Genomic DNA, 105,467 nt, shown 5'->3' with positions numbered 1-105,467 from the left:
CGGTCACTGAAGTCCTGCGGGGGATCGAGGAAGTCGCGCCGCTGAACCTCACGCTCCGGCTGCTCTACCCCGCGGCCCAGTTACTCGTCGGCGTCGTCGGCGCGTTCGTCGTCGGCGACATCGCCTTCGTCGCCGGCGGCGTGCTGGCGGTGATGGGGCTCACCGGCGTCGGCGCCGCAGTCTGGATCGTCCGAGCGCGCGGGTTCCGCCCCCGACTCAGGGGCCCCGGCCTCGCCGCACTGCGCCGTCGCTATCTCGACTACACGATCCCGCTCTTTTTCGGGGGAATCGCCACCACGACCCAGCGACTGGGGTTCTACCCCCTGATCGCCGTGCTCCTCACGGGCGTCGCGGGCGGCGTGTTCTCCGTCGGCGTACTGGTTTCACAGCTCGTCCGGCTCCCCCTCATGGCGATCAATCAGTTCATCCCCCCGGTCGCGGCCGCGCTCAACGAGCAGGGCCACGAGGCGGCGCTCTCGCGGCTCTACCACGTCACCAGCCGCCTCGTGCTCGTCGGCGTCGTCGCCGCCGCGGTCCCGGTGGTGATCTACCGTCAGACGGTGATGGCGGCGTTCGGCCCGACGTTCACCGCGTACGCGCCGCTGCTGGTGCTGTTCGTGTTCGCCCAGATCGCTGCCTGCGCGGCCGGGAGCGTGGGGATCCTGCTGCGCATGACCGACCACCAGCAGGCGCTGCTGGTCACGAACGTCGCGATTACGGCCGTGTTGGCGGTGGTCGCCATCCCGCTCACCATCGAGTTCGGCCTCGTGGGCGTCGTCTGGAGCTACCTGCTGATGCTCACGCTGAACAACGGCGTCGAGGTGGCAGTACTCTACCACCTGGAGGGCCTCCAGCCGTTCACGAAACGGCACAGCTTCCCGGTCATCGCGGCGGTGCCGTTCGCAGCCGTCGCGCTCATGGCCCGCGCGCTTGCGCCGGGTGTCGTCGGCGCCGTCGTCGGGACGGTGCTGGGGCTGGCGGCGTTCGCGGCGACGCTCCGAGTGCTGGGGTTCACGCCGGTGGAGCGCCGGCTGGCGTCGACGCTGGCCGAGCGCTACGGGGAGCTGGTTCCGGGTTGGTAGGATATCGGCCAGCCTCTCGTCTCGATACGTTGAACCCTCTCAGACTGTCGCCCGACCGATTTATCCACCCGACAACCGAGAGGCGTATATGGGCGGGATCGAGCTTCGAGGGGGCACGCTACTCGTTGACCGCGAGCCGAACCACCTCGACGAACTGGCGATGGAGTTCTCCGAGATCCTGTACGAGTTCGATATCGAACACGTGTACGTCGCTGGATACGTCTCGATTCTTGCAGGACGTGCTCGCTCGACCGAGGACGTCGTTGTCCTCATCGAGAAAACCGACGAGACGAGAATCGAGCGACTCGCTACCAGACTCGACGAGGAGAGGTTCTGGGGTGCAGCTATGCCGCTTTCGTCGATGTACGAAATGCTCTCACACGGCGATAATCTCTGGGTGGCGCCACAGGATCAGGTCACGCCGCATCTCGAAGTGAAGTTCGTGGGCGACGAGTTCGACCGTGCGTCCCTCGCAAACGCGATTACCGCGAAGATTGGCGGTCACAGCATCCCCATCGGCCCGTTGGAACTCCAGATTGCCTACAAGCTCTACTTGGGAGCCCAGAAAGACCTCGAAGACGCGGTCCATCTGTACACCCTTTTCGAGCAAAGCCTTAGTGTCGCACGGCTCGAAGAGTGGGTACGCCGACTCGGCGTCGAGAGCGAGTATGACCGACTCAAACGAGCCTGACGACCTGCGCGAGAAACACGAGCGGAACCGAGAGCAGCGCATTGGGGCGGTTAAGCGATGGGTGGCGTACATCAAGTCCGAACCACCGGAGAAATGGGGGCCCCAGCAGAACGCCGTCGTTAACGACCAACTCGAATCCGCACAGAACGTCCAGACCTCGGCAGCACACAAGCAGTACGTCCAAGACGTGGCAGCAGAGATCGCGGAGGGAGCCGACGACGGTTCCGAAAACTAGCTAACGGTCGGCTCAGTCCGCGGCGCCGGTCGAGATGTACTTCTCGTTGATCTCGTACTCGCCGCGGTCGTTCTCCACGAGATACTCGCCGTAGTAGGGGACCCGTTCGGCGACGACCTGCTCGAACGCCTCGCGGATCTCCTCGCGGCTCATCTCGCCCATCGACTGCAGGTCGTCGTTGCGGTTGAGACAGCCCTTGAGGTAGCCCTCGTGGGTCACCCGGACCCGGCCGCAGTTGGCACAGAAGTTCGCGTTCTCGACTGGGTCGACGATTTCGACCATCCCGCCCTGAAAGCCGTCGAGGTCGGACGGCTCGGGCGCGGCCGCCACGGAGTCGGCGGTCTCGGGGTTGACGAAGTAGCGCTTGCGGTCGTGCATCTCGCGGTGTTCGACGTGCTCGGCGATGTCCGCGAGCCAGTCGTGGACGCGCTGGATGTCGATGTTCCACTCCGGCCGGCCCGTGAGTTCGGGCATGTACTCGATGAGCTGGAGCTGGAGCCCCTCGTTCTCGGCGACGTGTTCGACCATCCCCTCGACGAAGCCCGCGGTGTGTTCGAACACGACCATGTTCAGCTTCACGGGTGCGAGGTCGGCGTCGACGGCGGCCTGGACGCCCTCCATCACCTTGTCGTAGGCGCCGGACTTCGTGATCTCGGCGAACTCGTCGGGGTCGAGCGCGTCCTGGGAGACGTTCACGCGGTCGAGGCCCGCCTCTTTCAGGTCCTCGGCGCGCCCGGGGAGGAACGTGCCGTTGGTGGTCATGGAGACCTCCATCGAGTCTGGCGTGCGCCGGATGATCTCCTCTAAGTCCTGTCGGAGCATCGGTTCGCCGCCGGTGAGTTTCACCGAGTCGACGCCGTACTCCGCGACGACTTCGAGAAAGCGAACCACGTCGTCGGTGTCCATCTCGTCGTCGCCCGGCTCCATCGGTCCGCGCGTGTCGCCCAGCCCCTCGTTGTGACAGTAGACACAGTCGAAGTTACACCGGTCGGTGAGTGACACACGGACCCCCGTGACCTCACGACCGAACTCGTCCGAGAGCGGCATTGCTAGAGGAAGCGCCCGGATGGGCTTAAGCCTCCGGGTGCTGGCATCGAAAATGTGACTGCTTATGGTTACATCTCGCTCGCGGTGGCGGCGTCGATGGGTACGAAATCGTTCCAGACGCGGTTCGGTTCGGGGAGCCGGCTTCAAAACCCTCATTAGCGGACCGCACCTCCCTCAGCTATGGACGAAGCCGCCGTACGCGACCTGCTCGCGGAGGTCGAGGACCCGGCGCTGGGCGACGACCTCGTCTCGCTGGGACTCGTCAACGCCATCGAGGTCGAAGAGGGAACCGCGAAGATATCGCTCGCGCTGGGTGCGCCGTACGCCCCCCACGAGTCGGCCATCGCCGCCGAGGTCCGGGAGACGCTTCAGGACGCCGGCCTCGAGGTCGAACTCTCGGCGAACATCCCGGACGACACTGCCGAGGAGGATCAGGTGCTCCCGGGCGTGAAGAACATCATCGCCGTCGCCTCCGGGAAAGGTGGGGTCGGCAAGTCGACGATGGCGGTCAACATCGCCGCCGGCCTCTCGAAACTCGGCGCCAACGTGGGCCTGTTCGACGCCGACGTCTACGGCCCGAACGTCCCCCGGATGCTCGACGCCGACGAGGCGCCCCGTGCCACGGACTCGGACACCATCATCCCGCCCGAGAAGTTCGGTGTGAAGCTGATGTCGATGGCGTTCCTCTCCGGCGAGGACGACCCCGTCATCTGGCGTGGCCCGATGGTGCATAAGCTCCTGACCCAACTGGTCGAGGACGTGGAGTGGGGCGAACTGGACTACATGGTGCTCGACCTGCCGCCGGGCACGGGTGACACGCAGCTGACCATCCTCCAGACGCTGCCGCTGACTGGCTCCGTCGTCGTCACGACGCCGCAGGGCGTCGCCGTCGACGACGCGCGGAAGGGGCTGCGGATGTTCGGCAAGCACGAGACGCCGGTGCTCGGCATCGCCGAGAACATGTCCTCGTTCCACTGCCCGGACTGTGGCAGCCAGCACCAGATCTTCGGCGAGGGTGGCGGCCGCGAACTCGCCGAGGAGAACGACCTGCCGTTCCTCGGCGGCATCCCGCTGGACCCGTCGATCCGCCAGGGCGGCGACGAGGGGAAGCCGGTCGTGCTGCGGGAGGGCGAGACCGCCGACGCGTTCCGCGTGCTGACCGAGAACGTCGCCAACAACGTCGGCGTGATCCGCCGGCAGAGCGTGCAGCAGCATGGCTGGTGAGAACGGCGAAACGGACGGCGACGAGCCAGACTGGCAGATGGCGCCCGACTCCGAGTCGACGTTCCCGGAGGACACCGAAAAGCGGGAGGTGCTCCGGGAGGTCGCCGACGAGATCCGCGCCCGCGACGACTCCTCGGAGGCGTCGCAGGTGTCGGCGTTCCTGTACCGGGTGTCGGATCTGTACAAGGAGGGCGAGGAGACGTCGCCGGCCGAGATCTACCTGAACATGCGCCACATCATGGACATCAAGGCGCAGGGTGGGCTGGATCGCGGTCGTGATGACGAGTAGAGCGGTTTTGAGGGGTGTTTTGGTGGGTGCGTCTGGCAACACTACCAGCAACAGCAGGACTATCGTTGACCACTTGTGACCGCACTGCCCCGCACAGGCCACAGCCTCCCCAGCCGACTCGCTCGGGCTTACCCCTCGCTCACCCTCCGAGGGAGCAAGCTCCCTCGTGGCCCCACTCGCTACCGCTCGCGGGACCCTCGCGCTTGGTTCGCGCCCGTTGACGCGAACGCTTCGCGCGCCACCGCCGGCAGCGGTTGCGGCGCGGTCCAATTTGCCAAGGGAACTCCGCGGTGATGTTCGCGGTCGCTGAATCGGCGTCCTCCGTAGCCTCAAACGCGATATTACACCCACCGAGCAATCAGCCACCGAATTAGCGAACCGTTTTTCGGTCGCCACACCTCACATCGAATCGTGGACGCCCACCAGGACACCCTCGCAAACCCGTTCAGCATGGACGAGGACTGCCGGAACTGCCCGGCGCTGGCTGACTGCCGCGAGCACGTGGTCCACGGCTACGGCGACGCCGGCGGGGAGTTCGTCTTCCTCGGCGAGGCTCCCTCGGCGGGCGCCGAAGCCACGGGCGTCCCCTTCACCGGCGACGCGGCGGGCGAGCGCATCCAACGAATTCTCGGCGAACTCGGCTTCTCGCGCTCGGCGCCCGATGTCGCAGAGCGAAGCTCTGCGGGCAACCAGAACTCTCCGAGTTCTGGTGACGTCTCCGAACCGGATATTCAGAACGCCTACCTGACCTATCTCTCGCGCTGTCGCCACCCAGAGCGGACGGCCAGCGACGACGAGGTCCGGAACTGCGAGCCGTTCCTGAACGCGGAACTCCGGATGATCAACCCCGAGATCATCGTCCCCATCGGCGACCGAGTGCTGCGGGAGTTGGCCGTCGAGTACACCACCCGCGCGCCCGACAGCTTCGACGCCGCCGCGGAACACGCGACGACGGTGCGGGGCCGGGGGTTCGAGTTGGTGCCGATGATCCCGCCCGCCGAGCAGACCGACGCCCAGGAAGCCGAGTTCGTCGAGCACGTGAAAGAGAACGTCTTCTCGCGGGACTATCGGCAGACAAAGGGACGGCAGAGCCGTTGACATCCTCCCGCGCGTGAACACGCGGGAATCCCACGGTATCGCGCCGCTGGTTTGGGATATTAGGGTTTACGAGCCTTCGTGTTCTCGCGGTTCAAACGAACCGCTCTCTGAATCGAACACGAAAGTCGATGGCTGTGCCAACCAGCCGTTACTCCTATCTCCCCCATCACAGGCGAGACTCGGAGGTACTTTCCGTCTAATGTTCTCCGCTCCATTCACGTCCGCGTTAGCCACCAGTTCACACGAATCGCACACGTACAGTCCTCGCTCCACACGATTCGCTTTGCGAGAACGACCACAACCCGAACACGATTTCGACGTATCGCGCTCTGAAACACGCTCAACCGTGATGCCCTCGGCTTCAGCCTTGTATTCAAGCAGTGACGTGAATCGGTCAAACGCCCACGAGTGCAAGTCGAGGTTCCCATGCTTGCCCCAATCCTTCACATTCCCGTTCTTATCCTCACGAACGCCACCAAGTTCACCGATGGCAATCGTTCCAACGTCCTCTTCGACACATCGTTCGACAATATGTTTGGAGAGCGCGTGGAAGTAATGGGTACGACGATTGGCTTTCTTCTCGTTCAATCGCGTGGCCCGTTCAGAGGATGAGTCGTCACAGCGAGCGATATGCTTGCTGTAATAGTAATCGTCCTGTTTCAAGCAGTCCAACGGGTACAACTCCGCGAAGCCGTCCTCGTAGGCGAGTGCGGCGAAGTTGTTCACGCCGAGGTCAATCCCCACGGTTTTCTCGCCGGGCGATTCGGGGACTTCAACCTCGATTTTGCAGACGAGGTGGAGTTTCCACTCGTTCCTCACCGTGTTCCAGACGGCGCGGACTTGTTGGACGCTTTGTACGTCTTCTAAGTCCACGTCTGGTCGTGTCTTGATGTCGCAGAGGATGAAGTCGGAGTAGTGTTCTTTCAGGTTTCGGCCTTTGGAGAGGCGGACCCTGCCGAACTTGGTATCGACTTTGAAGCCTTTCTGTTTGAACGTGACCGTCGAACGCGGGTGGTCGTCGTTGTGTTTGCGGTAGCCGGGCGGGTTCGCTTTCGAGTCCCCGTTTTGGCGTTTGCTGGTCCAGCCGTCGAACGCTTCAGCGAGTTCTTCGAGAACGCGCTGACTCGATTGCGAGTGCAAGTCGGCGTAGCGTTCGTGGGCTTTCAGGTAGGATTTCAAGTCGTCTTCTTCGGGGATGTGGCCAGTTTCGTTCCAAACGCGGTCGCAGGTCCAGCGACCGACGTTCCAGAGTTTGCTGGCGGCGAATCCGAGCGCGTCGAGGTCAGGTTGGACTTGTTGCTGGTTCTGAATGGAAGCAACGACGGTCCTGTCCACGACCTCTATCGCCATACATAACGTATGCTGTCAGGCTTACATAATACTACTTATGGCATTGTCTAGTTAAGCCAGTTTGAGAAGTGAGCAGTTCGTTGGTTTCGGTGTTTATGCTCGACCAAGAACTGCTCAAAGAGACGTTGAACACAGCGAATCTTGAATGTTGGGAGCGAGAGCGGACGGCGACGCCCGTCAGGGCGTTCGCCGTCCGGCTCCACGCGACCGGCTGTTCGCTTCGAGAAACGAAAGAAATTCTCCGATTATTCGGCGTTGAACGTTCACATCAAGCAATTTGCCAGTGGGTTCACCGAGTCGCTGATAACGTCGGCGACCCGCCGACAGCGCAGCCGTCGCGGGTCGCGGTTGACGAGACCGCTATCAAGATTAACGGCGAATGGTCTTGGCTGTACGCTGCAATAGACCTCGATACAAAGTTGATCCTTGACGTGGAGCTGTTCGGACGGCACGGTACCGATCCAGCGGCTGCGTTCATTCACGGACTCCGTGAGAAACACGACCTCTCAGACGCTGTGTTTCTCGTTGACCAGTTCGGCTATCGGACTGCCCTCTCTCGCTTAGGACTCAACGGTCGGGTTGACTATACAGACCGAAACCTCATCGAAAAGTGGTTTCACACCCTCAAAATGCGTATCGACCGTTTCCACAACTCGTGGGTCGGCAGTCGGGCGAGCGCACGCGAATGGTTTGAACAGTTCATGCACTACTACAACCGCCAGAGACCGCACCAATCACTTGACGGACGAACGCCAGCTGAAGCCGTGCTTAACTAGACAGTGCCCTACTTATTTTCGTGAGAGCGTGGAATATCCAGCCGTGCAATCGCACGGTGGGACGTGGCGAGCATTGTCGGATTCATCCCGCGCCTAAAGGCGCGGGTATTCTCCTTGCTCTGTATAACTCAGCCGCGACGCGACCCGCCGGAGCCGCCGTGCTCCGGCCACGGAGCGTGATGCCGCGGCTGTGTCGTGCCGCCCCAGCTACCAGTAGCTTGTTTCGTCGGGTACGCCACGACTGCCGACGACGACACCCGTCGCGACGGCGACGACGACCAGCGCGAACGTCGCCGCGCTGGGGAGCGTCGACGCCGAGTCGGGGAGCAGTCGGAGGAACGTCGCGAGTCCGCCGAGCGACAGCGCCGAGACGGCGCCGGCGACGAGCAACGCGCTGCGGGAGCCGAACATGCTGTCAGGGTCGGCGGGCGGGCGCTTAAACGCGGCGCTGGTCGTCGTCCGGGACCCGCCGGATTGAAGCGGGTCGCCGGCCGACAGTCGCCCATGACTGTCGTCGCGCTACTCGCCGATCCGCCACGGCCCGGGGTTCGCTTCCCGGACCTCGCTGCGACAAGCCCGCTGAACGCAGAGGAGGTCGCCGAACTCGCGGCCGCGATGGACAAGGACGCCATGCGGGCCGTCGAGCGCTCCGGCGCCGACCTGCTGGTGAACTACCTCCCGGGCGAACTGCTCGACGAGGAGCACCAGACCGAGGTCCCGACCGAGGCAGAGATCCGCGCGCTCGCTGCCGAGGCGCTGGAGGACGTGGGAAACGTCCGCTTCGAGCCACAGGTCGGTTCGACGGCCAGCGCCCGCGTCGGCAACACGGTCACCCATCTGCTCCGCGATGAGGAGGAAGTCGGCTCCGTCGCGGTACTCCCCGGCAACACCCCCTTTGTCACCCGCACGGTGATCGACTCCTCGGCGATGAAGCTCCGGGCGAACGAGGTCGTGCTCGGCCCCGGCACCGGTGGCTCGGTGTACTACGCCGGCTTCACCGACACTGTCGACTTCTCGGAGTCGATGACGCCACCGGTGCTGAACACGCTCGCGGAGTTGGCCCGCGGCGCCGGCCACGATACCGAGTTCATCCCGACCCAGCCGACAGTCCGGACCGGCGAGGAACTCGCGAGCGTGGTCGCGGAGATCCGCGCCCGCGTCGCTGCCGAGCGTGTGGTGCCGGCGTTCACCACCGAACTGATCGAGGAGTACGGCCTGCTCGTCGACGAGGACGGCGAACTGGTCCGACACGGGTGACCGCCCGAGAGCGGTAGCTTCAACCCATCGGGGCGAGAAACCTGGGTCGTCGCGGTGGGATGGCAGAGTGGCCTATTGCGCCGGTCTTGAAAACCGGTGGCGCAAGCCTCCTGGGTTCGAATCCCAGTCCCACCGTCGTCTTCGAACGATAGTGAGAAGCGACGGCTCCCGGTAGCTCGCTACTGTGGGATTTTCGAACAGCGTTAATCGGGCCCGATTTTTATCCGTCGCTGTCGCGTTCTTCAATACGGGATATGGGACACGGTAAGCTGTCAACGTCCGTAGCGGTAGCCATGGCGCTAGCCGTCATCACCGCGGGGGCGGTGGGTGGCGCCGTCGGCGAGACGGGGGAGACAGGGTTCGAAACAGCCACAGCGCCATCGGGCGCCGACAGGCCCGCCAACGCGACTGTGACTTTCGGCTACGTCGGCCAAAACTCGGGCACTGTCATGCTGTCGACGGCCAACGGCAGCCAGATCGACACGGGCGTCTCGGCGAAGATCGTCGGGCATGGCGCCGAGTTCGACGGCGACGGGGCCGTCGAGGTGCCGTACGTGACCAGCGACGGGACCCTTGGCGTGGTCGACCGGACGGGCGAGAAGACGGTTCTAAGCAACAGCGCCAGTTCGACGACGACGAAGATGGCCATCGGTGACCTCGACGGCGACGGCACGTCGCGCTTGTACTACGCCGACTCAAACAACAAACTCCGGTGGGTAAACGCCAGCGGCACGACGGGCGGCGTTGCGAACGGCGCTGACGCGACGGCCGCGCTCGGTGTCGCTGATGTGACTGGCGACGGCGTCGACGAACTCGTGTTCGTCGGTACCTCGACGGGGCTACGTTATTACAACGAGTCCGGGGGCGACGTACAGCTGTTTTACACCAGCGATATCGGCTCCAACAGCGGCGGTCTCGGCGTGGGCGCGCCGCGTGACTTCGACGGCGACAGCGTCGCCGAGACGCCAATTACCGACGGCAGCAACATGGTGCTGGTCAACGCCGACGGAACGACCGAGACCATCGCAAGCGGGGGGATAGACAAGAGTCCCGTCGCGGGCGTCGAACTCGATACCACGGACGGCTTAGAGTTCGTCTACGCCGACAGTAAAACCCTGAAGTACGCAACGATGGGCGGCGGGAACCTCGTCACACTGACGGACGAAGACGGCCAAAACCTCCATACGACAGACGAAGCGGGCGTCGCGTGGATAAACCCCCCCGACGAGCCGCTCGTCGTAGAGACGGTCGACCTCCAGAGCGACCCACGGAACCTCACCCTCACGGTACAGCTAAGCGAGCAGGCCGAGGAACTATCAGTCACCGTCTCCGGGCCCGACTCGCGAAACTTCACGCTCTCGGCGTTCAACGCGACCGAGTCCGGGGGCTCGTGGAACTACACCACGACCTACCGGCCCAACGAGACGGGCGAGTACACCGCGAGCGTCGACCACGCACGCTCAGTCGACGGCGACGAAACCACGAGCGACAAGACGGACAACGCCACGGTGAAAGAGCCGTACAACGTCACCGCGCTGAACGCCACCGCCGACCCCGGCGCACTCCAGGTACAGTTCAACGCGACCCACCCGACAGACGGCGTCGACATGGTCGTCAATGGGTCGGGCGACGTCACGCTCGACGGGAGCGACTTCACCACGAACGACTCCTCGGCGCCGTACGTCTACACCGCCACCGCCGAGAACGCGACGGGCGGTAACTACACCGTCACGCTCGACAGCGCGACCGCCGAGGACGGGCGCGTCGACGACGAAAACCTGACCGACGACGCGTACGTCCCGCCGTTCGACGCGTACAACCTCACGTTGTCGACGACCGCGGACGGGAACCTCTCGGCCGGGTTCTCGGCGACCCACGACGTGACGGGCGCCTCCCTCTCGCTCTCCGGCCCGAGCAACGAGTCGGTCTCCTTCAGCGCGTTCGACGAGGTCGGAACCGATCCGTACCGCTACGAGACCACGCTGAACGTGAGCACCGACGGGAACTGGACGCTCACCCTCGACAGCGCGACCGCGGCGGACGGCCGCGTCGACGACGAGAACCTCACGGCCAACGCGACGCTGGACGACCGGACGCCAACGCTGCTTAACGCCACGCTGACCGACGCGACCGACGGCAACGCCGTGGTCAACGAGTCCGACCGCCTGCGCGTGGCCGCGAACGTCTCCGGCGACGTGAACGCGGTCCGGGCGGATCTCTCGGCGTTCGGCGCCGGCACCGTCGACCTCGCGGCGGGCGACGACGCCGACTACGCGGCGACCGTCGATGTGGGAAACGGCAGCCAGGGTCCCCACGCGGTCACGGTGACGGCTATCGACGGCCAGGGGAACGACGATACCGCGACGACGAACGAAATCACGCTCGACACTGCGCCCCCGGCCGTCACGGTCAGCGACGATATGACCGTCACAACCGGGACGACGGTCACGCTCTCGGCCGACGCGAGCGACAACGTGACGCGGGTGGTGTCACAGCGCTGGACCGCCGAGGGCGCGCCGGACAGCACCGGCGACAGTTGGAGTGGGAGCTACGACACCCCCGGCGAGTACGCGATCCAATACGCCGCCACCGACGCGGCGGGCAACACGGAGAGTGAGACGGTGAACGTGACTGTCGAAGAGTCGACGAAGACGACGCCGACGCCAACCCCGACTCCAACCCCGGCAGCAACCCCGACTCCAACCCCGACGCCGACCCCGACAGCAACCCCGACGCCAACCCCGACGCCGACCCCGACAGCAACCCCGACAGCAACCCCGACGCCGACCCCGACAGCAACCCCGACAGCAACCCCAACGCCGACCCCAACAGCAACCCCGGCTCCCACCTCGACGCCAACGTCGAACCCCGGTTCTGTCCCGGCATTGTCGCCGTCATCGACGCCGACCGCAACACCCACTGCCACCCCGACGGCTACCCCGAACACGTCCGAGGAGACCGCTACCCCGCCGGGCAGTGACACCGGTGAGGTGACGCAGACGCCGACGGTCACGCCGACCGACACCGCGACGGCGACCGTCACGGCCCGGGCGACGCCGCGGCCGACCCGGACCGCGGACGAGGAAGCAACGGTGGCAGAGCGCCGGACCACGCTCGGCACTCCGAGTTCCGTCGTCGGCTCGCTGCTGGCGGTGCTGTTGCTCCTGTTGGCGCTGCTCACGCTCCGGCAGGACGAGTAGCGAGCACACCGCGTCGAACGCAAAGGCTTTGGGCCGGTCGGGCGAACGCTCGACTAATGAGCGACGTCGACGACTGGCCCCACGACCCGGACGGCGAACAGGGCAGCGAAGGCCGGCGCAAGTACGGGCACGCGGTGCTCGCAAAGAAGATCGACGAGGAGGAGGACTTCCCGCTCTCGGCCGCGGAGTACGTCGAGGAGTTCGGCGACGACCCGGTCCGGATCAGCCACGAGCAGGTCGTCTCGGTCGCGGAGATCTTCGAACACGTCGGACAAGACGAGTTCGAGGACTTCGTCGAGTTCCACCAGACGCTCGGCGAGACGATGCGCGAGAACGGCTACTGGTTCTACGAGGGCGCCGAGCAGTTCGTCGACGCCTGATCAGCTCTCTCCCCGTCGACGCTTGGCTCGGAGCCCCGCCCCTCGCGATTGCTCAGTTTTAGGCTGGCCGAAAAGCCATAACGACTATATGGGTTTAGGCCAGCCTAAATAGTATGCGAACCACAGACAGCCGAAACGGATCGTGGCGCGGAACCGGGTCCCGGGGCGGCCGCCCCCGACGTGACTCGGCCGGGGAGCCGGTCCGGTGTCGGCGCGAGGTGGGCCGATGACCGAAAGACGGCTCTGTCGCCTTCGGGAGCGTATCGAGGCGCTCGCGAGCGACCGCGGGGAGTACTACCTGATCTGTGGGCGCTACGGCGACCGACCCGTGCCGGCCGACACCTGTCGGTTCGAGAGCCGTACGGCGGCCCGTCGAGCAGCGCGCGTGACCGAGGAGTACCGCGCGGCGCTCCGGAACTACGACCCCGCCCTTCCGCAGTACGACATCGTCGTCTCACAGACGCCCGGGACTGGGGGCGTGGACAGTTCGCCGGGCGCCGACGGGTCGAAACCCGGGGTGGGCCGGTGATCGAGACTCACGTCGACAGCGCCCTGGAGACCGTCGAGCGGGAACGCGAAGCGCTCGCGGAGGAGCGTGCGGCCTACGGGCGGTTCCGCCGCCGCGTCGAGTCGCTGTCGGCGACCGAGGCTCGCCCGGCGATGGGAGGCAGCGGGACTGCGCTCGGCGCTGTGGCAGCCCGGACCGGCGGCGACACGGGTGATTCGGCATGCGCGAAGGTCCGGGAGGCGTTCGCGGAGACAGTTCGGCCCTACAGCGTCGACGACATCGGCAACGACGAGCCGTTACTGGAGACGATCCGCGAGGAGCTCGGGGACGGGGTCGCGCTGGCGGTGGCGCCGACGACCGACCCAGTGTTCACGCCCCGGACCAAGCGGGCAGTGCTCTCGGCGGTCCACGACCGCCGGTGCGGCATCGACGCGACGACTGACTCGCTCGAAAGCGAGGCTAAGTCGCTCGAGGCTGTCGGCGAGACAGTGGGTGCGATCACCGACTGGATGACGATGGCCGAGGAGACGCCGCTGTCGTCGTTTGGGTTCGAGACGCTGCACGAGCGCCACGACCGCCTCACAGAGTACCGGGAACGGTGTGAGCGCCTGCTCGCCGAGCGACAGGCGCTCCTGCACCGAACGACTGGCCGGAACGCGGCCGCCGACGTGAGCCACCGTTCGCTGGTGCGTTATCTCTACCAGCCGTTCCCGGTCGTCTACCCGGTGCTGTCGACGCTCACGCGGCTCTACGACCTGCTGGCTGACTGTCAGCGCGCGGTCCGGGATCGCCTGACGCATCGGGTGTGAGAAACCGCTGACCGGACCGGCGCCGCGACTACGTTACTCCTCCTCTAAGGACATCCGCTCGCCCAACTGCTGTTCGATTGACCCGCGCTCCCACGTCCGGGTCCCCTCGCCCTCGATTTCGGCCTGGATCTTCTCCTCGAGCAGGTTCACCGCCACGGAGTTGGCCCCCTCGGGGATGATCAGGTCGGCGTGTTTCTTCGTCGGTTCGATGAACTGCTCGTGCATCGGCTTCACCGTCGAGAGATACTGGTCGATCACGTCCTCCAGTTCGCGGCCGCGTTGGATCACGTCGCGCTTGATCCGTCGGAGGATCCGCACGTCGGCGTCCGTCTCGACGTAGAGCCGCAGATCGAGCATGTCGTTGATCGCCTCGTCGTACAGGGAAAGAATTCCTTCGACGATGATCACGTCGGTCGGGAGCACCGTCACGCGCTCGTCCTTGCGGTTGTGGATCTCGAAGTCGTACTGGGGCATCTCCACTGCCTGCCCCTCCGAGAGCGCGCGCAGATGGTCACGGAGTAGCTCCCACTCGAACGCCTCCGGGTGGTCGTAGTTGACCTCCTGGCGCGCTTCCATGTCGAGGTGGCTCAGATCCTCGTAGTAGTTGTCGAGTGGGATCCGTGTCACGGACTCCCCGACGCTCTCGGTGATGAGTCGGGAGACCGTGGTCTTGCCGGCGCCGGTGCCGCCGGCGATGCCGACCACGAACGAGGGGATAGTCATCGACCGATCCGAAGTGAGCGTCGCGTTTCAAACTGCTGTTTCCGCCGCGCTGCTGCGGGCTCAGACCGGCAGTTCGAACGCCTCGGCCGCCAGGAACGCGCCGGCGACGCCGAGGCTGATGAACGCGGCCCAGACAGCGATCACTGGCTCGCTCCAGCCGTCGGTCGCCGTGACGACCGCGACCCACGCGAGCAGTCCCGACCCGAGCACGAATCCGGCTTCCGCTGGTTCGACCATACTCGCTGGTGGGTAGCCGCGAGTACGTTAGTGTGACGCTCCGCCGTCGAACAGCGAGAGGCTGAGCTGTTCGCTCCCCCGAGAGCCGTCGCCCACTCCCTCCTCACGCCCGGAGAGCGCCGCGCGGGCGACCGTCGCCGCTAGCCGGTCGGGGTCGTCGACGACCGGTGCCAGCGCGGCCCGGAGCGCGGTGCGCTGGATGTCGATGACGGGAATCCCTTCGTCGCGCTCGCTGGCTCGCTCCCGCCGATCACGGAGTTCGAGCCACGCGCGGACGGTCGCGCCGGTGTACTCGCAAGCCAGCGCAAGCGGGTCGTCGACGCCCGGCACCGTCGAGAGGAAGCGCGCACCCGGCCCGTCCGGGGCCACGCGGTCGTCGACCCATTCGCGGATCGTCTCGGGATCGGCGCCGGCGTCGAGGCGCTCCTCAGCGGCTTGTAGAATTTCGGCCTCGCGCTCGGCCACGCGGTGGAACGCGTCGCCGACGACGACGGTGTCGGCGCCGGCTTCTCGTACCGCCTGCACGTCCTCGCCGTTCGAGAGGCCGCCGCCGTACCAGACCCGCGAGCGCACCAGCGCGTCGTCCATCCGGGAGAGCGCCTCGACGGCCTCGTCGTCGCCGAACGTGCCCGAGTACTCGAGATAGAGGATTTCCGACTCCAGATGCCGGTCCGCGGCCATCGCCCGGCGCTTGGCCTCGCCCGGCGAGAGCACGTCCTCGGAACCGACGCCGGCCTCGCGGGCCGCCGCGCTGTCGGGGTTCTGGACGATGTACGCCTCGAAGGCGGCGTCCGCGAGCAGCGCCGACGTGGCGACGTTAGCCAGCCAGTCGGCGACGCTGCCCGGCAGCCACGGCGCCTTCTCGTCGATCAGGGCGGGCGCGAGGTCCTCGCGAACGCTCTCGACGGCGGCGCCGAGGGTGCCAACGAGCGCCTCGCTATCGCCGTTCAGCACTTCCGGAACGAGCAGCAGGTCCGCAGCCTCGTGGCTCTGCTTGGTGACGTGGTCGGCGCCGCTGGGTTCGTGACAGACCGGCGTCGAGAGCGGCGTGAGCAGGTCAAAGGCCGCCGCGGTGTTTTCCGGCGTCACGTCCGCCGATCCGCCGACGGAGACGGCGTCGGTCTCCGAGAGCCAGAGCGGGTAGAGCAGCGGGAGCTTCTTGGCCGCCTCGGGGTCGACCTTCGTGACGTGGTCCCAGTCGGGCACCGGGTTGGTGTCGAGCGCACTCCGGGCGAGCAGCCGAGCGAGGTCCGCGACCCGCTCGCCCCGCGCCGCGAGATGCCGTCGCATATACTGCGTCTCGCCCGCGGGCGGCAAAAACCCGGTCGGTTCGGGGATGGACAGCTTCAAACCGCTGGTCGGCCCACGGAAACGCATGTCCGGACCGCTCCGTGGGCTCGCAGACAGCCTCGCGGGCGTCGACGCGCTACCGACGCCCGCCCGCGCGGTGTTCAGTCACTACGCGGCGGGCGGATCGCTCGAACTCGCCGCGATCCGTCTCCAACAGCGCGTCGAAGACGAGATCGAACGCATCGTCGAGGACGCCTACGCCGACGTTGAGGCTGCACTCGCCGACGAGTTCGGCCGCGAATCGGTCGCGTTCTCCTACGACACCAAGCTCACCCTCCCGGTCGAACTCACGTTGGCACACGTCTACCGGCGGGCGACGGCCGCGGCGCCGCCCGGAATCGACCCCGTCTCGGGCCGGCGCGCGACCGACCCCATCTCGAAGTTCCGTCGGCGCCGCGCCGACGCCGAGGCCGACCCGGTAGAACTGGTTCGCGAGACCCGCCGCGCCCGCGAGGTGGCGGAGTTGGTCGTCGTCGCCCTGCTCGACGGCGACATGCGCGACGCGATCAACGACGGCGAGTACGAGGACTTCGGCGTCGACTTCGAGTTGGCGCCGGAGGACCGCGCCCGCGTCGCCAGCATCGCCCAAGAAGTGCTGCAAGCCGCCGTGCAGGAGCAGTTCGCGGCGTTCCCCGACGAAGTACGGGCGGCGTACGACGCCGCCGTCGACCGATCGGAAGCCCATCAGGACCGGGACCCGCATTTCCGAGAGTTAATGGCCGACGCCCTCGCCGAGAACCGATGGTTCTCGGCTGCCAACCAGAACTCTGCGAGTTCTGGTGACGTCGCAGCGGCCGAGACAGAGGCGGTCGAGGAGGCCGCCATCGAAACCGACGAGAGCGACCGCGACGATCTCGACGCCGCGGCCGCCCGCGAGGCGCTTCGCGAGGAGTACAAACACCCCGCCTTCGACGACCCGCCCGCGCTGTTCGAGGAAGCCGAACTCGATCTGCCGTATCTCGTCACCCAGTACGGCCGTGTCGGCGTCATCTACCACGGGATGGTGGAGATGTTCCGCGAGGCCGGCATCGACCTCTCGCCGGAGTTCGAGCGCGCGGTCGTGCTCTCGATCATCGGCGCCCAGATCTGGCTCGACGATGTCGACGACTTCGCGGCCGACGTGCGCGAGGGCCAGCTCACCCCCGTCACCGCGGAGTACCTGCTCGCCGACAGTGATTCCGAGGCCTACGGGGAGGTCGTCGCCATCGCTGAGTCGTACCTCGACGCCGCCCGCGACGCCGCAGCGGCCTCGAACGCGCCGATCACGGGTATCGCGGTCGAGTACATCCGCCACGACGGCGACCTCGAGAAACTCCCGCGCTGAGCCGGCCGACTACCAGCACTTTTCAACGGGAACGGCATGAGTCCCAGTAGATGGATACAGCGGATCGTGAACTGCGGGGGGAGCGTGCCCTCGGCGTCGCCGGCGTCCTGCTCCTGCTCGCGGCGACGGCGCTGGCGGCCGCGACGGGCGCGTGGAAACCGATACAGATCGGCTGGGTCGCGTTCGTGGCCATGGTCGGCGGCGTGTGGTTGTCGCTCCGGGCCGGCAACGAGCGCCCGCGTACCCTCGTCTGGGGCTCGGGGCTCGCCAGCGGCGCGATGGTCGTCAGCGTCGGGGTGTTCCTTTTACCCGACGCGCTCGGCCACCACCTCCGCTTTGGCGGCCTCGGCGTCGCGGCCGGCGTCATCGTCGGCTTCGGCGCCCACACGGTCGGCCACCGACTCTCACACGTGAACCTCCCGATGGACTCGACGGTCGCACAGTTAACCGCTCACGCGGCTGCCGCTGGCGCGATCATCGGTATCGTCTACGGCAACATGCCGGAGTTGGGGCGGCTACTCGGGGTGGCTATCGTCTCGCACAAGGGGCCCGCGGGCTATGCGGCCGCCGGGCGACTCACCCGAAACGGGCGCTCCTGGCACCCGGTACTGCTCCCGGCGGCCGGCGTCGGGGTCGTGGCGGTGCTGGCGAGTTCGGTCACGCTCCCCGCGGACCCGCGGTTCAACGCTCTGGTGTTCGGCTTCGCGACCGGGGTGTTCCTCCACGTCGCGATGGACTTCCTCCCGCGCTGTGAGTTAGGGAGCGACGTGCACGACGCGCTGAGCGTCGACGACGACGCCCACGCGATGCTCGACCGCCTGCGGCTGCACGCCGTCGCGTCGACGGCAGTCGGCGGGCTTGCGGTGGTCGCCGCCTGGTGGCTGGCGACCGCGTAGCTATTCCCGGAGTCGGCGGACCTGCCAGACCATCCCCGTGCTCACCAGCAGTAGCACCGTGAGGTTGAACGCCGCCTGGAACAGCGAGCGGTACTCGTAGGTAACCCACTGGTTGATCGCCGACGAGACGTTGAGGTACAGTTGGATCGTCGCGATCAGCGCCAGCAGCGACAGCCCACCCAGCAGCGCGTAGTTGAGCGTGCGCCGCAGGTCGCTGCGGTCGTCGCTCCCCTCGTCGGTGCGGTTCTCGGCTGGGTCGGTTCCGGTAGCCGATTCGCTCCCGCCTGCCGGTTCGATGTCGGTGTCGGTGGTGTCGGTCATGGGATCCTCCGTCTGTGGCCGCTTGTCTCTCGGTTGGTCGTCGCTCGACTGGTCGTCGCTCATCGTCGCCTCCGTGCCAGCAGGCCAGCCCCGAGCAGCGCCACGGCGGCGACGCCGGGCCCGAAGCCGGGCGTCTGGGTCACCGTCTGGGCGGCCTCGGTCCGCTCGGGCGGTTGGCCCTCGCCGTCGTCGCTGTCGAAGTCGCTGGCGTCGAACTCGACCTCGCGTCTGGTCTGGTTGCGCTCGATGGTCTCCGTCGGGTCCAGGTTGACCACGCCGGCGGCGGTGTCGATGATGACGCCGTCCCGAGAGAGCACCGCGTCGACGTAGTAGTTGTACTCGCTGGGCACCGTCACGTCGGCGGTGGCCGTCTCACTGCGCCCCTCACGCAGGCCGCCGGCGTCGACGGTGGTCCGGGCGGCGACGACGTTCGACTCGGCCTGCCGGACGATGAACGTCACCGAGAGCGAGTCGGCCTCGCTGGGCCCGGTGGCGGTGAGCCAGCCGCCGAGTTCGAGCGTGGTGCGGTTCTCGCCGGCGTCGGCGATGGAGACGGTCACCGGTTCGAGCACGGGGTCCTCGACGAAGCTCACGTTCGAGCGGGCGTAGTTGGGCGTCAGCGCCTCGACGCCGCTGACTTCGCGGCTGAACTCGTCGACGCGCGTGCCGTTCCGGTAGACGATCCCTTCCAGTACGTAGCCGCCCTCACGGGGCACCGAGAGCACCGTGGAGACGCGGCGCTCGCCCTCGGCGGTGAGGTTCCCGACCGAGAGTTCCCGCTCGGCGACGAGCAGGCCGGACTCGGCGTCGGTCGCTTTGAAGTGAACCGAGACGTTCTCCGCGGGGTTGCCGCGGTGGTCGAGCGTGGCGTACAGTCTGAGGTCGGCGGTCTGTCCCGTGATCTCCCCTGTCGCGATGTCGGCGTCGACGACCCGCACCGGTCCGGGGCGGATCGGCCCGTCGTCGCCGGGGTCGGAGATCGCCGCGGGCACCGCTGCCGCGGCGAGGAGGGTGCCGACGACGACCACGATGGCGCCGGCGGCGAGGACGCGTTTGCTGTCCATACCGTATCGGTCGCTGCTAGCCTACAAGTGCTTTGTGCTGGCATCTCGGCGGAGTTCGGCGTCGAGAAAGGCGAGTTCGTGGTTCAGCGTGCGCTCCAGCCCCTCGCCGTCGAGGGCGCTGTAATGGTCGGCCGGCACCCGGACGAGCGAGGCGTCGGGGGCCTCCTCGCTGGCGGCGGCGACGCGCTCGGCGGGCGCCACCTCGTCGTGGGCGCCGGCGACGAACAGCGCCGGGCAGGAGAGATCGGCGAGCACGTCTCGGCAGTCGTGACGTTGAAGCGTCACGAACGAGCGTGCGGGCGTCGTCCCCGGATCGCGCCCGAGCGCGGTCCGCACACTGCGTTCGGCGCCGGGGGCGACGATGGCTGCGGTCTCCCCCGGTTCGCCGAACAGTGGGACGTGGTGCCCTCGCTCACTTGCCTCGACGCCACGCAGGCGCCCCAGCGCGGAGATGGGGTAATCGGCGACCCCGCGGACCAGCCCGCGGAGTCGGGGGCGGACCCAGCCGGGAAGCAGCGTTTTCCCTGCGAGCACGGGGAACCGGGCGACGACGGCGTCGACGCGGAACGAATCGGCGGCGGCCGCGAGTGCGGTGCCAGCAGAGAGGTCCATCCCCCAGAGCGCGAGGCGGTCGCCATCGACTGCCGGGTCGTCCTGCATCGCCTCGATGGCGGCGTCGAGGTCAGCGCGCTGGCGCGCGGGCGAGAGCAGTCGTTCCTCGTCGACTTCACCGGGATTTGCCCGGTTGCTCGAGGAGCGTGGCTCCTCGCTGCCGCCAAAGCCGCGGTGGTCGAATGCGAAGACGGCGTAGCCCCGGGCCGCGAGTCGCTCGGCGGTCGGTTCGAGCGCCGCGCGCCAGCGCAGGCCCGCGCCGGGTGCGAGGACGACGACCGGCGGCGTCTCCGGGCGGTCGGGGACGAAGAGGTGGCCCTGCCGGTCGTCGAACGTGATCTCGCGGGTGGAGAACGCGTAGCGACTCGGCTTCTCGCGGCGGGCGTACCCCCCGGTCACGGCTGCTCGCTGGGCCAGGCAGGGCAGTCAGGACGGAGTCGGTGCATGCGGGCGCTTGCGCTGGCGGGGAGTAAAGCGTTCCCGTAATCCGAAACGCTCCTCACCGGAAGGTGGGTGAGGAGCCGGTCTCGTGCGGAGGCGACCGTGTGTCAGAGGCAGATCCATCCTCTCGCACGCGTGGCCCTTTTCGTCCTACCCTCTCAAAAACGCTCGGTGAACGACGTTTCACTTCCTGTGGTGAGAGAAATCGCGACAGTCCACCGGGATCGACACGCGTTTCGCGGCTCCCGTTCACTGCTGACAGCGCAGAAATTATAAGCATCTTGGGGTTCCAGTCCGGAGGGATGCGTGACGACGTCGACGGGTCAATCGAGGCGTTCGACCTCCTTTCGACCGAGGTCCGACTCGACATCCTGCGAGCACTCGGGGAGGCGGAGGCGGCCGGCGAGGAGATGCCCGTCTCCTTCACCGGCCTCCAGCGCCGCGTCGGCGTCGAGGACAACGGACGGTTCAACTACCACCTCTCGGAGCTGACCGGTCGGCTAGTCGCCAAACAGGAGGAGGGATACGAACTGAACCCCCCCGGGAGCAACATCTACCAGGCCATCGTCTCGGGGGCGTACACCGCCGACGAGGGGACCGACCCCGTGCCCGTCGAGGACGAGCACTGCCCGTACTGTGGCGCGGAGGCGGCGGCGTGGTACGGGGACAGCCGGTTCCACCTCGGCTGTAGCGTCTGTGACAACCTCGTCATCCGGTATGCCATCCCGCCGGCAAGCTTCGACCGTGAGAAGCCCGAGTCGCTGCTCCGGGCGGGCGGGACGTACATCTTTAGGGATCAGCTATCCATGCGCCAGGGGATCTGTCCCTACTGTGCGGGGACGGTCGACCGCGACCTGATCGAGGAGGGCGGGGAGTTGGAGGAGTTCAACGAACGGGTGTACTCCTCGGTGGCGAAGTTCGTCTGCAAACGGTGTGGCTGGTCGATGCATTCGGGCGTCCCGTTCGCGATGAACATCGAGCCGGCGGTGATCAGCTTCTTCCACGACCACGGGATCGCTATCTTCGAGCGCTACCCCTGGTCGATCTATCAGTACGCCGAGGACGAGGTGCTCTCACGCGACCCGTGGCGTGTCGAAGTGCGCTGTCGGATCGACGACGACGTGCTCCGCCTGGTCATCGACGAGGACGTGACGGTCGTCGAGACAGAACTGCTCGCGGCGTAGCTATCGGCCGAGCGGCCGTCGAAGCCCGCCGTGAGCTCTCCCCTCAATCGGTGCGCCCCGGCAGCGTGATCACGGGGCGGTCGGCCTCGGTCACGAGCCGGAGGGTTCGGTCCCCCGCGAGGAACTGTTTGAGTCGGCTCCCCTCCCGGGGCTGGAACGCGATGGCGCTCACCCCGAGCGTGGCGGCGACGTCGATGACGCCCGCAACGACATCGCGGCGGTAGGCTGTCTCCGTTTCGGCCTCGGGGAACTGCTCGCGGAACGCCGTGAACGCCGCTTCGGCGACGGACTCGGACTGTTCGACCGGCGTCTCGTCGGGCACGCCCTCGCCTTTCTCGACGACGTGAACGACCGTCACGCGGTCGGGGGCGTAGGGAGCGAGCGCGACTGCCGTCTCACGGGCGTCGGTCTCGGTTGCCACCGGAACGAGCAGGTGTGAGAGAAGCGATGCTGTCGGGTCGTCGGTCATGGGTCGGCGTACTGGCGCCGCTCGTTTAACGCTACCTCCGTGGTGTTGGCTCAGAACCGGGGACTCTCCCCTGACTACTCTGGGTGGTCGTCGACGTAGCCGAAAAACTGGGACCGCACCGTTACCGCACGTCTTCGAGGGCGACCGCGCTCTCCACATCGGCGGTGAGCCACTCCGTCGTCGAGCGCTCCTCGCCCGGGAAGACGGTCACCTCCGCGGGGTCGTCTTCGTCGTCGTACAGACAGCTAAGCCCGAAGTCGGGGTACGATGCCAGCAGGTCGCCCGATTGTGACTGTCGTACACTCATGATCTCACCGGCGCGGTTACCCGGCGCGCCATAATTCAACTACGAGTGCGAGAGGGATAAACGCTTCAGTCGATGAACTGATTCGTTGCCGGGACGGCGACGCCGTCGCTCGGGGATTCTGGTCAGGAACCGAACTGCCGTAGCGGAGTCAGTCGGCGGTGGCCGAGACGGTCTCGGCCTCCGCGTCGCCGTCGCCGCTTTCGAGTTCGTCAGTGACACCGTGGATCAGCGCGAACACGGCTGCCTTGTGGTCAGTTTTCGACCGGTGAATCGACGTCGGCTGGACGCCGAGCTCTCGATACTCCTCGGAGACGGTCTCACCCGCAGCGTCGAACTGGGACTGTAGTTCGGCGAGAAGGCCGTGCAGGTGGATGAGCTCCTGCTTTTTCATAGGACAACGACTGTATCGGCTGGAGGGTTATAACCTTACTCTGAGCCGGTGTACCATGACTCACGGAGTGTGGCCGCAGCTGACGCCACGCTGGCGTCGACGCTGTCGGCACTCGCCGTCGAGAAACGAATGTAGAAGGAGCCGCGGGTCGCTCGGCTACTCCGAGCCGAACATCTGGCGCATCATCGGATGCATCTCCATCAGCTGCTCCTCGGCGATCTCCTCGTACAGCTTGTACGTAATGGAGACCGTCAGCAGCAGCCCCGTTCCGGAGACCTGCCCGATGGTGCCGAGCATGTTCGCCATCACCGCCAGCAGCCCAACGAGGGCGCCGCCGATGACGGTGACCTGCGGGATGTACCGCTCCATCACCTTCTCGATCACCTGCGGGTTCCGTCGGAACCCGGGGATCTGCATCCCCGAGTTCTGGATCTGCTGGGCGGTCGCCTCCGGGCCCATCCCGGTGGTCTCGACCCAGAAGATCGCGAACACGGCGCCCCCGACGATCATGAACGTCAGGTCGACGCCGATCCGGGCGAGCACCTGCCACCAGTCCTGGGTGACGGTCGCGCCCGCGAACCACATCCACTCCTGGGGGCTCTGGATCGGCTTGAGGTACCAGAACAGCCCCTCAGTCACCTGCCCCTGATCGCTGTACTCCCCGAGCCAGGTGGGCATACCGGTCCACTGGCTGTGGAGGATCTGTCCAAGGAACTGCAGGTTCGCCTGCAGCGCCCGAACGAGGATCATCGGCAGGACGCTCGCGTAGATGAGCTTCACGGGGAACTTCCCGCGAGCACCCTTGACGCGGGCGTGCGAGAGCGGGATCTCGATCCGGACGCTCTCGGCGTAGACGACCACGACGAAGATCAGCACCGTCGTGATCATCGCGAGGATCATCCCCTGGCCGAGGAAGATCGCCGAGAGCCCTTCGCTGGTCAGCGGCGAACCCGGAAGATCGGTGCTCCCGGTGATGATCCCGATCCAGACGGCGAGGAAGCCGTCCGTGGAGTTGGCGGTCAGCCCGCTCCAGGAGAACAGCCCGCCCACCAGCCGCTGGCTCACACCAGCGATGATGAACAGGCCCACCCCGGAGCCGACCCCCCACTTGCTCACGATCTCGTCCATGAACAGGAGGAGGATCCCCCCGACGAAGATCTGGGCGAACAGCAGCCCTTCGACGCCTCGCTGGCCGATCCCGAGGGACTGTGCGACCATCGGGTCGGCGTTGAGCAGCGGGCTCGCGAACACCATCGGTGCGCCGGTCAGGATACACATCACGACGACCAGCAGCTTCTGGAGCCCCTGGTAGAGCACCTGATCACGCGGGTCGTTCTCGGTGTCCAGCCCGAGCAGGTCGGCCCCGCCCAGTAGCTGGAGGACAATCGACGCGGTGACGATTGGCCCGATCCCGAGCTGTAGGATCGATCCGGATGCGCCGGCGAGGATCGACCGGAACTGCCCGTAGAAGTCAGTCCCGCCGGTCTGGAGCCCGTAGAGCGTGACGTTCGTCAGGAAGAAGTACATCACGAGGATGCCGGCGGTCCACGTTAGCTTGCGCTTGAACGGGACGTGGCCCTCCGGCCGCGCGACCGTGGGCATCCGCGTGAGCACCGGTTCGGCGGTCTCCTTCCAACCCATCTGTCAGTCCTCGCTGGCTTCTTCTGACTCGGCGGCCTGCTCGGCCTCCCGCTCGGCGCGCTCCTCGGCGCGCTCGGAGACGGTCGTCGAGCCACCAGCTGCCTCGATGAGCCCCGTCGCTGAGTCGCTGAAGTCGTCGGCGGTGACGTGCAGCTCCTGTCGGACCTGCCCGTTGCCGAGCACCTTCACCACGTCGACCTCCCAGCCGTCCTCGGCGACGTCGCGTGCGTCGATGGTGTAGGCGCCGTCGTCGTTCTCGGCGACGCCCTCCGCCGCCAGTAGCGCGGCGTCCTCGTCGATCTTCTGGACGCGCACTTCGGCGACGTTGTCCTGTACCTCCTCGGGCTGGGTGAAGCCGTGCTTCGCCCAGGGCCCGTAGTGGTGCATCTCGTGTTTGCGGCTCCCGGCCTTGCCGCGGCCGCCACGGTGTCCGGCGCCGCGCCGGTTCTTGTGGCTACCGCCGCTGTGGGTGCGGGATCCGCGCTGGCGTCGTTTCTTACTGGTCATTATCGCATCGCCTCCAGGAGCGGGTCGATGTCCTCGTGCGGACCGAGTTCACCGCCCGTGCTGTCGGGGTGCTTGATCCCGTCGTGGCCGCCACGCGGCGGGTGCAGACGGAGCGTCGGGGAGATACCCTGCTCTCGCAGGGTCGTCTCCTCGTCGAGCAGCGCTTCGGCAAGCGCCTCGAAGCTGTCGTACTCGGTCTCCTCGGCGACGAACGCCTCGTCGACGGCGGCGTCGCTCTCGAGGACGTCCGCACGCTTCTCGAGGACGAGCGCCAGCGTCTCCACGGACGGCTCGCCGAAGGCGACGAAGTCGTTGACCTTCGCCACCATCCCGTCGTACGTGTCGGCCTCGGGGACGAGGGTGGCGTGGTTGACGCGACCGAGGTTGAGCATCTCGAGGGTGTCTCGCTGGCCCGCGGTCATGTCGACCTCGCCGCGGAGCTGGATGATCGCCCGCATCAGTTGCCCACCTCACCTTCTGCCTCGCGCTGGACGCGCCGCGCGCGCCGCGGGGTGCGTGCCTGCGAGGCGTTCTCGAGTGCGTTGAACGTCGCTTTCGCGAGGTTGACCGTGGTGCGCGTGTTGCCGTCCGAACGGGTCCACGCGTCCTGGATGCCCGCAAGCTCGAGGATGTTCCGGACGGTCTCGGCGCCGGCCAGCCCGAGCCCCTGCGGGGCCGGGATGACTTCGACTTCGACCGAACCGGCCTTCCCCTCGGCCTTCCGGGTCAGCGAGTTCACGCCGCCGGCCTGGTCCTCCCAGGAGCCCGAGCCGCGGTCCACGCTGATGATGTTCATCTTGGCGACCTCGATGGCCTTCTGGATCGCACCGCCGACCTGGTCGTCACGACCCTCGGCGTAGCCGAGGTAGCCGTCGCGGTTGCCGACCACACAGACACAGCGGAACTTCACCCGCCGGCCCGAGTCGGTCATGCGCTGGACCATGTTGATGTCGAGGACCTCGTCCTCCATGCCGGGGAGGAGCTGGTCCACGATCTCGTGTTCCTTCAGGGGGAGCCCCGACTCCAGGGCCTCCTGCATCGAGGTGATCTCGCCTTCCTGTACCTTCTTTCCGAGCCGGGTTACCGGCTCCCAGCCGTCGTTGTGGCTCATTCGTAGTCCTCCTGGAGCGCCTCGCGCACGTCGTCGAAGTGTGCGGGTAGCTCCGCGGCGTCGAACTCCCCGCTGTAGAGGTCACCCTCTACCTGCTCGGCGTAGTCGGCGATATGCTCGCCGCGGTTACGCGACCAGTCCGCCAGCACGCTGTCGCTGTGGGGGATTTCGAGCCCTGCGTCGATTGCACCTTCCTGTACTGCAAACACCTTGTTGCCGGGCGTCGCCGTGTTGAGACCGATGTCGAGCACGGCCTCCGAGAGGCCGGCGTCGACGGCTCGCAGACCCGCCAGGAACCCGGTGAGGTACGCGCTCGGGAGATTGCCCGTGGGGGCCTCCCAGCCATACTCCGCCAGGTCCTCGCTGGACGCTGCGGCGTGGATCTCGTCGCCGTCCGGTCCGGGACTGGCCAGCTGCGCCCTGACGTGCTTGTTGCTCACCCGGGCGACCAGGCGAGGCTTGCCGGATTTCAGCAGGCGCAACCGCTGATGGTAGTCCGTCCGAACTTCACGGCGACGACGCATCGGCACTTTGTATCGTGGTCCTGTTGCCATTAGTCGTCGCCTCCGATGTCGACGTCGTAGTTGTTCTCCGCGAAGGCCTCGAGTCGGGCGACGCTGTCGAACTCGCCGCCACTGGCCTTGTTGTAGAGCTCGCGGTACTGGGTCCGGTCGAGGACCTCCTCGTCGTCGCGAAGCTCCTTCAGTCGGGCGCGCTGTGCGCGGATCCGACTGACCCACTCGTCTTTCTCACTGCGCCGCGCGCCGGCTTTCCCTTTGCGGGAGCCGGCGCCGGTGCGGTGGCCGTAGTCGCGCTTCTCCTCGCGTTCGCGGGCGCGGCCACGGGAGTTGGACTTGGGCTCTTCCGTGCGGATCGTTCCGTCCGCGATCAGATCGCGGATGTCCTCGCGGGTGATCGCTTCCGCGAGCTCGTCCTGTTCCTCCGGGTCGAACCAGATGCGGTTCTCGCCGACATCGAGCTCCTCGGCGGCGAGTCGCTTCTGTGCGCTCAGATCCGTCATTCCTCTACCTCCACTTCGACGTAGGTGGGGTTGAGCACGCGAATCTCGGCGTCCTCACATTCGTCCTCGATGCGCTCGCGCTTGCGAGCACCGACCTTCGAGGAGATGCGGACCGCCTGCGTGTCGCCGTCGACGCCGTCGAGGTCGTCGACGTTGTGGACGCGAACCTCCTCGAAGCCGCTGGGGTGGAGCCCACGGGCCGCCTTCGGCGAGCGGAAGCCCGCCTGCACCGTGTCGCCCTTCCCCTTGATGCCGCGGCGCTGCTTCGAGAGGGTGCCGCGCGGGCGTCGCCACGAGGTGGGAACGCGCTTTTTCTTGTGGTAGTCCTGTCGGTTGAACTGCGGCTTGCCCTCGCGGTGCTTCTGGGCGAGTGCGGCCGCAGTTTCGTCGTCGAGGTCCGGGGTCTTGTCGGCGTGGCCGCGAGGCTGGAGCTCCGTCTCCACTTCTTCCTCTTCCTCCTCGGCCTCCTCCTCGACCTCTTCCTCGATCTCGGCCTCGGTCTCCTCTTCGACTTCGAGGCCACCGACGTCGGCCTTGATACGGGCAGCCAGCGCGTTGCCGATGCCCTCGACTTCCGCCAGTTCGGACTGCGAAGCGGCCTTGAGGTCCTCGACGGAGTCGTAGCCGGCCTCGCTTAGGGTCTCGGCCTTCGACGGGCCGACACCGCTGATGTCCTCGATGTTGTCAGGTGCGTCGTCAGCCATCAGGCATCACCCGTGGGTTTCTGCGTGATGTAGACGCCGTCCTGGAACACGCGGTTGTCCTTGTCGCTGACCCGCGTGAGCTGTTCGATGTCCGCTGCGGTCTGACCGACGGCCTCCTTGTCGGAGCCCGAAAGCGTGAGCTCCTCGCCGTCGATCTCGACCTGCGTGTCGCCCCGGATGGGCGTCCGCCGCGGGGCGCGCTCGCCGAGGAAGTTCTCGATGACGATCTCCTCGCCCTGCACTTCCACCTGCATCGGGAAGTGGGCGTAGAAGACCTCCATCTCGTAGGTCCATCCCTCGGTTACGCCGTGGAACATGTTCCGGATGTGACTCTCGAAGGTACCGACTGTGGCGCGGGTCTTGGCGTCCGACTCATCGGGCGCCTCGATAGCCACGCTGCCCTCCGCGACGCTAACGGTCACGTCGGGGTACCAGAGCCGTCGCGTGACGGTTCCGTTGGGGCCCTCGACGGTGAGGTCGAGGTGGTCGATCTCCGCGGAGACGTCGTCCGGGATAGTGAGTTCTGTTCTACTCATCAGTAGACGTATGCGATGACTTGGCCACCGATGCCCTGTTCGCGGGCCTCGTAGTGGCTCATGACGCCGTGGCTGGTCGTGACGATGAGCGACCCGTAGTCCCGGGCCGGGAGGAACCGCTTCTCCCACTGCTCGTACTCGTCAGCGCCGACCGAGTAGCGGGGCTTGACCGCCCCGCAGTCGTTGATGGCGCCACTCAGTTCGACCTCGAACTTGCCTGCTCGGCCGTCTTCGACGAACTCGAAGCCGCCGATATACCCGCGGTCGTAGAAGACCTCGAGAATCTGGCCGATCACGTTCGAGGCGGGTGCTACCGTGTGGTCGAGGTGCCCGACGCTCTCGGCGTTGTCGATGCCGGAGAGGGCACTCACCAGTGGGTCGTTTCCTGCCATAGTTATCGATACTTCCGGAAGCCCATGCTGCGGGCAATCTCTCGGAAACACTGTCGGCAGACGAAGACGCCGTACTTGCTCACCAGACCCTCGGTGCGCTCGCAGCGTCGGCACTCCCGCTCCTGCGTGCTACCCTGGGTGGCGTGCTCGCCGGTTTCTTCGTTGCCGGTGTGTTCGCCGTCTAGCTCACTCATTCGTCGATCTCCACGTCGAATTCGGTCTCGAGGAACGCGATTGCGTCCTCGGCGGTCATGCGGTGCCCATCGGGGATCGAGCGGGAAACCTGGTCGCGCTTGGCGACGCGGTAGCCCGGTCGGACCAGCGTGACGGTCACGTCGAGCCCGTAGATACCCGTCTGGGGGTCGTACTCCTGACTCGGGAACGCGGTGTGTTCGTCGACGCCGAAGCTGACGTTGCCGGCGTTGTCGAACTGCGAAGCCGAGATGTCTGCGAGGGGGAGCGCGGTCGCAAGGAACTCCTCGGCGTTCTCGTCACGCAGCGTGACCTTCGTGCCGATGGGGTCGCCCTCGCGGATGTCGAACGCCTGCACGGTGCGCTTGGCGCTCGTTCGGACCGACTGCTGGCCCGTGATCTCCCCGATGATCTCCTCGGCGTTCCCGAGGTCGCGGCCACCCTGGCCGACGCCCATGTGGACGACGACCTTCTCGATGCTCGGTTCGCGCATCGGGTGGAACTCGGACTCTGCCTCACTCATCCTCATCACCCACGAAGTTCTCGTCGATGGTGACGACGTACTCCTCGACGGTCTCGAAGGAGTCGTCGTCGGTCGAGACGGTCACGGCGTTACTGCCGGAGCCGGGGGTGACGAGGATATCCTCGACCTCGCCGATCTCGCCGGCGTGTTGGCCGTCGACGGCGGTGACGAGCGCGTCCTCGCCGTACTCGAAGTGGGCAACGATCTCCTTGTCCTCGTTGCCAACGACCAGCGAGTCGCCGACACTGTAGTCGTCGGCGTCCTCGATCTGGATGGTCGAACCGTCGTGCAGCGAGAGCTGGAACGCTCCGCCGCTGACCTGACGCTTGCCGGTGATCTTGCCGAGACGGGACGCCGCGCTCTCCTCGTCGATCGGGGTGAGCGCGAGGCGGCCGCCCTCGCCGGGGAACACACGGAAGTACTCGTCACGGGCCGGGAACGCCAGGATGTCGAACATCCCGATAGGCCGGGCCTCGTCGGCGACAGCGTCGCCGTTGACGAGCACCGCGTCGTTGTTCAGTGCGTAGCGGGCCTCCTTGCGGGAGTCCACGTAGCCGAGCACGTCGCGCAGGACGATGAGCAGGGGAACCCCCTTCTCGCCGTGCGGACCCGCGTCGGCCTTGACCGTGAACGTCTCCTCTTTGCGTTCGACCGGCCAGGAGTTCGGTACCGAGAGTCGCTTCTGGTGGTTCGTCATTCGTTGTCCTCCTCGAGACGTTCCTGCCGGACCTCGTCCTCGAGGTCCAGGTCGGTCACGCGCACGTTCGAGGCGTCGAGCGGCCGGGGAACCTCCTCCCCGTCCGTCTTCTCCACGGTAACCTCCTCGACGTGGATGACTTCCTCCCGGAGGTCGACCTCCAGGACTTCACCCTCCGTGCCGGCGTGGTCGCCGCGAAGCACCTCGACGGTGTCGCCCGCGTTGACGCGGACGTTCCGCTGGCCGTACTCCTCGCGGAGGTCGGCCGTGAGCGTGGCCCGAACCTGCTTTTGCTTCTGGTGCAGGGGGGCGTCTCGCTTCTGGTTTCGTTGTTTGCGTGGCTGTCGTGTCATACTTAGACGATCATCGTCGCCGTGCTGGCGATGGTGCCGAACCGCTCTGCGACCTCACGAGCGACGGGCCCCTTGATCTCCGTGCCGCGGGGCTCCTCGTTCTCGTCGATGATGACGGCGGCGTTGTCCTCGAACTTGAGGCGCTCGCCGTTCGGTCGGCGGATCGACTTGCGCTGGCGAACGACCACTGCCTCGAGCACTTGGCGGCGCATTTCGGGCGTGCCCTTGGTGACCGAGACGGTGATCTTGTCGCCGATACCGGCTTTCGGGTGACGGTTCTTCGTCCCCGAGTAGCCGGCGGTGCTAATGACCTTGAGCTCGCGGGCGCCGGTGTTGTCGGCGCACGTGATCTTCGAGCCCTTCTCGAGACCCTGCGTGACGTCGGCTTTCAGTGCCTCCATCAGTCACCCCCGTCGTCGACGACGTCGACGACGACGTGTGATTTGGTCTTCGAGAGCGGTCGTGTCTCTGCGATACGGACCGTGTCACCCTCTTCCGTGTCGACACACGGCGGCAGGTGGGCCGGGACGCGGGATCGGCGTTTCATGTACCGGTCGTACTTCGGTACACGAACGTCGTACTCCCGCTCCACGACGACGGTCTTGTCCATGTCGGTGGAAGCGACTTCACCCTCGAGCGTCTGTCCCCGCACGGAGAGATCCCCGTGGAACGGACAGTTCTCGTCGGAGCAGGCCTCCTCCGGTTCTGCTACGTTCAGTCCTATTGCCATGTCGAATCACCCCCGCGCTCGGTTCGCGCGGCGGGTCGTGAGAGCAGTCTCGCGCCATCCACCGTTACGTAGACCGTATCCTGGCACTCGCCCGCGTCCGGGGAACACTCCCCGTCGTGCTGGCTCGTGGCGCGACCCTGACTCCGGGGCGCGGCGGACGGGCCAGACTTGCCGGGGCGGACCCCGGCAGTTTCCGTCCCGAGTTGAGATACGGACCCGGACGCCTCTCGGGCGTCCGCGGCTTCATCTGCAGCGGGAGTGACGCTCGCTCTCTGAGCGTCCTCCGCGTTCGTGATAGCGAACTCGAATCGGCTCCCCTCCTTGGGGATCTGCCGCACCCGACGCCCGTCGTCGACGTGAAACGTCTTCATCGTCTCGACCACGACACGGCCGCTGATCCCGACGAGATCGGGGTTGGCGGCGTCGGCTACCCGGACGGGCAGGCCGTTGAGTTCGTGTCGCGTGAGGGTGTCGGGTGTGAGTGCCATCGTGCGTTACTCCGCGTCTTCGGCGGCTTCGTCGCCTTCCTCGTGCTGGATCGTCTTGATCCGCGCGATCGTGCGGCGAAGCTCGCCGACGCGGCCGGGGTTCTCCGGCGCGCCACCCGCCGCCTGGACGGCACGAGCGTTGAGCAGCTCGGTTTCGAGCTCCTCGAGCTCGGCGTCCCGCTCGGCGGGTGTCATGTCTCGGATCTCTTCGGTGTAGAGAATCGCCATGTATTACTCCTCCGTTTCCGCTTCTTCGGATTCGGCCTCCTCCTCCATCTCGGAGACGAGGTCGGCGGCCTCCTCTTCGACTACTTCGTCGAGGTCCTCCTCCTCGGCGACCTCGACGGCCTCCTCGGAAGCGACGCCGACGTCCTCCTCCTCGGGGGAGCCGGGCTCGGCGGTCTCACGCGAGGAGTCGGTCTCGGCGGCCTCCTCGACGACTTCCTCGACGACCTCCTCGTCGATGACCTCTGCGGGGTCCTCGTCGGGGAGTTCGGGCTCCTCGTGCTGGGGAGCCTCGGGCGCTTCGCCCTCCTCGACATCCGCGAGCAGTTCCTCGACGCCCTCGCCGGTCTCTGCCTGCTCGACCTCCGGGGGCTCTGAGGTCTCGGTGATCTCGAAGTCGTCGGGAAGCTCGGCGTCCGGCCCGATCACCTTCACGGTGACGCCGATAGTGCCGAGCTTCATCACGGCGACGCCCTGACCCTCGTCGACGACGGTCTGGGCTGGCTCGCCGTTGTGCTTGATGTAGCCACGGTTGAACTTCTCCACGCGCGAGCGTGCACCCGTGACCTTCCCGCTGAGGACGATCTCCGCGCCGAGCGCGCCAGCCTCCATCATGCGGTCGATGGTGGTGTGGCCCGCCTTGCGGAAGTACCAGCCACGCTCGAGGGCGTTGGCCAGTCGGTCCGCGACGATCTGTGCGTTGAGGTCCGGCTCGTCGACCTCCTGCACGTCGATCTGCGGGTCCTCCATGTCGAAGCGGTCTTCGAGCTCGGTGGTGACCTTGCGGATGTTCTTCCCGCCCTTGCCGATCACCATACCGGGCTTCTCGGCTTTGAGGACGATCTGGGTCCCCATCGGCGTCTTCGCGATGTCCATGCCGCCGTAGCCGGCGCGGCTGAGTTCGTCCGCGAAGAACTCGTCGATCTGGCTCCGCTGGAGCCCGTTCTCGATGAACTGCTGTTCGTCGGCCATCAGTTATCGGCCTCCTCGAGGATCATTTCCACGTCCACTTCGACGGTGTTCCACGGGTCGGCGTTCCCGAACGCACGGGGGTTGCGGCCGACCTGCTCGCCGACCTTGTGGGCGGCGACGTGGGAGATAACCATCTCCGCACCGTCGAAGCCCTGGTGGTCGGCGTTGTTCTTGGCGTTGGTCAGCAGCTTGAGGAAGTCCTTGCTGGCCTTCTCGGGGTAACGGCCGGCGTCCCAGCCGTCGATGTCGGATCGGTGTCCGACGCCGCTGTTGTGCTGCTTGAACGGCACCGACTGGTCGCCCTCGATCACGTCGTCGAGGTACGACTCGGCCTCGGTGACCGTCTTGCCTTTGATGGCCTTCGAGATGGCCTTGCTGTGCTTCAGGCTGATCTGACGCTCTCGAAGCATGGCTTTCGCCGTCTCCTCCGGGTCGGCGTCGACGCTGTAGCTGATTCCCATAGGTTACTTGAGTGGCACGAACTTCGAGGACCGGGTCGCGCCGATGCCGGCCTGACCGTGTTCGACGGTGGATCGGGTGAGGTGGAACTCACCGAGGTAGTGGCCGATCATCTCGGGCTCGACCTTCACGCGGTCGAAGCTGTGGCCGTTGTACACCTCGAAGGTGACGCCGACGAACGACGGGAGGATCGGCATGTCACGCAGATGCGTGCGGAGCGGATCGTTGGCCGTCTCCTCCTCGCCCGCGTCGCGGGCCTCCTCGGCCAGCTTCCGGTGGTCGATGCCGAGACCCCGGTTGATAGTTCGCCGCGCACGGGCGGGAAGCAGTTCCGCGACCTCGTCGAGATCCATCTCTTGGAGGTCCTCGAGCGTGTGACCGCGGTAGGTGAACTCACCCTCGCGGCCGGTTCGGTATTCCGAGCTCATTGGTTAGTTCCCTCCCTTGCCACCGCCGCGGCCGGTGCGCTTGGAGGCGATGTCGCCCACCTTCCGTCCCGGCGGGGCGTCCCGCGAGACGGACTTGGGCTGACCGGGGTGCTGGCGGCCACCGCCACCGAACGGGTGGTCGACGGCGTTCATGGCGACCCCACGGACACGCGGGTATTTGGTCCCGCGGGCCTTCATCTTGTGGTGTTTGTTGCCGGCTTTGACGAACGGCTTCTCCGTTCGCCCACCGCCGGCGACGACGCCGATGGTGGCACGACACTCCGGCGGCAGGCGTCGGACTTCGCCGCTGGGGAGCTGGACGACCGCGACGTCGCGGTCGTGGCTCATCAGCTGTGCCGAGACGCCGGAGGCGCGGGCGAACTTCCCGCCGTCGCCCACCTGGCTCTCGACGTTACAGATCGGGACCCCTTCCGGGATCTCCGCGAGTGGCATCGTGTTACCGGGCTTGATCTCGGCGGAGACACCCACCTGCAGGCTGTCGCCGACGGTGATACCTTCGGGAGCAAGCACGAGACGGCGGTCGCCGTCCTCGAACTCGACGTCCGCCAGCGGTGCGCTGCGGGCGGGGTCGTGTTCGATGCCGACGATCTCGCCGGAGATCGTGTCTTCCTCCTCGCTTTTCTTGTGTTCGAGGTCAGCCTTGTAGCGGTGCGACGGCGCCCGGAACGTGGGCGAGCCGCGACCACGTCGCTGCCCCTGAATTCGTCGTCCCATTATCAGAACACCCCGATCCGCGAGGCGATCTCCTCTGCGTCGTCGTCCTCGGACAGACGCACGATGGCTTTCTTCTCACCGCGTGGCGTGACCATCGTGTTGATCGACACGACGCCCACGTCGTAGCGGGACTCGATCTCCTCTTTGACGGTACCCTTGTCGGCGTCGATGTGGACGATGAACTGGAGCTTGTTGTCGAAGTCCATCTGGTCCATCGCCTTCTCGGTGACCAGCGGGTGCTCGATGACACCGCTCATCGGTCAGCCACCTCCTCGACGGCGCTCTCGGTCCAGAGCGTGAGTCGGCCGGCGTGGGTCCCGGGCGCGAGGTCCTCGGTGTTGACATCAGTCGCGGTGGCGATGTCGACGCCCGCGAGGTTGCGGGCGGCACGCGAAGGCTCCTCGCTGGTGACGACGAGCACCGAGTTGGGCTCGTCGTACTTCCGGCCACGGGTCGTCCCGCGGCCGGCGCGGATGGACTTGCCCTCGTCGGCACGCACGACGTCGTCGTGGATGCCCAGCGCCTCGAAGGCCTCGACGGCCTCCTGGGTCTTGTTGAGGTCCTCGAACTCGTCGCTCACGACGAGCGGGAGGTCGAGGTCGTCGTCGAAGGCGTGCCCGCGCTCGGCGACGCGCTCTGCGTCGGTCGTGGCGGCGATGGCAGAGCGGGTCGCGAGCTTTCGCTCCTTGTCGTTGACCTTCTTGCCCTGGTCCTTCTCGGCTTTCGGCGGGTGTGCCGCGCGGCCACCGACGGCCTGCGGGACCCGACGGGCCTGTCCGTTCTCCTGTGGCACGTGCGCCATGCCGCGGCCCGACCCCATCGACTCGGCGGGGGTGCGGAGGCCGGCGAACTCGTCGGCGCCGTAGGCCTGCTTTCGGTTGGCCTGGGCGGCGTGCACGGCGCCCTTGATGAGGTCCGGGCGGAACGTCGTCTCGAAGACCGCCGGGAGCTCGAGGGAGTCGCCGTCCGAGCCGTCCAGGTTTCGGATAGTTGCTTGCATTGTGTGTTACCCTTGGTTGGAGGCCGTCGAGACGTAGCGCACCTCGGGGTCGAGGCGCGGTTGGTCGTTCGGCCGAATCGAGGGACGGAAGCGAATCAGGCGCTGATCGGGGCCCGGCAGCGAGCCCTTCACGAGCGCGTAGTGCCCGTCGACCTCGCCGTAGTTGACGAAGCCGCCGTCGACGGAGGCGTCGTCGCCCTCGCCGAAGTCGATCAGGCGCTTGTTGAGTTCCGTCCGCTGGTGGTAGCCGGTCTGGCCCTGCTGAGGAACCGTCGAGCGAACGCGGCTCGGGTTCCACGGGCCGAGGTTACCGATGCGGCGCCGCCAGCCCTGACGGGCGTGCTTGCCCTTCCGCTTCTGGACGCCCCAGCGCTTGACGGGACCCTGCGTCCCTTTCCCTTTCGTGATACCCGAGGCGTCGAGATACTCGCCCGCTCGGAAGACGTCGCCGAACTCGTGTTCGCCGCCGTCCTCGACCAGGTCGAGCGCGAACTCGGCGCGCTCCTGCAGGGAGCCACCGCCGACTCGCGTCTCCATCACGTCGGGTTCCTTCTTGGGGACGTTCTGCAGCGTCGCGGGAGTGGTGTGGGTGATGACGCGGAGGTCATCGACCTTTCCCTCCTCGACGAGCGCTCGCAGTTCCTCAGCGTCGCCCTCGAAGTCGTTTTCGGCCGGCAGGTCCAGCGCGCGGTCGAGTTCGTCGTGGAACTCGGACGTCCAAACCTCGGTAGCCGGCTTCGATCCGTACGCCGTATCTTCGTAGGCTCGCACGGCGATTGCGTGCATCGGGGGGGTCTCGACGACGGTAACGGGGACGGACTCCTCCATCCCGTTCCGCGGCGAGTCCTCCTCGTCGTTGACCATCACGACGTGGGTCATGCCGGCTTTGTAGCCAGCGAAGCCCTGCAGTGCAGGGGAACCCTCGTCTTCCGGCCACGAGCGAATACGCGGCACTTCCGACGCCGCACGCGTTCGCGGGCCGAAGCCCAGCGAGCCTTTTCGTGGTCTGCTTGGTTGTGGCATGTTCGTTTTCCTCCGCGCTCAGTCCCTGAGCGCGAGCGGGGCGAGTGTGGCAAACACCGCTTCTTCGGTGCGCACCACCTCGCTGCCCTGATTCGGAACCGTATTCAGCCAGAGGTCGAACCCGTTCGAGTCGGGTTCGACGGGGAGATCATCGGGGGATACCCCCATGATCTCCGGAAGCCCGCGGCCCGGCGAGCCGAAGACGACGGTCGCGCCGTCCCGGTAGCGCGGGGCGATGTCGGCCAGTCGTGATCGGGTGAACTCCTCACCGTGTCGCGACGTGCCGATGCAGACGCCCGCGTTCTCGCGGGCGAGGGCTTCCTTGATGTCCCCGCAGGCCTCGACGGTGAACCCCGAAGGGTCCTCGTCGACGAGGCGTGCGCGGACGGGTTCTCTCGAAGAGACCCTGACTGTGACGCGCTCCCCCTCCTCGACCGCCATCGACGGCGGGACGAGCAGAGAGATCGGGTGTTGCAGTCCGCAATTGACCCGGACGCGGTCGTCAGGTCCGACCTCGGTCACGATTCCTTCTCTCGACTCCGAGCTTTCACCCTCGGAGCCGGTCCGTGGAGAGACACGCATGGGGGGGAGAACGCCTGCATAGCGCAGTTCGTCGCGTTGGTCCCAGACCGCCTTCCGGAGGTAGGGGGGTGTGGCCGCGTAGGCCAGCACCGTGCGAACGAACGTCCCGCCCCAGCGGCCCTCGGCTTCCCGGTCGGGGAAGACGAGGATTCGCTCGACCCGGTAGATAGCCGCGGCGCGGGCGACGTATCCGATCTTCCGTGTCGCCTCCCGCTTGTCCTCGGCCTCTCGGACGAGCGACGACGGAACGACGAGTGTTGTGCCGTCCGTCATGTGCCTCGCCACTGGACTGTATCCGAACTACCGAACGCCACCGTAAAAGGGTAGCGACTCGTGGCCCGCCTGTGAGGCCGTCACACTCACGGAGACGCCCGCTGTCGGGGTTTGACGCCGGCGGGGGCGTCGACGCCGCCGAGCCGTGACAGTCGTCAACGGTACCCCGACGCCGGCAGTCGATTGGAAGCGTTTCGGAAGGCTTAATAACGAAACCCCACTTGGTGAGAATGCGAAGAACGCGCTGGTAGTGTAGTGGTATCACGTGACCTTGCCATGGTCACAACCTGGGTTCAAATCCCAGCCAGCGCATACTTTTCCGCGTCGCCAACTACTGAGGGCCGAGTCTCGTCTCGGCCCAGATACTGGCGACGCGTGTCTGCGTGTCGCTGGGATTCTGAAGCAGGGAGTGGAGCGAAGCGGAACGACCGTGGTTCAAATCCCAGCCAGCGCATTTCTATCGACGCCACTGTTCGAGCGGCGAGCTTTGTGAGCCGCGAGTCGGCGTCGACACCCCGTAACGATCCCTGCCCACATTGCTTAGTAGCCTCGCCACCGACCCCCGCGTATGAACGCCGCCCACCTCGACCACGTCAACCTCCGGATCCCCGCGGACCGCGTCGACGACGCCGTCGCGTTCTATCGCGACACGCTCGGCTTCGTGTTGGAGGACCTCGACGCCTACCGCGCCGGCGAGCGACCGATCTTCTCGATCCGCCTGTCCGAGACCAGCCTGATCCACCTCAGCCCGAGCGAGCAGTTCGACCCGCCCGCGGAGGCGAACTTCGATCACGTCGCGGTCGTCGTCGAGGACTCCATCGGCGCCATCGAGCAGCAGCTCCGCGACGCGGGCGTCGAGATCGAGCGCGGCGCTCGCGACCTGAAAGGCGCAACAGGAACTGCCCCCGCGCTCTACGTTCGCGACCCGTTCGGCTACCGGATGGAGATCAAAACGGCCGGCTGACTACTCAGCCTCGACCGGCGTCCACTCCACCATCTCGACGTCCCCCTCGCCGTCGGGACCCGCGATTTCGACCCCTTCCCGGTCGACGTGCCCACGTCGGCGCGGGTCGCGGTCTCGTTCCTTTTGACTGCCTACCTGAAGGACAACTCTAAAAGATGGTCCCTTCGAAATGACACCTATGGTGGAGACGATGATCGATGGTATCCTCGAAGCCCTTCGCATCGGGGTCGGCTTCCTGTGGACGGCGGCCTGGGCGATCATCATGGGCCTCACGGTCACGAGTCTCGTCCAGGTTTACGTCTCGAAGGAGCGAATGGCACAGGTGCTGGGTGATGGTGACCTGAGCGGTCTCACCAAGGCGACCGCGTTCGGAGCGGCGAGCAGCGGGTGTAGTTTCGGCGCCGTCGCTATCGGGAAGGGGCTGTTCAAGAAGGGAGCCCACGCGGTGAACTTTCTCGCCTTCATGTTCGCGTCGACGAACCTCATCGTCGAACTCGGGTTGATGATCCTCATCCTGCTGGGCTGGGAGTTCCTCGTCGCGGAACTGCTCGGTGGCCTCATCCTCATCGCCGTCATGGCCGTCATCGTCCACCTCACGCTCCCCGAGAACCTGTTCGACGAGGTCCGAGAAACGCTCAACGAGCGCGACCGGGAAATGGGCGTCATGGAAGACCCCACCTGTGGGATGGAGGGGAAAGACGAGTACACCCTCACCACTGACGGCGGCGAGACACTGGAGTTCTGCTCGGAGGGGTGTATGGAGACGTACCTGCAGGAGGCGTCCAGCCGTGGTGGCTGGCGCGAGGAGTTGCTGTCGTGGGGCGGCTGGTACAAGGTCGGGAACCAGTACCGCAAGGAGTGGTCGATGATCTACAAGGACGTCATCGCCGGCTTCCTCATCTCGGGGTTCGTCATCGTCTTCGTCCCCCAGTGGGTCTGGAACACCCTGTTCATCCAGGGCGACGGCCTCCTCGTAACTGCCGAGAACGCGATCATGGGCGTCGCCATCGCCGTCATCAGCTTCGTCGGGAGCATGGGCAACGTCCCGTTCGCCGTCGCGCTCTGGGGCGGCGGCATCAGCTTCGCCGGCGTCATCGCGTTCGTCTACGCCGACCTGATCACGATCCCCGTGTTGAACGTCTACCGGAAGTACTACGGCTGGAAGATCATGCTGTACATCCTTGGCGTCTTCTTCGTCACGATGGCGTTCACAGGCTTCCTCATGGAGCTACTGTTCGACGCGTTGGGTATCGTTCCGGACCTCGCGAGTGGGGAGACCGCGACCGAACAGACGTACTTCGAGCTGAACTACACCTTCTACCTCAACCTTCTGGCCTTTGCTCTCTCCGGCTTTCTCCTGTACGTGTATCGTCGCGGCCTCGGTGCGCCGGGTCAGTACCGCGACCCGGTGTGTGGCATGCGGACCGACGACAGCGGGCCGGCGGCGACTCACGACGGCGAGACGTACTACTTCTGCTCGAAGAACTGCAAGCAGACGTTCGAAACAGAGCCGGATGAATACGCCACCGGACATCCGAAGGTGATGGACGGCCACGACCACTGAACTACGCTCTCGGGATTCGCTTCGGCTGTACAGAGATCGGTATCGCCTCATCTGTGCGAAGACCCGTCTGAAGCCCCTCGGCCCTCCGCACGATGGGAATCGGAAGTCGGTTTTATTGTGGGTGCCTTCGAAATTCGGCTGAATGTACGACCGGATTTTACTGTCGACAGATGGGACAGTTGCGTCTGAAGAGGCGGAAACGCACTCCCTTGATCTTGCGGCTGCTCACGATGCTGTCCTTCACGTACTCTACGTCATCGATGAGGACGTCGTGACTGCGTACAGCGGCGACGAGTACGTCGACGAAGCTGAAGGCCCCGAACACGGCCTCGAAGAACACGGCGAGGAGACGCTCTCGGAGCTTCGAAGCCGCGCATCGGACGCCGGCGTCGACGTTGAGACGGCGATGCAGCATGGCCGGCCTGCCGAGACTATCGTGGGGCATGCTGACGATCACGACGCGGATCTGCTCGTGCTCGGAACGAAGCGGCGGCCGGATGAGTATCGTGCGCTGCTTGGAAGTGTCACCGACCGCGTCCTCCGCCTGACGACTCGCCCAGCGACGGTCGTGAAAACCGAAGTCGACGAGTAGCGAACGACCGATTCCTATCACGAAGAATCACTCCCACTCCGGGACGACGAGTACGAGGGCGATCCACTCGGCGAACAAAGCCACGTCCTCCCCTGATCGCTCGCGACCCTCAACTGTGCTGCAGACGTCGAGCACTATCTGGCCTCTCTGGTCGACGACCGAACCGAGGATGTGGCAAACCAGTTGATCGGCTACATCTCTTCCTGAACGGGTTTGGCACTGCCAATAGCGACACCGAAAGCACACGGACCCCTGATGGAGACCAATAGCGCATACCTCCGTCTTCAGGCGGAGGTCAAGCGGTAGGCATAGTGCGTCAATCCGCGAGTCCCGCCATTACTGGATTTCCCACGCTTCACCGAAGGTGTTAAGACGCTGACGAACCATAGTGTGCAACACAGATGAAGACCACACGGCACGCGACCTACAACCTCAACTATCACATAGTGTGGTTGCCGAAGTACCGCAACTCGGTACTCGTCAACGAGGTCGCCGACCGTGTGCGAACCATCCTCCACGAAATCGCCGACGACAAGGGCTTGGAAATTATCGACCTCACCGTTCAGCCCGACCACATCCACCTGTTCGTCAGTAGCCCGCCGAAACACGCCCCGTCACTTCTCGCCAACTGGTTCAAAGGCATCAGTTCGCGGAAATACAATCACCGCTACGCCGACCACGATGGCGAGAAAATCAAGTGGGCACGCGGCTACTACGCAGGAACAGCAGGACACGTTTCGAGCGAGACTGTCGAGAAGTACATCCAGCGTCACGAGGAGGACGAACAGTGACCGAACTCACCGAGACGTTGGAACTGAAGCTTGTGGAACCGAATGCACACAAGCATCGGAAACTCTGCAAGACGAAACAGGCGTACCAAGACGCGCTCGAAGCGGCGTTCACCGCCAACTGTACCACGCAGTCGGCGGCCAACGACGTGGTGGTCAACTACGACCTGAGCGGCTACGCGAAGAACGCGCTCAAGAAGTACGTCCCGCAACTGTGTGGCGGAAGCTACGACGCGAAAGAGATTCACGACGACCACCCTGTACGGTTCACGAACGAAGGGCCGAAGCTCGACCACAAGCCACAGAACGCCATCGAGTGGTACGTCAAAATCCCGCACCACGACGACTACCACCTCTGGTTGCCCGCACAACCGAACCCCGAACAGCGGGAGTGGTTGGAAGCGTTGCACGCAGGAGACGCGACGATTGGTGAGTGTCGTCTGTTCGACCGTGGCGGTGAGTGGTACTTCCACATCGTCGCTACGCGGGACGTGGAGGAACGAGAAACCAGTTCGGCGGAGACGCCGATTGGGGTAGACATCGGGGAAGCCTCTTTGTTAACGGTGTGTCACCGTGACGAGCGTGGCTCCCCGACTGCTCCCAACCTCTGGAACGACGAAGGCAAGACGGTTCGACAACTCCGTGAGACGTACTTCACGGCGACTCGACGCCTTCAGAAACGTGGAAGCGAACGTATCGCTGAAATCTACGGTGACGAGTTGTGGCGACATATCGACCACATCCTCCACACGGTCACGTCGGAGGCCGTCACCTACGCCGACCAATTCGAGAGCCCCGTGCTGGTTCTGGAAGACTTGTCGCACATCCGTGAGAACATGGACTACGGCGCGTTCATGAACCGGCGACTCCACGGATGGGGATTTGCGAAGATGCACGCTCAGATTCGCTACAAAGCGGCTGCGAAAGGGATTCGTGTGGAGACGGTAAATCCCGCGTACACCTCGAAGACGTGCCACTGTTGCGGTAAACAGGGCTACCGTCCGAAGCAGGCGACGTTCAAGTGTTCCAACTCGGAGTGTTGGGTTTCGGAGTTCCAAGCAGACGTTAACGCCGCGCTCAATATTGCAGACCGCTACCTCGGCGGAGAGAGCCATTCAAGAGAACACACGAGTGGCGATGACTCGGCTGAGGAAGGGGGACGTTTGACCGTCCCACAAGACAGCCAAGCCGATGCTGACACCCAGCAAGAGACGCTTGGAACGTATGCGTCTTGAAACCTTAGGGCCGTGCTCGGCCTGAAATCCCATGGTGGGATTCCCGCGACTTTAGGCGCGGGAGGAGGTCAAGACGAGACGCGAAGCGTCTCGAACCACTTGACCCCGAGGCGGTTCACGAGCGGCCGTCATCGCTTGCGGCGACGCCGAATACCCAGCGTCGGCGACGACTCCTGAAAGCCCTCGGCCCCGCCGTCAGTTGCCACCATTAGGGGTCGCATCACCCTCGTCGTCGATGTCGCCGAGTGTTTCGTCGACGCTACGGTCCAGCGTCGCTTCGGTTTCGATGCGCACGACCCCCGGGAGCGAACAGAGGTCGTCGAGGGCCGCCTCGGGTACGCGAATCAGCCAGCAGTCGAACTGCAACTCCGCGGCTACCTCGCCGCCGGCGTCGTCGACGGCCTCCTGGAGCGCCGCCGGGTCGGCGTCGGGGTCGAGTTCCACGACAAGTCCAGCCGTCTCCGGGCCGGGGTCGCGCCGCATCCGTCGCACCGGATGTGAGAGATACATAGTGAGCGATGGCGGCGCCGTCGCGCAAAAGCGTTCTGTCACGGCCGGAACGTTCAAGCCTAAAACCACCCCACGTTCGGTGTGTTCAACAGTGCCACGGTCGGAGGGGGGCGACCGTGACGATCTCCATCGCGGCCCGCGATCCCGACACCGACCAGTACGGCGTCGCGGTGGCCTCGGCGTTCCCGGCGGTGGGCGCCGTCTGCCCGTGGGTCAGCGCCGACGGCGCCGTCGCCACGCAGTCGTGGGACGCCGGCGCCGACTACGGCGAGCCGATCCTCTCGCTGCTCGATCAGGGGCTCTCGCTCCCGGCCGCGGCCCAGACGCTGATCGACGACCGGCCGGGTGCCCAAGGCGTCCAACTCCACGGGATCGACGCCGACGGCACCATCTACGCCCACACCGGCGAGAAATGCGTCGAGCACGCCGGCCACGTCGTCGGCGAGAACTACACCGTCGCGGGGGACCTCCTCGCCAGCCCGGACGTGACCGAGGCGACCCAGTCGGCGTTCGAGCAGGCCACTGGCCGCTTCACCGACCGCCTGCTGACCGCGCTGGAGGCCAGCGAGGACGCCGGCGGCGACACGCGCGGGGACAACCTCAGCGCCGCGGTGTTGGTCCAGGCCGACCCCTCGAAGCTCTACCACAACCTCCGGGTCGACAGCCCCGGCCAGCCAATCGCTGACCTCCGGGCGGCCTACGAGTCGGCGCTCGAGACCGAGCGCGAGATGGACGACGACGAGATGGAGAAGTTCTGGGGTGACGCCGTCCCCGAGTCGATACGGGAGTACCCGATCCGCTATTGATCGCTGGAACGGCACCCGTAACCGAGCCCCATTTACTTATACCCGGACGACCTATCAGGCTGTATAGATGACCGTTTCGTCTGACACGATCTCTATCCTCCACGTCGACGACGATCCGGCGTTCGCGGAGCTTGCGGCGACGGTTCTCGAAGCCGAGCACGAGCGGTTCGCAGTCCACACGGCCGAGAGCGTGCGCGACGCGCGGGAGCGACTCGACGGCGACGCGGTCGACTGCATCGTCTGTGACTACGAGATACCCGACGAGAACGGCCTCCAGTTCCTCCGATCCGTCCGCGAGGACCATCCGGATCTCCCCTTCATCCTCTACACCGGGAAAGGCAGCGAGGAGGTCGCCAGCGAGGCGATCTCTGCGGGCGTCACCGACTATCTCCAGAAGCAGGCCGGCACCAGCCAGTACACCGTGCTGGCCAACCGAATCGCCACTGCCGTCGACCAGTACCGCGCCGAGCAGGTCGCCGAGGCCACCGAACGGAAGCTCCACCAGCTCGCCGAGAAGAGCGACGACGTCCTGTTCATGTTCGACGCCGACTGGGAGGAGACCCTGTTCATCAACTCCGCCTATCAGGAGGTCTTCGGCGGCTCTATCGCCGAGCTGGAGGGAGACTCCTGTGCGTTTCTCCAGCACGTCCACCCGGAGGACCGGTCGACCGTCCGCCGGACGATGAGGGCTGTCTCGGCGGGCACGCCCGAGGAGATCGGGTTCCGAATCGTCGCCGGCGACGGCGACGTGCGACTGGTTCACGCCGAGGCCAAGCCGATCCTCGACGACGGCACCGTCACGCGGATCGTCGGCATCATTCGGGATATCACCGAACGCACGCGACGCGAGCGCGCGATCCAGGCGCTCCACGAGACCGCCCGGGAGATCTGGCACAGCGAATCCCACGAGGCCGTCGCGGAGACCGTCGTCGACGCGGGCCGGGACATCCTCGACATGCCGATCAACTCCGTCCATCTCTACGACGAGGACGACGACTCGCTGTATCCGGTCGCCGCGACCGACCGGGCGACCGAGTTCGTCGGCGAGATCCCGACGTTCGAACGCGGGGAGGGGTTCGCCTGGCAGGTGTTCGAAACCGGCGAGCCACGGCATTTCGACGACGTGTCGACCCAGCCAGGCCGACTCAACGACGAGACCAACGCCCGCAGCGAACTGATCCTCCCGCTGACCGGCCACGGCGTGCTCCACGTCGGATCGCCGGAAACCGGCACCTTCGACGAGACGGACGTCTCGCTGATGCAGACGCTGGCCGCCCACGCCACGAGCGCGCTCGATCAGATCGAGCGCGAACGCCGCCTCACCGAACTCCAGGAGCGCACCCAGCGGTTGATGCACACCGCAACGAAGGAGGACACGGCGAAGGCCGCCGTCGAGGCGGCCCACGACATCCTCAACTCACCCTCCGGCGGCGTCCACCTCGTCTCGGAGGACGGCGGCGCGCTCCCCCCGACCGCGGTGGTGGACACGTACCGCGAGGCGTTCGAGCCGCCGACCTACCGCCGGGACGACGACAACCCGATATCGAGGCTCGTCTGGGAGGCGTTCGAGACGGGCGAGGTCGTCGTCATCGACGACGTGCGGGAGCGCGAGGGCCTCACCGAGCGCTCGCCGGCCCGGAGTGCGATCATCCACCCCCTCGGCGAGTACGGCGTGTTCATCGTCACGGCGAACCAGCCCAACGCCTTCGACCCCTCGGACAAGACCTACGTCGAACTCGTGGCGACCTCGCTGACTACCGCGCTCGAGCGAGTCCAGCGGGAGACGAACCTCCAGAAGCGCGAGCACACGCTCGAACGACAGAACGAGCGCCTCGAGCAGTTCACCAACATCGTCTCCCACGACCTGCGGAACCCCCTCAACGTCGCCGATGGGCGGCTGGCACTGCTCCGAGAGGAGTGTGACAGCGAACATCTCGACGCCATCGGCCGTGCCCACGAGCGCATGGACGCGCTGATAACGGATCTGCTAACACTGGCCCGCGAGGGCGACACTGCGACGGAGGTCGGCCCGGTCGAGGTGGCGACGCTCGCGACGGAGTGCTGGCGCAACGTCGACACTGAAGACGCGACACTCCGAACGACGACCGACCTGACGATCCGGGCCGACGAGAGCCACCTCCGCCAACTGTTCGAGAACCTGACGCGGAACTCGGTCGAACACGGTGCTGCCGACGTGACAGTCAGGGTCGGGGACCTCCCCGATGGGTTCTACGTCGCCGACGACGGCTCCGGGATCCCCGACGACGAGCGCGAATCGGTGTTCGAGGCGGGCTACTCCACGTCGACGGACGGCACCGGTTTCGGCCTGAGCATCATCGAACAGGCAGTCGATGCCCACGACTGGGAGATCGAGATCACCGAAAGCGAGGCTGGTGGCGCGCGCTTCGAGATCACCGGCGTCGAAACCGTCGACGCCCCGCTACAGGATTAGCGACTCCCGCAGTTCCGCGGCGCCGCGGGTCTCGTGGATCCGCCGCTGGCGCCGACTCCCGCTCTCCTGATCGAGGAGGTTCGCGAGCGCGTCGTTGCCGATCCGGTTGCAGGTGCGCTCGACGGCGTCCGCGAGCGTGACCGTCGACTCGCCGTCCCGGTCGACGAACGTCGCGTCGTGGCCGTGCCGAGTGGCGCGCCACTTGTTCTCGTCGAGGAGTTCGCGGCGCAGCCCCGGGCCGAGCCGTTCGGCGCCGTCCTCGTAGCGCTCCGCGAGATCGATCACCATCGCGTGGATCCCCTCGACGAACGCCTGCACGACCGCGGGGTCGGCCTGCGCGTCGGGCGCCCGGATCTCGACAGTGCCGTGGCCGGTGTGGGGACGCACGTCGAACCAGAGTTCGCCGCGGTCCTCGACGGACCCCTGCTCGACCATCCGGCGCTCGTAGCGCTCGAACGCCTCGTAGTCCGCAAAGCGGGTGGGCATCCCGGTGTTCGGGAGGTTCTCGAAGATCTTCGCCCGCGCCGAGGCCAGTCCGGTGTCGAACCCGTTCCAGAACGGGGAGTTCGCCGACAGCGCGAGCAGCGGCGGGAGGTCCCACCGGAGTTCGTTCGCGATCCAGACCGCCTTCTCCGGGTCGTCGACGCCGACGTGGACGTGCAGACCGGCGGTGGTGTTGCGGTGTTGTGGGTACTGGATCCGTTCGAGTTGGGAGCGGTAGCGCGGCTTCTCGGCGTGGTCCAGTTCGCGCCAGCGGGCCTCGGGGTGGAGCCCCGCGGCGGCGATGCGGTAGTCGTGGGTCTCGGCGTGTTCGACCAGCGCCTCCCGCACGGCGAGCAGGTGTTCCTCGGCGTCGGCAACGTCCTCGATCAGCGGCGTCTGGGTCTCGATGGTGAACTGGAACAGTTCGTGATCCAGTTTCCCCGCCAGCGGCTCCGGCGGGTCGCTGTCGCCGTACACCAGTTCGTCGATGCCCGACACCGGCTGTCCCTCCTCGTCGACGACGTAGAACTCCTCCTCGACCCCGAGGGTACCCATGCGGTCGAAGTTCGCCCGGGAGCCCAGTTCCTCCATTTGCCCGCTACTGAGGGCCCCCGCGTAAATAGGGTGCCGGCTCCGGAACGCGCGGCGTACCAGCCCCCGGCAGCGATTACCGCTTCCGGGCGACGACGCCGAGGTGGTCGTCGTGATACGGCTCCAGTCGTTCGGTTTCGAGGATCTCGTAGGACTCCGAGAGCGTCTCCCGAACGTCTTCAAAGACTTCGTCGGGGTCGGCGACGACGTTCTCGCTGCGGGCCTTGATCGCCGCCAGCAGGATCCCGTCCGCTGCGAGGAACTGCGCGTTGCGGTTCGCCACGTCGGCCTGCCCGCGGGTCGCTACGTCCTGCACGATGGAGTCGAGCCCCGACTCCACGACCCCGGCGTACTCGCTTGGCTTCCGGGCGTCGGCGAGCAGCGGGAACAGATTGGGCCGCGACTCGGCCACGTCCACCAGATCCCGGACGGGCCGCGGGGCGAACTCCACCGCGTACGTCGGCCCCGAGAAGTCGGCGACGTGGCTCACGGTCGTCCCGGAGGCGGCGCCGAGGTACAGGATCGACTCGCCGCCGGCGAGGTGGGTGTCCATCCCGAGTTCGAGCATCGCACCGAGTTTCGACCGGCCGGCGTCCCAGACGCGCCGGCCGTCGACGGTCGGCTCGCCGTACACCGGTTCTCCCTCCGTGGTCAGGCGCTCCTCGCCGGCGATGCTGCGACGGTCGACGCCGTCGGGGAGCTTACTCATCGTCGCCCTCCGTGGTCTCGTCCGCACGCGCGCGAATCGTCGCCATTCGCTCCCGTAGGTCCTCGTGAACGCTCGCACGTCGGTCGCCCGAGTAGTGGTCGATGCGGGCGGCGATGGAGAGTTTCCCCGCCAGCGCGCGCGAGGCCGACCCGCGGTCCTCGAGCGGCGTGCCGTTGACGAACTCGTGGGTGAAGATCACGCCGTGCTTGGGCGAGGGGGCGTGCCCGCGCAGGTGCGCGAACAGCGCATCCTCGGCACCCAGCACCTGCACGGTGCCGGAGGGCATCTTTGCCAGCGACTCAAGCCCGCCCGCCAGCGAGATCAGCCGCGCCGCGAGCACGGCCCCGGCCATCTCCGCGAGGTTCGGGGCCACCTCGGGCGCGCGGCGCTCGATGAACGTCCGCAGGTCGTCGCGCTCGTCGCGCAGGTCGATTGCTCGCTGGGCCAGCGAGATAGCTCGCTCCTCGGTCGCGTCTTCCGGTTCGCGGTCGGCGACGACGGCCGCGAAGTCGAGGCCGGTCGCGTCGGCCTCGACGTCGAGCAGCGCACCGGCCCACTCTTCGAGGCGCTCGGCGAGTTCGTTGGCCGTGCGTTCCGTGTCGTCCATGGCACGAATACTATGCTTTAACTGTTGGTCATCTGCCCTTTCTTCTTCTTCTGCGGCTTCTCGGGCAGCGTAAACCGTTGCTTGGTGGAGTTTTTCGTAATACTCCTCCTTGTCTTCTGCAAATCCTGACTCAACAGCCTTAGTGGGCCAATCCTTTGGCGTTTCTGCAGTTCCGTTTTCAATGGCTTTTCGGGCGGCTCCAAGATCGCCAGGTGGAACCGATTCAAACCAACCTGAGTCGGCACCGGCGTCAGTCATATACAAGACAGTAGGCTCGAATTCGTATATGCATCCCGGTGTAGTAGTCCCCAAACACGTCTCAAAACGGCGTTGTTGAAACCGTCAACTGCTAGTAGACTCTAGCGCAGCTCGATAATTATGAGAATATAGACGGGTAGGGCAGTTAGATGAACGTAGGAGCTAAGCCTCCTTCTTCAGCGAGCACCGACGAAGGGAAGGGACGAGCAGGGGGAGGATCCGGCACCGCGCTGTTCCCACACCTGTTCGACGAGAACGGGCGGCCCGAGAGACCGACCGTGATCACCACGGACTGTATATCGGCACCTCGATATGCGGGATCGAGACGCCGACCAGTTCGAGGCCGTGGGCGAGAGGCATCCATCCGAGTACCAGGAACGCGACACCAAGTGCGCGATGCAGTCGCTCCCGATGGGTGTCGCCGATCGACTGAATGATCGTCCCGTAGAGGAACAGGGTCGGGAACGTTCCCAGCCCGAGCAGCCCGAGCGAGACGGCGCCAGTCATTGGTGATCCTTGAGCAAACGCGTACAGGAACGCCGGGTAGAGGATCGGGCAGGGAAGTAGTCCGTGAACGAGCCCAAGACCGATGATTCCGGGGCCGTTCGCCCACTGCTCGACGTGGCCTGCGAGGCGACCGTACACCTTCCCGAACGTGCCCCCGCCGAACAGACCATGGCCACCGAACCGGCCTGAGACGTACTGGAGGCCGACCGCGAGGATGGCGAGACCGACAACGATGCCACTGACCGCTCGGACGGCGTTCCCGACTGTCGTCACGGCGCCCGCGGCGCCGTAGAACAGCGACCCGGCAAGCCCGAACAGACTGCCCAACACCGCATAGCTCACCGTCCGGCCGGCGTTGAATAGTGCGTGTTGGCGCACTTCGAACAGCGTGAGGGCACCCCTGCCGCCGCCGCTGGTCATGCGATCCGCGTACATCGTCACCAGCGGACCGCACATCCCGAGACAATGGGCGCCGCCAAGCACTCCGACGACGAGAAACACGACCGTCTCTACGTCCCGAGTCGGGAGCAGCCCCGTATGGAGCGGCAGTGTGAGGACGCTCGATATCGTGGTCATCGGCCCCCCAGCGGAACGGTGGCGCCTGGCATCCAACTTACCGTTACAGTGCTCGAAATCCGCATACCCGACGTACGGGGCGGCACGGCTTCGGGGTTCTGGTTCGATTGACGAACGGGGGTGATCTTCACGTTTCCTCGTCGAGTAGTGGGCGCGAGGAGTTGGTGACGACCAGTAGGCTGCTCGCGGCCATTGCGACGGCCGCGAACAGCGGGTTGAGCATCCCGGAGAGTGCGAGTGGGATCGCGACCGCGTTGTAGAGGAACGCCCAGCCGATGTTCTGTTTCACCCGGGTCCCCGCAGCGGTGGACAGATCGAAGACGGTCTGGAGTGAGTCGAGATCGTCGTCAACGATGGCCATGTCGGCGGCGTCGACCGCAATCGCGGTCCCGCTCCCGAGTGCAACACCGAGGTCTGTGGCCGCGAGCGCCGGGCCGTCGTTCGTCCCGTCGCCGACCATAGCGATACTGCGCCCGGCGCCGAGCCGGCGGACGGTTTCGACTTTCCCTTCCGGCGGAACGCCAGCGAACACTCGGTCGATAGCTGGGTGGTCCCGGAACGTCGTCGTCGCCTCACCCTCGTCACCGGTCAGCAACACGACCTCGATACCGCGGTCGCCGAGCGCAGAGACGGTCTCCTTCCAGCCATCCCGTGGCTGATCACCTAACACGACCGTGCCCATGGCCGTGCCGTCGCGGCCGACGACGATAGGCAGGTCGCCAGCGTTGCGCGCGTGCTCGGCTCGTTCCACGAGCCCTTCCGAGAGCGTCCAGCCTCGTTCGCGGAACAGGTCCGGGTGTCCGACGAGGATCGATCGCCCATCGACAGTTCCCGAAACCCCGTTCGCGTGGTTGGTGAACTCCGTGACTACGTTCGTGCTGTCTGATCCACCCGACGCGACCGTCCCCCCGTCCGTGCGGGCCCCACCAGTCCCCGAACCATTAGCCCCGTCGCTGAACGCCCCGGCAATGGCATCGGCGACCGGGTGCGAGGATCGCGCTTCCAGCGCGGCTGCAGCCGCGAGTAAGTCGTCCGGCGCGTCGGCCGTACGGAGTTTCAGTTGGCCGGTCGTGAGGGTGCCCGTCTTGTCGAAGACGACCGTGTCGACGCTGCGAAGACGCTCGAACACGGTCTCGTCGAACACGACGATGTTGCGCTCGATTGCGTCCCGGATACCCGCTGCGACCGCGAGCGGCGTTGCCAGTCCCAGCGCACAGGGACAGGAGACCAGCAACACGGTGAGCGAGACGAGCACCGACTGGGTGATCCCCGCCCCGAGCAGGAAGTAGCTGACGCCGGCGACGGCAGCGAGCAGCACCACAGTCGGGACGAAGATGACGGCGAGCTTGTCTGCGAGCTTCTGAATCCCGCCGTTACCACTCTGGAGGTTCCACAGCAGGCTCGTCACCCGGTCGACACTGCTGGTGGCACCCTCGCCGACACGGACGACGAGCGAGCCACTCGAGAGGACTGACCCGCCAACCACGGAATCGCCCGCACGCTTCGACACCGGGAGCGATTCGCCAGTGACGACTGCCTCGTCGACGGTCCCGTCGCCGTCGATGACCTCGCCGTCGACCGGAACACGCTCGCCCGTTCGGACGAGAACGCGGTCGCCCCCTTCCAACTCCGCCACGTCGACGGTCATCGTCGAGTCGTCCGGCTCGTAACGGGTCGCGTCGGAGACCTGATCACGGCGTAACTCCGAGAGCATCCCCATCGCCCGGTGCTTGATCGAGGACTCGTAGTAGTTGCCCGCAGTGACGACCACGATGATCGCGACAGTCACGTCGAAGTAGACATCGATACGTCCGAGTGCGGCCGCGAGCGCGCTGTAGGAGAACGCGCTGACTGCCGCCAGCGCGACCAGCAGGTCCATGTTCGGCTTGCGTGTCCGTAGGCTCACGAGCGCCCCCCGGAGTATCGGCTGCCCGACCCCGAACAGGATGAGAGCGGTCAGCAGGCCGAGGACGACGAAAAAGTAGCTACCGCCCGCCAGCTGCTCGCGGGCCATCTCGGCCAGCCACGGCGGGTAGAGGTTGAAGTGGACCGGATAGATGTAGACTATGTAGGGGATCATCACCGACATGCCGAGCATTGCGCCTGCGGCGACCCGCCAGAGCAGCGAGTCCTCCGCACGGTCGGCGGCGGTGTGGTCCTCCCTGTCGGCAGCGACGTAGCCTGCCGTCGTGAGACTCTCGGCGACTGCTGTCTCGTCGATGGTCTCGGGATCGTGGTCCACCCGGACCGTCTCGGTGACGTAGCTCGCCTGCGTGCCGCTGACTCCCTCTTCCCGCGCCGCGAGCGATTCGAGAAACGCTTCGCAGGTCGTACAGTGCATCCCGCTGACGTGGAAGTAGCTTCGCTCGTAGCCCTCTGGCGGTTCGTCGTCGACGGCGTCCTCGCTCTCGGCTGCCTCCCGGACATCGTCCTCGTCGATATCCGAAACGTCGCCGAGGGCATCGTGCACGTCCCGACAGCCCACGCAACAGAACGTCTCGTCTTCCCCCTCGATGCGGCCTCGGCTGAGAGAGAGCCCACAGAGCGCACAGCTCCCCTCCGTGTCGCCCTCGTCGACGTTCATCGTCGCCGGCCCTGCCCGCGGTCGGGGCTGCCACAACCGTGGTCCGGGACCGTGCTTCCGCGTCGTAGTATCTGGGACATCGTTTCTGAGGTCTGGACGTATCCCGTTTGGCGCTCGCACCTAAAGGAGACTCGGTCGGCGGAGTCAGCAAGCGGAGTTCGTGTGTCCGCATGACGACTGCCACGTATCGGAGTTCCAAGCAGATATTAACGCGGCGGCGAACATCGCCGGTCGCGTAGACCCGTGGGGAGAGAGCGTCCGTTGGGAAGGCGGATGCGATGACTCGCCACAGGATGGGAGCGCCTGTGACAGCACCATAGTCCACCGAGAGACGAGTCCGAAAGCCGGACAGATGACGCTTTCGGGGTTTTCGGGCTGAAACCTGCCGAACCGGATTCCCCTCGTAGGGGAAGCCCCGCCGTTTACGGCGGGGAGGATGTCACATCTGTATAGACGTTCCCGAAACGAGATAACGAACGATTGGTTTCAGGAGAACTGTTGATCCAGTACGTTCATCGCGACTTCAGGATCGAACATCCCCGAACCGTAGAATATCGAAAGCGGCAGTTCGTGGCCGTCGTCTTCGTATTGTTCGCGCCACCACTCGGCCAACGCTTTGAGGTCGCCTGCGCTCACGAGCCGAATGTCTTCGCCGACCTGCATCTCGAGCTGTTCCGCGTGTGTCTCGGCGTTCTCGCTGAACTCGGGAGCGATGACGAGGAACCACTCAACGTCGTGCTGTTCTGCCTTCGTGTCGATGTAGCTCTTGATCTTGCTCCGCGTGGTGCTCCCCATCTTGAACTCCCGTGCCCGTCGTTTGTTGTCCCACAGTAGCCACTTTCCTTCCTGTTCGATCTCGCCGTCTGCGACGACGCCGCTTGCCTGCTGTCCGAGCAGCTCAGTCCCCGATAAGTTGAATACTTCGCTGAATATCTCCGCGGTCGCGTCCTCAAAGAGCACGTCAAGCTTCTCGGACGGGTTATCCGCGTCAACGAGATCCTGAAGCTGTGGGGGGACTTGCTGAACGGTCCCATCCGCGATATCCTCGAAGGCGCTCAGATACAGGTCGACGTCGGGATCATCGTCCCCGACGGACTTCTGGGACTGTTCGAAGTACTCGATTATCGCCGAGATCATCTCCTCGGTTTTCTGCTTGTGGGCATCGAGGCCGTATCGATCGACGACTGCTTTCAGTTCCACTTTCGTGAGTGCGTACCGAAGGAGTTCGCTCGGGAACACGCCGTCTTTGACGATGCTCTTGCGGCGTCGGTCGTTACGCCCTCCAGTCTTCGATTCGATACCGTAGTGATCCCGAACGTCGACGAGCAGGGACTGGCGATCGAACGGGTCGATAGCCTCCAGCATCCGAAGATAGTTCTCTTCGGACATCTCGTAGTAGAGCCAGTCCCGAACGTAATCGGCGTAGTCCTCGGGGATCCCGACCAGTTCCTTCGTCTCCTCGGTGTTCACTTCGTAGAGGATCGCTTGCTCCTGTAGTGACCAGAGCCCCTTCTCAATCGTATCGATCGCGTGTTCGGGGCTGTCGGAGCGCCTCACTTTCGGGAAGCGGCCGATCGCTGAGAGCCGCTTGAAGAAGTCCAGCCACGTGTAGTACTCGTGTTTGCTCTCGTGGGAGCGATTATGCAGTTCGAAGTAGCTGTACACCATGTGTAGCTCCGAGTCGTCAACGTCGTTCTTGTAGCTGACTCCCGCTTTCGCGAGATGGAGGAGGTCATCGGACTCAGAGAAATCATCCTCGCCGAACTCCTCGATAACCTGACGCTGCCACGCCTGAACGTTCTCGAGAAGTTCGCTTTTCGGCATACTGTAGCCCGGTCGCTGAATGAGTTGGCGGAGAATGCCGTACCGGATCACGAGTGCCTGATACGGCGAATCGTTGAGCGCGTGTAGGCGCGGCGGCGTGAAACCGTTGAGCTCGGCCTCGAGCCGTTCGTCTGAAGCTAGTGCCGGAACGTACTCCTCGGTATACTTCTCGCGATCGTCGAAACCGTCGTGCTTGAACGATTCTGGATCGAACGAGTCGGTTTCGGATTTCGTCTCGTCCTTCCTGAAGCGTTTCTCTTCGTAGCTGTTCCATTCTTCGTCGATCAGTTCTCGTAATCGCATCTTGGTATCGATTCACAATACGGTAACTTCAACATTCCCCACACATCCTAGATGGCTCCGTTCATATCGGAGCCGGGCGTATTTACGCCCGGCCGCCGCCGGTCCGACCATGACTCCGCCCCAGTCGATGCTGCTGGTCGTCGACGCCGCAATCGCGGTCTGAGCGCCCCGACCAGAGCCCCACCGTCCGTTAGCGCCCCATCGTGTGGAACTCCGAATTGGGCCGCATGTCCGCGAACATCGCCATCCGATTACTGAGGTTGAAAAAGGCGGTGACGGCGGCGATGTCCCACATCTCCTCCGGGCTGTAGCCCACCTCGGCCAGTCGCTCCAGATCCGCCTCGGTGACGCGGTCGGGGTACTCGGTCAGCTTCACCGCCACGTCGAGCATCGCCATGCGCTTCTCGCTCACGTCGGCCTGCCGGTAGTTCGCGACCAGTTGGTCCGCGAGTTCGGGGTTGCCCGAGTAGATCCGCGCGAGCGCGCCGTGGGCGACGTTGCAGTAGTAGCAGTGGTTCCGGCCCGAGACGGCGACCACGATCATCTCTATCTCCTCGCGGTCGAGTGCGGCGTCGTCGACGAGCGCGTCGTGGTACGCGAAAAAGGCCCGGAAGTGGCTCGGCTTGTAGGCGAACGCCGAGAACACGTTGGGTGTGAAGCCGGCCTCCTCGGTTTCGGCGCCGATGCGCTGCTGGAGGTCCTCCGGGAGGTCGTCGAAGTCCGGCACGTCGAAGCGGGTCATCGCGTCGTCGTCGAGTTCGGGGTCCGTCATCGCCGGTCGTTCGGCGCGGGACCACTTCAAGACACCCGAGAAACGGTCGAGCCGGCCTGCCGCCGCCCGGCGGTGTGAGCCCCGAAGCTTTCCGGCTCGGCCCCAATACGTCGACAGATGGCGCTCGCGCCCGACACCGAGGATCGGATCGCCCGCTACTGGGCCGAGCGGCTGGGCTGTTCGCCGGCGGCGTTCCGGGAGTCGGGCGTTACCGTCACCGGACACGCGAACGAGGAGACGATCCGCCTACTCCGTCGCCAGAACGCGCTCGTGGTCGCCGTGCCCGCGGACCTCGGGGATGCGACTGCGGGCCACAGCGAGGCGGTTTTCGATGCCGACTTTCCAGGGACTGACGCGGTCGAGCGCGCACTGGCCGATACTGATACAGCAATCGACGCGGTTCACGGCCCGTACGTACTCTGGTACGTCGACCAGCCCGCGTTCTCGCCGGTCGAGTCGGACGCCCGTCTGCTCGTGGGGGCGGACGAGTCCGCGTTCGAACGCCTGCGCGAGCGCGTCCCCGAGGCCGACTGGGCGCGTGCGTCGCCGACGTTCCGGCCGGGGCAGACGGCAGGGCTGTTCGAAAGCGAGCGACTCGTCGCGGTCGCGACGCTGACGCACCTCCCGCTTCCGGACGTCGGCGTCGTCGTCGATCCCGAGCACCGCGGGCGTGGCTACGGGCGCGCGGTCGTCTCAGCGATCACCGCGGCGGCGTTCGACGCCACCGCGGACGCGGTGGTTCGCTACCGCACGCCGGCGTCGGCGGCGGCGTCGCTCTCGCTGGCCGAATCACTGGGGTTCGAGCGCTGGGCCCGGAGCGCGGTGCTGGTGCTCGACCGGGGTCAGACCGGGAGTCCCTGAACCGCCAGCGCGCCCGCGACGGCGACGGCGAACACGCCCAGCAGGAGGAGGCCGTAGTTCGCAATGGTGCTGTCCGCGCGGGTGAGATAGAGGCTGAACTCCCGGCCCAACGGCCAGAACAGATTGACACCGGCGGGGGTAAGCACGTCGCCGAACAGGTGGGCGCCGACGCTCACGGCGCCGACGAAGAAGCCGAACGCCGAGAGTCTGGCCTGATCGAGTATGTCGAGGCCATTGGCCAGCAGCGCGCCCGCGCCGGCGAAGGCGCCGCCGACGAGCGCGGCGAACAGCAGCGAGTGGGTCGGCCCGCGATGGGGAATCCCCGGGATGCGGTGATCCAGATCCGGCAGCATCGCCAGCCAGAGCATGGCGCCGCCGGTGACCAGCGCGGCGAGCGGTTCGCCCGCGGCGACCAACAGGTAGCCGATGGGGGCGAACACCAGTAGCGATACCCCGAGATGGCCGGTCCGATACACACCCAGACTGCGCGCGTCATCGCCCTAAAGTGATCGGCCGACCTGTCACTCAGCCTCTTCGTCGCCGTGCTCGACGGTCTCGCCGTCGGCGAACGTGACGCTCGCGATCTCGCGGCGCTCGCCGTCGACGTAGCAGTAGACGCCGTCGCCCTCGTCCTCGGTCCGCCGGTGGGAGCCGTCACAGAACGGGTGCTCGTCGCTGAGGCCGCAGCGACAGACCGCGATGTCGCCCTTCTCGGGGTCGATGTCCTCCTCGTCCAGATATTTCGGGCCGTGGGCCTCCCGGGTCACGTGGCGAGTCATGACCCAGACGTGGGCGTCGGCGTGGATAGCTCTTGGGCGCCGGCGGTATCGATGTGGCAGGTCGACGGGGACGGCACTACGCCGACGTCTCGGGTGTTAAGTACACCACCATCGTTGCTGGGAGCATGTCCACGGCCCGCCTCGGCGTCGCCAGCGAATCGAGCCTCGCGCCTCCGGCCTCGGCATCGGGTTTGAACCCCGGTCTGGCCCCGTCTGGCGGCCGGCGCACCTGCCCCGTCTGAGATGGGCGGCCAAACGACAAACTCGGCCGCCGCGGAGGGGGCGCTCCCGTTCTCGCGGTGGTGGTTGGTCGTCGCCGCCGCGTTCGGGATGGGCGCTGCCGGGAGCTACGAGTTCGTCTGGTCGTCGATCCGCGGGCCGCTCGGGTCGCAGGTCGGCGCCTCCGAGCAGACGCTCGGCAGCCTGTTCACGCTGCTCATCGTCGCCCAGACGCTCTCGCAGTTCCCCGCTGGCTGGGTCCGGGACCGTTACGGCCCACGCCTGCCCATGCTCGTGGGCACGGTCATGCTCGCCGGCGGGTACGGCGCGCTCTCGGTCGTGGCGACGCCAATAGCCACTGCCGTCGCCGTGTTGGTCGGCGGTTCGGGCGCGGGGACCGTCTACAGCGTCACGGTGAACACCCCAGTCAAGTGGTTCTCCACACACCGTGGCCTCGCGACGGGGCTGGTGACGATGGCCTACAGCGGCCTGAGTGTCGCCCTCATCCCGGCAGTCCGCGGCGGGATCGGCGGCACGTTCGCATCGACGCTGTTCGCGCTGGCGGCATTGGTCCTGGTGGCCTGTCTCGTCGGCATCGTCGTCATCCGGGACCCGGAGGAGGGGACGAGCGACGACAGTACTCAGGAAGACACGACGAGTGAGGCGAACGAGGGCATCAGTGACGACAGCAGCGATGGCGTCAGTGAGGCGCCCAGCTATGGCTGGCGCGAGGCGATGCGGACGTGGCAGTTCTGGCTGCTCTACGCCGTCTTCGTCGTCATCAACGGCATCGGCCTGATGCTCATCGAGAAGGTCATCGCGTTCGCCGACGGCCTCGGCCTCCCGGCGGCGGTGGCGACCGGCGCGGCCTCGACCATCGCCTTCGGGGACGGCGCCGGCGTGGTCAGCGGCGGCGTCGTCGCCGACCGACTACACCCGACGCGGACTGTCGGTGTCGCGCTCCTGCTGGGGTCCCTCGCCGTCGCGGGCGCGGTGGTCGCCGGCGGCAACGGGTACGGGACGGTGTTCGTCCTGCTTGTCGGCGCCACCGCCTTCTTCCGGAGCCCGGTGTTCGCGGTGTTTCCGGGGCTGCTCAGCGACTACTACGGCACTGGCCATTCGTCGGAAAACTACGCGGTGATGTACACCGGCAAACTCTGGGGGAGCGTCCTCGGCGGCACGGCGACGAGCGCCCTCATCGCCGCAATCGGGTGGGGACAGTCGTTCCTGCTCGCGGCGGGGCTGCTGGCGCTGGCCGGCCTCGCCATGTTCGCGGTCCGGCCGGTCGAACGCACGGCAGCCTGAGCCACGGCCGGCGGCTTTTAGCCCCCCGCACCGGAAGCCCGACGTATGGCGAAGCCGGCACGCCGCGCGGGGCTCTACCTCCTGGCCACCGCGGGGGTGATACTGGTGTACGCGCTGCTCTACCAGCTCGGGATGGCCCGTCTCGAGGGGGTGGAGATGCGGTTCATCGAGGCGCTCCACGTCGTCGTCGAGACGTTCACGACCGTCGGCTACGGCGAGCAGGCCGAAAGCTGGAACTCCACCGCGATGCTCGCGCTCTCCATCGCGATGCAGCTCACCGGCGTCGCGCTCATCTTCCTCACGCTGCCGGCGTTCGTGCTGCCGCTGTTCGCGGAGGCGCTGGCCTCGGGGCCGGCGCGGATCTACGACGGCGAGGACCACGTGGTGATCTGTACGTTCTCGCCCACCGTCGACACGCTGATCACCGAACTCGAGGCCCGGGGGCAGCCCTACGTCGTCGTGGAGTCCGACGACGAGACTGTCGAGACGCTGGAGGCGGATGGCGTGGAGATCGTACAGGGCAACCCCGAGGACGTAGAGACCATGGCGGCGGTGTCAGTCGACGAAGCCGACGCGGTCGTCGCGGCCGACGACGACGAGACCAACGCCAGCGTGATTCTCGCGGCCCAGCACGTCGCCCCCGAGACGCGCGTGCTGAGTCTGGTCGAGGACGAGAACCACGCCGACTACCACCGCTACGCCGGCGCCGACGAGGTAGTCCAGCCCCGACAGGTGCTCGGCGAGTCGCTGGCGGGCAAGGCGTCGACGGCGATCTACTCCGGCCTCAACGACGCCGTCGAGATCGCGGAGAACTTCGAGATCGCTGAACTCCTGGTGCAGGGCGGCTCCGACCTCGAAGGCCGCACCGTCGGGAACGCTGTGACCGACGACCTGCCCGGGACCCACGTCGTGGGTGCGTGGTTCCGCGGGGAGTTCGTCTCGGCGCCCGACCCCAACCGCCGCATCGACGACCATACGGTGTTGCTGGTGGCGGGGCCGGCAGCGGGCGTCGAGGCGATGAAGGATCGCAGCCTCGACGGCGACCGGCCGCCCCAGGACCACCTCGTCATCGCGGGCAACGGCGTCACCGGCTCCGCGGTCGCTGAGACCGCCACGAGCGGGGGGCTCTCGGTCACCATCGTCGACGTGGAAGACAGCCCGAGCGTCGACGTGGTGGGTGACGTGACCGATCCCATCACCTTAGAGGACGCCGAGATCGAGGACGCCGACGCGCTGGTGCTCGCACTGAGCGAGGACACCACCGCGCTGTTCGCTGCGCTCGTCTCCCGGCAGGTCGCCCCGGCGACGGGGATCATCGCCCGCGCAAACGACGCCGACTCCTCGCCGAAGCTCTACCGGGCCGACGCCGACTACGTGCTCTCGCTCCCGACCGTGAGTGGTCGGATGCTCGCCTCGAAACTGCTGGACGAAGAGGTGATCACGCCCGAGACGCAGGTAGAGTTGGTCCGCCGCGAGGCGCCCGCGCTCGTCGGGCGCACGCTCGGGGAGGCGAACGTGCGCGCCCGGACTGACTGTACAGTGCTCGCAGTCGAGCGGGACGGCCAGACCATCACGGGCGTCGACGCCGGCTTCCGGATCCGGGAGGGCGACACGCTGGTCGTGGCAGGCGACGACGACGCCGTCGACGCGTTCGCGGAGCTCGTCGCCTAGCGAACCGCCCTACATCGGCCGCCCGGGACGTTCCGGACTGAGGCCGACCACCCAGAGCCCGAACAGCGCCGCCCCGACGAACTCCGGGACGGCGATGCCGCCGCCGTCGAGCCAGAGCAGCCAGACTGGCCACGCGAGCACGGCGAGCACGCCGACTACAACCGACAGCTTCCCGCTCGCGAGACGGAACCGCGCCACGCCGTCGACGACGGCCGTCAGCGCGGCGAGCAGGAAGAACGTGACCGCGAACGGCAGGTGGAGCGGATTACCCGACGGCGCGAGGCCGACGCCGCCCATCGCCGCGATGGCGAGCAGGTAGCTCGCGGCCCGGATCCGGCCCAGCACGCCGGGCGCGGCACTCCACAACGCCCACGCGTACGGCATACCAACGACGGCGCCGCCGACGAGCACACCGTTGAACAGCCACGCCGTCGCCGGCGCCACGCCCAGATCCGAGAGCGCGCTGGCTTGCCAGTCGAACGTCGAGGAGAGCGCCGTCGCGAGCAGGATGCCGCCGAGTGAGACGATGACGGCCGCTGGGCCGGTAAGCCGGGCGGCCTGCCGGCCCGACAGACCTGCGTCGGGGGTGGAGGACACGTCACAGGGTTGGTGTCCTGGAAGTTAGCCCTTCGGGCGCTCCCAGACGAGCACGCGGTCGCCCGGGAGGTCGAGTTCCGGCGAGGGCGTCGCGGCTTCGAGATCCTCGCGCGTCGGGTGCTCCTTCCGTCGGTCGACGGTCGCCGCGAAGTCAATGAGCGACGCGACGGCGTCCATGGACTTGGCGGGGTCCTCGTAGACGGGTACGTGCTCACGGAGTTTCGCGTACGGCGGCGTCTCGGTCGGGTCATCGGGCTCCTTTCGGCCGGTCCAGAGCACGACTGCGGGGTCGTCGGCGTCGGCGACGATGGACTTCAGATCCGCGGCGACCTCTTCGGCGCGGTCGTCAATCCCCGAGAGCCCGATGGCGAACACGTAGGCGTCGAAGCTGTCGTCGGCGAACAGCGTCTCGGCGATTTCCGGGAGCACCTCCGCGCCATACCCCCGGATGTCCGCGGGGTTATGGAACTCCCCGAAGGTGAGTAGCTGCTCCATGTCGAGTAACGTCTGCTCGGTCTCGCCGGCGATGTCGGGCAGTTCGAGGTCTCGTTCGGCGGCCATGTCCGCGAGCAGGCTCGCCAGCCCGCCGCTCGTGGAGGCCACACAGACTCTGTCGCCGTCGGGGGAGTCGTACTCGTCGTGGGCGCTCCCGCGCGCGAGTAGGTCCGGGATGTCCGGGGCGCGCTCGACGCCGGTCTGGCGGAACGCGGCGTTCCACGCGTCGTCGTCGCCGGTCAGCGAGCCAGTGTGGGAGAGCGTCGCCGCCTCGGCGACCTCCGAGGAGCCGACCTTTACGGAGACGACCGGCGTGCCCGCGCGCGTGGCCGCGTCCGCGACGCGCATGAACCGCTCGGGGTCCGCGATCCCCTCGACGTAGGTGCAGATCACGTCGACCTCCGGCTGTTCGGCGAGGTAGGCGACGTAGTCGCTGGTGGTCAGGTCCGCCTCGTTGCCCGTCGAGACGATGTGGCTGAAGTGGATATCCCGGTCGGCCGCGCGCTCGAAGAACGTCGTGAACGCCAGCGCGCCCGACTGGCTCACCAGCGCGATGGAGCCCTGCTCCGGCTCGCGAGAGCAGGTCGCCGTCAGCGTCGCACCCGCGGCGGACATGACGCCGATGCAGTTCGGGCCGACCACGTCGATGTCCGTCTGGTCGGCGGCCGCGGCGATTTCGGCCTCGATCTCGGCGCCCTCCTCCTCGGCTTCGGAGAACCCCGCCGTCACGACCAGTGCGGCCGGCACGCCCCGCTCCCCCGCGGCGCGGACCACATCGACGACGTACTCACGGGGGACGCTCACGACGACGAGGTCGACCGTCTCGGGCACGTCGTCGATATCGTCGTAACAGTGCCGGCCCCACACCTCCTCGCGGCCGGGGTTGACGGGGTAGAGCTCCCCGTCGAACCCGTAGTCGAGGAGGTGATCGATGAGGTTGCCGGCGTAGAACGAGTCGGGGCTCGCACCGACGACCGCGACGGAGCCCGGGTCGAACAGCGGGTCGAGTTTGGGCGAGTCAGGTAGCACGACCCCGACGTTTGCGATACCATCACAAAAGCGATTGGGTACCACGGAACACCACCGGAGAACGAGTGAGTGGATTGATCTACGACCCGTCAGTTTCGGGGGCGTGCGAGGGATCGTCCGATGACGCTGGCCGCCGACGGATCGCGGCTCACGTCCGTCCGTGAGGGCCGGTATGCTGACGCGGTGACTGCGCTCGCGTGGCTCGTCGGCGCCGCCACGACCGTGGCTCACCCGGCGGGGCTGGCCGTTGCTGGCCTCTTGCTGGGGATCGTGGCCCCGTCGCCGGCGCGAGCGCTCGCGAGCGCCGCGAGTTTCGGCATCGTCGTCGCCGCGGCCATCACGACGTGGGTCGCCGTCGTCGGCACGTGGCCCGTCAGCGTCGGAATGTGGGCTGCCAGCGCTGGGCTGAGACCTGTTACCAGTATCGTCGCTGACCCGCTGCTGGCGGTGGTACTGGCGCTGCTCGTTCCCCCGACTGTCGCCACGCCCATCCGGGCGCTGGCCTGACCGGCAGCCGACGACGGCCCGAGGTGGTGTGACTACCGTGGTCGACAGTTCCCGACCGAAAACTGCTCGCGCTGGTGTGTGATTATGTTGCTCCTGTCGCTGGTGGAGTCTCTGATCGGCCCCCGGAGCGAACCGATCAGGAACCGGGCGTGACCCGTCAACCGGCTGTTCTGTTCGCGGCGGCGGCTCCACAAAGTATTTTGACCACACAGGGTGACTACCGTCCAACGATGGAGCGTAATACGGTCGAGCGGGTGACCGAGTGGGGCTCGGAGCCGTTCAACGGCGGGCACGCCGGGCTACACGAGTTCGCGGACCGGGATTTCACCGGCGCCGTCACTGACGGCGCAGGCTGGCTGTTCATGCTCAACGGCCGGGTTGTTGGGGTGTTCGACGGCGACCTCTCCCGGTTTTCCGACGCCGATGGCACGGCCTACGTCGCCCCCGATCAGTCGCTCCCCCTCCTGTTCGCCATGCAGGAGACGGGTGGCGAGGTCCGCGGGGAGTACTACACCGAGGAGACGCCGCTCTCGGAGGTGGACCGCACCCTCCAGTCGGGCAACTTCACGGGCTACGTGGAGCTATCCGAGAACGTCCTCTCGGGGGACTACTACCTCGTCTACTACGGCGGCCGGCGCCTGCCGGTCGCGTTCGTCGGCAACCAGGATCGCCGACTCACCGGCGACGAGGCGTTCGAGCGCGCCGCCGACGAAGTGGGGATCTATCGGGTCAAGACGGTCGATCTCGAGATCACCGACATCCCCGAACCGGCGGGCGCGGACTCCACGACGGCCGCGGCCGCCGCGAGCGATTCCTCGGCCGAGGAGACCACCGCGACACCCGACGAGCCTGTCGCGACACCCGACGAGCCGGCCACGACGTCGACTGACACGGCGACCGGGACCGAAACGCCGAGCCCGACTGAAGCGACAACGGCGACCGAGGAGGCTACTCCCACGGCCACGCAGCCGGAGCCCGACCCCGAAGAGGCCACACCGGCCGAGCCCGTGGAAGCGGCCAAAACGACGGAAACCGACGCCACGGAAGCCGACTCGATACCGAGCGAGTCCTCGACGGGGGAGACGACGCCGACGACCTCGCGGGAACGCCGGACGAGGGATTCGGCGCCGGCGTCGACGCCCGACGAGCCGACTCCCTCCACGACGCAATCGACGACCGAGTCCACGACGGCGGAGCCGACGCCGGCGACCGACGCCGCGGCGTCGGAGGGCAGCGAGTTCGCTGCCGAGGCCGAGTGGCAGGGAACGTCGACGATCCCCGCGCTCGACCCCGAGGAGTCGGTGTCGATGGAGTCCGAGACCCCGCCCGCCGAACCGGCGGAGGCCGGGGGTGCGGTTGCGGGAGCAGGAGCGGGCGCTGCCGCGACCGCCGGCGTTCCCGCGGAAGAGGTCGAGGCGCTCCGGGACGAGCGCGACCGCCTGCGTGAGCGTGTCGAGACGCTGGAGGGCGAGACCGAGCGACTCGGCAGCGAACGCGACCGGCTGGAGCGCGAGCGCGACGAGGCGGCGTCGACGGCCGAGGGGCTGGAGGACGAACTCGAGGAGCTCCGGGCCACCGTCGACCGACTGGAGGCGGAGTTAGAGACGGCCGAGACCGAACTCGCGGCCGCCCAGGAGTACATTCCCGAGGGGGACCACGAGATTTCGCCAGAGGAGGCGATGCAGGGGACGAGCCTGTTCGTCCGCTACGAGCGCGAGGGCGGGCCGACGCTGGAGGACGCCCACAACGGCGACGCCGGCCGCGACGCGGTCAACGGGAACGTCCGGCTCGAACGCCACACGGAGTTCGAGGACGAGGGGGCGCTCGTCGACGGCGAGCCGTTCGACGAGTGGCTGCGCGACACCATCGAGTACGGCTTCGTCAACTGGCTCACCGGGACGTTCGTCCACGATATCCGGGAGACGCGCAACCAGACCGCGCTCGGGAAGCTGTTCGACGCCATCCCGGAGATCGACCGGATCGAGTTCCGCGGCAGCGTCGACCTCGGCGAGGTGGCCGAGAACGAGGAGGGGGCCGGCTCCGAGAGCGCCGCCTTCGACGTGGTGCTCCGGGACCGGATGGGCCAGCCGCTGATCGTGACCGACCTCAACGACTCCCGGGAGCCCGCGACCGAGCCGATGCTGGAGTCGCTGATTCGGAACGCGACGCCGGTCGGCGAGGCGAGCGAACGGCTGTCGGCGGCGTTCTACGTCACGAGCAGCTACTACGAGCCGGGTGCCCTCGAGACCGCCGAGGAGGCCACTGGCGGCGGCATCCTGAGTCGCGGCAAGAACAAGAGCTTCGTGCGGCTCTCGCGAAAGGACGGCTACCACCTCGCGCTGGTGGAGACCCGCGACGGGGAGTTCCACGTCACCGTCCCCGAACTGTAGGCCGCAGAAAACCAGCTAAAGCGTCAGTTTTCGGCTTCCGGCGCCGACTCGATCCGCATGTCTCGGAGCTTCTCGACGGTGCTGTCGAGCTTCTCGTCGAGATCTTCGACGAACTCTGCGGTGTGGTCGGTGGTGATCGCACCCTGACTCGACGGCTCGATGAGGTTCTCCTCCTCGAGCACGCGCAGCGAGTAGCGAACCTTGTGGTGCGGGTAGCCCGTCTCGTTCGACATCTTCACGATCCCGATCGGCTCGTTCTCGATGACCATGCGGAGGACTTGGAGGTGCCGCTCCAGCATGTCCACTTCTTTCTCCAGTCGATCTATCATGCTGTATGTTAACTTCTCTTGCGAGAGCTTAAAACTTCCCCTCGGCGGCGGGCGGCGTCGGGCCGGATGGGTAGCGTACGCATGGGACGCAGTTAACCGTTCGGTCACCGGCGGCGCGGGGGTGGGCACCGACTGACGCATCGTAATCGGTTTAGCCGGGGCTACTGAACCCCCGCGTATGACCGTTACAATCGTCGGGGCTCAACTCGGCGACGAAGGGAAGGGCGCCCTCGTCGACCGCTGGGGCGAGGAGGCCGACACTGTCGTGCGATATCAGGGCGGAGACAACGCTGGCCACACCGTCGTCGAGGGCGGCGAGGAGTACAAGCTCTCGCTGGTCCCGAGCGGCTGTGTCCGCGGCAAGACCGGCGTGCTGGGGAACGGCTGTGTCGTCAACCCCCGAACGCTGTTCGACGAGATCGAGACCCTGCGCGAGCAGGGTCTCGACCCCGACGTGCGCGTGGCCAAGCGCGCTCACGTGATCATGCCGTACCACCGCGTGTTCGACAACATGGAAGAGGCCGACAAGGAGGACACCGACATGAAGGTCGGCACCACCGGGCGTGGCATCGGCCCGACCTACGAGGACAAAGCCGGCCGGCGCGGCGTTCGGGTCGGCGACCTGCTCGACATGGACGTGCTCCGGAGCCGACTCGAGTACACCGTCCCGCAGAAGCGCGCGGTCGCCGAGGACGTGTTCGGCATCGAGACCGGCGTCGAGTTCGATGTCGACCAGCTCGTCGCGGAGTACGCCAACTACGGCCAGCGCCTCCGCGAGAACGGGATGCTCGTCGAGGCCGGCGACTTCCTCTACGAGCAGCACGAATCGGGTGGCAACCTCCTGTTCGAGGGCGCACAGGGGACGAGCATCGACATCGACCACGGGAACTACCCCAACGTCACTTCCTCGAACCCGACCGCCGGCGGCGCCGCCGTCGGCTCCGGCGTCGGGCCGGGCATCGTCGGCGACGGCGAAATCGTCGGTATCGTGAAGGCGTACCTCTCGCGCGTTGGCGAGGGACCGCTCCCGACCGAGATGAACGAAGACGAGGAAGATCTCGCCGACGAGATCCGCGAGAAGGGCGGCGAGTTCGGCACCGTCACCGGCCGCCCGCGCCGCATCGGCTGGCTCGACGTGCCGATGCTTCGCCACGCCGCGCGGCGCTCGACGTTCACCGGGCTGGCGGTGAACCACGTCGACGTGCTCGCCGGGCTAGAGGAACTGAAGGTCTGTCACAGCTACGACCTCGACGGCGAAACGCGGACGACCATGCCCGCGACGACCGAGGAGTGGGCGCGCTGTGAGCCGAACTTCCGCGAGTTCGAGACGTGGAGCGAACAGGACTGGAGCGCCGTCGCCGCCGAGGGGCACGAGGCGCTGCCCGCGGCCTGCCGTGACTACCTCGAGTACCTCGAGGCCGAACTCGACGCACCCGTCTACGCCGTCGGCGTCGGTCCCGACCGCGACCAGACCGTCGAGCGCCAGACCCCCTGGTAGCGACCGGGGTGGCGAACAGGCGACCGATCCACATCGCTTCACGAGCCGGATGGTCACGCTCCTGCCGGGGCCGGCCCGCGGCATCCGTCAGCGCACGGACTGACTGGTCCCGTGTTCCTACTTGAGGGTTCGGCCGGGAGAACCCGCAGCCTTTTGCCCCATCCGACCCCACCAGCACCACATGAAGGAGTCGCTGATGGAGATCGTCTGCTGCCCGATGGACAAACACGAGCTCGAACTCGACGCCGACGAGCGCGAGGACGGGGAGATCATCTCGGGGACGCTGACTTGCACCGACTGCGGCGAGTCCTACCCCATCGAAGACGGTATCCCGAACCTGCTCCCGCCGGACATGCGCGACGAGGCCTGACGCGGGAACCTTTTTCAGCGAGTCGCGGGAACGGCGTCTGTGCTCGAAGCCACGCTCACCAGCCAGCCCCGCGGCGACTCGCTCGCGTTCGAACTCCGTGTCGAGAACCACGGCGACGAGGCCGCCGAGCTCTCTTTCCCCGACGCCCAGCGCCTCCGGGTCACGGTCTCCCTCGCGGCCGGCGGCGACGACGCGGACCCAGTGTGGCGCTCTGACGCCGACCGGATGTTCGCACAGGTGGTCGGAACCGAGACAGTCCCCGCAGGAGAGAGCGTCACGTTCGAGACGGCCTGGAAGGAGCCTGAGCCGGGCGAGTACCTCGCGGTCGGCGAAGTCACCTGCCAGGATCGAGAGATCCGGGACGAGGAGACGCTACTGACCTGATCGGCGGAGTTCGTCGTAGAGCTGTTCGGTCGCGCGCCGGACCGCTTCGTCGCTGTCCTCGGGCACGTCGTGGCCCAGTTCCGAGAGCTTCGTCGTGTCGAGGCGCATCTTCGGTACGTCGCCGGTCCAGCCGCGGTCCCCGCCGGTGAACTCGTACTCCGGGTCGAGGTCCATCACGTCGGCGACGATGTCGGCGATGTCGACGACGGAGGTGGTCGTCTTCGATCCGAGATTGTAGACGTTGTAGTCGTCCTCAGCATTCTCGACGACATCCCGGATCGCCGCCGCGCAGTCCGAGACGTGGAGGTAGGACTTCTCCTGCCGGCCGTCGCCGAGGATGGTGAGCGTCTCGGGGCCGTCCTGCAGTTTCTGGATGAAGTCCGGGATCACGTTGCCGCGCTGGCGCGGGCCGACGATGTTGGCGAAGCGGAACACCCACGACTGGATGCCGTAGGAGTTCGCGAAGGTGGAGACGACTCCCTCGTCGGAGAGTTTGGAGGCGCCGTAGATGCTGATCGGTTCGAGGGGACCGTAGTCCTCCGCGGTCGGCATCGGCGCCTCGCCGTACACCGTCGAGGAGGAGGTAAAGGCGAACGCCTCACAGCCGACCTCGCGCATGCGCTCGAGGACGTTGTACGTCATCTCGGTGTTCTCCTCGAACACCCGGCGCTCGTCCTCGGGGTCGTCGACGCGCACGTCGGTGTGAGCCGCAAAGTGGAACACGATGTCCGTCGCCTCGTCGATGACTTGTGCCACGTCGTCGGGGTCCAGCACGTCCGCCTGCGCGAAGGCGACATCCTTGGGGATCGCCTCGCGTTCGCCCTTCGAGAGGTCGTCGACGGCCAGCACGTCGTTCTCCTCGGCCAGCACGCCGGCGAGGTGCGAGCCGACCAGCCCCGCGCCGCCGGTCACGACTACGTTCTTGCCGCTGAGGTCCATATCCGGGGGTGTTCCGGTCGGGGGAAGTGCGTTCTGGTTGGGCGGCGGCGCCGACGGCTGGGAACCGAAAGCGCCACCCTTCCGCCCCCATTTCGCCCGAGTATGCAGGGATCGCCGGAGTGCTGCGTGCTACGGTTCGGCCATCGGCCCGGGCGGGACGACCGCATGACCACCCACGTCGGGCTGACGGCGCGCGCGCTGGGCGCCGACCGGGTGATCTTCCCGGACAACGCCAGCCAGTCCGCCGAGACGGTGCGGGACATCACCGGGCGCTTCGGCGGCCCCTTCGAGGTGGAACTCGACGGCGAGCAGCGCGCCACCATCCGGAACTGGGAGGGGACGGTCGTCCACCTCACGATGTACGGCGAGGAGGTCCAAACGGTTCAAGACGAGATCCGCGAAGTCCATACCGAGGAGCCGATTCTGATCGTCGTCGGTGGCGAGAAGGTGCCCTTCGAGGTGTACGACGAGGCCGACTGGAACGTCGGCGTCACGAACCAGCCCCACTCGGAGGTCGCCGGCCTCGCCGTCTTCCTCGACCGTCTGTTCGACGGCGACGAACTCGACCGCGAGTGGGAGGGCGGCGAGCAGCGCGTGCTCCCCATGGAGACCGGGAAGCGCGTCGTCGACCCCGAGGAAGTCGACGAGGCCGGCGCCGTCGACGAGCAGTAGTTTTCTAGCGCATTTTCTGCGGCGGCGCGAAGCGCTCGCAGAGCGAGAGCGGAGCTCTCGCAGGCAGTGCGGGCGACGCACGGGTCGCCCGCACGACGCCTCCGTGCGCGACGCGAGCGCGAGGGACGAAGGAGCGAACGGAGTGAGCGAGTGAGTCGGCTGGGGAGGTCTGTGGGTGGTGCTGTCGGGTGTTCCCGTGAGCGAAGCGAACGGGAGCCAGCGAGGCGCGAAGCGTCTCGCGTGGGGCTGAAAGGGGCTGTTCGCTCGGCGACGGACGACGACGTAAGCACCGCAGCGAAGTGAGGAGCGCAGCGAGACGCCCGAGCCGAGCGAACAGGGGCTTTCACAGTGTTGCTGACCCACTCAGTCTCGTTTCCAACGAAGCAACCGAGCACCACCCATCCCTCTCTGTCCGCAATCCCCACTAATCAGGCCCATAACCCACAACGTTGAAGCGCGTGCCCCTTTTACGTCACCGTAATGGCTTTTGAGGAACTCTTGGAGGACCCGGTGATTCAGAAGTACCTCCACGACTTGGTCGGCCCGACGGGGATGCCCGTGGCGGCGGCGCCCCCCGACGGCGAAGTGACCGACGAGGAACTGGCCGAAGAACTCGGCCTCGAACTCAACGACGTGCGCCGTGCGCTGTTCATCCTCTACGAGAACGACCTGGCGGCCTACCGACGGGTCCGCGACGAGGATTCGGGCTGGCTCACGTATCTCTGGACGTTCCACTACGAGAACATCCCGGAGAACCTCGAGGAGGAGATGCACCGGCTCATCGACGCCCTCGAAGGGCGTGTGGAGTACGAGACCGAACACCAGTTCTACCTCTGTGAGAACTGCTCGCTGCGCTTCGAGTTCGAGGAGGCGATGGAGTTCGGCTTCGAGTGCCCCGAATGTGGCACCCAACTAGAGTCGATGGAGAACTCCCGCATGATCGAGGCCATGGAGTGGCGCCTCGACCAACTCCGCGAGGAGCTAAACGTCGAGGCCGCCTGATGGTCGTCCTCGCAACCAAATGTTACGTCGAGGGCGACGCCCGCGAGCGCGCACTCGACTCGCTCGACTCGCTGGTCGCCAACGACCTCGCGGAACTCGACATCGACTGGACCATCGGCGTCCTCGACGACGAGTTCGTCTCGGTCACCGTCGAGGGAGACGACGAGACGGTCGCCCAGAACCTCCTGCGGGAGCGCTGGGGGGAGGTCACCGACCACTTCGACCACGGCGAGACGTACGTCGGCACGCTGCGCTACTGGAACGACGAGGGCTGGGTGCTCGACGCCGGCCAGAAGATCGACATCTCCCGGGACGACCTCGGTCTCGGGCCGGGCGACCCGTCCCAGATCCGCGACCGGTTCGGCGTCGTCCAGCACACGCCGCTTGCGTTCGTCTACGACGAGGATGGCGACCACCGCCTCGCCGACGAAACGCAGGACATGCTCTACGGCTGGACCCGCGACGAGGACGGCGAGACCGGCGGGCGCCTAAACGTCAACTCCGCGACCCGGGGCGAAGTGCGCGCCACGCTCAACCGCGCGGGCCACGCCCGGGACGTCGTGACCGTCGAGCGCCTCGGCCTGCTCGAACAGAGCGTCGTCTGTACGGAAGGGACCGACCCGCCGGGCCTGCTCGCCAGCGTCGGCGAGTACCTGCCGGCGGAGCTCAAGTGCGTCGTCCCCTGAGCCGATGAGCCGTCGACGCCTCGCGCTGCTCGCGCTCGCGGGCCTGCTGGTGCTGAGCGGCTGCCTCGGCGGCATCGGCGGCGGCCCGGCCAGCGACGACCAACTCGACCAGCCCCCCGAGACGGCGTACGACTGGGACACCAACACTGACGTCTCCATCACCGTCACCAACCAGACCACCTACCGCGCGGTGTACGACGTTTCGGCGTTCAACGAGAGCATCAGGCTCGCCGAGGGCGGCTTCCTCGGCACCGACACGCCGGTGTCGATCCGGTCGCTGCGCTATCGCTACCCCAACGGGACGGTTATCAACGGCTCGAAGTTCGACGAGCACGGCGGCTCCGTGGGCACGCAGGACAACGCGCTCGTGATCGAACCGCCGGCTGACGACGGCAAGATGGCCTACTCGGGCGACGGCACGCCCAAGCAGTTCTCCCACCCGATTGCCGTCGAGGAGGGCTCCTACACCGTCGTCCTTCCGGAGAACCGCGAGACGTCCGTGCCGCTGTTCGGCCGCATCGTCCCCGCGCCGGACTCGACGATCACGCTGGACGGCCGACTCCACATCGTCTGGGTCCAGGCCACCGGCGAGACGCTGCTCGTGCGCTACTACCTCCCGCGTGACGTGCAGCTGTTCGGCGGCCTGCTAATCGGCCTGGTCGGCGTCGGCGTCGCCGGCGGCGGCTACTACTGGCGGAAGATCAAGGAACTCCGCGAACGCCGGGAGGAGATCGGACTCGACGTGGATATCGAGCACGACGACGGCGACGGCCCGCCACCGGGGATGGGCTGACCGTTTCGCCGCCGCTCTCGCCTCGCTTCTCCGCTGACGACCGCGCGTCGCGGCCCTTTTGCGCCCGCAGGCGGTAGTCCGAGTATGTCCAACCGGAACGACGTACCCCCGGGAACCGTCGGCGTCGACCTCCGCGAGGAGGGCGTGGTCGTCGAGTACGCCGACGGCCGCGAGACGCTCTACCGGGGCGTCCCCACCGTGAAGGAGGGCTCCCTCCGGACCGGCCCCGGCAAGGAGTGTCACCTGCTCGTGACCGACCCGACCGAGACGGAGGGCGTGATGCTCTACATCAACGACCTGAAAACCGAAGACGAGATCCTCGAGGACACCGGCGTCGGCCGGGTGATGCTCGACCCCGGGGAGAGCGAGGAGGTGTTCCCGGGCGTCACCGTGCGCCACGGCGAGGCCCGCCGGATCGAGGTCGAGGCAGACCCCGAAGTCGCCCGCGGCCGCGTGTTCGTGTTCGTCGAGGACGACTGGGGCGAGCAGAGCTTCGAAATCGTCGGAGAAGGGGACGACTGACGGCGACGGCGTCGACGGGAGTCGGCGCAGCGATAGCGACGGCGGGGCGCGCCAGTGGTGACGGTTGAGCGCGCCAGTGGTGACGGTTGAGCGCGGCTACTGCAAGTACGAGGGATCGTCGCCCGCACAGTTGTCCTCGTGCTGGCTGGCGTCGCCCTCGTCGTCGAACAGGAGGCCACAGCTCTCACACTGGTACCACGTCATGCCGTCGCGCTCCGTTGCTTCGACCATGCCCGGACGTGGGGACGGACACCGTAAATCGCTTCCGGCGAGTGGCACGCTCCCGTCTCGGGGTTTTCTCTCGGCGCCGGACCGCCAGTTCCGTAACGTGCAAATGGGTGGACCGCCCAGCCTCGGGTATGCGCGGAGCGCTCACCGAACCCGCCCAGCCCACACAATGACGCTCACCAAACGGGTCATCCCCTGCATCGACGTGGACGTTGACGAGAACGGCGAGCCGGCAGTGTACACCGGCGTCAACTTCGAGGACCTGGAGTACACCGGCGACCCGGTGGAGATGGCCAAACGCTACAACGAGGCCGGCGCCGACGAGTTCGTCTTCCTCGACATCACCGCCAGCGCGGAGGGCCGCGAGACGATGCTCGACACCGTCTCGGCGGTTGCCGACGAGGTGTTCATCCCGCTGACCGTCGGCGGGGGGATCCGCACCACCGACGACATCAAGGAGACGCTGCGGGCCGGCGCGGACAAGGTCAGCATCAACTCCGGCGCCATTGCCGACCCCAGCCTGATCAACCGTGGCGCCGAGGCGTTCGGCTCCCAGTGTATCGTCATCTCGCTCGACGCGCGCCGGCGCTACGACGAGCAGGGCGAACATTACGAGCGCGTCAACGGCGAGTCCTGCTGGTTCGAGTGCACGGTCAAGGGTGGCCGCGAGGGGACCGGCCTCGACGCCGTCGAGTGGGCCGAGGAGGCTGCACAGCGCGGCGCGGGCGAACTGTTCGTCAACTCCATCGACAAGGACGGCACCCAGGACGGCTACGACATCCCGCTGACTTCCGCGGTCTGTGACGCCGTCTCGACGCCCGTCATCGCCTCCTCAGGCTGTGGCTCGCCCGCGGACATGTACGAGGTGTTCACCGAGGCCGACGCCGACGCGGGGCTGGCGGCGTCGATTCTGCACTTCGACGACTACACGATCCAGGAGGTCAAGCAGTATCTCGCCGAGCGGGGCATCCCGGTCCGTATCTGAGTCGCAGCGCACGCTTCGGCGGGCTGTCGCCATTCAGGCACCGCCTGCCGGAGCGCCGATGAGTCGACGCCGGCAGAGAGTCACCGACCAACCGCGGAGATGGCCGAAAGAAGTTCAGGCGGCGGTGTCTTCGAACGCGGTACGCAGTTCTTCGGTTTTCGTGCTCACGCCGCCGGCGGCCTCCTCGAGCACGTCGAGGGGGTCGGCGCCGCCCTCGGTCGTGATCGAGAGGATCGGCTCGGTCTGACCCCCCGACTGCTCGGGGTTCACGTCGTAGGTCGCGGCGGCCACGTCGTCGTTCTCCAGCAGGGTCCCCTTGAGCACGTTCATGAACGTGTGCCCTTCGCCGGCGACCTCGATGCGGAGTTCCTCCTCAGTCTTTTCGATGACCCGCAGTTCCATGCCTCTGGATTGTCGGGGTCCGCGTTTGAGTGTTACGCCTCGATGACGCCAAAGTGCCGGCCGAACCACCCCGATTCAACTACGCCCAACCCCAGCAGCCGGTATGGACGCGTTCGCCCCGGCCAGCGTGACGGCCGTCTTCGCCCCCGACGACACCGAATCCGGCTCCCGCGGCGCCAGCGTCGCCCTCGAGGACGGCGTGACCGTCTCCGTCGCCGCCGCCGAGGAGACGACCGTAACCGTCGACGGCGAGCCAGCCAGCTTCGAACCCGTCGCGGGGGTGCTCGAGCGCCTCGGCGTCGCCGCCGCCGTCGACGTCCAGCCAGACACCCCTATCGGCGCGGGGTTCGGCGCCAGCGGCGCCGCCACGCTCGCGACCGCGCTGGCCGCGAACGCACAGTTCGACCTCGGAAACTCCCGAGATGAACTCCTCAGCCACGCCCACGACGCCGAGGTCGACGCCGGCACCGGCCTCGGCGACGTGTTCGTGCAGGAGGCCGGCGGACTGGTCTACAACGTCGGGAACGGCCGCCAGCGCGTCGAAACCGACGAGCCAGTCGAGTACGCCTCCTACGGCGGCCTGCCGACCGCGGACGCGCTGGCCGACGAGGAACTGATGGCGACCGTTCGCGAGGAAGGCGGCGCGGTGCTCGACTCGCTGCCCGATCCGCCAACGGTTCGCGCGGTCGTCGAGCGCTCGTGGCCGTTCGCGCGGGCGCTGGGCCTCCCGACCGAGCGCGTGGTCGAGGACGTGGCGCGCGTCGAGGCCGAGGGCGGCGTCGGGACGATGGCGATGCTCGGCGAGACGGTCGTTGCCGTCGACTGCGAGGGCGTGCTCCCGAACCGGACGCGGGTGTCGCCTGCGGGCGCTCGGCTGCTGTAGGTCACCCGACTGCTGTCGGTCGCCCGACACTGTCGGGACCACCAGCTTCAAGCCCCGGAACGCCCCCGGTAGGGGCATGGACGGCCACGCCGCCGCGCCCGGTGCGGGCACGGTGCTCAACGCGCTCGCGACGGGTCGGGGTTCGGCGTTCGCGCTCGACATCGAGACCGCCGCGCACGTCGACCTCGACGGCTCGGGCGGGATGTCCGGAGCCATCGACGGCCAGCCTGACGCCGATACCGAACTGATCGAGCGCTGCGTGACCCTGGCGGTCGAGCGCTGGCGCGACGACGCACCCGTCGACGTTCCGGACGCCCCCGGAGGAACGGTCCGGACCGAGAGCGAAGTGCCGACCGCTGCGGGCCTCAAGAGTTCCTCGGCAGCCGCCAACGCAACGGTACTCGCGGCCGCCGACGCACTCGGCCTCGCCGGGGACATCGACCACGAGGCGGCCTGCCGGGTCGGCGTGCAGGCCGCGCGCGAGGCGGGCGTCACCGTCACCGGCGCGTTCGACGACGCCAGCGCGTCGATGCTCGGCGGCCTCACCGTCACCGACAACACCGCGGACGAACTGCTCGCCCGCGAGGAGGTCGACTGGGAGGCGCTGATCTGGACCCCGCCGGAGCGCGCCTACTCGGCCGACGCAGACGCTGACCGCTGTGAGTTGGTGGCGCCGATGGCGGAGTTGGTCGAGGACCTCGCGCTCGCTGGGAAGTACGGTCAGGCGATGACGGTCAACGGCCTCGCGTTCTCGGCGGCGTTGGGGTTCTCGGCCGACCCCGCTGTCGAGGCGATGCCTCACGTCGACGGCGTCTCGCTTTCCGGCACGGGACCGAGCGTCGTCGCCGTCGGCGACGCCGCGGGACTGGACGCCGTCGCGGAGATCTGGGGCGAGCACCCGGGCGAGACGCTGCGAACCGAGACGCGGACCACCGGAGGACGCTATCTATGAGTGAACGCACACCCGACGACATGACGCTGGACGAACTGCGCGAGGAGATCCAACAGATCGATCAGGAACTGGTCGAACTCATCGCCCAACGCACCTACGTCGCCGACACCATCGCCGACGTGAAGGAGGAACAGGGGCTCCCGACCACCGACGAGGCACAGGAGCAGGCGGTGATGGACCGCGCGGGCGAGAACGCCGAGCGCTTCGATGTCGACTCGAACCTCGTGAAGGCGATTTTCCGGCTACTGATCGAACTGAACAAGGTTGAGCAACGAGAGAGTCGATAAGCGAGAGAACGACTATTTCAGGTCTTCTAACTGCGTATTAGTGAGATAGGAGTCGATTCACGACGCCACCTTACGAATTTTCAGACTCGATGAGCAGCCGGAAGATTTGACGCAAGTCTCGTTGCACACGCGGCCACGACGACCGTTTCATACAATATGCCGGATTTGTCACACAATGACCGATTATCGTTAAGTATAGAGAATACACCTAACAGGCTTTACCCGTTGAGCGAGAACGTACAGTATCTTGCGCGAGTTCGTCTTTACAGTCGAATACGAGGCAGGGGCTGACGAGGTGATGGATCTCTTCATCGAACATGCAGAGCTGTACGCCCGGTCGATGGAGATCAATGCGACCAGCGAGACAGTGTGGGGAATCGACAAAGTCGTCGGCCCAACTACTGTTCTCGACGAGCTTGACGACCGGCTAGAACGCGTCGCCAATGATCCGAATACAACTGGGATGTGTGGTGCGCCCGTGACCGAGTACGAGTACACGATCCTCTCGTCGAACCCGGAGTCACGGAAAATCCACTCGCTTCGCCGGGAAGGCGACGGCCCGCGATCGATCCCGCTCGTCGCCGCGAACCATATCGGCGAGGGGTTGATAATGCGATCGGAGCGTCGTGGCGACCAATTCCGATGGCGCTTGCTCATCGACGAGCCTGTCACAGCGATTCACGAGGAAGTCCGTGAGAACCTTCGGGAGGGACTGTCGCTTACTGTCGAACGCCTCGGCACGCCGCCGTGCTTGCTCGAAGACGGTCGCGTCCAGCAAACCCTCACGCCCGAACAGAAGTCAGCACTTGAGGCTGCAATCGAACGCGGGTACTACGAGGAGCCACGGCAGCAGTCGGTCACCGAAATTGCTGCCGACGTAGACGTGTCGCGTTCGACGTTCCAGTACCGTCTCAACCGAGCGGAGGCGTGGCTGGCACAGCAGTTCGCCGCCGATTCACTCGACATCGACCTCGACGTAGATCTGGATCCTGAGGATATCGAGTTCATTCAGTGAGCGAGTGGCTGAACGCCACGTCGGTTGGAATATGTCGAAATAAATCCTACCCCGATGGCCCTCACAATGGTACCTGTATGCCAACAACTGGTACTAACGTGCAGCTGATTCGCAACGCCACGATTCTCGTGGACGTTGGCGACACGACGTTCCTCGTCGATCCGATGTTCACGCCGCAGGGCGAGATGCCGACGGTGACGGACAACCCTGCCGTTCCCGAGTTCCTTACGACAGCGAACCAGAAACGGAACCCACTCGTTCCATTGCCGGACGTGAGTTTATCGTACGACGCCGTGGTCGTCACGCATCGCCACCCCGATCACTGGGACGAGGCGGCCAGAGAGGAACTCGACGCCGACGTGCCACTGTTCTGTCAACCCGAGGAGGCCGAGGCGTTTACCGATGAAGGCTTTGCCGACGTCCGGCCTGTTGACGACGAGACCTCCTTCGACGGTGTCACCATCTACCGAACGCCGGGCCAACACGGACATGGCGAGTTAGCCGAGGGGATGGGCCCGGTCTCGGGCTTCGTCTTCGAGGGCGACGAGACGGTGTACGTCGCTGGCGACACGATCTGGTACGAACCGGTCGAAGAGATCCTCGACCAGTTCGAGCCCGACATGGTCGTCCTCAACGGCGGCAAAGCACAGTTCGAGCAGGGCGAACCCATCACAATGGGCGTCGAAGACATCTCAGCTGTCCGCGAGGCCACCGATGCCACCGTCGTCGTCGTCCACATGGAGGCGATTAACCACTGCTTGCTGTCGCGCGAGGAACTGCGAGCGGAGACGGAGGACGTACACGTTCCTGAAGACGGGGAGCAGATCAGCCTGTAACGCGAGAAGGCTCGTCTGACCAAGGGTACGACTTTAGAACACGTTCTTTCAGGCTCGACACGGCATGGGCTTCCTCCAGCATCAGCGACGTGAGATTGCCGGCTTTGACCACACTGCTACAAGCGGGTTACTGGGATACCGGTAAAGTACACGAAAGCGTGTTACGTGAGTTATTGAACTGAACAAGGTCGAACAGCGCGAGAGCCGGTAGTACGACCAGTCAGATGCGTTTGTGTACTCTCCCGGATCGGGAATAGGGGATGACCAGCCAAACTGATTTACTATTAGCTCCGCTATTATACTATATGGGAAGCTACGCGAGGCCGCCAGATTGGCCAAAGTCGACTGAGGGGAGTGACGAACCGACAACTACGCTCGGTGGCTCTGATACGGACGACGGATCGACAGTCAAGCTCGGTGATCTACTGTCCGGCCGACTGGAAGATGTTGATGTCGACTCCGTCGAGGCGGTTCGTGAAGCCCGAGAGCGTCGATGAAGCTGTTCATCGATACGAACGTATTCATCGCCAGCATTACTGATGAGCCGGGCCGTGGCGAAATAGCGACTGACCTCCTAAACGAGGACTACGAGTTTTGCACATCGATTCTCAACCTTATGGAGATTCGGTCGGTGTTGACGAAAAAGAAGCGTGTTGAGCAAGAACAAGTTGAGGAACTCCTAGCCGATATCTACGGACGCGTCGATATCTATGCGCCGGAAATCAGCGACCAAATTTCGGCGTACGGTCTCCAGCAAGACACGCTACTGTACACGCTCGACTGCATACTCCTCGCCCTTGCCGAGGATGTTGACGCCACTCTAGTCACGTTCGATGGCGAACTACTGGAACATGGTGCAGTCCAGCCAACCGAGTTGATGGAGTAGTTTGGGATCTGGGAACTTTCTATTGTATCTGTCCCTCTATTCGAAAAATTCAAGAAGGTCGAACAGCGCGAGAGCCGGTAACGGTCCCTCGTCGGTCGAACGGCCGGATGGCCGGAGTTTCTGGTACACACGTCGTAACTACTGTTTTCCACGTTTCGCCCGCATCTGGCGGCATGACTGGCCAACAGTCCGACACCGCGCAGCGGTCCGCTCGGCACACGCTCACCACGCTCGGGGTCCTCCGGTCGGCGGGTCGCGGGGTCGTCGGTGGCCTCGTCGCGACTGTCCTGATGACACTCTACCGGTTCCCGACCTTTCGGGCGGTGCCGCCGACGGCCGAGTTCTGGGCGACGTACGTCGCCGGAGGGAGGGCCGAAGAGTACCCAATCGAGGGGCTGGCGCTGCACCTGCTCTACGGCGGCGCCGCAGGCGGCCTGCTGGGGCTGGCGTTCAGCCTCGTCGACGTCCGGACGGCGCGGAGCCGTCGATTCACCGCCGTCACGCTCGCTGTCGGCTACAGTCTCCTGCTCTCAGTGTTCGGGACGCGGGTGGTGTTCCGACGACTCCTCGGCGAGGAACTCGACGACGGCGAGCGGATGGTGTTCCACACTGGCCACGTCATCTTCGGCCTCTCGCTCGGGACGTGGCTGCAGTCACGCGAGGGACGCGGCGAGGTCTACGAGTGAGCGGTGGGGACTCCTCCGTAGGGTCCCGGCCCGGGACGAGGTTCCGATAAGCGGGGGCTAACTATCCACCGGCGGGCCGGGTGACCTGTATGGCACTACTCGACTCGCTCATCGTCTTCATCGTCAGCCTCCTCATCGGGGCGTTGGGTATCTACGTCGGCGCCCAACTCGTCACCGGCTCGAAAGACTACACGTACGCCATCGTGACCGCGCTGATCGGCGCGATCATCTGGGCCGTCGCCGGCTTCCTCTTTGGCTGGATACCGCTGCTCGGTCCGGCGCTGGTCTTGCTGGCGTACATCGGCGTCATCCACTATCGCTACCCCGGCGGCTGGTTCGCGGCCGCCCTCATCGCCCTGATCGCGTGGATCGCGACGCTCGTGGTCCTCTACATGCTCGCCCTGATGAACATCGGCGCGTTCGAGGCCGTCGGCATCCCGGGGGTGTAACTCCTCAGTTTTCGGCTGCCGATCGGTCCGGCACCAGCCACCGCGGCACGACCCGAGTCAGCGCGACCATTCCCGCCAGTTCCACGAGCGTCTGCGTCACCACCACTGCGGGCACCAGTTCGTAGCCCGCCGGGAGCGCCAGCGCCAGCGGAAGCACCACCAGCGAGTTCCGCGTGACCGAGGTGAACACGAGCGCACGCTGCTCGCCGACCGGAAGATCCAGCCGAGCACCCACCAGCCGCGCTATCGGCGGCATCACGACCAAAAACGCGACGTACACCGGGACGGCCGCGGCGACCTGCCCAAGCGAGTCGCCGATCCGGGGGAGCTGAGAGGCGATGACCACCAGCAGCGTCACAGCCAGCATCGGTACAGGGAGCCAGCCCATCGCCGCCTGCCACGACGCGCCGCGGGGCGAGCGCTCGGCCCACGCCTCAGTCAGCCACGCCAGCGAGAGCGGCAGCGCGATGATCAGCAGGAACGCCTCCAGAAACGGACCGATCTCGACCGCTGCGGCCGCTGTCGGCCCGAGGAACAGCCAGAGGTACGCTGGCAGCGCCAGCAGTTGCGCGAGCAGGAGGGCGGGCGTCGTCGCCGTCACCTGTTCGGCGTCGCCGCCCGCGAGGCCGGTGAACGTGATGACGTAGTCGATACAGGGCGTCAACAGCACCATGAACACCCCGAGCAGTAGCGCGGGGCGGTTCGGGAGCGCGCGCGTGAGCAGCCAGACCACCGCCGGAACGACGAGGAAGTTCGTCGCCAGCGCGGCGCCGACGAACCGGCGGTTCCGGAACGCCCGGCGCAGACGAACGAACGGCACCTCGAGGAACGTCACGTAGAGCAGCACCGCGAGCGTCGGGTCGATCAGGCCTTCGAGGACCGGCGCCGTCGACGGCCGACCGACCGCGAGGGCGACCGCCAGCGCGACCGCTCCGGCGTACACCGCCACCTGCCGTCGCTGGAGCCACTCGCGGGCCATCGCCCGGCCGTTCTCACCCCGGCGGGAAACAGTCGTCGCTACCACGCCGATCCGGTCGGAACGAAACAGTAAAGCCCGTAATCCCCCGACCTACGCAGTAACCCCCCTTGCTCGGACGGGGGAACGCGGTACGTCGATCCCGTTCCGAGCCTGACGCCGGCACGTGTTCGCGGTGTCGAACCGCGAGGCAGCCGATCACGCCGTCGGCGGAGGGGACCCACACATCCATGGCTGACTCCGACATCTCGAACGTCGTGCTCGTCACGGTCGATTCGCTCCGGGCGGACGCGCTCGGCGCTTACGACGGCGACCGGCACTCGCCGGTCCTCAACGACCTCGCGGACCGCGGGACGACGTTCGACAACGCGTTCGCCAACGGCAACTGGACCCCGTTCTCGTTCCCGTCGATCATGGCCTCTCGCCCCGTGTTCGCCGACACCGGCCGCATCGGCGTCGACGGCGCGGCGACGCTGGCCGAGACGCTCGACGACGCGGGCTTCGCGACGGCCGGCTTCAACGCCGCCAACGGCTTTCTCACCTCCCACTGGGGCTACGACGACGGGTTCGACGAGTTCGAACCGTTCGTCGCCAGCGTCGGCTCCAGCATCTACAGCAAGTATCTCGCGACCCATCCGACCGTCGAGGCGTGGCTCCAGTTGGCTACCTCGCCGGCCCGGCGCCTGAGTTCCTGGCTCCGCGGGGGCACCGACGACCGACCGTTCATCGACACCTCGCGGATGTTCGACGTCGAACACGCCGCGACGGAGTTCGTCGAGTCCACCGACGACCCGTTCTTCCTCTGGATCCACTACATGGACGCCCACACGCCGTACGTCCCGGCGCCCCGCTACATCCGCGAGGTGTCCGACGGCCTGCTGGGTACCCACCGGATGATCCATGCCCACACTCGGACGGGGCTGGGCTGGAACGTCGGCGAGCGCACGCTCGGGGACCTCCGGACGCTCTATCAGGCCGCCGTCCGGCAGGTCGACGCCAGCGTCGGCCGCGTGCTCGACTCGCTCGAAGCAGCGGGCGTCGACGACGAGACGGCCGTCGTCGTCGCCGGCGACCACGGCGAGGAGTTCCAGGAGCACGGCCACCTCGCGCACTACCCCAAACTGTACGACGAACTGATCAACGTCCCCCTGATCGTCGACGCGCCCGGCGCCGACGGCGGCCGGATCTCCGGGCAGGTCGGCCTCGACGCCATCCCCCCGACGGTGGCGGACCTGTTGGGCGTCGACACGCCCGAGGCGTGGCAGGGGAAAAGCGTCGCGCCGAGCGTACTCGACGGCGAGGCGCCCGCCGACGAGCCAGTGGTCTCGGTCACGGTCCGGGACGAAGAGGTCACGAGCCAGCCCATCCCGCGCTCGCTCGACGACGGGGAGCTACTGATCAGCGTCCGCGACAAGGACTGGACCTACATCGAGAACATCGGCGAGGGACCCTCTCCGGACAATCAGACGCGGTCTGACGACATCGATGCTGACTCCGAGGCTGATGCTGCCGACGGCCGGGAACTCTACTACCGCCCCGACGACCCCGACCAGCAGGAGAACCTCGCTGTGGACCCGACGCCGGAGGAGCAGGCCGTGATCGAGTCGTTCCGACCGCTCGTCGACGCCCACGCCGACCTGCTCCGCGCGAGCGAGGGCGAGGAGACCGCTGGCGCGGTCGACGAGGACCTCCAGAACCGGCTGGAGGCGCTGGGCTACCGATAGATGCTCCGCTCGTACCTCAGAAGTCTCGTTTCGGGGCCGGTGGCCGTCCAACTCCGGCGCTACACGGTGGTCGGCACCACCACCGCCGGGGTACAGATGCTGCTGCTCTGGCTGTTCGTCGATGTCACCGCCCTCAACTACCTCGTCGGCGCCACGGTGGCCATCGAGATCACCATCGTGATGACGTACGTCCTCAACAACGCCTGGACGTTCGCGTCGATCCAGAACACCGGCCGCCGGAACTACCTCGTCGGCCTGCTCAAAACCAACCTCGTGCGCGGGACCGCCATCCCCATCCAGTTGGGGGTGCTCTACGCGCTAGTCGACTGGCAGGGGATCCAGTACCTCATCGCCAACGCCGTCGCCATCCTGCTCAGCGGCGTCTATCGCTACGTGCTGGACGTGAAGTGGACCTGGGGCCGGACCTGACCCCGCGTGCGCCATCGGAAGCCGACGACGCCGACCGAGGAGCGGGACCTTCGGACCTCCAGCATAAGGGCGATCCACAGGGGGCCGCCAACCACTCAGCGGTCGTCCGCGCTTCGCTGGAGTTAACGTGCACAGGCCACTTCTCCCTGTATGAGCAACTATCACGTCGTGATGGAGGCTGCGTGGCTCGTGCGAGACGTCGAAGGTATCGACGACGCCATCGGCGTCGCCGTCTCGGAGTCGGGTCGCCGACTCAACGAGGCCGACAAGGAGTACGTTGACGTCGAGGTCGGTCTGACCGACTGCCCGGCCTGTGGCGAGCCGTTCGACTCGGCCTTTATTGCCGCCAGCACCGCGCTGGTGGGGCTGGTCCTCGAGATCGACATCTTCAACGCCGAGAACGAGGAGCACGCCACCCGTATCGCGAAAAGCGAGGTCGGGGGCGCGCTGCGAGACGTTCCCCTCGAGGTCATCCAGGCCATCGAGACCGGGGAAGGCGACGAGGAAGGCGAGGAGTAAGACTAGTTTGGGGCGCGATGGACCGAGTCCCGGCGCGCTCCGAAACGCTTTCAAATTACCCCTAGTTATTAGCACGTATGGAACTGCCGACACCCGAGGACCTTCGCGAGCGGCGGAACGCGGTGGGGCTGACCCAGTCGGCGCTGGCCGACCGCGCCGATGTCTCCCAGCCGCTGATCGCCCGCGTCGAGAACGACGACGTCGACCCGCGACTCTCGACGCTCCGGCGAATCGTCGAGGCGCTCGACGCCGCCGAGGGCGAGGTCGTCCGGGCCGCGGACCTGATGCACGAGAACGTGGTCAACGTCGGGCCGGACGACTCCGTCAGCGACGCGGTCGACCTGATGGACGAGGAAGCGTACTCGCAGCTACCGGTGATCCAGAACGGCGTCCCCGTCGGCTCTATCTCCCAGTCCGACGTGGTCCACGCCGGCGAGAACGTCGGCGACCTACCCGTCGCGGACGTGATGAGTGAGTCGTTCCCGACAGTGAGCGCCGACGCGACTGTCGACGAGGTGCGGAACCTGCTCGACCACTACAAAGCCGTCATCGTTACCGAGGGCGGCGAGGCGGTGGGGATCATCACCGAAGCCGACATCGCGAGTCACCTCTCCTAAGGCGTCGACGTCTTGTCTACGACCTCGATCTCGCCGCCCCGGTCACCCACGGGCGTGCGGAGGTCAAGCGAGCCGGTGTCGCCTGCCTCGTTCAGGCCTGATTCCGGCCCGTACTCCCTCGTCCACGTCGCCGACTCGCCCGGATCAAGTTCGAGTTCGAAGGGGTACGGGTAGACGGCGTACTCCACCCCGGCGACATTGAGCACGCCGCGGAACGTCCCTGTCGTCTCCCCGATGTTCTCTGCCGTTACGGATACGCTAAACTCCTCATCGGTCTCGACTGTCTCTGGGTGCTCGAAGGAGACGATGTCGAACGTCGGGAGTGGCTGGCGGAGTTGAGTACTCACTGCATCAGAGAGCCCCCAGCCAACGTCACCGACGACGATTCTGATCGACTCGGCGTCGAGTTCGGCGGGTACAGGAAACAGTAGCCAGCCACCGTTTTCGTCGTATGGGCTCCTGTCGAACGATGGCCCCGACGGCTGTCGAGTTCGGTAATCCCGGATGGGTTCGCTCACCGTCTCGCCGTCGGCGACGATCGAGAACTGCGTTACAGTGGGCCGCGATTCACTGCTGATGCCGAACTCCGCGAGGAGGAATCGCTCACCCTCGCGTGTGGCGACGCCTTTCGTGTCGGCGCTCTCCTGATAGACGAAGGACGACTGGGTGGTGACGCGGTTGAGGGTCACCTCGGCGCCGTTGACGTTCACTGCTTCTCCGACCTGGGCCGGAGTGGCTGTGGCCGCCGGCGTGGCTGTACCGGCTGTCGTCGTAGTCGTTCCTGACAGCGTCGACGCTCCGCCGTTGTCGAGACAGCCACCGAGCGAGAGCGACCCGGCCACGACGAGGTACTCGCGTCTGGAGGGCATGTTTCTACGACCCGCCCGGCGGATAAATACTTTCTCGGGAATCTACAGCTCCAGCCCGCGGATCGCCACGCCCTCACCTTCCTCGACCTGCCCGATCAGGCGCCCGCCGGTCTCGGCGACCAGCGAATCCGCCTGCTCGGGATCCAGCGCGGCGACGAACCCGGTGCCCATGTTGAACGTCCGGTGCATCTCCTCGTCGCTCACGTCGCCGAGGTCCTCCACGAAGTCGAACACTTCCTGTGCGGGCCACGGGTCGTCGACGACGTAGCGGTGGTCGCCCAGCCGTTCGAGGTTGGTCCAGCCGCCGCCGGTCACGTGCGCGGCGGCGCGCACGCCGTGCTCGCGCATGGGGTCCAGCAGGTCGGTGTACAGTCGCGTCGGTTCGAGGAGGGCGTCGCCGACGGCGTCGTAGCGCTCGCCGGGGTAGGGGTCGGTGTACTGGTACTCGCGGGTGACGGCCTTGCGGGCCAGCGTCAGGCCGTTCGAGTGGATTCCTGAGGACTCCCAGCCCACGAGTACGTCGCCCGGTTCGGCGCTGCCGGGGAACACCGCGTCCTTCTTTGCCAGCCCCGCGCAGGTGCCCGCGAGGTCGAGACCCTTCACGACCTCCGGCATCACCGCCGTCTCGCCGCCGACCAGTTCGAGGTTCGCGGCCTCGGCGCCGGCCGCGAGGCCCTCGCCGATCTGTTCGGCGAAGCGCTCGTCGGGTTCGTCGACGGCGAGGTAGTCGACGAACGCCACCGGGCGCACGCCCGCAGCCACGAGGTCGTTGGCGTTCATCGCGATGCAGTCGATGCCCATGGTGGAGTAGTCCTGCATGGCCTCGGCGACCAGCAGTTTCGTCCCGACGCCGTCGGTCGCCAGTGCGAGGTAGCGGTCGCCGATGTCCAGTAGCCCGGCGTAGTCGCTGTCGGTGCCCTCGCCCGCGGCGCCCGCGGCGCCGACCAGGGCGGCCGTCGCCGCCTCGCTGTCGGCGATATCGACGCCCGCGTCGGCGTAGGTCAGCCCCTCCTCGTCGGTCATGGCTGAAGCGGCGGGAGGACGGCGCAAAAGTCCACCGCTCCGACTCTTCACTGGGTGAGTGTTCGGGGTCTGTGCCAACACTACTGAGGAGGCCGTTGTTGCTACCGCGGACACAACCGCGGAGTTCCCAAGGACACTTGTGACCGCACCGCCCCGCACCGCGGCCACAGCCTCCCCAGCCGACTCGCTCCAATACAGTCGCTCGTCCCTCGCGCTCGGTTCGCGTCCGTCGACGCGAACGCATCGCGCCCCCGCCGGCCGCGGGGCGGTCGCGGTGGACGCCTCGCGGGCGCCCATGGTCGGCGCCCGCGGGGGGAGGGGTGGGGAAAACGGGCTGCGCCGGGCCTCGTGCCCGGCGCCCTGCGGTCACAAGTTGCCAACGAACGAGATGCTGTTGCGGTCGCTGACCAAGCAACCCATTCCGGCAAAAACGAAGCATCACTGCCTATCCAAGCCGACTCAGAAGCCGATCCCGAGCACGAACACCACGTACACCGTCACGGCGACGCTCGGCAGGAACACGGCTGCCCAGACCGCCTTGCTCCAGCCGATCACCGTCTTCCCGTCGAGTGCGCCGAAGGGGATCAGGTTGAACGCCGCGAGAAACAGGTTCACTGCGAGTCCCCGACTGCCCAGCAGCGCGAGCACGTCGACGCCGCCGACGACGCCGAGGATCCAGATCGGGACGAAGATCACCGCCAGCGCGAGGTTGACTGCGGGGCCAGCGAGCGCGATAAGGCCGTGCTGGCGCTCCGTGACCTGACCGCGGTGGTGGACCGCCCCGGGCGCCGCGAAGATGAACCCCAGGAAGGCGCTCATGATCGCCAGGAACAGCATGTTGTAGTCCGCGCGGAACGCGGCGATGTTGCCGTAGCGCACCGCTGCCACCTTGTGGCCCAGTTCGTGAAGCAGGAACCCCACGCCGGCCGTGAGCAGCGAAACGACCAGCGCGATGATGAACGCCGTGGGGCTCCCGGTCACCAGCGCGATAGCCTGATTCCCGCCGCCTTCGAAGAAGATGGCGAACGCAAAGCCCAGCGCCAGCCACGCGATCAGCAGGTCCTGCATCTCCTGGGCGGAGAAGCGCAGCGACGGCTCCGGGTCGAATCGGCCACCGGGGCCGCCCTGACCCCCTCGCCGCCCGCCGCCGTTCGGGGCGCTCATGCAACCCACCCCCAGACGATCCGGGCGCCGTTTTGGGCGCCGTCGATCAGCAGGTCAGGCACTGCGCCGACACCACCCAGGTCGCCGAAGAACGCCGGGAGCACGTACAGCGCGAACAGGAAGGAGGCGACGAAGCTCCCGACGTTCGTGAGGCCGACGATCATGATCAGTTTGAACAGCGGCACCTCGAACATCTGCCCGAGCAGGTCCGCAATCGGCGTCTCCTGATCGTCGAGCAGGCGGTTCAGCGTCTCGATGTCGCCGACGTTGACGGTGGTGTAGCGCAGTTCGACGTAACCCGCGAACCACCCCGGGGCGAGCAGCGGATTCACGGAGGTGAGCCACGCGACCGACCCGCCGACGAGTGCGGAGGGCCAGCGTGCGCCCGCGAGGCGGGCGAGTCCCGCCGCGAACACGCCGTTGACGACGAACCACGCGCCGAACAGCTCCAGCAGGAAGCGGTCCTCGACGCCAGCCAGCGCCAGGAGCACGAAGAAGGCCACGAAGGCGCCCGTGATGGCGACGGCGAGGATCTTCCCCCACGGGAGCAGGCTCTCCTTCTCGCCCGTCAGCGTCTCCTTGGGCGGCAGCGTCTCGGGGTGCTTGAGGTAGCTCTCGATTCCTTCACGGTGGCCCGCGCCGACGATGGCGACGACGTTCTTCCCCTGTGCGCGCAGGTCGACGAGGTTGTGCGCGATGAACGCGTCGCGCTCGTCGATCAGCGCCTCGGCGCCGCCGGGGGAGAACTGCCGGAACTCCTCCATCATCGCCGTCACCACGTCGGTGTCGGTCAGCTCAGCGGGGTCGAACGCCTCCTCCATCCCCTCCTCGGCGCCCTCGTCGACGAACAGGCTCATCGTGACGGCGACGACGGCCCCGACGACCAGCCCCGCTGCGAGGCCGAGCGTCATCGACCCCACGGCGGTGATCACGAAGTCGCCGAGATACTGGCTCACCAGCGAGTCGGTCAGACCGAGGCTGGCACCGACTGTGCCGACGGCGAACCCACCGCCGCCCGCGAGACCCAGTGCCAGTGCGTCGTCGTCGAGCGCGCGGAACGCGACTTCTGAGAGCAGGTAGCCCGAGAGCAGCGCCAGCAGCATGCCGCCGGTGAGGCTCACCAGCAGCGACTGGGTGACGCCGACGGCGCCGCCGAGGATGCCCAGTATCGGCCCGACCATGACCCCAACGAGCAGGCCGAACATCACACCGCCGATCCGGGGGTCGGTGATCCCGAATGCCAGCGAGCCGACCACTCTCAGCTTCTCGAACAGCGTCATGCGGTCCCAGAAGCGCCGGACCGTCTCCTGGATGTCGCGGTCGACCAGCGAGACGTCGATGCCCAGATCCTCGGCCGTCTCGACGGCCGCCAGCAGTTCGGCGCCGGGTTGGATGTCGAAACGGTCGCCCATCCGGGCCTGCACGTAGGAGAGCATCCAGTACGCGAGGAACTGGAAGACGGTGTTGCCCTCCAGCAGGTCGCCCGCAGAGAGGTCCTCCGGCTCCTCGCCGCGCATCTGGTGGTAGCGCCCCTCGTCTAACTCCACGGCGACCGCGTCCGGGCGCTCGGCCTCGATGGTCTCCTCGACCTCCCGGACGCTCTCGGCAGAGACGTGCGCGGTCCCGACGACCCGCACGCTGCCTTCCGACTCACTCATTTCCTCGGCTTGGGCGCCCGCGGGCCTTTACCGTGACGAAGCCCGCCCGAACCGTTTTGCCCCCTGGGCCCGCGCTCTCTCACGTGTTCCGGAACCGCGAGACCCACGCCCGCTCGCCCGCCCACGAGACGGCACTCCACTGTCTCGCGGCCGGTATCCGCGGCGCCGACCCCGAGCGCGCGACCCGCGACGCGCTCACCGCCGTCGACGACCGCCTCGAGATCAGCACCGACGATCGGACCTCACTCGACCTCCCCGATTTCGACCGAATCCTCGTCCTCGGCGGCGGCAAGGCCGCCGCGGGCGTCACCCGCGCCATCGAGGCCTGCCTCGGCGACCGGATCTCGGACGGCCTGATCGTCGTCCCCGAGGCCGACCCCGCGGTCGGCGACACCATCGGCGCCGTCGCCGTCGCGGGTGGCGGCCACCCCGATCCGACCCCCGAAGGCGCCCGCGCCACCGAGGAACTGCTCGAACTGGCCGAGTCCGCCGACGAGCGGACGCTCGTGCTCGCGGTCGTCACGGGCGGCGCGAGCGCGCTGCTCGCCGCGCCCGCGGGTGATCTGTCGGTCGGGGACCTCCGTCGATCCGGGCGCGCGCTGCTCACCGCCGGCGCCGGCATCGAGGAGATAAACGCCGTCCGGAAGCACACCTCGCGGGTGACGGGCGGCCGACTCGCCACAGCGGCCGATCCGGCGACGGTCGCCACGCTCGCAGTGAGCGACGTGGTTGGCGACCCGCCGGGCGTGATCGGCTCCGGCCCGGCAGCGCCGGACGAGACGACCTACGAGGAGGCCCTCGACGTGTTCGCGCGCTACGGGATCGACGTGCCGGCGGTTCGCGACCATCTCGAGGCCGGCGACGCGGGAGCGTTCTCGGAGACGCCCGGTCCGGACGAGCCGGCCGTCGTCGACGTGCCGACGCACGTCGTCACTGGGAACCGGACCGCCATCGCCGCGGCCGCCGCGGCCGCCGAGGACTGGGGCTACGACGCCTGCGTGCTCTCGACCAGGGTGCGCGGGAGCGCCCGCGGCGCGGCGCCAACCCACGTCGGCGTCGCTGAGGAAGTGGCCGCGGCCGGCGACCCGGCCGACCCGCCGGCAGTCCTACTCTCCGGGGGCGAGACAACCGTCGACGTTCTCGGCGAGGGCGAGGGGGGCCCGAACACGGAGTTCGCGCTCGCAGCGGCGCTGTCGCTCGGGGAGAGCGACGCCGCGCCCGACGAAATCGTCGTCGGCGCCATCGACACGGACGGCAACGACGGCGCCACCGGGGCCGCGGGAGCGCTGGTCGACGCCGGCACCCTCGACGATCAGGCCGCGGCGCGCACGGCACTCGACCAGAACGACTCGCTGGGTTATCTCGACTCGCTCGACGCGGCGCTCCTGACGGGTGCGACCGGGACCAACGTCAACGACCTCCGGGTGCTGGTCGTTCCGGGCGGGGCGTGAGGGAACAACGTTTCAACCTCCGGGGTGATAGCGGGACTGTATGGTCGATCTGTTACCCTCCACCCCGGACGCCGACCCCGACCCCGAACCACGGGTGCTCGGCGTCGACAGCGACGAGGCGGGCGAAACCCTCGCTGCGCTCTCCTCGGACACTGCTCGGGGCATGCTGCGCGCGTTCCACGGGGATCCCGACACCCCCTCGGGGATCGCCGACCGACAGGACATCTCGCTGCAGAACGCCCAGTACCACATCGGCAATCTGGAAGAGGCCGGCCTGATCGAGCCAGTCGACACGGTCTACTCCGAGAAGGGCCGCGAGATGCAGGTGTACGGCCCCGCCGACGCCCCGCTGATCGTCTACGCCGGCACGGAGGACGACACGACCGGGCTCAAAGCCGCGCTCTCCCGGCTCATCGGCGCCGTTGCGGCGCTGGGACTGGGGAGCGTGCTCGTCCAGGCGTACGTCGGCGACCTGCCGTTCCCGTTCGGGACGGCCGGGAGCGGCGGCGACTACGACACGGCCGCTGACGCGACGGCGACGCCGACAGCCACCTCGACGCCGACAGAGACGGGGCTGAGCGTCGCCGAGGTGACTGAAACGACGACGGAGCAGGCTGCGGCCACCGCCACGCAGGCGCCGGAGGCGACGGTGACTGCCGAGAGCGCCACCGGCCTGCCGCCGGGGCTGCTCTTTTTCCTCGGCGGGGCGGCGGTGCTACTCGGCGTCGTGGCGGTCTGGTGGCTCCGACAGCGCTGAGCCGAAAAAGGACCTATTTAGAGGTACGGCGGGCGTTCGGGCTCGGCCGTCTCGGCGTTCTCGGCCGGGCCGTCTTCGGCCTCGGTCTTCGTGCCGCCGTCGGCGCCGAACACCGTCTCCTCACGCTCCTCCGGGTAGCTCCGCGCGGTTAGCTCCGCAGGGAGGTCGACGGGGCGGTCCTCGCTCCCCGCGTCGGCAGTGTAGTCGATGGCTGGCTCCGTCGGCGCCGCGGCGGCGTCGATGCTGGCGTCCGGGTCGTAGGCGAACACCGCGCTCACGACCAGCACGGCCAGCGCGACCGGCTGTTGGACCGGCATCAGGCCGAGCACTTCGATGGCGAGCATCCCGAGCGCGACCGAACTCCCGAAGCGGAAGCGGTCGAGGTCGACGACGCCACGGAGCTGTGGCGCCGCGAGCGCGACGCCCAGCGCGAACGCGATGCCCGCGCCGGCGGCGCCGGCGGCCGCGAGCAGCGTCGACGGCTCGATGGTGACGACGAGTTCGGCGCCGGCCGGGCGGACACTCGCGACGAGCCCGAGCGCGATGACCGTGCCGGGGCTGGGGAGGTAGGTGCCGATCTCGGCGCTCGCGGTTTTGGCGGCGATGGCGAGGATCACCACGGCCGCAAAGCGCTGGAAGGTCGCGAAGTCGAGCACCGAGCGGAGCGTCTCGGCGAACGCGGCCTCGACGACGGCGACGGGGATCAGGACCAGCCCCAGAAGCAGGACGGAGCTGACCTTCTCGGCGCGCGAGCCGTCCATCTCCGCGAGGATGACGGCCACCGTGGCCGACCCGCCGAAGATGAGGAGGCCGGTCTGGAGCATGCCGGCTGGGTCGAGGGCGCCGGCTTCGGTCGTCAGCGCGCCGGCGATGACCAGCGCGGGGAAGATGCCGTCGACCAGCGGCAGGCCCATGACGGTTGCGAGAAGCTTCGTGGGGCCCCGGACGCGCTGCTGTAGGCGAAGCGCGATCGGGTGATCGGAGACACTCACGACTAGCTAGCGGCCTCACCCGTGGCCAAACGGTGGTGTGACCCCGATTCAGGATAGCCGCGGTGGCGGGAGGATCCTGTAAATTTCGGGAACGGACATCGAAGTGTTCGCCACATCGGTTTAAAGATCGCAGCGGCACTGACGGTCGGCTGGCCGGCGATGCGCGATGCGGCGGGACTTTCGACGTCCATACCCACTGGTTCTCCCGAGAGGGCGATAAACGTTGCGTGAGAAAGGCCCCCATATGCACGGCCACATCATCGGCGAAACTGCCCAAACGTCTACGAACTCTCGGATATACGGGCATAAAACTGAAGATATGCCGACGCCCGCCGAGCGCGGCGGGGCAACCCGCTGCTCGTGGTCGATGTCCCGATACCGGGCCTGACGGGTGTGGCGAGACGGCGCACACGGTTTCGGGACTCGGAACGTTTTTGGGCCGAGGCTCACCACCTGTTACATGGAGAGCAACGAGTCGGAACCCTTCTCGGAGAAGCTACGAGTACCGGAAGCGCTGACGTTCGACGACGTTCTGCTGCGACCCAAAGAGAGCCGTGTCGAACCCGACGCGGCGGACGTGTCGACGAAGGTCACGAAGAACGTCGATCTGCAGATCCCCATCCTCTCGGCGGCGATGGACACCGTCACCGAGGCCGGGATGGCCATCGGCATGGCTCGCGAGGGCGGGCTCGGCGTGCTCCACCGCAACATGGACACCGCCGCGATGGAGGCCTCGATCATCCAGGTCAAGCGCGCCGACGAACTGGTGATCCGGCGGGAGAACGTCGTCACCGCCTCGCCCGACCAGACCGTCGACGACGTGGACGCGATGATGGAGCAGAAGGGCGTCTCCGGCGCCCCGGTCGTCGACGACGACGACACCGTGCTGGGGATCATCTCCGGCACCGACATCCGGCCGTACCTCGAGGTCGGCGAGAACGACGAAGTCCGCGAGGCGATGACCGACGAAGTCGTCACCGCCGCCGAGGACGTGAGCGCCCGCGACGCACTGGAACTCATGTACGACCACAAGATCGAGCGCGTCCCCATCGTCGACGACGAGGACCGCCTCGTCGGCCTCCTGACGATGCAGGGCATCCTCGCGCGTCGCGAGAACGAGAACGCGGCCCGTGACGCGGACGGTCGCCTGCGCGTCGGCGCCGCAGTCGGCCCGTTCGAGGAGGAGCGCGCGGTCGCCGCCGACGAGGCCGGCGCCGACGTGCTGTTCATCGACTGCGCCCACGCGCACAACCTCAACGTTCTCGACTCCGCGGAGGCCATCACCGAGTCCGTCGACGCCGACGTGGTGGTCGGGAACGTCGGCACCAAGGAGGCCGCCGAGGCCTGCGTCGACTTCGCGGACGGGATCAAGGTCGGAATCGGGCCGGGCAGCATCTGTACAACCCGAGTCGTCTCCGGCGCGGGGATGCCCCAGATCACGGCCGTCGCCGAGGTGGCCGACGTGGCGAGCCAGCAGGACGTGCCCGTCATCGCGGACGGAGGGATTCGGTACTCCGGCGACGCGATCAAGGCCATCGCCGCCGGCGCCGACGCGGTGATGCTCGGCTCCTACTTCGCCGGCACCGACGAGGCGCCGGGCCGCGTCATCACGATGAACGGCAAGAAGTACAAGCAGTACCGCGGGATGGGCAGCGTCGGCGCGATGCAGTCCGGCGGCGGCGAGCGCTACCTCAAGGAGGAGAACGACGAGGACTACGTCCCCGAGGGCGTTGAGGCGGCAACCCCCTACACGGGGACGCTGGCCTCCGAGCTCCACCAGCTCGTCGGTGGGATGCAGTCCGGGATGGGCTACGTCGGCGCCGAGACCATCCCCGGGTTCAAGCGGCGCGCGGAGTTCGTCCGCGTCTCCGCGGCCGGCCAGACCGAGGGCCACCCACACGACGTGATGATCACCGACGAGGCGCCCAACTACAGCCCCAACGAGTAAGCGCGGGCAGCTCTCCGCGTGGGACTCCGGAAGGGGTATTTTGATATAGTCGGGCGTCCGTCTTCCGACAGAGCCAACTGCTCCCTGTATCCGATGAGCGAAGACCTTCCCCTCGTGCTCGTCGTCGAAGACGAGTCCGACCTGGCCGATCTCTACGCGGCGTGGCTCGGCAACAGCTATCGCGTCCGCACGGCCTACGGCGGCCGCGAGGCGCTCGAGAAGCTCGATGCCGACATCGATGTCGTCCTCCTCGACCGGCGGATGCCGGGTCTCTCCGGCGACGAGGTGCTCGACGCGATACAGCAGCGCGGTATCGACTGTCAGGTGGCGATGGTCACCGCGGTCGAACCGGACTTCGACGTCCTGGAGATGGGGTTCGACGACTACCTCGTCAAGCCGGTCGCCCGCGAGGAGCTTCTCGACACCGTGGGCGACCTCGAACGCCGCAGCAGCTACGACGCTGGCGTCCAGGAGCTGTTCTCGCTGGCCTCGAAGAAGGCGTTGCTCGAGGCCGAGAAAACCGACGCCGAACTCGCCGAGAACGAGGAGTACCAGCAGCTGGAGGCCCGACTCGCGGAGCTCCGCGAGGAACTCGACACGACCATCGAATCGATGGACTCCCAGGGGGAGTTCGACTCGCTGTTCCGTGAGTTCGAGGACGCCGACGCCGCGGACGAGTCCGACCCGTTCGGCGGCAGCTCCGAGGACGAGGACCCCTTCGGCGGCGTGCAGGAGTAGCTCAGAGCCCGACCTGATCGCCGACGTTCTCCGTGACCGCCTGCTCGAACAGCGCCGTCGCCGCCGCGGCGTCGAGCACGGCCGAGCCCACTGAACCCACCACCAGTATCTCGTCGTCCGTCTCCCGCCCGGTCCCCCTGACGAACACCGTCGAGAGCGGCGTAAACGCCGACGGCCCCTGGTCAGGGAAGTCGCCGGTCTCCGCGACCTCCTCCGGCACGTCGCCGAACAGCCGTGCCGCCCGCGAGACCGTCTCGGCGTCGAGTTCCCGCATCTCGGCGGTGTAGGCGCCGACGGCGACCACGAGCGTCCCCGGGGCCAGCGCGTCCCCGGGGAAGACCGGTTCGGTGGCCGTCGTCGCCGTCACGACCACGTCGGCGTTCGAAATCGCCGCACGCGCCGAGTCGACAGCTTCCGCGTCGATCCCCGATTCCCGGAGGTCAGCCGCACACGACTCCCGCGACTCGCTGGGGGAGTAGATCCGAACCGACTGGACACCGCGCGCGGCGTCGATGGCTCGTGTCTGCCAGCGCGCCTGCGTCCCCGCGCCGACGACCCCCACCCGCACCGGTCCCTCACCGACTGCTAGATGCTTCGCGGCCAGCCCGCCGATACAGCCGGTTCGCGCGTTCGTGATCCGGGTCCCGGCGAGCAGCCCCACCGGTTCGCCAGTCCGCGCGTCGGTCAGCGCGATCTGTGCCTGCACCGTCGGCAGGCCCCGATCAGCGTTCCCCTCGTGGACACTGGCGAGTTTGGTGGCGTATTGTTGGTCGCCGTGGATGTATGCCGGCATCGTCAGCCCCGTCCCGAGCGGGTCGTCGCCGTCGAGTCCTGTGCCGACGGGGAAGTGGGGTCGCTCGGGCCGTTCGACCTCGCCGCGCCCCTGCTTGCGGAACGCTCGCTCGATTTCGGGCAGCAACGCCGACAGATCGAGCAGGCTCGCTACGTCGTCGTCCGAGAGCACGCGCATACCCCCGACCTGCTGCCGACGGGAGAAAGCTCTTCCCCGAGTTTGAAACCGGATCGGGCGACCAGCGCCCCCAACAGCCGCGAGGGAGTCGAGGCGGGAGCGTGGCGCGCCCCTCGCGAGATCCCCACGCGCCGCCTGCTCGCCACCGTCGCCGTCGACAGCGACGGCTGCCGGCACAACGGTTTTGGCCGCGCCGCGCGCAGTCGAACTTATGCGAACAGTTGTCGTGGGCGGCGGGATCGTCGGACTGTCGAGCGCCTACGCGCTCGCGGAGCGCGGCGCCGACGTGACCGTCTGCGAGAAGGGTCGGCTCGGGGACGGCAGCACCTCGCGCGCGCTCGGCGGGATCCGCGCCCAGTTCTCGACGGCGGTGAACGTCGACCTCACGCTGGCCAGCCTGCCGGTCTGGGAGTCCTTCGAGGAGCGCTTCGGCGTCGATATCGCGTTCCGCCAGACGGGCTACCTCATGCTCGCGCGGACCGAGGAGACCGCAGCGGGGCTGGAGCGGCAGGTCGAGATGCAGCGCGAGCAGGGTGCCGGCACCGAACTCCTCACCCCCGAGGAGGCAGCCAAGCATTGCGTGGGTGTCGACCCGGACGCCATCACGGCGGCGACGTTCAACGCCCGCGACGGCTTCGCCGACCCCTACCTCGCGCTCCAGGGGTTCGCCGATGCCGCCCGGGAGGCGGGCGTCAATATCCGGACGAACACCGCGGTCACCGACGTACAGGTGGACGACGGCCGCGCCGTCGGCGTCGCGGTCGAGGGCGACGGCGCGCCACGAAACGGGATCATCGACGCCGACGCCGTGGTCAACGCCACGGGGCCGTGGGCTGCCCGGATCGCCGAACTGGCCGGCGTCAACGTGCCGGTCGGGCCACAGCGCCGGCAGGCGGTCGTCGTCGACCCCGAGCGATCCGTGCCCGAGAGCGACCCGCTCACCATCGACCTCGAGACGGGGTCGCATTTCCGCCCGGAGCGCGACGGTGCGGCCGTCGTGGGTGGCTACTTCGCCGACAAGCCGGAGACACCCTCGCCCGACGACTACTCGGATACGCACGATCTGCCGTGGGCCGCTCAGGCGGTCGAGCGCGCCGGCATCTACTGTGACTACTTCGGCGACGGAACCCGGATCAAGCGTGGCTGGGCCGGCCTCTACGCGGTCACGCCCGACCACCACCCGATCATCGAGGAGTCACGCCCCGGGTTCGTGCAGGCCATCGGCTTCTCGGGTCACGGGTTCCAGCACGCGCCCGCCACCGGGCAGGTGGTCGCGGAGCTGCTCCTCGACGGCGAGGCGTCGACAGTCGACATCGACGCCCTCGGGAGCGACCGCTTCGAGGAAGGCGAGCTCCTGCAGGAGCGAAACGTGGCCTGAGTCGGGACGCCACACTCATCACCCCGCCGCGCTTCGTGGCTGTCGATGACTGACACGGCGGCGCTCAAGCGGCGCGTCCGGGAGGCAATCGACGAGAACGACGAGGCGATCCGCTCGCTCGCGGAATCGGTCCACGCGGAGCCGGAGTTGGGGTACAAGGAGACCGAGACGACGAAGAAAGTCGCCGCGGAGTTCCGAGGAGTGGGACTCGATGTAGAGACCGAACTGGCGGTCACTGGCGCGCGAGCGCGAGCCAGTGGGACCAGCGATGACCAGGGAGACGCCGAGGACGAGACAGGCGACGAGTTCGTCTTCGCCCTCCTCGGCGAACTCGACGCGCTGGTCAACCCCGGCCACCCAGCGGCGAACCCGGAAACCGGCGCCTGCCACGCCTGCGGTCACGAGGCGCAGTTGGCCAATCTCGTCGGCGCGGCCTACGGTCTCGTGGCGTCAGGCGTCGTCGACGACCTGCCCGGCGCGGTGGAGTTCATCGCCGTCCCGGCCGAGGAGTACCTCGATCTGGAGTACCGCCGCGGCCTGCTCGATGAGGGCGAGATCGAGTTCTTCGGCGGCAAGCAGGAACTGATCCGTCAGGGCTACTTCGATCATATCGACTGCGCGGCGATGATCCATGCCGCCTCGGAGACGCCTGAGCGCGAGGTCAGCAGCGACTTCTCCTCGAACGGGTTTGTCGGGAAGACCGTCCAGTACGAGGGGCGGGAGTCCCACGCCGGCGGCGCACCCGAGGAGGGCGTGAACGCGCTCAACGCCGCGATGACGGGGATGAACGCCGTCAACGCCAACCGGGAGACGTTCCCCGACGAGGAGCACGTCCGGGTCCACCCCATCGTCACGAAGGGCGGCGACGGCGTGAACGTCGTGCCCGCGGACGTGCGCATGGAGTCTTACGTCCGGGCCAAGAGCGTCGACGCCATCGAGGACGCCAACGCGACGACCAATCGCGCGCTGGAGTCCGGCGCGATGGCCGTCGGGGCCAACGTCACCATCGAGGACTTCCCGGGCTACCTCCCGCTCCGGACCGACGAGACGCTGGTGGCGGCGTTCGACGACAACGCCCGCGAGGTGATCGGCGAGGACGCCGTCTTCGGCGAGCATCAGCACGTCACCGGATCGACCGACATGGGCGACGTGAGTCAGATCGTCCCGTCGGTCCACCCGTGGACTGGCGGGTTCGAGGGTTCGGCCCACTCGACGGAGTTCGGCGTCGCCGACGAGGAGATGGCCTACCTGCTGCCCGCGAAGGTGACGGCGTCGATGGTCGTCGATATTCTTGCGGACCCCGAGAAGCGCGAGGCGATCCGCGAGGCCAAAGCCGGCAAGCGCTCGACCGAGGCGTACCTCGAGATCGTCCGCGGGATGCGCAACACCCGGGAGGCGTCGTACATGGGCGAATAGCGAGGAAGTCGACATCTCGGACCGGCTGTCCGGGGGTTGCAGCATCAAGTGGACCGAGAACTAACGGTCGCGCTCGTCCCGTCGTCGATCAGTTCCCGGCGTGCTCCCGGGCCTGTTCCAGCGCCTCGCGGGCGTTCTCGACGGCCGCGGGCTGTTTGGCGGGGTAGGCTTCGACTTTCGCCCGCAGAGTGATTCCGGGGCCGCGGTCGACCGTCCCTTTGAACGCGTCCTGTTTGTCGAGTCGGAGGAAGAACGCACAGTTGTCGTCGACGCGCTCGTCGAGTTCGGCGATCACCGTCTCGATGTCGGAGAGTTCGCTGAGTTGCCGGAGCACGTGGCGCACGTCGTCGGCGTTGTCCACGCGCGCGGAGAACACGACGATGCGGTCGCCGTGGTGGCCGCTGTTGACGGCGCGTTCGATCTCGTACTCCTCGGGCAGGAACCGGCGGAGCGCCTGCTCGACGCGCTTCTCGTCCTCCGTGGCGTAGCAGAAGGTCCGCAGGTCGACGTAGTGAAACGGGACGCTCGGCATGGCTGTTCGTTCGTGGGTCGCGCGCAAAAGGCTTCCTCGACGGCGACCACCGCTCGCCGAGACAGAATCGCTTACTCCTCGTCGTCTTCTTCGTCGTCGCCGGCTTCCTCGACCAGCTCCAGCTGGTCCTCGGGGATGCCGGCCTCCTGGCCCTCCTCGAAGACGATGGTGTAGTTCGGCGCGCCGAACATGGTCTCCATGACCTGCGTGATTTCGCCTTCCTCGCCGTCGAACTCGCTGTGCTCGTCGTGGAGAACGACTACATCGCCCTTCTCGAAGCTCATACGCCTCCGTACCGCAGGCACCGGTTTAAGCGCCGTGATTCTGCCGAGAGCTACGCCCGCACGTCGGCGTATATCTCCGCCAGCAGATCCACCGCGTGTTCGACGCTGATCGCCTCCCGTTTGTCCAGACAGTTCGCGCTGAGTCGCTCGCGGTCGTCGAGCGTCCGCGCAATCGCCCCGGCGAACGCGTCGACGTCGCCTTCCGGGAAGTGATAGCCCGTCTCGCCGTCGTCGACGGTGTCCGAGAGCGCGCCGCTGTCGACGGCGACCACGGGCGTGCCGCAAGCGAACGACTCCAGCGCCACCAGTCCCTGCGTCTCCACGGGGCTCGGGAACAGGAACGCGTCGAGACTGGCGTAGAACGCCGGCAGCTCCTCCCGGTCGAGGAAACCCAAGAAACGCGCGTCGACGTTCCTTGCGCGGGCGGCGGCCTCCAACTCCTCGCGTGCGGGGCCGTCGCCGCCGAACACGACCGTTACCTCGCGGTCGAGGCGGTCGCAGGCGACGAGGATCTCAGGCAGCGACTTCTCGTGGCCGTGCCGCCCGGTGTAGCCCACGAGCGTCCGGTCCTCCGGGAGGTCGTGGCGCTCGCGGAAGCCAGAGGGATCGACCGGTCGGAACCGCTCGGTGTCGACACCGTTGGGGACCACCCGTGGGTCGTCGACGCCCAGTTCCTCGGCGACGTACTGCCCGGTGTTCTCGGAGGGGACGATCACCGCGTCGGCCTGCCCGAGGAACCACGACTCGTAGCGACGGCTGAGCGCCGCCGTCCGCTTCCGGATCGGCGCCCACGAGGAGAGGTAGGTGGCGTACTCCGAGGCGGGCGTGTGGTAGGTCGCCACTAGCGGAAGGTCCTGACTGCGGGCCAGCCTGAAGCCAGCGAGCCCCAGCGAGAACGGTGTGTGCGCGTGGACGATGTCGACATCGGTGACGGCGTCGGGCACCCGCGGCAGCCCAAGCCGATAGCCCGCGTAGATGGGCAACGGCAGCGACCGAACCGGGTGTTCGCCGGGTTCCGGGTCGCGGTCGGGCGCGCCGGGGTAGACCACGTCCATGCGGCCACCCCGCTGTTCCCAACGGTCGCGCCAGCCTTGGACGGTGTAGGTGACGCCGTTGACTGTGGGGAGGTAGGTGTCTGTAAACGCCGCGACCGACTCCATGGTGGCAGGATCGGCCGACGGCCCTTAAGCGGTTCCGGATTGGCGCTCGAGCAGGCGCTCGTACTGCTCGACCAGTCGGTCGCCGACGCGTTCGAGCGAGTGTTCGGCGGCCGTCTCCTCGGCGTTCTCGCCCAGTCGCTCCCGGAGGTCGGGGTTCTCGGCCAGTCGGTCCAGCGCGTCGACGAACTCCGCCTCCGTCTCGCACTTCAGGCAGTCCTCGCCGTGGGTGAAGAACTCCTCGAACACCGGGATGTCCCGGACCACGACCGCTTTGCCGCACGCCATCGCTTCCAGCGCCGCGATGCCCTGATTCTCGTCTTTCGTCGGGAACAGGTAGACGTCGCCGGCGCCGAACGCGGCGCGCTTGTCGTCCATCCAGCCGGTGAACGTGACGTTCTCCGGCGGGTCCGTCGTCCACCGGCGCACCGTCTCGCTGGCCGCGGGGCCCTCCTCGTAGTGGCCAAACCACGCGAAGTCGTAGTCGGTCCCTCGGGCGACCCGGCAGAACGTCGTCAGCCCCTTACGCTCGAACACTTCGCCGACGCAGAACACCACCATCCCGTCGAGGTCGAAGCGCTCGCGGGTCTCCTCCCGGAACGACTCGAACCCCGAAAGCGACTCGGTGTCGACGCCGTTGGTCACTGGCTCGATGGGCGTCGTGACCGGGTACTCCCGGAGCACCCCCTTCGTGTACTCGCTGGGGCAGAGCACCAGGTCCGCCTGCGAGTAGAACCACCGGAGGTACGGGCGGAGTGCGGGTGCGACCTGACTCGTGAAGCGGAACGACTCGCCGAAGTCCTCCGCGGTCACGTGAGCGTGCAGGACGAGGGGGATGTCGTTGCGTTTGGCGTGCCGGGCGACGGCGACGCTCCCGGGGCCGACGAGGTTGCAGTGGGCCACGTCGTACTCCATGAATGCCGACCCGCCCGTCAGCCGTGATTTGCCGGCGTCGAGGGGGTCGTCGCCGACCCACGGCGACTCAACCACGTCGACGCCGGCGGCGTCGAGGGCTTTGCGCTGCTGACGTGTCGCGGTGGCGATGCCGCCGCGGATCCGGCCTTCCAGTTCGAGATAGTCGAGAACGCGCACGGCTTTCGTCGTTCTTTGGAGGACGGATTGATCAACGTTCCGGCTGGCCGGTGCCGGACCGATTTCCAACGTCCCGGCTGACCGGTGCCGGACCGATTTCCAACGTCCCGGCTGACCGGTGCCGGCCCGGAAGCGCAGGCCCGAAAGCGATAACCACGCTGCCGGCGTTCGATTACGTATGAGTGCGGATATCGCCGCCGAGCGGATCGAACGCCTCGCGGCGCTGGCCGAGGCGGCCGTCGCCGACGGGGAGTTCGACCGCTCGCGGGAGTACGTGCGGCTGGCCCGACGGCTGGCCGAGCGCCACCGGCTCTCGCTCCCGCGGTCGTTCGCCCGCGCGGCGTGCGGCCGGTGTGATGTCTACCAGCGCCCCGGCGTCAACGTCCGGGTGCGGGCCCAGCGCGGGCGCGTGATCCGCCGGTGTGACTGTGGCGCGACGGCGCGCTACCCGTACACCGACTGACGGGTCCCCAGACCGAAGCTTCAAAGCTTCAGGGGGGTGAGTATTCGGTAAGAATGTCCGAGGAGTTCCGAAAGCAGGCACACGAACTCGAGGTTACGGTGTGGGTGGGGAAAAAGGGCGTCGACGCAGTCGTCGACGAGCTATCGGATCAGCTCGAAAGCGAGGAGCTAGTCAAGGCCAAGTTCCTCCGCTCGGCGCGGGGGACCGACGATACCGAAGAGTTGGCGGCTGACCTCGCGGACCGTGTCAACGCCGAGGTGATCGACACGCGCGGGCATACGGCGGTGTTCCACTGATGGCGCTGCTGCAGACGACTGCGACCCCGACCGCGGGGATGGACTCGACGATGGGCGCGAACCACGTCGCCGCCGCGTTCCTCGAAGGGCTCGGGGTCCCGACGGTGCTCGCCAACGCCGTCGGCGCCGCCATCGTCTTCGTCGGGGTACTCGCCGCCGTGTACCTCGTCGGGCAGGCGATGGTCGTCCCGCTGGTCGACCGCGTGCTCGACGCCCGCGGCCTCGAGAAACACGCGCGACTGCCGGTCCAGAAGCTGACGAGCGTCCTGATCGTGTTCGTCGGCATCGCGGTCGCGTTCGGCTTCGCCGGCTTCGGCAACTTCCTCCAGTCGCTGGCGACCATCGCCGCCGCCGCGACGCTGGCTATCGGCTTCGCGATGCAGGACGTGATCGCCAACTTCGTTGCCGGCCTGTTCATCTTCACCGACCGCCCGTTCCGCATCGGCGACTGGATCGAGTGGGAGGGCAACTCCGGCATCGTCGAGGACATCTCCTTCCGCGTGACCCGCGTGCGCACGTTCGACAACGAACTGCTCACCGTGCCGAACTCCCAGCTAACCGACGGCGTGATCAAGAACCCCGTCGCGAAGGACACGCTGCGGCTCCAGTTCACGTTCGGCATCGGCTACGAGGACGACGTCGAGACGGCGACCGACATCATCGTCGATGAGGCCGAACGCCACCCCGAGATCCTTACGGATCCGGCCCCGAGCGTGCGCCTGACGGAACTTGCCGACTCCTACGTCGGCCTGCGCTCGCGCATCTGGATCGACAACCCCTCGCGGGCGGACTTCGTGAAGATCCGCTCTGAGTACGTCAAGAACGTGAAGGCCCGCTTCGACGAGGCCGGGATCGAGATCCCGTTCCCCCAGCGGGATCTCTCGGGCCAGATCGAACTGCCGCCCGAACACGTCCAGCAGTAGTTTCGCGGCTCGCGGTCAATTTTCCGACGGAAAAAGAGCGCCCGCGCTACAGCATCCGGTCGGCGATAGTGTTGCGCAGCACCTCGCTGGTGCCCTCGTAGATCTCGTTGAGTTTGGCGTCGCGGTAGTAGCGCTCGACCGGGAAATCCTTCGTGTAGCCGTAGCCGCCGTGGACCTGGATCGACTCGTTGGCCACCTCGCGGCTGACTTCGCTGGCGTAGAGTTTCGCCTGCGCGGCCTCCTTGATATACTCCTCGTCGCGCATCTTGAGGTCCGCGGCCTTGTGCATCAGCAGTTTCGCGGCCTGCACCTTCGTGTCCATATCCGCGAGTTTGTGCTGGATCGCCTGAAACTCCGAAATGGGCTGATCGAACTGCTCGCGGTCGGTGGCGTACGCCGTCGCCGCTTCCTTGGCCGCGCGGGCGATGCCGACACCGCGGGCGGCGATGGAGATGCGGCCGCCGTTGAGCGTCTTGAGCGCCTGTACGAACCCGTCGCCCTCGTCGCCGATGACGCGGTCCGCGGAAAGGCGCAGGTCGTCGAACCGGAGTTCCGCGGTCTGACAGCCCTTGTCGCCGAGTTTGTGCTCGGTGTTCTCCACGATGAAGCCGTCGTCTTCCTCGGGTCGGACGACGAAGGAGCTGATTCCCCGGTTGCCGGCGTCGGGGTCCGTTTTCGCGAACACCGTTACCGTGTCGGCGACAGAGCCGTTGGAGGTCCAGAGTTTGCCGCCGTTGAGAACGTACTCGTCGCCGTCCTTCTCGGCCGAGGTGGTCATCGCCGGCACGTCGCTGCCCGCGCCCGCCTCCGAGAGCGCGAACGCGCCGAGGTCGTCGCCGCGCGCGAGCGGCGTGAGGTACTCTTCTTTCTGCCGTTCGTCGCCGAACTCGTAGAGCATGTTGCCCGCGAGCGAGGTGTGGGCGGCGACGATGGTGCCGAGACCGCCCGAGCCCCGCGAAATCTCCTCGATCCCGATGGCGTAGGAGTGGTAGTCGAGGCCGGCGCCGCCGTACTCGGTCGGGAACGGCATCCCCATCAGCCCCAACTCGGCCATCTGGTCGACCAGGTCATCCGGGTGCTCGTCGCTCTCGTCGATCTCCGAGGCCCGGGGGACCACCTCCTCGTCGACGAACTCGGCGACGGTGTCGCGGATCTGGCGCTGCTCGGCGTCGAGGCTGAACTCCATACCCAGTGTGCTCCGCCGGCGCGGGCTTAGGGTTTTCTAACCCCGACAGCCCCGGTTGACATCCTCCTCCAGCTAAAGCCGGAGGAATCCCAAGCGTTGGGATATTAGGGTTTACAGTCCCCCTGCTCTCTCGTTGTGAACGACCCGCTCTCGCGGTCGAACAGGAAGACCCCGGGCTGTGCCAACCAGCCGTTACTCATATCCCCCGTCGGGGGACTCTGAGTTATCTTTCTCCGAATATTCACCGCGCCGTTCACGTCCGCATT

The 105,467-nt window shown here is 66.8% G+C and carries 122 protein-coding genes, 2 tRNA genes and 3 pseudogenes (1 of these 127 running past the window's edge); 61 read left to right on the top strand and 66 right to left on the bottom strand.

The window, feature by feature from the left end:
* The 3 genes from J2753_RS09980 to J2753_RS09970 all read left to right on the top strand — a co-directional run.
* Window positions 1-1,082, top strand: the 3' portion of a protein-coding gene (locus J2753_RS09980) for a lipopolysaccharide biosynthesis protein (protein ID WP_209491853.1). Its footprint begins 460 nt before the window's first position; the window shows 1,082 of its 1,542 coding nt (coding positions 461-1,542); its start codon lies beyond the left edge, outside the window; the stop codon is at window positions 1,080-1,082.
* 88 nt (window positions 1,083-1,170) lie between these two features.
* On the top strand, window positions 1,171-1,773 hold the full coding sequence (locus J2753_RS09975) for a hypothetical protein (RefSeq protein ID WP_209491852.1): 603 nt from the start codon (window positions 1,171-1,173) through the stop codon (window positions 1,771-1,773).
* Window positions 1,751-2,008, top strand: a complete 258-nt coding sequence (locus J2753_RS09970; protein ID WP_209491851.1) for a hypothetical protein — start codon at window positions 1,751-1,753, stop codon at window positions 2,006-2,008. Before J2753_RS09975 ends, J2753_RS09970 begins: the two co-directional genes overlap by 23 nt.
* Window positions 2,009-2,020: 12 nt before the next feature.
* On the opposite strand, the gene moaA is transcribed toward J2753_RS09970, so the two are convergent.
* A complete protein-coding gene (gene moaA, locus J2753_RS09965) occupies window positions 2,021-3,055 on the bottom strand; it encodes a GTP 3',8-cyclase MoaA (protein WP_209491849.1) in 1,035 nt (344 codons plus the stop codon).
* A gap of 180 nt (window positions 3,056-3,235) precedes the next feature.
* On the opposite strand from moaA, the gene J2753_RS09960 reads away from it, so the two are divergent.
* The 3 genes from J2753_RS09960 to J2753_RS09950 all read left to right on the top strand — a co-directional run bounded on the left by J2753_RS09960 (window position 3,236) and on the right by J2753_RS09950 (window position 5,666).
* On the top strand, window positions 3,236-4,279 hold the full coding sequence (locus tag J2753_RS09960; RefSeq protein ID WP_209491847.1) for an Mrp/NBP35 family ATP-binding protein: 1,044 nt from the start codon (window positions 3,236-3,238) through the stop codon (window positions 4,277-4,279).
* Window positions 4,269-4,568, top strand: a complete 300-nt coding sequence (locus J2753_RS09955) for a hypothetical protein (protein WP_209491845.1) — start codon at window positions 4,269-4,271, stop codon at window positions 4,566-4,568. Before J2753_RS09960 ends, J2753_RS09955 begins: the two co-directional genes overlap by 11 nt.
* A gap of 411 nt (window positions 4,569-4,979) precedes the next feature.
* Entirely contained in the window at window positions 4,980-5,666 is a 687-nt protein-coding gene (locus tag J2753_RS09950; protein WP_209491844.1) for a uracil-DNA glycosylase, read from the top strand.
* Between the two features lie 66 nt (window positions 5,667-5,732).
* Here the strand turns inward: J2753_RS09950 and J2753_RS09945 are convergent, their stop codons facing one another.
* Window positions 5,733-7,016, bottom strand: coding sequence for an RNA-guided endonuclease InsQ/TnpB family protein (locus J2753_RS09945; RefSeq protein WP_209491842.1), 1,284 nt, complete (start codon window positions 7,014-7,016; stop codon window positions 5,733-5,735).
* Between the two features lie 95 nt (window positions 7,017-7,111).
* Here J2753_RS09945 and J2753_RS09940 point away from each other — a divergent pair, with 95 nt between their 5' ends.
* Window positions 7,112-7,792, top strand: coding sequence for an IS6 family transposase (locus tag J2753_RS09940; protein ID WP_209491840.1), 681 nt, complete (start codon window positions 7,112-7,114; stop codon window positions 7,790-7,792).
* A gap of 207 nt (window positions 7,793-7,999) precedes the next feature.
* Here J2753_RS09940 and J2753_RS09935 read toward each other — a convergent pair whose 3' ends face one another.
* The gene (locus J2753_RS09935) at window positions 8,000-8,203 is read right to left on the bottom strand and encodes a hypothetical protein (protein WP_209491838.1); all 204 of its coding nucleotides are present in this window, start codon (window positions 8,201-8,203) and stop codon (window positions 8,000-8,002) included.
* Window positions 8,204-8,296: 93 nt separating this feature from the next.
* Between J2753_RS09935 and J2753_RS09930 the strand changes: the two genes are divergently transcribed.
* The 6 genes from J2753_RS09930 to J2753_RS09905 all read left to right on the top strand — a co-directional run bounded on the left by J2753_RS09930 (window position 8,297) and on the right by J2753_RS09905 (window position 13,946).
* Window positions 8,297-9,049, top strand: coding sequence for a hypothetical protein (locus tag J2753_RS09930; protein WP_209491836.1), 753 nt, complete (start codon window positions 8,297-8,299; stop codon window positions 9,047-9,049).
* A 53-nt stretch (window positions 9,050-9,102) separates the two neighbouring features.
* Window positions 9,103-9,184 (top strand) — tRNA-Ser (locus J2753_RS09925).
* Window positions 9,185-9,342: 158 nt separating this feature from the next.
* On the top strand, window positions 9,343-12,249 hold the full coding sequence (locus J2753_RS09920) for a hypothetical protein (protein WP_209491834.1): 2,907 nt from the start codon (window positions 9,343-9,345) through the stop codon (window positions 12,247-12,249).
* Between the two features lie 56 nt (window positions 12,250-12,305).
* On the top strand, window positions 12,306-12,629 hold the full coding sequence (locus J2753_RS09915) for a DUF5785 family protein (protein ID WP_209491832.1): 324 nt from the start codon (window positions 12,306-12,308) through the stop codon (window positions 12,627-12,629).
* Window positions 12,630-12,855: 226 nt separating this feature from the next.
* Window positions 12,856-13,158, top strand: a complete 303-nt coding sequence (locus J2753_RS09910) for a DUF7552 domain-containing protein (RefSeq protein WP_209491830.1) — start codon at window positions 12,856-12,858, stop codon at window positions 13,156-13,158.
* Window positions 13,155-13,946, top strand: coding sequence for a DUF7260 family protein (locus J2753_RS09905; protein WP_209491828.1), 792 nt, complete (start codon window positions 13,155-13,157; stop codon window positions 13,944-13,946). Before J2753_RS09910 ends, J2753_RS09905 begins: the two co-directional genes overlap by 4 nt.
* 33 nt (window positions 13,947-13,979) lie before the next feature.
* On the opposite strand, the gene udk is transcribed toward J2753_RS09905, so the two are convergent.
* Genes udk through J2753_RS09890 form a run of 3 tightly spaced genes read right to left on the bottom strand, consistent with a single transcriptional unit; the run spans window position 13,980 to window position 16,196 of the window.
* Window positions 13,980-14,669, bottom strand: a complete 690-nt coding sequence (udk, locus tag J2753_RS09900; protein WP_209491826.1) for a uridine kinase — start codon at window positions 14,667-14,669, stop codon at window positions 13,980-13,982.
* A 60-nt stretch (window positions 14,670-14,729) separates the two neighbouring features.
* A complete protein-coding gene (locus tag J2753_RS09895) occupies window positions 14,730-14,906 on the bottom strand; it encodes a hypothetical protein (protein WP_209491825.1) in 177 nt (58 codons plus the stop codon).
* Between the two features lie 27 nt (window positions 14,907-14,933).
* Complete coding sequence (locus J2753_RS09890) at window positions 14,934-16,196, bottom strand: geranylgeranylglyceryl/heptaprenylglyceryl phosphate synthase (RefSeq protein ID WP_209491823.1); 1,263 nt, start codon at window positions 16,194-16,196, stop codon at window positions 14,934-14,936.
* A gap of 85 nt (window positions 16,197-16,281) precedes the next feature.
* On the opposite strand from J2753_RS09890, the gene J2753_RS09885 reads away from it, so the two are divergent.
* Entirely contained in the window at window positions 16,282-17,580 is a 1,299-nt protein-coding gene (locus tag J2753_RS09885; RefSeq protein WP_209491822.1) for a hypothetical protein, read from the top strand.
* Window positions 17,581-17,630: 50 nt separating this feature from the next.
* Complete coding sequence (locus J2753_RS09880; protein WP_245334592.1) at window positions 17,631-18,476, top strand: ZIP family metal transporter; 846 nt, start codon at window positions 17,631-17,633, stop codon at window positions 18,474-18,476.
* On the opposite strand, the gene J2753_RS09875 is transcribed toward J2753_RS09880, so the two are convergent.
* From J2753_RS09875 to J2753_RS09865, 3 genes are read right to left on the bottom strand one after another with little or no spacing between them, the layout of a single operon-like run.
* Window positions 18,477-18,797: a hypothetical protein gene (locus J2753_RS09875; RefSeq protein ID WP_209491820.1), complete on the bottom strand. Its 321-nt coding sequence runs from the start codon at window positions 18,795-18,797 to the stop codon at window positions 18,477-18,479.
* 59 nt (window positions 18,798-18,856) lie between these two features.
* Window positions 18,857-19,861, bottom strand: coding sequence for a DUF7490 domain-containing protein (locus J2753_RS09870; protein ID WP_209491818.1), 1,005 nt, complete (start codon window positions 19,859-19,861; stop codon window positions 18,857-18,859).
* Between the two features lie 21 nt (window positions 19,862-19,882).
* Window positions 19,883-20,872 (bottom strand): alpha/beta hydrolase, encoded by a 990-nt coding sequence (locus J2753_RS09865; RefSeq protein WP_209491816.1) that lies wholly within the window; start codon window positions 20,870-20,872, stop codon window positions 19,883-19,885.
* A gap of 344 nt (window positions 20,873-21,216) precedes the next feature.
* On the opposite strand from J2753_RS09865, the gene J2753_RS09860 reads away from it, so the two are divergent.
* A complete protein-coding gene (locus J2753_RS09860) occupies window positions 21,217-22,098 on the top strand; it encodes a winged helix-turn-helix domain-containing protein (RefSeq protein ID WP_209491814.1) in 882 nt (293 codons plus the stop codon).
* A 43-nt stretch (window positions 22,099-22,141) separates the two neighbouring features.
* Here the strand turns inward: J2753_RS09860 and J2753_RS09855 are convergent, their stop codons facing one another.
* The 28 genes from J2753_RS09855 to J2753_RS09720 all read right to left on the bottom strand — a co-directional run bounded on the left by J2753_RS09855 (window position 22,142) and on the right by J2753_RS09720 (window position 37,857).
* Entirely contained in the window at window positions 22,142-22,567 is a 426-nt protein-coding gene (locus tag J2753_RS09855; RefSeq protein WP_209491812.1) for a universal stress protein, read from the bottom strand.
* 121 nt (window positions 22,568-22,688) lie between these two features.
* A complete protein-coding gene (locus tag J2753_RS09850; RefSeq protein ID WP_209491810.1) occupies window positions 22,689-22,874 on the bottom strand; it encodes a DUF7511 domain-containing protein in 186 nt (61 codons plus the stop codon).
* A gap of 148 nt (window positions 22,875-23,022) precedes the next feature.
* Window positions 23,023-23,265, bottom strand: coding sequence for a UPF0058 family protein (locus tag J2753_RS09845; RefSeq protein WP_209491808.1), 243 nt, complete (start codon window positions 23,263-23,265; stop codon window positions 23,023-23,025).
* Between the two features lie 156 nt (window positions 23,266-23,421).
* On the bottom strand, window positions 23,422-24,906 hold the full coding sequence (secY, locus tag J2753_RS09840) for a preprotein translocase subunit SecY (protein WP_209491806.1): 1,485 nt from the start codon (window positions 24,904-24,906) through the stop codon (window positions 23,422-23,424).
* 3 nt (window positions 24,907-24,909) lie between these two features.
* Window positions 24,910-25,413: an uL15m family ribosomal protein gene (locus tag J2753_RS09835; RefSeq protein ID WP_209491804.1), complete on the bottom strand. Its 504-nt coding sequence runs from the start codon at window positions 25,411-25,413 to the stop codon at window positions 24,910-24,912.
* The gene (locus J2753_RS09830) at window positions 25,413-25,871 is read right to left on the bottom strand and encodes a 50S ribosomal protein L30 (RefSeq protein ID WP_209491803.1); all 459 of its coding nucleotides are present in this window, start codon (window positions 25,869-25,871) and stop codon (window positions 25,413-25,415) included. The genes J2753_RS09835 and J2753_RS09830 overlap by 1 nt, the downstream gene beginning before the upstream one ends.
* Window positions 25,871-26,524, bottom strand: coding sequence for a 30S ribosomal protein S5 (locus J2753_RS09825; protein ID WP_209491801.1), 654 nt, complete (start codon window positions 26,522-26,524; stop codon window positions 25,871-25,873). The genes J2753_RS09830 and J2753_RS09825 overlap by 1 nt, the downstream gene beginning before the upstream one ends.
* Complete coding sequence (locus tag J2753_RS09820; RefSeq protein ID WP_209491799.1) at window positions 26,521-27,078, bottom strand: 50S ribosomal protein L18; 558 nt, start codon at window positions 27,076-27,078, stop codon at window positions 26,521-26,523. Before J2753_RS09820 ends, J2753_RS09825 begins: the two co-directional genes overlap by 4 nt.
* Entirely contained in the window at window positions 27,078-27,545 is a 468-nt protein-coding gene (locus tag J2753_RS09815) for a 50S ribosomal protein L19e (RefSeq protein WP_209491797.1), read from the bottom strand. Before J2753_RS09815 ends, J2753_RS09820 begins: the two co-directional genes overlap by 1 nt.
* Window positions 27,542-28,249 (bottom strand): 50S ribosomal protein L32e, encoded by a 708-nt coding sequence (locus J2753_RS09810; protein WP_209491795.1) that lies wholly within the window; start codon window positions 28,247-28,249, stop codon window positions 27,542-27,544. The genes J2753_RS09815 and J2753_RS09810 overlap by 4 nt, the downstream gene beginning before the upstream one ends.
* Complete coding sequence (locus tag J2753_RS09805) at window positions 28,249-28,785, bottom strand: 50S ribosomal protein L6 (protein WP_209491794.1); 537 nt, start codon at window positions 28,783-28,785, stop codon at window positions 28,249-28,251. Before J2753_RS09805 ends, J2753_RS09810 begins: the two co-directional genes overlap by 1 nt.
* Entirely contained in the window at window positions 28,785-29,177 is a 393-nt protein-coding gene (locus J2753_RS09800) for a 30S ribosomal protein S8 (protein ID WP_209491792.1), read from the bottom strand. The genes J2753_RS09805 and J2753_RS09800 overlap by 1 nt, the downstream gene beginning before the upstream one ends.
* 2 nt (window positions 29,178-29,179) lie before the next feature.
* A complete protein-coding gene (locus J2753_RS09795; protein WP_209491791.1) occupies window positions 29,180-29,371 on the bottom strand; it encodes a 30S ribosomal protein S14 in 192 nt (63 codons plus the stop codon).
* Window positions 29,368-29,892 (bottom strand): 50S ribosomal protein L5, encoded by a 525-nt coding sequence (locus J2753_RS09790; protein WP_209491789.1) that lies wholly within the window; start codon window positions 29,890-29,892, stop codon window positions 29,368-29,370. Before J2753_RS09790 ends, J2753_RS09795 begins: the two co-directional genes overlap by 4 nt.
* The gene (locus J2753_RS09785) at window positions 29,885-30,589 is read right to left on the bottom strand and encodes a 30S ribosomal protein S4e (protein ID WP_209491787.1); all 705 of its coding nucleotides are present in this window, start codon (window positions 30,587-30,589) and stop codon (window positions 29,885-29,887) included. Before J2753_RS09785 ends, J2753_RS09790 begins: the two co-directional genes overlap by 8 nt.
* Window positions 30,586-30,942 carry a 50S ribosomal protein L24 gene (gene rplX, locus J2753_RS09780; protein WP_209491785.1) on the bottom strand — a complete coding sequence of 119 codons (357 nt, stop codon included), beginning with the start codon at window positions 30,940-30,942 and terminating at the stop codon, window positions 30,586-30,588. Before rplX ends, J2753_RS09785 begins: the two co-directional genes overlap by 4 nt.
* Window positions 30,943-30,944: 2 nt before the next feature.
* Window positions 30,945-31,343, bottom strand: a complete 399-nt coding sequence (locus tag J2753_RS09775; protein ID WP_209491783.1) for a 50S ribosomal protein L14 — start codon at window positions 31,341-31,343, stop codon at window positions 30,945-30,947.
* The gene (locus J2753_RS09770) at window positions 31,343-31,672 is read right to left on the bottom strand and encodes a 30S ribosomal protein S17 (RefSeq protein WP_209491781.1); all 330 of its coding nucleotides are present in this window, start codon (window positions 31,670-31,672) and stop codon (window positions 31,343-31,345) included. Before J2753_RS09770 ends, J2753_RS09775 begins: the two co-directional genes overlap by 1 nt.
* Window positions 31,663-32,160, bottom strand: a complete 498-nt coding sequence (locus J2753_RS09765; RefSeq protein ID WP_209491779.1) for a ribonuclease P protein component 1 — start codon at window positions 32,158-32,160, stop codon at window positions 31,663-31,665. The genes J2753_RS09770 and J2753_RS09765 overlap by 10 nt, the downstream gene beginning before the upstream one ends.
* 6 nt (window positions 32,161-32,166) lie before the next feature.
* Window positions 32,167-32,388: a 50S ribosomal protein L29 gene (gene rpmC / locus J2753_RS09760; protein ID WP_209491777.1), complete on the bottom strand. Its 222-nt coding sequence runs from the start codon at window positions 32,386-32,388 to the stop codon at window positions 32,167-32,169.
* Between the two features lie 3 nt (window positions 32,389-32,391).
* Window positions 32,392-33,357, bottom strand: coding sequence for a 30S ribosomal protein S3 (locus J2753_RS09755; protein ID WP_209491775.1), 966 nt, complete (start codon window positions 33,355-33,357; stop codon window positions 32,392-32,394).
* Entirely contained in the window at window positions 33,357-33,818 is a 462-nt protein-coding gene (locus J2753_RS09750) for a 50S ribosomal protein L22 (protein ID WP_209491774.1), read from the bottom strand. The genes J2753_RS09755 and J2753_RS09750 overlap by 1 nt, the downstream gene beginning before the upstream one ends.
* A gap of 3 nt (window positions 33,819-33,821) precedes the next feature.
* Window positions 33,822-34,244: a 30S ribosomal protein S19 gene (locus J2753_RS09745; RefSeq protein WP_209491772.1), complete on the bottom strand. Its 423-nt coding sequence runs from the start codon at window positions 34,242-34,244 to the stop codon at window positions 33,822-33,824.
* A gap of 3 nt (window positions 34,245-34,247) precedes the next feature.
* Window positions 34,248-34,979, bottom strand: a complete 732-nt coding sequence (locus J2753_RS09740) for a 50S ribosomal protein L2 (protein WP_209491770.1) — start codon at window positions 34,977-34,979, stop codon at window positions 34,248-34,250.
* Window positions 34,980-34,981: 2 nt separating this feature from the next.
* Window positions 34,982-35,236 carry a 50S ribosomal protein L23 gene (locus J2753_RS09735; RefSeq protein ID WP_209491768.1) on the bottom strand — a complete coding sequence of 85 codons (255 nt, stop codon included), beginning with the start codon at window positions 35,234-35,236 and terminating at the stop codon, window positions 34,982-34,984.
* On the bottom strand, window positions 35,233-35,979 hold the full coding sequence (gene rpl4p, locus J2753_RS09730; RefSeq protein WP_209491766.1) for a 50S ribosomal protein L4: 747 nt from the start codon (window positions 35,977-35,979) through the stop codon (window positions 35,233-35,235). Before rpl4p ends, J2753_RS09735 begins: the two co-directional genes overlap by 4 nt.
* 6 nt (window positions 35,980-35,985) lie before the next feature.
* Entirely contained in the window at window positions 35,986-37,002 is a 1,017-nt protein-coding gene (locus J2753_RS09725) for a 50S ribosomal protein L3 (protein ID WP_209491764.1), read from the bottom strand.
* A gap of 18 nt (window positions 37,003-37,020) precedes the next feature.
* Entirely contained in the window at window positions 37,021-37,857 is an 837-nt protein-coding gene (locus J2753_RS09720) for a putative RNA uridine N3 methyltransferase (RefSeq protein WP_209491762.1), read from the bottom strand.
* A gap of 241 nt (window positions 37,858-38,098) precedes the next feature.
* On the opposite strand from J2753_RS09720, the gene J2753_RS09715 reads away from it, so the two are divergent.
* The 7 genes and pseudogenes from J2753_RS09715 to J2753_RS09690 all read left to right on the top strand — a co-directional run bounded on the left by J2753_RS09715 (window position 38,099) and on the right by J2753_RS09690 (window position 43,000).
* Window positions 38,099-38,169: transfer RNA gene (locus J2753_RS09715), tRNA-Gly, on the top strand.
* Between the two features lie 256 nt (window positions 38,170-38,425).
* The gene (locus J2753_RS09710) at window positions 38,426-38,821 is read left to right on the top strand and encodes a VOC family protein (RefSeq protein WP_209491760.1); all 396 of its coding nucleotides are present in this window, start codon (window positions 38,426-38,428) and stop codon (window positions 38,819-38,821) included.
* A gap of 178 nt (window positions 38,822-38,999) precedes the next feature.
* Window positions 39,000-40,385: a permease gene (locus tag J2753_RS09705; protein WP_209491758.1), complete on the top strand. Its 1,386-nt coding sequence runs from the start codon at window positions 39,000-39,002 to the stop codon at window positions 40,383-40,385.
* Between the two features lie 142 nt (window positions 40,386-40,527).
* On the top strand, window positions 40,528-40,977 hold the full coding sequence (locus J2753_RS09700; RefSeq protein ID WP_209491757.1) for a universal stress protein: 450 nt from the start codon (window positions 40,528-40,530) through the stop codon (window positions 40,975-40,977).
* Window positions 40,978-40,980: 3 nt separating this feature from the next.
* Window positions 40,981-41,184: pseudogene (locus tag J2753_RS14680) on the top strand (PemK-like protein); the annotation flags it as partial.
* 194 nt (window positions 41,185-41,378) lie between these two features.
* Window positions 41,379-41,768, top strand: coding sequence for an IS200/IS605 family transposase (tnpA, locus tag J2753_RS09695; protein WP_209491755.1), 390 nt, complete (start codon window positions 41,379-41,381; stop codon window positions 41,766-41,768).
* On the top strand, window positions 41,765-43,000 hold the full coding sequence (locus J2753_RS09690) for an RNA-guided endonuclease InsQ/TnpB family protein (protein WP_209491753.1): 1,236 nt from the start codon (window positions 41,765-41,767) through the stop codon (window positions 42,998-43,000). The genes tnpA and J2753_RS09690 overlap by 4 nt, the downstream gene beginning before the upstream one ends.
* Before the next feature lie 195 nt (window positions 43,001-43,195).
* Here the strand turns inward: J2753_RS09690 and J2753_RS09685 are convergent, their stop codons facing one another.
* Window positions 43,196-43,510: a hypothetical protein gene (locus tag J2753_RS09685; protein WP_245334591.1), complete on the bottom strand. Its 315-nt coding sequence runs from the start codon at window positions 43,508-43,510 to the stop codon at window positions 43,196-43,198.
* Between the two features lie 116 nt (window positions 43,511-43,626).
* On the opposite strand from J2753_RS09685, the gene J2753_RS09680 reads away from it, so the two are divergent.
* Window positions 43,627-44,316 (top strand): DUF1028 domain-containing protein, encoded by a 690-nt coding sequence (locus tag J2753_RS09680; RefSeq protein ID WP_321168809.1) that lies wholly within the window; start codon window positions 43,627-43,629, stop codon window positions 44,314-44,316.
* Between the two features lie 67 nt (window positions 44,317-44,383).
* Window positions 44,384-46,768 carry a hybrid sensor histidine kinase/response regulator gene (locus tag J2753_RS09675; protein ID WP_209491749.1) on the top strand — a complete coding sequence of 795 codons (2,385 nt, stop codon included), beginning with the start codon at window positions 44,384-44,386 and terminating at the stop codon, window positions 46,766-46,768.
* Here J2753_RS09675 and J2753_RS09670 read toward each other — a convergent pair.
* The 5 genes from J2753_RS09670 to J2753_RS09650 all read right to left on the bottom strand — a co-directional run bounded on the left by J2753_RS09670 (window position 46,757) and on the right by J2753_RS09650 (window position 53,083).
* Window positions 46,757-47,842 carry a glutamate--cysteine ligase gene (locus J2753_RS09670; RefSeq protein WP_209491747.1) on the bottom strand — a complete coding sequence of 362 codons (1,086 nt, stop codon included), beginning with the start codon at window positions 47,840-47,842 and terminating at the stop codon, window positions 46,757-46,759. The genes J2753_RS09675 and J2753_RS09670 overlap by 12 nt on opposite strands.
* A gap of 76 nt (window positions 47,843-47,918) precedes the next feature.
* Window positions 47,919-48,551, bottom strand: a complete 633-nt coding sequence (locus J2753_RS09665) for a fibrillarin-like rRNA/tRNA 2'-O-methyltransferase (protein ID WP_209491746.1) — start codon at window positions 48,549-48,551, stop codon at window positions 47,919-47,921.
* Window positions 48,544-49,416: an NOP5/NOP56 family protein gene (locus J2753_RS09660; protein ID WP_209491745.1), complete on the bottom strand. Its 873-nt coding sequence runs from the start codon at window positions 49,414-49,416 to the stop codon at window positions 48,544-48,546. The genes J2753_RS09665 and J2753_RS09660 overlap by 8 nt, the downstream gene beginning before the upstream one ends.
* Before the next feature lie 282 nt (window positions 49,417-49,698).
* Entirely contained in the window at window positions 49,699-50,499 is an 801-nt protein-coding gene (locus J2753_RS09655) for a sulfite exporter TauE/SafE family protein (protein WP_209491744.1), read from the bottom strand.
* 127 nt (window positions 50,500-50,626) lie between these two features.
* A complete protein-coding gene (locus tag J2753_RS09650; protein WP_209491743.1) occupies window positions 50,627-53,083 on the bottom strand; it encodes a heavy metal translocating P-type ATPase in 2,457 nt (818 codons plus the stop codon).
* A 127-nt stretch (window positions 53,084-53,210) separates the two neighbouring features.
* On the opposite strand from J2753_RS09650, the pseudogene J2753_RS14445 reads away from it, so the two are divergent.
* Window positions 53,211-53,462: pseudogene (locus tag J2753_RS14445) on the top strand (RNA-guided endonuclease TnpB family protein); the annotation flags it as partial.
* A gap of 107 nt (window positions 53,463-53,569) precedes the next feature.
* Here J2753_RS14445 and J2753_RS09645 read toward each other — a convergent pair.
* Together J2753_RS09645 and J2753_RS09640 are read right to left on the bottom strand one after the other, a co-directional pair.
* Window positions 53,570-55,210 (bottom strand): hypothetical protein, encoded by a 1,641-nt coding sequence (locus J2753_RS09645; protein WP_209491742.1) that lies wholly within the window; start codon window positions 55,208-55,210, stop codon window positions 53,570-53,572.
* A 190-nt stretch (window positions 55,211-55,400) separates the two neighbouring features.
* Window positions 55,401-55,982 (bottom strand): peroxidase-related enzyme, encoded by a 582-nt coding sequence (locus J2753_RS09640; RefSeq protein ID WP_209491741.1) that lies wholly within the window; start codon window positions 55,980-55,982, stop codon window positions 55,401-55,403.
* Between the two features lie 117 nt (window positions 55,983-56,099).
* On the opposite strand from J2753_RS09640, the gene J2753_RS09635 reads away from it, so the two are divergent.
* The gene (locus J2753_RS09635) at window positions 56,100-56,843 is read left to right on the top strand and encodes a GNAT family N-acetyltransferase (RefSeq protein WP_209491740.1); all 744 of its coding nucleotides are present in this window, start codon (window positions 56,100-56,102) and stop codon (window positions 56,841-56,843) included.
* Here the strand turns inward: J2753_RS09635 and J2753_RS09630 are convergent.
* Window positions 56,825-57,319: a metal-dependent hydrolase gene (locus J2753_RS09630; protein WP_209491739.1), complete on the bottom strand. Its 495-nt coding sequence runs from the start codon at window positions 57,317-57,319 to the stop codon at window positions 56,825-56,827. The genes J2753_RS09635 and J2753_RS09630 overlap by 19 nt on opposite strands.
* Window positions 57,320-57,364: 45 nt before the next feature.
* Complete coding sequence (locus tag J2753_RS09625) at window positions 57,365-57,622, bottom strand: CDGSH iron-sulfur domain-containing protein (RefSeq protein WP_209491738.1); 258 nt, start codon at window positions 57,620-57,622, stop codon at window positions 57,365-57,367.
* 243 nt (window positions 57,623-57,865) lie between these two features.
* Between J2753_RS09625 and J2753_RS09620 the strand changes: the two genes are divergently transcribed.
* Window positions 57,866-59,146 carry an MFS transporter gene (locus tag J2753_RS09620; RefSeq protein ID WP_209491737.1) on the top strand — a complete coding sequence of 427 codons (1,281 nt, stop codon included), beginning with the start codon at window positions 57,866-57,868 and terminating at the stop codon, window positions 59,144-59,146.
* 45 nt (window positions 59,147-59,191) lie between these two features.
* A complete protein-coding gene (locus J2753_RS09615; RefSeq protein ID WP_209491736.1) occupies window positions 59,192-60,817 on the top strand; it encodes a potassium channel family protein in 1,626 nt (541 codons plus the stop codon).
* A gap of 9 nt (window positions 60,818-60,826) precedes the next feature.
* Here J2753_RS09615 and J2753_RS09610 read toward each other — a convergent pair whose 3' ends face one another.
* Both J2753_RS09610 and J2753_RS09605 read right to left on the bottom strand, forming a co-directional pair.
* Window positions 60,827-61,414: a DUF998 domain-containing protein gene (locus J2753_RS09610; protein WP_209491735.1), complete on the bottom strand. Its 588-nt coding sequence runs from the start codon at window positions 61,412-61,414 to the stop codon at window positions 60,827-60,829.
* Window positions 61,415-61,438: 24 nt separating this feature from the next.
* Entirely contained in the window at window positions 61,439-62,938 is a 1,500-nt protein-coding gene (locus J2753_RS09605) for an acetate--CoA ligase family protein (protein ID WP_321168808.1), read from the bottom strand.
* A gap of 120 nt (window positions 62,939-63,058) precedes the next feature.
* Between J2753_RS09605 and J2753_RS09600 the strand changes: the two genes are divergently transcribed.
* Both J2753_RS09600 and J2753_RS09595 read left to right on the top strand, forming a co-directional pair.
* Window positions 63,059-63,445, top strand: coding sequence for a hypothetical protein (locus tag J2753_RS09600; RefSeq protein WP_209491734.1), 387 nt, complete (start codon window positions 63,059-63,061; stop codon window positions 63,443-63,445).
* A 230-nt stretch (window positions 63,446-63,675) separates the two neighbouring features.
* The gene (locus J2753_RS09595; RefSeq protein WP_209491733.1) at window positions 63,676-65,835 is read left to right on the top strand and encodes a DUF7527 domain-containing protein; all 2,160 of its coding nucleotides are present in this window, start codon (window positions 63,676-63,678) and stop codon (window positions 65,833-65,835) included.
* 23 nt (window positions 65,836-65,858) lie between these two features.
* On the opposite strand, the gene J2753_RS09590 is transcribed toward J2753_RS09595, so the two are convergent.
* Window positions 65,859-66,164: a hypothetical protein gene (locus J2753_RS09590; RefSeq protein ID WP_209491732.1), complete on the bottom strand. Its 306-nt coding sequence runs from the start codon at window positions 66,162-66,164 to the stop codon at window positions 65,859-65,861.
* Between the two features lie 178 nt (window positions 66,165-66,342).
* Between J2753_RS09590 and J2753_RS09585 the strand changes: the two genes are divergently transcribed.
* The 3 genes from J2753_RS09585 (at window position 66,343) to J2753_RS09575 (ending at window position 68,416) form a co-directional block, all read left to right on the top strand.
* Window positions 66,343-67,662, top strand: coding sequence for an adenylosuccinate synthase (locus tag J2753_RS09585; protein WP_209491731.1), 1,320 nt, complete (start codon window positions 66,343-66,345; stop codon window positions 67,660-67,662).
* Between the two features lie 181 nt (window positions 67,663-67,843).
* Entirely contained in the window at window positions 67,844-68,032 is a 189-nt protein-coding gene (locus J2753_RS09580; protein ID WP_209491730.1) for a methytransferase partner Trm112, read from the top strand.
* Between the two features lie 39 nt (window positions 68,033-68,071).
* On the top strand, window positions 68,072-68,416 hold the full coding sequence (locus J2753_RS09575; RefSeq protein WP_209491729.1) for a BsuPI-related putative proteinase inhibitor: 345 nt from the start codon (window positions 68,072-68,074) through the stop codon (window positions 68,414-68,416).
* Here the strand turns inward: J2753_RS09575 and J2753_RS09570 are convergent.
* On the bottom strand, window positions 68,405-69,355 hold the full coding sequence (locus J2753_RS09570; protein ID WP_209491728.1) for an NAD-dependent epimerase/dehydratase family protein: 951 nt from the start codon (window positions 69,353-69,355) through the stop codon (window positions 68,405-68,407). The genes J2753_RS09575 and J2753_RS09570 overlap by 12 nt on opposite strands.
* A gap of 102 nt (window positions 69,356-69,457) precedes the next feature.
* Here J2753_RS09570 and J2753_RS09565 point away from each other — a divergent pair, with 102 nt between their 5' ends.
* The 5 genes from J2753_RS09565 to J2753_RS09545 all read left to right on the top strand — a co-directional run bounded on the left by J2753_RS09565 (window position 69,458) and on the right by J2753_RS09545 (window position 73,030).
* A complete protein-coding gene (locus J2753_RS09565; protein WP_209491727.1) occupies window positions 69,458-70,027 on the top strand; it encodes a tRNA (cytidine(56)-2'-O)-methyltransferase in 570 nt (189 codons plus the stop codon).
* Window positions 70,028-70,507: 480 nt separating this feature from the next.
* Window positions 70,508-71,029, top strand: a complete 522-nt coding sequence (gene tfe, locus J2753_RS09560; RefSeq protein WP_209491726.1) for a transcription factor E — start codon at window positions 70,508-70,510, stop codon at window positions 71,027-71,029.
* Window positions 71,029-71,715, top strand: coding sequence for a DUF2110 family protein (locus J2753_RS09555; protein ID WP_209491725.1), 687 nt, complete (start codon window positions 71,029-71,031; stop codon window positions 71,713-71,715). The genes tfe and J2753_RS09555 overlap by 1 nt, the downstream gene beginning before the upstream one ends.
* 4 nt (window positions 71,716-71,719) lie before the next feature.
* Window positions 71,720-72,508 (top strand): DUF5803 family protein, encoded by a 789-nt coding sequence (locus J2753_RS09550; protein ID WP_209491724.1) that lies wholly within the window; start codon window positions 71,720-71,722, stop codon window positions 72,506-72,508.
* An 84-nt stretch (window positions 72,509-72,592) separates the two neighbouring features.
* Window positions 72,593-73,030 (top strand): DUF5796 family protein, encoded by a 438-nt coding sequence (locus tag J2753_RS09545; protein ID WP_209491723.1) that lies wholly within the window; start codon window positions 72,593-72,595, stop codon window positions 73,028-73,030.
* 96 nt (window positions 73,031-73,126) lie between these two features.
* Here J2753_RS09545 and J2753_RS14560 read toward each other — a convergent pair whose 3' ends face one another.
* Window positions 73,127-73,261 carry a DUF7128 family protein gene (locus J2753_RS14560; RefSeq protein WP_281064203.1) on the bottom strand — a complete coding sequence of 45 codons (135 nt, stop codon included), beginning with the start codon at window positions 73,259-73,261 and terminating at the stop codon, window positions 73,127-73,129.
* 166 nt (window positions 73,262-73,427) lie between these two features.
* Between J2753_RS14560 and hisF the strand changes: the two genes are divergently transcribed.
* A complete protein-coding gene (hisF, locus tag J2753_RS09540) occupies window positions 73,428-74,243 on the top strand; it encodes an imidazole glycerol phosphate synthase subunit HisF (RefSeq protein ID WP_209491722.1) in 816 nt (271 codons plus the stop codon).
* A gap of 114 nt (window positions 74,244-74,357) precedes the next feature.
* Here hisF and J2753_RS09535 read toward each other — a convergent pair whose 3' ends face one another.
* Window positions 74,358-74,645 carry a DNA-directed RNA polymerase subunit L gene (locus J2753_RS09535; protein ID WP_209491721.1) on the bottom strand — a complete coding sequence of 96 codons (288 nt, stop codon included), beginning with the start codon at window positions 74,643-74,645 and terminating at the stop codon, window positions 74,358-74,360.
* Between the two features lie 103 nt (window positions 74,646-74,748).
* On the opposite strand from J2753_RS09535, the gene J2753_RS09530 reads away from it, so the two are divergent.
* From J2753_RS09530 to J2753_RS09495, 8 genes are all read left to right on the top strand, one after another.
* On the top strand, window positions 74,749-75,528 hold the full coding sequence (locus J2753_RS09530) for a GHMP family kinase ATP-binding protein (protein ID WP_209491720.1): 780 nt from the start codon (window positions 74,749-74,751) through the stop codon (window positions 75,526-75,528).
* Between the two features lie 76 nt (window positions 75,529-75,604).
* Window positions 75,605-76,480 (top strand): shikimate kinase, encoded by an 876-nt coding sequence (locus J2753_RS09525; protein WP_209491719.1) that lies wholly within the window; start codon window positions 75,605-75,607, stop codon window positions 76,478-76,480.
* Entirely contained in the window at window positions 76,477-76,767 is a 291-nt protein-coding gene (locus J2753_RS09520) for a chorismate mutase (protein WP_209491718.1), read from the top strand. The genes J2753_RS09525 and J2753_RS09520 overlap by 4 nt, the downstream gene beginning before the upstream one ends.
* A gap of 247 nt (window positions 76,768-77,014) precedes the next feature.
* Window positions 77,015-77,782: a helix-turn-helix domain-containing protein gene (locus J2753_RS09515; protein WP_209491717.1), complete on the top strand. Its 768-nt coding sequence runs from the start codon at window positions 77,015-77,017 to the stop codon at window positions 77,780-77,782.
* 77 nt (window positions 77,783-77,859) lie between these two features.
* Window positions 77,860-78,618, top strand: a complete 759-nt coding sequence (locus tag J2753_RS09510; protein WP_209491716.1) for an MBL fold metallo-hydrolase — start codon at window positions 77,860-77,862, stop codon at window positions 78,616-78,618.
* Between the two features lie 493 nt (window positions 78,619-79,111).
* Window positions 79,112-79,504 (top strand): type II toxin-antitoxin system VapC family toxin, encoded by a 393-nt coding sequence (locus tag J2753_RS09505; protein WP_209491715.1) that lies wholly within the window; start codon window positions 79,112-79,114, stop codon window positions 79,502-79,504.
* Between the two features lie 173 nt (window positions 79,505-79,677).
* Window positions 79,678-80,190, top strand: a complete 513-nt coding sequence (locus J2753_RS09500) for a hypothetical protein (RefSeq protein WP_209491714.1) — start codon at window positions 79,678-79,680, stop codon at window positions 80,188-80,190.
* Window positions 80,191-80,279: 89 nt separating this feature from the next.
* Entirely contained in the window at window positions 80,280-80,639 is a 360-nt protein-coding gene (locus J2753_RS09495) for a hypothetical protein (RefSeq protein ID WP_209491713.1), read from the top strand.
* A gap of 4 nt (window positions 80,640-80,643) precedes the next feature.
* Here the strand turns inward: J2753_RS09495 and J2753_RS09490 are convergent, their stop codons facing one another.
* Window positions 80,644-81,618: an arsenic resistance protein gene (locus J2753_RS09490; RefSeq protein WP_209492101.1), complete on the bottom strand. Its 975-nt coding sequence runs from the start codon at window positions 81,616-81,618 to the stop codon at window positions 80,644-80,646.
* 227 nt (window positions 81,619-81,845) lie between these two features.
* Between J2753_RS09490 and J2753_RS09485 the strand changes: the two genes are divergently transcribed.
* The 4 genes from J2753_RS09485 (at window position 81,846) to J2753_RS09470 (ending at window position 84,904) form a co-directional block, all read left to right on the top strand.
* Window positions 81,846-83,339, top strand: a complete 1,494-nt coding sequence (locus J2753_RS09485; RefSeq protein WP_209491712.1) for a sulfatase — start codon at window positions 81,846-81,848, stop codon at window positions 83,337-83,339.
* The gene (locus J2753_RS09480; protein WP_209491711.1) at window positions 83,340-83,768 is read left to right on the top strand and encodes a GtrA family protein; all 429 of its coding nucleotides are present in this window, start codon (window positions 83,340-83,342) and stop codon (window positions 83,766-83,768) included.
* A 150-nt stretch (window positions 83,769-83,918) separates the two neighbouring features.
* A complete protein-coding gene (locus J2753_RS09475; protein ID WP_209491710.1) occupies window positions 83,919-84,287 on the top strand; it encodes a DUF555 domain-containing protein in 369 nt (122 codons plus the stop codon).
* 77 nt (window positions 84,288-84,364) lie between these two features.
* Window positions 84,365-84,904 (top strand): CBS domain-containing protein, encoded by a 540-nt coding sequence (locus J2753_RS09470; RefSeq protein ID WP_209491709.1) that lies wholly within the window; start codon window positions 84,365-84,367, stop codon window positions 84,902-84,904.
* Here J2753_RS09470 and J2753_RS09465 read toward each other — a convergent pair.
* The 4 genes from J2753_RS09465 to J2753_RS09450 form a co-directional block, all read right to left on the bottom strand.
* Window positions 84,901-85,773 carry a hypothetical protein gene (locus J2753_RS09465; protein ID WP_209491708.1) on the bottom strand — a complete coding sequence of 291 codons (873 nt, stop codon included), beginning with the start codon at window positions 85,771-85,773 and terminating at the stop codon, window positions 84,901-84,903. The genes J2753_RS09470 and J2753_RS09465 overlap by 4 nt on opposite strands.
* 42 nt (window positions 85,774-85,815) lie before the next feature.
* A complete protein-coding gene (purM, locus tag J2753_RS09460; RefSeq protein ID WP_209491707.1) occupies window positions 85,816-86,796 on the bottom strand; it encodes a phosphoribosylformylglycinamidine cyclo-ligase in 981 nt (326 codons plus the stop codon).
* Window positions 86,797-87,255: 459 nt separating this feature from the next.
* On the bottom strand, window positions 87,256-87,864 hold the full coding sequence (locus J2753_RS09455) for a metalloprotease (RefSeq protein WP_209492100.1): 609 nt from the start codon (window positions 87,862-87,864) through the stop codon (window positions 87,256-87,258).
* A gap of 92 nt (window positions 87,865-87,956) precedes the next feature.
* The gene (locus tag J2753_RS09450) at window positions 87,957-89,618 is read right to left on the bottom strand and encodes a TraB/GumN family protein (protein WP_209491706.1); all 1,662 of its coding nucleotides are present in this window, start codon (window positions 89,616-89,618) and stop codon (window positions 87,957-87,959) included.
* Between the two features lie 83 nt (window positions 89,619-89,701).
* On the opposite strand from J2753_RS09450, the gene J2753_RS09445 reads away from it, so the two are divergent.
* Both J2753_RS09445 and J2753_RS09440 read left to right on the top strand, forming a co-directional pair.
* Window positions 89,702-91,069: a glycerate kinase type-2 family protein gene (locus J2753_RS09445; RefSeq protein ID WP_209491705.1), complete on the top strand. Its 1,368-nt coding sequence runs from the start codon at window positions 89,702-89,704 to the stop codon at window positions 91,067-91,069.
* A gap of 40 nt (window positions 91,070-91,109) precedes the next feature.
* Window positions 91,110-91,826, top strand: a complete 717-nt coding sequence (locus J2753_RS09440; protein ID WP_209491704.1) for a winged helix-turn-helix domain-containing protein — start codon at window positions 91,110-91,112, stop codon at window positions 91,824-91,826.
* 17 nt (window positions 91,827-91,843) lie between these two features.
* Here J2753_RS09440 and J2753_RS09435 read toward each other — a convergent pair whose 3' ends face one another.
* Window positions 91,844-92,818: a DUF5794 domain-containing protein gene (locus J2753_RS09435; protein ID WP_321168807.1), complete on the bottom strand. Its 975-nt coding sequence runs from the start codon at window positions 92,816-92,818 to the stop codon at window positions 91,844-91,846.
* 460 nt (window positions 92,819-93,278) lie between these two features.
* Between J2753_RS09435 and guaB the strand changes: the two genes are divergently transcribed.
* Together guaB and J2753_RS09425 are read left to right on the top strand one after the other, a co-directional pair.
* Window positions 93,279-94,766: an IMP dehydrogenase gene (gene guaB / locus J2753_RS09430; RefSeq protein ID WP_209491703.1), complete on the top strand. Its 1,488-nt coding sequence runs from the start codon at window positions 93,279-93,281 to the stop codon at window positions 94,764-94,766.
* A 93-nt stretch (window positions 94,767-94,859) separates the two neighbouring features.
* Entirely contained in the window at window positions 94,860-95,504 is a 645-nt protein-coding gene (locus tag J2753_RS09425; protein WP_209491702.1) for a HalX domain-containing protein, read from the top strand.
* A 1-nt stretch (window position 95,505) separates the two neighbouring features.
* Here the strand turns inward: J2753_RS09425 and J2753_RS09420 are convergent, their stop codons facing one another.
* The gene (locus J2753_RS09420; RefSeq protein ID WP_209491701.1) at window positions 95,506-96,474 is read right to left on the bottom strand and encodes an ornithine cyclodeaminase family protein; all 969 of its coding nucleotides are present in this window, start codon (window positions 96,472-96,474) and stop codon (window positions 95,506-95,508) included.
* A gap of 211 nt (window positions 96,475-96,685) precedes the next feature.
* Here J2753_RS09420 and J2753_RS09415 point away from each other — a divergent pair, with 211 nt between their 5' ends.
* Window positions 96,686-97,852, top strand: a complete 1,167-nt coding sequence (locus J2753_RS09415) for an NAD(P)/FAD-dependent oxidoreductase (RefSeq protein ID WP_209491700.1) — start codon at window positions 96,686-96,688, stop codon at window positions 97,850-97,852.
* 45 nt (window positions 97,853-97,897) lie between these two features.
* Entirely contained in the window at window positions 97,898-99,268 is a 1,371-nt protein-coding gene (locus tag J2753_RS09410) for an amidohydrolase (protein WP_209491699.1), read from the top strand.
* A gap of 88 nt (window positions 99,269-99,356) precedes the next feature.
* Here the strand turns inward: J2753_RS09410 and J2753_RS09405 are convergent, their stop codons facing one another.
* The 4 genes from J2753_RS09405 to J2753_RS09390 form a co-directional block, all read right to left on the bottom strand.
* On the bottom strand, window positions 99,357-99,800 hold the full coding sequence (locus tag J2753_RS09405) for an RNA-binding protein (RefSeq protein WP_209491698.1): 444 nt from the start codon (window positions 99,798-99,800) through the stop codon (window positions 99,357-99,359).
* 71 nt (window positions 99,801-99,871) lie between these two features.
* A complete protein-coding gene (locus J2753_RS09400; RefSeq protein ID WP_209491697.1) occupies window positions 99,872-100,084 on the bottom strand; it encodes a DUF1918 domain-containing protein in 213 nt (70 codons plus the stop codon).
* A 50-nt stretch (window positions 100,085-100,134) separates the two neighbouring features.
* Window positions 100,135-101,244, bottom strand: a complete 1,110-nt coding sequence (locus J2753_RS09395; RefSeq protein ID WP_209491696.1) for a glycosyltransferase — start codon at window positions 101,242-101,244, stop codon at window positions 100,135-100,137.
* Window positions 101,245-101,268: 24 nt separating this feature from the next.
* Window positions 101,269-102,333, bottom strand: a complete 1,065-nt coding sequence (locus J2753_RS09390) for a glycosyltransferase family 4 protein (protein ID WP_209491695.1) — start codon at window positions 102,331-102,333, stop codon at window positions 101,269-101,271.
* A 178-nt stretch (window positions 102,334-102,511) separates the two neighbouring features.
* On the opposite strand from J2753_RS09390, the gene J2753_RS09385 reads away from it, so the two are divergent.
* From J2753_RS09385 to J2753_RS09375, 3 genes are read left to right on the top strand one after another with little or no spacing between them, the layout of a single operon-like run.
* Complete coding sequence (locus J2753_RS09385; RefSeq protein ID WP_209491694.1) at window positions 102,512-102,796, top strand: ribonuclease P protein component 4; 285 nt, start codon at window positions 102,512-102,514, stop codon at window positions 102,794-102,796.
* Between the two features lie 53 nt (window positions 102,797-102,849).
* Window positions 102,850-103,092, top strand: a complete 243-nt coding sequence (locus J2753_RS09380; RefSeq protein WP_209491693.1) for a YhbY family RNA-binding protein — start codon at window positions 102,850-102,852, stop codon at window positions 103,090-103,092.
* A 50-nt stretch (window positions 103,093-103,142) separates the two neighbouring features.
* On the top strand, window positions 103,143-104,015 hold the full coding sequence (locus J2753_RS09375) for a mechanosensitive ion channel family protein (RefSeq protein ID WP_345777186.1): 873 nt from the start codon (window positions 103,143-103,145) through the stop codon (window positions 104,013-104,015).
* A 46-nt stretch (window positions 104,016-104,061) separates the two neighbouring features.
* Here J2753_RS09375 and J2753_RS09370 read toward each other — a convergent pair whose 3' ends face one another.
* Together J2753_RS09370 and J2753_RS09365 are read right to left on the bottom strand one after the other, a co-directional pair.
* The gene (locus tag J2753_RS09370) at window positions 104,062-105,201 is read right to left on the bottom strand and encodes an acyl-CoA dehydrogenase family protein (RefSeq protein WP_209491692.1); all 1,140 of its coding nucleotides are present in this window, start codon (window positions 105,199-105,201) and stop codon (window positions 104,062-104,064) included.
* A gap of 104 nt (window positions 105,202-105,305) precedes the next feature.
* Window positions 105,306-105,467, bottom strand: a pseudogene (locus J2753_RS09365) (RNA-guided endonuclease TnpB family protein); the annotation flags it as partial.

It is taken from the genome of Halolamina salifodinae (genome assembly GCF_017874235.1).
In the GTDB taxonomy this organism is placed as follows: Archaea; Halobacteriota; Halobacteria; order Halobacteriales; family Haloferacaceae; genus Halolamina; species Halolamina salifodinae.
This window is presented reverse-complemented; position numbering and strand designations above follow the sequence as displayed.

What these genes read in the sequence shown, in the direction of transcription:
- J2753_RS09975 (WP_209491852.1), top strand. Translation starts at nt 1,171, where the DNA reads ATGGGCGGGATCGAGCTTCGAGGGGGCACGCTACTCGTTGACCGCGAG.
- J2753_RS09970 (WP_209491851.1), top strand. Translation starts at nt 1,751, where the DNA reads ATGACCGACTCAAACGAGCCTGACGACCTGCGCGAGAAACACGAGCGG.
- moaA (WP_209491849.1), bottom strand. Translation starts at nt 3,055, where the DNA reads ATGCCGCTCTCGGACGAGTTCGGTCGTGAGGTCACGGGGGTCCGTGTG.
- J2753_RS09960 (WP_209491847.1), top strand. Translation starts at nt 3,236, where the DNA reads ATGGACGAAGCCGCCGTACGCGACCTGCTCGCGGAGGTCGAGGACCCG.
- J2753_RS09955 (WP_209491845.1), top strand. Translation starts at nt 4,269, where the DNA reads ATGGCTGGTGAGAACGGCGAAACGGACGGCGACGAGCCAGACTGGCAG.
- J2753_RS09945 (WP_209491842.1), bottom strand. Translation starts at nt 7,016, where the DNA reads ATGGCGATAGAGGTCGTGGACAGGACCGTCGTTGCTTCCATTCAGAAC.
- J2753_RS09940 (WP_209491840.1), top strand. Translation starts at nt 7,112, where the DNA reads ATGCTCGACCAAGAACTGCTCAAAGAGACGTTGAACACAGCGAATCTT.
- J2753_RS09935 (WP_209491838.1), bottom strand. Translation starts at nt 8,203, where the DNA reads ATGTTCGGCTCCCGCAGCGCGTTGCTCGTCGCCGGCGCCGTCTCGGCG.
- J2753_RS09930 (WP_209491836.1), top strand. Translation starts at nt 8,297, where the DNA reads ATGACTGTCGTCGCGCTACTCGCCGATCCGCCACGGCCCGGGGTTCGC.
- J2753_RS09920 (WP_209491834.1), top strand. Translation starts at nt 9,343, where the DNA reads ATGGCGCTAGCCGTCATCACCGCGGGGGCGGTGGGTGGCGCCGTCGGC.
- J2753_RS09915 (WP_209491832.1), top strand. Translation starts at nt 12,306, where the DNA reads ATGAGCGACGTCGACGACTGGCCCCACGACCCGGACGGCGAACAGGGC.
- J2753_RS09910 (WP_209491830.1), top strand. Translation starts at nt 12,856, where the DNA reads ATGACCGAAAGACGGCTCTGTCGCCTTCGGGAGCGTATCGAGGCGCTC.
- udk (WP_209491826.1), bottom strand. Translation starts at nt 14,669, where the DNA reads ATGACTATCCCCTCGTTCGTGGTCGGCATCGCCGGCGGCACCGGCGCC.
- J2753_RS09895 (WP_209491825.1), bottom strand. Translation starts at nt 14,906, where the DNA reads ATGGTCGAACCAGCGGAAGCCGGATTCGTGCTCGGGTCGGGACTGCTC.
- J2753_RS09890 (WP_209491823.1), bottom strand. Translation starts at nt 16,196, where the DNA reads ATGCGACGGCATCTCGCGGCGCGGGGCGAGCGGGTCGCGGACCTCGCT.
- J2753_RS09885 (WP_209491822.1), top strand. Translation starts at nt 16,282, where the DNA reads ATGTCCGGACCGCTCCGTGGGCTCGCAGACAGCCTCGCGGGCGTCGAC.
- J2753_RS09880 (WP_245334592.1), top strand. Translation starts at nt 17,631, where the DNA reads ATGGATACAGCGGATCGTGAACTGCGGGGGGAGCGTGCCCTCGGCGTC.
- J2753_RS09875 (WP_209491820.1), bottom strand. Translation starts at nt 18,797, where the DNA reads ATGACCGACACCACCGACACCGACATCGAACCGGCAGGCGGGAGCGAA.
- J2753_RS09870 (WP_209491818.1), bottom strand. Translation starts at nt 19,861, where the DNA reads ATGGACAGCAAACGCGTCCTCGCCGCCGGCGCCATCGTGGTCGTCGTC.
- J2753_RS09860 (WP_209491814.1), top strand. Translation starts at nt 21,217, where the DNA reads ATGCGTGACGACGTCGACGGGTCAATCGAGGCGTTCGACCTCCTTTCG.
- J2753_RS09855 (WP_209491812.1), bottom strand. Translation starts at nt 22,567, where the DNA reads ATGACCGACGACCCGACAGCATCGCTTCTCTCACACCTGCTCGTTCCG.
- J2753_RS09850 (WP_209491810.1), bottom strand. Translation starts at nt 22,874, where the DNA reads ATGAGTGTACGACAGTCACAATCGGGCGACCTGCTGGCATCGTACCCC.
- J2753_RS09845 (WP_209491808.1), bottom strand. Translation starts at nt 23,265, where the DNA reads ATGAAAAAGCAGGAGCTCATCCACCTGCACGGCCTTCTCGCCGAACTA.
- secY (WP_209491806.1), bottom strand. Translation starts at nt 24,906, where the DNA reads ATGGGTTGGAAGGAGACCGCCGAACCGGTGCTCACGCGGATGCCCACG.
- J2753_RS09835 (WP_209491804.1), bottom strand. Translation starts at nt 25,413, where the DNA reads ATGACCAGTAAGAAACGACGCCAGCGCGGATCCCGCACCCACAGCGGC.
- J2753_RS09830 (WP_209491803.1), bottom strand. Translation starts at nt 25,871, where the DNA reads ATGCGGGCGATCATCCAGCTCCGCGGCGAGGTCGACATGACCGCGGGC.
- J2753_RS09825 (WP_209491801.1), bottom strand. Translation starts at nt 26,524, where the DNA reads ATGAGCCACAACGACGGCTGGGAGCCGGTAACCCGGCTCGGAAAGAAG.
- J2753_RS09820 (WP_209491799.1), bottom strand. Translation starts at nt 27,078, where the DNA reads ATGGCAACAGGACCACGATACAAAGTGCCGATGCGTCGTCGCCGTGAA.
- J2753_RS09815 (WP_209491797.1), bottom strand. Translation starts at nt 27,545, where the DNA reads ATGACGGATCTGAGCGCACAGAAGCGACTCGCCGCCGAGGAGCTCGAT.
- J2753_RS09810 (WP_209491795.1), bottom strand. Translation starts at nt 28,249, where the DNA reads ATGGCTGACGACGCACCTGACAACATCGAGGACATCAGCGGTGTCGGC.
- J2753_RS09805 (WP_209491794.1), bottom strand. Translation starts at nt 28,785, where the DNA reads ATGAGTAGAACAGAACTCACTATCCCGGACGACGTCTCCGCGGAGATC.
- J2753_RS09800 (WP_209491792.1), bottom strand. Translation starts at nt 29,177, where the DNA reads ATGGCAGGAAACGACCCACTGGTGAGTGCCCTCTCCGGCATCGACAAC.
- J2753_RS09795 (WP_209491791.1), bottom strand. Translation starts at nt 29,371, where the DNA reads ATGAGTGAGCTAGACGGCGAACACACCGGCAACGAAGAAACCGGCGAG.
- J2753_RS09790 (WP_209491789.1), bottom strand. Translation starts at nt 29,892, where the DNA reads ATGAGTGAGGCAGAGTCCGAGTTCCACCCGATGCGCGAACCGAGCATC.
- J2753_RS09785 (WP_209491787.1), bottom strand. Translation starts at nt 30,589, where the DNA reads ATGACGAACCACCAGAAGCGACTCTCGGTACCGAACTCCTGGCCGGTC.
- rplX (WP_209491785.1), bottom strand. Translation starts at nt 30,942, where the DNA reads ATGACACGACAGCCACGCAAACAACGAAACCAGAAGCGAGACGCCCCC.
- J2753_RS09775 (WP_209491783.1), bottom strand. Translation starts at nt 31,343, where the DNA reads ATGGAGGCACTGAAAGCCGACGTCACGCAGGGTCTCGAGAAGGGCTCG.
- J2753_RS09770 (WP_209491781.1), bottom strand. Translation starts at nt 31,672, where the DNA reads ATGGCAATAGGACTGAACGTAGCAGAACCGGAGGAGGCCTGCTCCGAC.
- J2753_RS09765 (WP_209491779.1), bottom strand. Translation starts at nt 32,160, where the DNA reads ATGGCACTCACACCCGACACCCTCACGCGACACGAACTCAACGGCCTG.
- rpmC (WP_209491777.1), bottom strand. Translation starts at nt 32,388, where the DNA reads ATGGCGATTCTCTACACCGAAGAGATCCGAGACATGACACCCGCCGAG.
- J2753_RS09755 (WP_209491775.1), bottom strand. Translation starts at nt 33,357, where the DNA reads ATGGCCGACGAACAGCAGTTCATCGAGAACGGGCTCCAGCGGAGCCAG.
- J2753_RS09750 (WP_209491774.1), bottom strand. Translation starts at nt 33,818, where the DNA reads ATGGGAATCAGCTACAGCGTCGACGCCGACCCGGAGGAGACGGCGAAA.
- J2753_RS09745 (WP_209491772.1), bottom strand. Translation starts at nt 34,244, where the DNA reads ATGAGCTCGGAATACCGAACCGGCCGCGAGGGTGAGTTCACCTACCGC.
- J2753_RS09740 (WP_209491770.1), bottom strand. Translation starts at nt 34,979, where the DNA reads ATGGGACGACGAATTCAGGGGCAGCGACGTGGTCGCGGCTCGCCCACG.
- J2753_RS09735 (WP_209491768.1), bottom strand. Translation starts at nt 35,236, where the DNA reads ATGAGCGGTGTCATCGAGCACCCGCTGGTCACCGAGAAGGCGATGGAC.
- rpl4p (WP_209491766.1), bottom strand. Translation starts at nt 35,979, where the DNA reads ATGCAAGCAACTATCCGAAACCTGGACGGCTCGGACGGCGACTCCCTC.
- J2753_RS09725 (WP_209491764.1), bottom strand. Translation starts at nt 37,002, where the DNA reads ATGCCACAACCAAGCAGACCACGAAAAGGCTCGCTGGGCTTCGGCCCG.
- J2753_RS09720 (WP_209491762.1), bottom strand. Translation starts at nt 37,857, where the DNA reads ATGACGGACGGCACAACACTCGTCGTTCCGTCGTCGCTCGTCCGAGAG.
- J2753_RS09710 (WP_209491760.1), top strand. Translation starts at nt 38,426, where the DNA reads ATGAACGCCGCCCACCTCGACCACGTCAACCTCCGGATCCCCGCGGAC.
- J2753_RS09705 (WP_209491758.1), top strand. Translation starts at nt 39,000, where the DNA reads ATGGTGGAGACGATGATCGATGGTATCCTCGAAGCCCTTCGCATCGGG.
- J2753_RS09700 (WP_209491757.1), top strand. Translation starts at nt 40,528, where the DNA reads ATGTACGACCGGATTTTACTGTCGACAGATGGGACAGTTGCGTCTGAA.
- tnpA (WP_209491755.1), top strand. Translation starts at nt 41,379, where the DNA reads ATGAAGACCACACGGCACGCGACCTACAACCTCAACTATCACATAGTG.
- J2753_RS09685 (WP_245334591.1), bottom strand. Translation starts at nt 43,510, where the DNA reads ATGTATCTCTCACATCCGGTGCGACGGATGCGGCGCGACCCCGGCCCG.
- J2753_RS09675 (WP_209491749.1), top strand. Translation starts at nt 44,384, where the DNA reads ATGACCGTTTCGTCTGACACGATCTCTATCCTCCACGTCGACGACGAT.
- J2753_RS09670 (WP_209491747.1), bottom strand. Translation starts at nt 47,842, where the DNA reads ATGGAGGAACTGGGCTCCCGGGCGAACTTCGACCGCATGGGTACCCTC.
- J2753_RS09665 (WP_209491746.1), bottom strand. Translation starts at nt 48,551, where the DNA reads ATGAGTAAGCTCCCCGACGGCGTCGACCGTCGCAGCATCGCCGGCGAG.
- J2753_RS09660 (WP_209491745.1), bottom strand. Translation starts at nt 49,416, where the DNA reads ATGACTGACGCCGGTGCCGACTCAGGTTGGTTTGAATCGGTTCCACCT.
- J2753_RS09655 (WP_209491744.1), bottom strand. Translation starts at nt 50,499, where the DNA reads ATGACCACGATATCGAGCGTCCTCACACTGCCGCTCCATACGGGGCTG.
- J2753_RS09650 (WP_209491743.1), bottom strand. Translation starts at nt 53,083, where the DNA reads ATGAACGTCGACGAGGGCGACACGGAGGGGAGCTGTGCGCTCTGTGGG.
- J2753_RS09645 (WP_209491742.1), bottom strand. Translation starts at nt 55,210, where the DNA reads ATGCGATTACGAGAACTGATCGACGAAGAATGGAACAGCTACGAAGAG.
- J2753_RS09640 (WP_209491741.1), bottom strand. Translation starts at nt 55,982, where the DNA reads ATGACGGACCCCGAACTCGACGACGACGCGATGACCCGCTTCGACGTG.
- J2753_RS09635 (WP_209491740.1), top strand. Translation starts at nt 56,100, where the DNA reads ATGGCGCTCGCGCCCGACACCGAGGATCGGATCGCCCGCTACTGGGCC.
- J2753_RS09625 (WP_209491738.1), bottom strand. Translation starts at nt 57,622, where the DNA reads ATGACTCGCCACGTGACCCGGGAGGCCCACGGCCCGAAATATCTGGAC.
- J2753_RS09620 (WP_209491737.1), top strand. Translation starts at nt 57,866, where the DNA reads ATGGGCGGCCAAACGACAAACTCGGCCGCCGCGGAGGGGGCGCTCCCG.
- J2753_RS09615 (WP_209491736.1), top strand. Translation starts at nt 59,192, where the DNA reads ATGGCGAAGCCGGCACGCCGCGCGGGGCTCTACCTCCTGGCCACCGCG.
- J2753_RS09600 (WP_209491734.1), top strand. Translation starts at nt 63,059, where the DNA reads ATGACGCTGGCCGCCGACGGATCGCGGCTCACGTCCGTCCGTGAGGGC.
- J2753_RS09595 (WP_209491733.1), top strand. Translation starts at nt 63,676, where the DNA reads ATGGAGCGTAATACGGTCGAGCGGGTGACCGAGTGGGGCTCGGAGCCG.
- J2753_RS09590 (WP_209491732.1), bottom strand. Translation starts at nt 66,164, where the DNA reads ATGATAGATCGACTGGAGAAAGAAGTGGACATGCTGGAGCGGCACCTC.
- J2753_RS09585 (WP_209491731.1), top strand. Translation starts at nt 66,343, where the DNA reads ATGACCGTTACAATCGTCGGGGCTCAACTCGGCGACGAAGGGAAGGGC.
- J2753_RS09580 (WP_209491730.1), top strand. Translation starts at nt 67,844, where the DNA reads ATGAAGGAGTCGCTGATGGAGATCGTCTGCTGCCCGATGGACAAACAC.
- J2753_RS09570 (WP_209491728.1), bottom strand. Translation starts at nt 69,355, where the DNA reads ATGGACCTCAGCGGCAAGAACGTAGTCGTGACCGGCGGCGCGGGGCTG.
- J2753_RS09565 (WP_209491727.1), top strand. Translation starts at nt 69,458, where the DNA reads ATGCAGGGATCGCCGGAGTGCTGCGTGCTACGGTTCGGCCATCGGCCC.
- tfe (WP_209491726.1), top strand. Translation starts at nt 70,508, where the DNA reads ATGGCTTTTGAGGAACTCTTGGAGGACCCGGTGATTCAGAAGTACCTC.
- J2753_RS09555 (WP_209491725.1), top strand. Translation starts at nt 71,029, where the DNA reads ATGGTCGTCCTCGCAACCAAATGTTACGTCGAGGGCGACGCCCGCGAG.
- J2753_RS09550 (WP_209491724.1), top strand. Translation starts at nt 71,720, where the DNA reads ATGAGCCGTCGACGCCTCGCGCTGCTCGCGCTCGCGGGCCTGCTGGTG.
- J2753_RS09545 (WP_209491723.1), top strand. Translation starts at nt 72,593, where the DNA reads ATGTCCAACCGGAACGACGTACCCCCGGGAACCGTCGGCGTCGACCTC.
- J2753_RS14560 (WP_281064203.1), bottom strand. Translation starts at nt 73,261, where the DNA reads ATGGTCGAAGCAACGGAGCGCGACGGCATGACGTGGTACCAGTGTGAG.
- hisF (WP_209491722.1), top strand. Translation starts at nt 73,428, where the DNA reads ATGACGCTCACCAAACGGGTCATCCCCTGCATCGACGTGGACGTTGAC.
- J2753_RS09535 (WP_209491721.1), bottom strand. Translation starts at nt 74,645, where the DNA reads ATGGAACTGCGGGTCATCGAAAAGACTGAGGAGGAACTCCGCATCGAG.
- J2753_RS09530 (WP_209491720.1), top strand. Translation starts at nt 74,749, where the DNA reads ATGGACGCGTTCGCCCCGGCCAGCGTGACGGCCGTCTTCGCCCCCGAC.
- J2753_RS09525 (WP_209491719.1), top strand. Translation starts at nt 75,605, where the DNA reads ATGGACGGCCACGCCGCCGCGCCCGGTGCGGGCACGGTGCTCAACGCG.
- J2753_RS09520 (WP_209491718.1), top strand. Translation starts at nt 76,477, where the DNA reads ATGAGTGAACGCACACCCGACGACATGACGCTGGACGAACTGCGCGAG.
- J2753_RS09510 (WP_209491716.1), top strand. Translation starts at nt 77,860, where the DNA reads ATGCCAACAACTGGTACTAACGTGCAGCTGATTCGCAACGCCACGATT.
- J2753_RS09505 (WP_209491715.1), top strand. Translation starts at nt 79,112, where the DNA reads ATGAAGCTGTTCATCGATACGAACGTATTCATCGCCAGCATTACTGAT.
- J2753_RS09500 (WP_209491714.1), top strand. Translation starts at nt 79,678, where the DNA reads ATGACTGGCCAACAGTCCGACACCGCGCAGCGGTCCGCTCGGCACACG.
- J2753_RS09495 (WP_209491713.1), top strand. Translation starts at nt 80,280, where the DNA reads ATGGCACTACTCGACTCGCTCATCGTCTTCATCGTCAGCCTCCTCATC.
- J2753_RS09490 (WP_209492101.1), bottom strand. Translation starts at nt 81,618, where the DNA reads ATGGCCCGCGAGTGGCTCCAGCGACGGCAGGTGGCGGTGTACGCCGGA.
- J2753_RS09485 (WP_209491712.1), top strand. Translation starts at nt 81,846, where the DNA reads ATGGCTGACTCCGACATCTCGAACGTCGTGCTCGTCACGGTCGATTCG.
- J2753_RS09480 (WP_209491711.1), top strand. Translation starts at nt 83,340, where the DNA reads ATGCTCCGCTCGTACCTCAGAAGTCTCGTTTCGGGGCCGGTGGCCGTC.
- J2753_RS09475 (WP_209491710.1), top strand. Translation starts at nt 83,919, where the DNA reads ATGAGCAACTATCACGTCGTGATGGAGGCTGCGTGGCTCGTGCGAGAC.
- J2753_RS09470 (WP_209491709.1), top strand. Translation starts at nt 84,365, where the DNA reads ATGGAACTGCCGACACCCGAGGACCTTCGCGAGCGGCGGAACGCGGTG.
- J2753_RS09465 (WP_209491708.1), bottom strand. Translation starts at nt 85,773, where the DNA reads ATGCCCTCCAGACGCGAGTACCTCGTCGTGGCCGGGTCGCTCTCGCTC.
- purM (WP_209491707.1), bottom strand. Translation starts at nt 86,796, where the DNA reads ATGACCGACGAGGAGGGGCTGACCTACGCCGACGCGGGCGTCGATATC.
- J2753_RS09455 (WP_209492100.1), bottom strand. Translation starts at nt 87,864, where the DNA reads ATGCAGGACCTGCTGATCGCGTGGCTGGCGCTGGGCTTTGCGTTCGCC.
- J2753_RS09450 (WP_209491706.1), bottom strand. Translation starts at nt 89,618, where the DNA reads ATGAGTGAGTCGGAAGGCAGCGTGCGGGTCGTCGGGACCGCGCACGTC.
- J2753_RS09440 (WP_209491704.1), top strand. Translation starts at nt 91,110, where the DNA reads ATGGTCGATCTGTTACCCTCCACCCCGGACGCCGACCCCGACCCCGAA.
- guaB (WP_209491703.1), top strand. Translation starts at nt 93,279, where the DNA reads ATGGAGAGCAACGAGTCGGAACCCTTCTCGGAGAAGCTACGAGTACCG.
- J2753_RS09425 (WP_209491702.1), top strand. Translation starts at nt 94,860, where the DNA reads ATGAGCGAAGACCTTCCCCTCGTGCTCGTCGTCGAAGACGAGTCCGAC.
- J2753_RS09420 (WP_209491701.1), bottom strand. Translation starts at nt 96,474, where the DNA reads ATGCGCGTGCTCTCGGACGACGACGTAGCGAGCCTGCTCGATCTGTCG.
- J2753_RS09415 (WP_209491700.1), top strand. Translation starts at nt 96,686, where the DNA reads ATGCGAACAGTTGTCGTGGGCGGCGGGATCGTCGGACTGTCGAGCGCC.
- J2753_RS09410 (WP_209491699.1), top strand. Translation starts at nt 97,898, where the DNA reads ATGACTGACACGGCGGCGCTCAAGCGGCGCGTCCGGGAGGCAATCGAC.
- J2753_RS09405 (WP_209491698.1), bottom strand. Translation starts at nt 99,800, where the DNA reads ATGCCGAGCGTCCCGTTTCACTACGTCGACCTGCGGACCTTCTGCTAC.
- J2753_RS09400 (WP_209491697.1), bottom strand. Translation starts at nt 100,084, where the DNA reads ATGAGCTTCGAGAAGGGCGATGTAGTCGTTCTCCACGACGAGCACAGC.
- J2753_RS09395 (WP_209491696.1), bottom strand. Translation starts at nt 101,244, where the DNA reads ATGGAGTCGGTCGCGGCGTTTACAGACACCTACCTCCCCACAGTCAAC.
- J2753_RS09385 (WP_209491694.1), top strand. Translation starts at nt 102,512, where the DNA reads ATGAGTGCGGATATCGCCGCCGAGCGGATCGAACGCCTCGCGGCGCTG.
- J2753_RS09380 (WP_209491693.1), top strand. Translation starts at nt 102,850, where the DNA reads ATGTCCGAGGAGTTCCGAAAGCAGGCACACGAACTCGAGGTTACGGTG.
- J2753_RS09375 (WP_345777186.1), top strand. Translation starts at nt 103,143, where the DNA reads ATGGGCGCGAACCACGTCGCCGCCGCGTTCCTCGAAGGGCTCGGGGTC.
- J2753_RS09370 (WP_209491692.1), bottom strand. Translation starts at nt 105,201, where the DNA reads ATGGAGTTCAGCCTCGACGCCGAGCAGCGCCAGATCCGCGACACCGTC.